Below are 115,343 nucleotides of genomic sequence, written 5' to 3'. Positions count from 1 at the left end.
TGTTCCGTGCGGATCAGCTAAATCTCCAGCTGCATAAATTTGGTGCGGTTTAATTTTTTCAATTAAATCAACTGTCAACTGAATATCTTCTGGTCCGATTGGTTTTTTCTCGATTGTTCCTGTTTCATAGAAAGGCAATTCCATAAAGTGAATTTGAGAATCTGGAAGACCCACAAAATAACTTGTAGCTCTCGCCTCTCCTTTTCTGATCAAACCTTTAATATAACGAACTTCTGGAATATCAATTTCGCTGTTCTTTTTGTTCTGTAAAAATGCTTCTGCTTTTTTGTAGATGTTATCTGCCTCCTCGCTTTTGATTCCGAATTTCTCGTTGTAATCAATTACGAATCTTGCAAAACGCAATGCTTCATCATCAGCAACCGCAATGTTTCCAGATGTTTGGTATGCTACGTGCACCTCATGCCCTTGCTCTTGCAGACGCATAAAAGTTCCCCCCATACTAATAATATCGTCATCAGGGTGCGGGCTGAAAATCAATACACGTTTTCTAGCAGGTTCTGCTCTTTCAGGACGATTGGTATCATCTGAATTTGGTTTTCCACCTGGCCAACCTGTAATTGTATTTTGTAATTTATTAAAAATCTTAATGTTAGTATCATAAGCTGGACCTGAATCTGCCAATAAATCGCTCATACCGTTTTCGATATAATCAGCATCTGTAAGCATTAAAATTGGTTTTTTAAGATCTAATGCCAATCCTAAAACCGCTTTACGAGTCAATTTATCTGTCCAAACAATTTTCTCAACCAACCAAGGCTTGTTAATTCTCGTTAGTTTTGAAGAAGCTTCTTTATCTAAAACAAAAACCGCATTGTTGTGCTCTTGCAAGAAAGATGCAGGAACTCGGTTTGTAACTTCATCTTCAACAGATTTTTTTACAATGTTTGCTTTTCCTTCACCCCAAGCCAATAAGATTACTCTTTTTGCTTCCATGATTTTTTTAACTCCAAGCGTGATAGCCGTTCTTGGCGTATTATTCAAACCAAAGAAATCTTTACTTGCCGCAACTCTTGTAATATGATCCAAAGCCACTAAACGAGTTTTAGAGTTTTGAAGCGAACCAGACTCGTTAAATCCGATATGTCCGTTTCCTCCAATTCCAAGAATCTGAAGATCGATTCCGCCTAAAGCTTCAATTTTAGCTTCATATTCGTGGCAATAATCTGCAATCTGCTCTTTTGTCAAAAGTCCGTCTGGAACGTGAGCGTTTTCAGGTAAAATATCGACATGATCAAACAAAAGTTCCTTCATGAAACGAACATAACTGTTGATTGAATTCGGTTCCATTGGATAATATTCATCCAAGTTAAAACTGATTACGTTTTTGAAACTCAAACCTTCTTCTTTGTGAAGGCGTACTAATTCAGCATATAATCCTTTTGGAGAAGAGCCTGTTGCCAAACCTAAAATACAAGGTTTTCCTTCTTTTTGTTTTTCTTTGATTAAAGCTGCAATTTCCTGCGCTACTTCTTTTGAAGCTTCTGTTGAGTTTTCAAAAACAACCGTATTGATGTTTTCGAATCGTTTTTCGAAACCTGTTGCTTTGTCGATTTTACTTTTTAACATGATATATTAATTTTTATTTTTTTCTTTCTGAACAAACCCATCGGTGAATATTTTTAACACAAGAAGCATAGTTTTATTTGCTTAATTAAAAAAGGCGTTTCACTAATTTAAATGCACATAGCTTATCTATGTGTGGAAACTAGTTTCTTTTACTCTCTTCTTTTTAAAGATAAAGATCTATGTTTCTATGTGTTAATATTTACTTTTTTTTTTAATCACCCAATGTATTCTTCAACTACCATTTCCTGTATTTATGCCCTCTTACAGCATAAAACAAAATCATTGCATAAGAAGGCAGTAGCATTAAATACGCCAATTGATTACCGCTTTTTGAAACATCTTGCATATTTTTTGCAAGATTTGCAGAATTGATGCTTTCAGTGATCATTCCATAGAATAATGGAAAAACCGCTCCACCAATAATTCCCATAATCAAAATAGCGCTTCCTATTTTTGTATAACCTCCTAAATCCTGCAAAGCCATTGGCCAGATTGCAGGCCAGCATAATGCATTTGCCAATCCTAAAAGCGCTACTAAAAATATTACCAATGGTATACTTGGAGTTCCTGGCAATGCAATCATTATTTTTGGCGAAATCAACACAATCGCTAAAACCAGCACTAATCCTAGCATCCCAGACACTTTTAAAGCTGTGACTTGAGAAACATATTTAGGAATCAAGACTATCCCAAGAACGTATCCGATAACCATTGCCGACATCGTAAATGATGTTAATTTTAGATAGAAATTTCCTTCTTCGCCGTAAACTCCCAATTGTTTTCCGAAAGCTCCAATAGAATCTCCCGCTAAAACTTCGGCAGATAAATACAGCATTAAAGTAATTACTCCTAAAACCAGTTGCGGGTGCTGAAAGGCATTTTTAATCTGTTTGAAAATACTCAATTCTGATACATTTCCTTCTTCATCCAAATCAATTTCTGGCAAAGGAGAAAATTTCACCATAAGAGCTAAAACAGTAATAATCAACCCCATATAAAGATACGGTGTTTGTAATTGTAATGCAAGTGAATTTAATGCGCTCGTTTTTGCAGCTTCGTCCATCAAGGCAATTTTGTCTGCGGTAAAGTCTTGCATATTAGACAAAACCAAAACTGTTAGCACAATTGGCGCAACAAATCCTGCCAATTTATTAGCAATTCCTAAAACACTGATTCTTGCAGCGGCACTTTCTCTCGGTCCAATCACCACTACATACGGATTTGAAGCCGTCTGTAAAACTGCCAAACCAGTTCCCATTACAAACAAGGCTAATAAAAACAACAGAAATGTACGACTAGAAGCCGCTGGATAAAACATAAAAGCTCCTGCGGCGATAATCAATAATCCTAAGGAAATTCCATTTTTATATCCCACTTTTTCAATGATATATGAAGAAGGAACTGCCATTACGAAGTAGGCAATATAAAATGCAAAAGTCACAAAATAGGCTTGCGAAGAAGTTAGTTCGCAAGCTAATTCAAAAAACGGAATTAGTGGTCCGTTAAGCCAGGTTACGAACCCTAGAATAAAAAATAACAAGGTTAAAATTACCATCGGAACAATGGTACTTTTTTTCTCTACTTGTAATGTACTTTGAATGTTTGTCATAATTTTTGGTTGATTTAGTTATAGATTTATTTAATTCAAAATCTAAATTAGAATCAACTCTCACATTATTGATTGCGTAATTTATGCAAATATCTGCATTTTTTTTGCAAAACAAAAGTACTATATTAAATTTCCTTATTCTCTAATTTAGATATGAAAGTTTTGTTAATTTTTGTTATTCCAATTTAAATCAGGATAATATTTTGCCAAATATGTTTTTACTTCGGCAATATCTTCCTTGGCAGTTAAGTCTGGAACGTGCTCAGAAAACGGAATTCCGACAGTAGTTTGCGGATTTTCCTTAACAGAGTTCAAAAGAACCGTTGGAAGTTCTTTTTCATCACGCTCTGGATGAACAGGACAATTTTTAAGATGTATATATAAGGTCTTGCCGTTAAACTTAAAAGCATTCATACTGACACGTATTTTACCTTCTGCATCTTTATATTGTTCTAAGTCTTCTTCCGTAGGTTTTTCTAAAATATCCAACAGCTGATTGTTTTGATCTAATTTTGCAATCGCAAAACGCGAAATACGCTCCAATGGAAAATCCATTGCATCACGATCATAACTAATAAAAGCGTTCGGACTTTCGGTTTCTCTCAAAGCACGCAAAGCTTCAGCAGAATATAGATTATCACTATTACAAACCGAATAAAACTGCGAATTTAGTTCTGGATATTGCTCTACAGCCTGAAACAGAGCATCTGCAGTTCCAAAAGGCTTTACCCTTCCTTCTGGAATATATTGAACAGCAAATGAAATATTGAGTCCGTGAAAATCATTATCTTTCATTTTACTGCCGTAAAACTCCTTGAATAGTTCTCCTTGTTCTCCTATAATAATATATATGTTTTTATAGCCTGCTTTTTTAGCATTCCATAAAAGATAATCCAAAAGAGGTCTTCCGCTTGCGCCAACACCTATAAGACCTTTACTTCTTTCGTTGGCTTGCGCAATTTCTTCTGGAGATAGATTATTTGTAACCGCTTCTTTTTTCATACGAGAAGAAGCTCCGCCGGCTAAAATCACTAAACTGTCGTGCATTTTATTTTAATTTTCAATATTATCAATAATTCGTACTCCGGGATCAACATTTACCGCATAAGCTTCTTGCGCTCCAGCGTCTAAAATCGCTTTTATAACCACATCTTCATTTTTTGGATCGGCAATTACCACGATACTTCCGCCACCGCCAGAACCCACAATTTTTGCTCCGTATGCTCCAGCTTTCAATGCCGCATTAATCATAGCATCAATTCTTGGAACCGTAATTTTCAGCAAATCGCGTAAAACTTCATGATGGCCATTCATTAAGGATCCAATTTTTTTAAGATCTAAAACTGGTTTTTCAAATTCTTTTAAAGCCTCTTTAGTATAATGGTAATTCTTGATGGCTGCTTCAAAAAACGGAATCAGACGATCTGGAAGACAATTTCTGTATTTATCGACATCTTCAATTTCTGAAGCATTTAAATCAAACTGCGGATAATTGCGTTTAACCAAATCAATCGCCAATAAAGCATTTCCTTTCAATTCGCCAAGAAGCCCAATTGTTTCCTTAGGAACGCCCGAAACACCTGTAATCAATCCTTTCAATTCCGTACCTATAACATCAAAAGAAAAAGGCTTTTTAGTATTGATGTAAACAATATTTCCAACGCCAATACTAAAATGATCCATCATTCCACCAGGTTCTCCGTGTTCTAAAACCTCAGATTCATAGCCTAATTTTGAAAGAAATTCAGGCGTAACTTCATGATCAATTCCAAAAGCTTCTATCAAGAAACGAATCCAAGCCATCAATAAAGCTGACGAACTCGATGTTCCAGAATTAATCGGAATATCTCCAGTAATTGTAATGGTGTAACCAGATGTCGGTTTACAGCCATATCTGCGTAAGACGCGCAATGAGGATGCAAAATAATCTCTTGGTTCTAATTTTTCGAAAGCCTCGTTGATATCGATAATCCGAATTTCATTAATATCAATCATATTCAGAACAAATGTTTCGGTCTGATTTTGTTTTGCAATTAATTTAATATTTCGATCTATCGCACAGGCTATAACAGGCAATCCTAAGTAGTCTTGATGATCTCCAAAAAGACAGGTTCGGCCGGGAGCTAATGACGTGATTTTTTTCACTTAAACACTTTGTATTAAAACGCTTAAATTCAATAAATTACAGCGTAAATTAGTTATAAATTTATTTTCGGTTTTCGGTTTTGATTTCACGAAACTAGAGATTATATTTTTATAAAACAAGAAAAAACATAAAAATGTGCTCGAACACACATTTTTTGTGTTCTCGAGCACATTTATTAATTCTTACAGAAAAATTACGTTTATTAAATCAAAGTTTTTATATTTGCTCATATGGATAAAAAGTACACAATTAAGGATATAGCACAAATGGCTGGAGTTTCTAAAGGAACTGTAGACCGCGTGCTGCACAACAGAGGAAAAGTCTCTCCTGCTGCACTCGAAAAAATCAATGAAGTTTTGAATGTTATTGATTACGAACCCAACTTAATTGCACGAAATTTAAAAAGCACCAAAGTTTACCGCATTTGTGTCTTGCTTCCAGATCCTGTATTTGACCCTTATTGGCTTCCGTGCGTTAATGGAATCCAAGATGCCATTAAAGAATTCAAAGCTTATAATGTTAATATAGAAATTCATTACTTTAATCCAGAAAGCACCAAATCGTTTCTAAAAACAAACGAAGCCATTGTAGCTCAATCGCCAGATGCTGTTTTATTAACTCCTCTTTTCCATAAAGAAACCTTAGAAATCATAAAACAATATGACGAATTGGGAATTATGGTAAATACTTTCAACAACCAGGTTGAATCTTCTTCTATAAAAAGTTTTGTTGGGCAAGATTTATATAAAAGCGGACGTGTTGCCGCGAGTTTAATGAATTTGATTCTTCCTAAAGGACAGATTGCGATTATCCATATTGATGAAAGCTTAAAAAATGCAGTTCACATGCAAGAAAAAGAGCGAGGTTTTAGAAGTTATTTTGACGAAAAAAATCTTTCTGATTTCTCTTTAACCACATTAAAGCTGAAATATTCCAACATTGAAACTAAACTGACGTCATTCTTGAACGAAAACCCAGATTTGAGTGGCGTTTTCATTACCACTTCGAAAGCTTATCAAATTGCTTCTTCCCTTTCCAATATAACAGACAAAAAAATTGTTTTGATTGGATATGATTTAATCGACAAGAACGTCAGCTATTTAAATCAGGGACTGGTTCACTTTTTAATTCATCAAAATCAGAAGAGACAGGCTTATTTAGGCGTTAGCACTTTAGCAGATCACTTTTTATTCAGAAAAGACATTCCAGAAACTATTTTACTTCCCATTGATATTATTAATGTCGAAAATGCTTCTTTTTATATCAGCTAAAAGTTTTTGCCGCTAAGGCGCTAAGGCACGAAGTTTTTTTCACTTTCAAAGTATAACTTGAATTGCCTCTAGCTTTAGCTGGAGGCAATTCATATTTCTTTTTTACTTTAAAAAAACTTTGCGTCTTAGCGTCTTAGTGGCAAATCACTTCACTAAAACAAACTTTCCAAAAGAAGATGCTATGTGAAAATTTGGTTCGGGAGTATTTGGATCTACCCACGTAATCCAAGTTGGTTCATAATTACCATTTTTATCTTTGGAGAATTTTGCCCTGTAAACACCTGTTTCGATAGTATTATTATGCAATAATCCTAATTCTTCTAAAGATGCAATACTAATTACCCCTGCAACCATAAAAGAAACCTCATCTGCAGAAGATTCTAATTTAATTTGATTTTCAGGCCATTTCCATTCATAATCAAAAACTTTGCCTTGAAGAGCATGAAAGTCCAGTAATCTCGTCGAAGGATCGATTTCAAGACAGTAATATGGATTAAGCTTATCATTTCTTCTAAAAAAAAGCTCCACTCGATCTGAATTACAAATACTATCAACACTATTATCTTTTTGATCGATATAAACGTCTGCATCAAAAACTCTAAAGTTGAAATAGAAATTTTCTTGATCCCATAGCGCGCGAAATTCAATTTTCAAGACCGGTTCGTTATTCCACGGAGAAACAAAATCAGTTAAACAATCTGCTTTTTCCCAAAAAAAAGAATCTAAAATCTGAGTTTCATTCTTTTGATTTTTATCTATTATTTGTACGTGGTATTCTTTCAAAATTCTTCTTCTTAAAATCTGTTAATTTTTCATTTTCAAAAAAGGTCAAAATGACCATTAATTCATTTTACGATTTTGCCTTTTTTCTTCATGACCAATATAGTTCAAAAATTGAATTGAAAAACAAATCAAATTCATAATTAAATCTAAAATTTCACTCTTTTTCAACATAAGAAAAGACTGTTTAATTTTTACGTTTTTACATTAGTCATTGCGAAATTCATAAGTTTTTACAAAAAGAGCATTTATTATTCAAAAAACAGTCAGTTTTAAGAGCTTGAGCATTTCTAAAACATTTTAAAAATATCTCATCTTTTTAAGTCTAAAAAAACGTTTCGCACAATTTTATGTGCTCGAGAACATAAATTTCGTGTGTTCGAGCACATTTTTTGTGTTTTTTCTTGTTTTATAAAAATATAATCTCTAGTTTCGTCAGAGATTAATCTTAAAACTAAGTTAATTATGCAAAATTTCAGGTGATTTTTAAGCTCAAAAAAAGAAGAAAAACAAACTAAACAAGCCGTGTTTAGGAGTAAAAAAAGAAGTCTCTGGTTTGCATAAAAAACAATTCAATCCAAACACAATCAAAAAGACAAAATGAATTTCCAGATCAAAAAAGAAATCTAAAACCTACAAACAAAGAAAAAACAATTAAACATTAACCAAAACCAATTCAAAGTATGAAATTATTAACCCAAAAAAAGCCAAGAGATTTTCGGATTAACAATTTATCCCGCAAAGAAATCGGAATAACAGTTCTCTCGTTATTAGTTTTTACATTTCAAGCTTCTGCAGCTTCTTCTATAAATATTTCAGACAAAACCAATACTGCACTATTTTTCGAAAAAACTGTAAAAGGTACAGTAGTAGACCAAAATGGAATGCCTCTTCCGGGTGCCAATGTTGTTGTAAAAGGCTCTAAAAAAGGCGTTCAGACTGATGTAGACGGAAGTTTTGCCATTACAGTTCCTGACAATGCCACAAAATTGGTGATTACTTATATTGGTATGGAAGATCAAGAAGTAAGCATTAGCAACGCTCCTCTAAAAATTGTCATGAAAGAAGCAGGACAAAAACTAGACGAGGTGGTGATTGGATACGGAAAATCGAAGAAAAAAGACCTTACAGGTTCTGTGAGTTCTCTTAGCAAAGACAATTTAAACTTAGGCGGAACGGTTGCCAATGTTGGACAAGCTCTTCAAGGACGCGCTTCTGGGGTACAAGTACAGCAAAACAGCTATGCACCAGGAACAAATCCGTCAGTAATAATTAGAGGAGGAAACTCAATCAATACTTCTAATGCTCCGTTATATGTTGTGGACGGATTCATTACTAGCACAGGAGCTTCTATTAGTCCAAATGACATTGAAAACATTCAGATTCTTAAAGATGCCGCTTCTACTGCAATTTACGGTGCTCGTGGAGGAAATGGGGTAATTTTGATTACAACTAAAAAAGGAAAAGCGGGAAAAATGAATGTTGAGGCGGAGATTTCTGATGGTTTTCAGAATATCATAAAAGAGCCTTCTTTAATGACTGGACAGCAATATGCCGATTATCAAAATGCTCTTAATGCTGAAAACGGACGACCTCCACTTTTCCCTTCAAGCTTTCCTGTTGCCAACACTAACTGGTTTGACGCCGCAACTCGTCCTGGAGAAGTGCTTAACAGAACACTTACTTTTAGCGGAAGCGACCAAACTTCAAAATTCTTTCTTTCTGGAAACTATTTAAAACAAACTGGAGCTATCGTAAACACTGATTTTGAAAGATATAGTGTGAGAATGGGAGCAGAAAAGAAATTCAACGATAAGCTAAACATGGGAATGAATGCTTATGGCGCTGTGGCTGAAGGAAATAATAGTGATTTTGGCGATAATATTTTATCTCCAATGTTCTCAATCCAGACTGCTCCACCGGCTATTCCAATTTACAATGCAGATGGTTCGTATTACAAATTCCAAGGAAAAGATAATGCATTAGCACTTTTACTTGAACCAACAGACCATACAATCAACAGATTGGTAAACGGAAATATGTTTTTGGATTATCAGATCATTAAAGGTTTAACATACCATTTTGGTGCTGGTGCTGAATGGCAAGAAAATATTCAAGGAAAATATACTCCAAGTACATTAGTAGCAGGAGCTGCGTTAAAAGGTTCTGGTTCTGAAGAAAATAAAACATATTTCAGATGGAGCACGGAACAGTATTTGACGTATAAATTTGACATCAAAGAAGTACATTCGATTACTGCCATGATTGGTACTTCGAACCAAAAAGATACTTATGAAAGAGTAAGAGCGGCTGGTACAGGTTTCTCTAGCGACTTGTTGACTTATTACAATCTGCAAGGTGCTTCAATTTATTTAAAACCTGAAACAGAAAAAACAGAAACGAAATTGACTTCTTATTTTGGAAGGTTAAATTATGCTTTCAACGATAAATACTTAGCCACTTTCACTATTAGAAAAGACGGTTCTTCTCGTTTTGGACCAAACAATAGATTTGGTATTTTCCCTTCTGGGGCTGTTGCTTGGAAAATTTCTAACGAATCTTTTATGCAAAACGTAAAAGCAATTTCTGAACTTAAATTGAGAGCAAGTTACGGTATTACAGGTAGTGATGGTATTGGAGACTACTCTTACATGAGCCGCTTGTCTTCTTGGGGTGTTACTATTGCTCCAGATGAATTTGTTGCAGGAACAGAACCGGCCAACTTAGCTAACCCAAATCTAAAATGGGAACAAACTGCTCAGACTGATATCGGTTTAGATTTAGGTCTATTTAATGACAAACTTTCAATTACATTCGATTACTATAAAAAAAGAACGACAGATGCCCTTTTAAATGTTCCTGTTGGAGGATGGTGGGGATTTGGCACTCAAAGAGTTAATGCGGGTGTTATTGACAACCAAGGTATTGAGCTAGGAATTAGCACTACAAATTTTAGAACTGATAAATTTACTTGGACTACCTCATTAAATGTTGCTTACAATAAACAAGAAGTGGTATCTCTTGCTGATAATGTTAAAATCATTAGTACAAACACTTCTAACCCAAGCGGAACGGTTTCTGGACAAGAATTTACAAGATTGGAGCCTGGAAAAGAAATGGGAGTTTTATTTGGATATAAATATGCAGGAGTTATCAAAACGGGAGAAACTTATGCTCCTCAGCCATTATCTGCTCCTGGAGATCCTAAATATGTAGATGTTGATGGCGATGGTGCTATTACAGCAAAAGACAGAACCTATTTAGGAAATACTATTCCTCATTATGTAGCGGGTTTCAATAACGATTTTAAGTATAGAAATTTCGATATGAATATCTTTTTCCAAGGCGCTTTTGATTATTCAGTTTACAATATGACTAAAATGGTTGGCGAGTCTTCAACAAGTACAGATGCGTTAAACCGATGGGTTGCTGGAACAAATGAAAACACAGATATTCCTAGAGATGGTTATTACAAAAGCACTTACGGAAGTTATGTGAATTCTAAATTTGTTGAAGAAGCTTCTTACTTACGTCTAAAAAATGTTTCTATCGGATATACGATTCCTGAAAGCGCATTAAAAACGGTGAAATTTATTGATAGCATCAGATTATATGCAATCGGACAAAATTTATTGACGATTACCAACTATTCTGGAAATGATCCTGAGGTAAACGGACACTCTACGAACAATTTAGGTGGTGGAATCGATTTCAACTCATTCCCAGCTTCACGAACTTTTATACTTGGAATTAAAGTAGCAATTCACTAGTCTAAAATGCTTTACAGTAACATTAAATTGATTAAAATGAAAAAATATACAATCTTATTACTTTTACTTGCCGCTGGAACACAAGTTTCTTGCAATCAGGATCTTGATCCCACGGTATATAGCAGCTTGACTAATACCAATGGGTATCAGACAAAATCGGATGCTATTGCGGCTATCAATTCCATTTATGGAAGATTAAAAGGACCATCTGTAGGCGATAACTTTTCTTATTGGGCTACAAGACACTTTGCTTTAACTGATATTGCTACAGATTTAGGACACTGCCAATTTGGAGGAGATCCAGGGCAATTATCATTAGGAACTTGGAATTCTGCAAACGGTCTTTTGAAAGAAGACTGGAACGCAATGTACAAATTGATTGCCAATGCCAATAATGCCATTTTCAACATTACCCCAATGGCTGGCATTACAGCCGCAGAAAAAGCACAATTTATCGCAGAAGCTAAATTCCTAAGATGTTCTGCTTACATGGATTTGACCGATTCTTGGGGACCAGTAATTCTAATTACTGAAGCTAACTTAGGAAACCCTGGGTATTTAGATCAAACTCCGCCTTCATCTGTTGAAGAAATCGATGCTTTCATGATTAAAGAATTGACTGAAGCTGCTGATGTTCTTCCTGTTAATTACAAAAACAATGCTATTTATGGTACAAATGATGTAGGACGCGCTACAAAAGGTGCTGCACTTACATTATTAGCAAAATTATACTTGCGAAGCCACGATTGGCAAAAAGTAGTTACTTATACGCAAAAAGTAATGGATTTGCACGAATACAGCCTATATCCTTCTTACTTAGGTTTGTTTAAAGAAAGCAACAAATGGTGCAGCGAAAACATCTTTTCTTCTTTGAGTGACGCCAACACAAATGGAACGGAGTTATTAAACCACTTTGGCCCTGTTGATCACCCAGTTGTTCAAAACAGATGGCAGTATTATACTGTAAATTGGGATTTCTACAACACTTTTGGTGATGAAGATGAGAGAAAACAATGCTTTTTTCCAGAATTTATGGGTACAGATGGATTATTGCACAAACAAGCTCCATACTTAGGCGCTCAACCACCAGCTGGAGAACTGTATATGCAAGACGTTTCTACAAAAAAATATGCTGATGATGAAACGACTACTTATTATGATGGCCATAGTGTAAATATCCTTCGTTATGCTGATGTTTTGTTAAGTAGAGCTGAAGCCTTAAACGAAATCAGTGGGCCAACTCAAGAAGCAATTGATCTTATCAACCAAGTAAAAGGAAGATCTCATGCAAAACTTTTGGTTTTATCAGATCATACTCAGACTAGTTTAAGAGATGCTATTTTACAGGAAAGAGGCTGGGAACTTTTCTACGAAGGAAAACGCCGTGCAGATTTAATCAGAATGAACAAATATGATGTTTTGGTAAATGCGTACCATCTTAGAGTTGGTGAGGCAGCTTTAATCAAAATGCCACAAAACAAATATTATACTTATCCGCAAAGTCAGGTTGACCTTAATCCAAATTTAAGCAACGCCGACAGACAATAAGAATATCCAATCAAGAATAGACAGTTAAATGTCTGTCTATTCTTGATTATTTATAACAATAAAAGTACTTTTCTGTTTCACAAAAGAAGCTTTTCAGATGATCAAAAAATTAATATTAAAAGGAAGTTTTATTTTAGCGCTGCTTACTTTGGCGAGTTGTTCTAAAAACCAAATTATCTCCAATATCAATATTGGCACTCATGGCAACAACGAATTGAAAATTCAGATCGATGTTACTACGAATGACCAAGCTCAGGTATATGCAGAATATTGGTCGGACAAAGAAGGAACTCAAAATAAAATGACCTCTCCTATTTCAAAATCTGGTCTTAAACATTCGTTGGTACTTTGCAACGTTACTCCAGAAACCAATTATAATTTTCAATTAATTACGGTTCAAGGAGGCGATAAACAAACCAGCAAAGTTTATACTTTCAAATCTAGAAAACTTCCAGAATGGCTACAGAAACAATTTAAAGCCAATTGTCCGAAAGCAGAATTATTACCTGAAAATTTCAAAAAAGGATTTTTGCTTTTAGCGAAAAGAGAAACTCCTGGAACTGCTTATATTGTTGATTATAAAGGAAATTTGAGATGGTATCATACGCTTGAAGGAACTGGGTTTAAAGTTACTCATTTTACAAAAGATCAAACAATCCTTTCTATTTTGGGTACAAATGACGAACCAACCAGCTACGGAAGCGAGATTCTTGAAATCAATCTTCAAGGCGATACTTTAACTCACATCAAAAAAGGTGACGGTGATTTAAAACAAGTCATTCACCATGAAATCATAAAAAAATCGGCTGACGAAATTGTCGCTTTAACTGTCGAGCAAAAAATAATCGATTTGACTTCTATTGGAGGTAAAAAACAAGATACCATCAACGGTGACGGAATTATAATTTTAAATAAAAAAGGAAAACAGCTTTGGAAATGGAGTGTTTTCGATGATTTAGATCCTTTTAAAGATAAAGATTTATTAAAAACCAAAAAGGACTGGACACATGCCAATAGTCTAAGCTACGATACAGATGGGAATTTCTTAATCTCATTCTATAATAACGGCCAAATTTGGAAAATAGATTCTAAAACTGGAAAAGTAATCTGGAAATTAGGAAAAAACGGAACAATGAAAATGGCTACAGATACTAATTTTTCTCAGGCGCATGCCGCACATATTGATCAAGAAGGAAGTTTATTGTTTTTTGACAATGGCGTGGATATAAAACAATCTTCTGTTTTTGCCTTAAAAGTAGACGAAAAAAGCAATTCAGTAAAACTGGATTTCCATATAAAATTGCCAAAAGATATTTACAACGACCGAATGGGAAGCGCTTATATGATTAATAAAGATGCCATATTAGTTTGCTGCTCAAAAAGACATATTACAGTTTTAACCAATAAAAAAGGTGTTTTGTTATGGGCTTTAGAATCTGAAATTCCGCCATACAGAACCATCTTTATTCCTGAAGAAAAATTAAAACCTTTTCTTCTTAATTAAAGAAATGATTTCCTGCAAGGTTTTGCAAACCTTTTAGGTATAAGTAAATTAGAATAAATACCTAACAGGTTTTTAAAACCTGTTAGGATAAAAATAATAGACATGAAAAAATTAATTCTTATTGCACTTTTTTCAGCATTTTCAGTAGCTGTTTTCAATTCCTGCAACAAATCAAATTCTCAAACTTTAGCTTCAAAAACAATTGAAGAAAAAGAAGATGAAGAAGGCTATATTACAATTGATACTTCTCAGATTCCAGACGATCAATTTGGAGAATCAGTTCGTTACGGAAGAGAACTAATGATGAAAACTGCTTATTATATTGGTCCAAACGGAAAAAACGGACAATATTTGGGCAATAAAATGAACTGCACCAACTGTCATCAAGATGCAGGAACAAAACCTCATGCGTTCAATTTGATGTCTTCACACGATAATTATCCACAATATCGCGGGCGCGAAAACAAAGTTCTTACATTGGCAGAAAGAGTTAATAACTGCATTATGCGTCCGCATTCTGGTAAACCGCTTCCGCTAGATAGTAAAGAAATGGTGGCGTTTTTATCTTATTTTAAATGGATCAGCAAATTTGTACCAAAAGATGGTAATTTTAAAGGAGCTAAAAATTTAGAAATCGAATTTCCAGATGTTGCTGCAAGTCCAGAAAGAGGGAAAGTTTTATTTGCCGAAAACTGCGCAAGATGCCACGGAAACAATGGCGAAGGTGTTTATAATGCAGACAAATCGGGTTACACCTATCCTCCACTTTGGGGCGAATATGGATATCAGCCAGGTTCAAGCATGCATCGTGTAATCAAACAGGCGCAATGGCTAAAAAGCAATATGCCTTACGATAAAGTACTGCTTGGAAAACCGTATCTTACAGACAAACAAGCGCTTGACATTGCAGCTTATGTAAATGACGATTCACAGCATAAAAGACCAAACCCAAAAACGTTTGATTATCCAAATAAAATGGGCAAACCTATCGATTATGCGAATAGTCCATTTCAAGATAATTTTTCTGAAGAACAGCACAAATACGGACCTTACAAACCCATTATTGCTTACTGGAAAAAACAAGGCTGGAAAGCGGTTTACTAAACTCAAAATATACTATTTAACCTGATTATACAATACAATGAAACTAAACCTAAACAACACAACGCTTTTAAGCAGAATACTAATAATGTGTTTTATCACAATCAGTATTCCCCTAACTGCACAAATTAAATATTCAGATGGAAATGACAGCTGGAATCCGAATCAATTAGGAAATCACCGTGCTGTAATTGCCTTTTCTGGGTCGGGAAATGTTGCTAAAACGACAATAGAATGGCGAAGAAGAGACACCAATCCAGAACTTAAAAAGATTATCGTTCAGGATGCGTCTGGAAAAGATATTCAGAACATCAAAACCGAAAATATCAATAGAGAAAACGGAACTATTTTCTTTGAACCTATTTCGGGAAAAGGAACCTATTACGTTTATTACATGCCTTATGTTGACGAAGGAACTGCAAATTACCCAAAAGGAATTTATCAGAAACCTGAAAACAAAGCTGATGCAAAATGGCTTTCAAATATAAAGGCAAACTTAAAAGACAATGCTGCTGTAACAGAAATTCAGAGTGTAAATGCTTTCAATAGTTTTTACCCGATGGAAGTGATTGCAACGGCATCTGAAACTTCAGCTCTTGTGTCAAAAAACAGCGGAAATTCTTTCTTGGTTTTCCCAGAAGACAGAGAACATTCAATCAAATTAAAATCAGATTTACCGCAAAGATGGATTCAAAAAGGGGTTCAAAACAGCTTTTCTGATACAGCAATGAAAGGCGAATATTTAGCTTTTCAATTAGGAGTTTACGCTCTTGAAGATTTAAAAAATGTAAAAGTATCTTTCACCAATTTAGTAAGCACAACTGGCGCAACAATCGAAGCTAAAGACATTAGTTGCATCAATACTGACGGAACTAAATATGACGGAAATCCTTTCACCAACACGGTTTCTGTTTCAAAAGGAAAAATTCAGGCAATGTGGTGCGGAATCGATATTCCACAAACTGCTGCTGCCGGAACTTACAACGGAAAAGCAACTGTAACTGCTGACGGAAAATCAAAAGAAATCAATCTTCAAATTATTGTTTCTAACGAAGTAACGAAAAATGGAGTCATTGACAGTCCAGAAAAAATGACACGTTTAAAATGGTTAAATTCGACATTAGCTCAAGAAAATACGGTTATTGCTCCTTATACTCCATTAACAGTAAACAACTCTGAAATTGCTTTATTAGGAAGAAAACTGATTGTAGCGCCAAACGGATTCCCAGCGCAAATCCAGACGTTCTTTACTCCAGAAATGACTTCTGTTACAACAAAAGCAAATGACATTTTAAGTGCTCCAATCGATTTTCATTTTGTTGACGCTTCTGGAAAAGAAGTGCAATGGAAAAATAGCGGTGTAAAATTTACTAAAAAAGAAGCTGGAACGGTTTCTTGGGAAAGTACTTCTACTTCAAAATCGGTTCAAATGGATGTAAACGCTTCTGTTGAATTTGATGGTTTTGTACATTATATAGTAAAAGTTACAGCTCTTGAAGATGTTGCTTTTAATGACATTAATTTCCAAATGCCAATGCAGCCAACTTCTGCAAAATATATGATGGGATTAGGTCAAAAAGGTGGAGATCGTCCTGCAACTTTTGACTGGAAATGGGATGTGGCTCATAAAAACCAAGATGGTGCTTGGATTGGTGCAGTAAACTCTGGATTGCAGTTTTCTTTAAGAGACGAAAAATACAGCCGTCCGTTAAACACTAATTTCTATTTGCAAAAACCTTTATTGTTGCCAACTTCTTGGGGTAACGAAAATAAAGGTGGAATTACGATTACGCCAAACCAAAAATCGGTTGTAGTAAATGCGTACAGCGGTGCCAGAACAATGAAAAAAGGCGATGTTTTATACTATAATTTCAACTTATTGATTACGCCTTTCCATACCATAAATACCGATTTTCAATGGGATACAAAGTTTTACCATAAATACAGCCCAATCGACTCTATTGCTAAAACTGGCGCAACGGTAATTAATATTCACCACGCAAATGCTATCAATCCGTATATCAATTATCCTTTTATCGAATTTAAAAAGATGAAAACGTATATCGATGAAGCGCATGAAAAAGGATTAAAAGTAAAAATCTACAATACAGTTAGAGAGGTTTCAAACAAAGCTTATGAAACTTTCGCTTTAAGAAGTTTAGGTCACGAAATTTATTCTCCAGGAAAAGGCGGCGGATTCTCCTGGCTTCAAGAACACGTTGGCGACGATTATATCGCAGCTTGGTTTGTTCCTGAAATTAAAGATGCTGCAATCGTAAACAGCGGTATGAACCGTTGGCATAATTATTATGTAGAGGGAATGAATTGGCTGACTCAAAATGTTGGTATTGATGGAATTTATCTTGACGACGTTGCTTTTGACAGAATCACGATGAAACGTATCAAAAGAGTTTTAACGAAAGACGGACATCCTGGAATTATCGATTTACACAGTGCAAATCAATACAACAAAAGCGACGGATTTAACAATAGTGCCAATTTATACATGGAGCACTTTCCGTACATCAATAAATTATGGTTTGGAGAATATTTTGATTATCAAAAAAATCAGCCTGACTTTTTCTTGACCGAAGTAAGCGGAATTCCGTTTGGTTTAATGGGCGAAATGCTTCAAGATGGTGGAAATCCGTGGAGAGGAATGGTTTACGGAATGACAAACAGATTACCTTGGAGCGACGGTGCTGACCCAAGAAACATCTGGAAACTTTGGGATTCTTTCGGAATTAAAGGTTCTGAAATGATTGGATATTGGAGCGAAAACTGTCCTGTAAAAACAAACAATGACAAAGTTTTGGCAACTGTTTACAAAAAGAACGGAACAGCTTTAATTTCAATCGCAAGCTGGGCAGATGCTGATGTAAATGTGAAACTAAATATCGACTGGAAAAAACTAGGAATCAATCCTGCAAAAGCTACGATTACAGCTCCTGAAGTGACCAATTTCCAATCAGCAAAAACGTTCACAGCAAAAGACGAAATACCCGTTTCTAAAGGAAAAGGCTGGTTGTTGATTGTGAAGTAATCAACAATTGCCTCGTACTGTTTGTCATTTCGACGAAGGAGAAATCTCCACAAGTAGCTCGACAAAGATTGACGATATACTTTGCGGAGTTTCTCACGAAGATTTCTCCTTCGTCGAAATTGTAAAAGTTACTTATTTCGGTAACGGATTTATCATTTCGATTGGCTTTTTTCCATCAATTCCCTGATGTGGTCTTTCATGATTGTAATAATATAAATATTGCAGCAATTCTTCTTTTAGTTCTTCTTGAGAATCAAAATCTGTATCTCTCAATAAATCCTCTTCCAGAGTTCTCCAAAATCTTTCTACTTTGCCATTTGTCTGCGGACGGTAAGGTCTTGTATATCTGTGTATGATTCCAAGTTCCATCAGCATTCTTTCAAAAGGATGCTGGTGCTTTACTTTACTTGTTTTTATTCCAAATTCAGCGCCATTATCAGATAATATCTCTTCAAATTTTATTTCATAATGGCTGCTTAGGATGTTTAAGCATTTTAATGACGCAAACATTACAGTTAAACTGGTAATGTCAGGAACCAATTCTGCCCAGGCAATCCGGCTGTAATCATCAATTACACAGACTAAATAGAGTTTTTTGTTTTCTCCGCGAATTATGCTTTTACTTAAATAATGACAATCAATATGACCCAGCTGTCCCATTCTTTCTTTGATTATTTTCTGATGATTCTTTTTAATCTTCGGAGTTAATCTATTTATTTTATGTCGTTTTAAAATATTGTAAACTCCAGAATATGATGGTGTATGTTTTCCTAATTTGGGATTTAAGATACTAACAATTTCATATCTGTTGTTTCCTTTTTCTCTTAATTCAATTACTTTTTGCTCTATAAAAGGCAAAGGACGTCTGGTTTTATATTTTGGACCCCGCTTTTGAGGCAATAAATCTAAAGCCTTGCCACTTTGCTTATAGCGGTTATAATATTTTAAAAAACTTTTTCTGCACGTGTCATTTGCTGCATAAAAATCCATTGCCTTTTTATACAATGGATGTGTTTTGTTTTTTACCTGTTCATATTCTTTTATTAAAAAACGATACTTCTCTAAATAGTTTCGCTCTAAAGTCGAATCTTGACTATTATTTCTCATCTTAACAAAATTTATTAAAGTTAAATTTTGTTACCGAATTATCTAACCTTTACAGAAATGACAAAAAAGCTTAAAAAAATAATGCCACAGATTTCACAGATTAACACGGATTAATTTTTCAACAGATAAAAAAATCATTTTAATCTGTGCAATCTGTGGCAAAAAAACAACCACAAATAACCAAGCTCTCCATCATGAAATTTAGACCATTATTATCAATTCTACTCCTTGGAAGCCTCTTTGTCACCGCACAAAACAAACCAACCGTAAAAGAATACAAAAAAGTATTTACCACATATCCGTTCTCAGATCCAGATCCGATTCCGAAGCCTGATACCAAGTTTTATCCATATTTCCGTTTTGACGGATTTACTGATAAACCGATTCAGAAAGAATGGAAAGTAATCGAAATTGAAAACGATTATATCAAACTGATGATCCTGCCAGAAATTGGCGGAAAAGTTTGGTCGGCTATAGAAAAATCTACAGGAAAAGACATTGTTTACAATAATCATGTGGTAAAATTTAGAGACATTGCCATGCGCGGACCATGGACAAGCGGCGGTGTTGAAGGTAATTACGGAATTATTGGCCACACACCAAATTGCGCAACTCCGGTAGATTATAAAATCATAAATCGAGAAGACGGAAGCATCAGCTGCGTGATTGGCGTTTTAGATTTATTGACGAGAACTTCTTGGAAATTAGACATCAACCTTCCAAAAGACAAAGCTTATTTTACCACAAATTCGTTTTGGTCAAACACAACCGAATTCGAACAGCCTTATTATACTTGGATGAATACGGGAATAAAAGCAGCTGAAAATCTGCAGTTTATTTATCCGGGACAAACTTACATTGGCCATAACGGAGAATACAATTCTTGGCCAATTGACAAAGAAAACGGCAAAGATTTATCATTCTACAAAAACAATAATTTTGGCGGTTACAAATCGTATCACGTATTCGGGAAATATGATGATTTCTTTGGCGGATATTATCACGACGAAGATTTCGGAATGGGAAGATATGGCAATCACGACGATAAACCGGGCAAAAAAATCTGGATTTGGGGATTGTCTCAGCAAGGAATGATTTGGGAAAAATTATTGACGGATACTGACGGACAATATGTAGAAGTGCAAAGCGGAAGATTATTCAATCAAGCGAGCGAAACCAGCAGCCTTACGCCTTTCAAACAACGCTCGTTTGCACCGTATCAAACCGATACTTGGACCGAATATTGGTTTCCTGTAAAACACACAAAAGGTTTTGTAAAAGCCAACAATTATGGTTCTGTAAATATTAAAAACGAAAACGGCTGGCTAAAAATCTATTTTTCTCCGCTTCAAAAATTAAACGACAAAATTGAAGTTTTTGAAAACGACAAAAAGGTGTATTCTAAAGATATTGCTTTGAATACTATGCAAACTTTTAAAGATTCCATTCAAGTAAAAGTTGACTCTAATAAATTGAAATTTGTTTTAGGCGGAAATAAATTGGTATGGAATTCAGCACCAGAAGACGGAAACATCAATCGCCCTGTGGAAATTCCGAAAGATTTTGATCATAATTCGGTTTACGGATTGTATCAGCAAGGAAAAAATTACATCAGTTTTAAAGATTATGTTCTGGCTGAAGACAAACTAAATGCTTGTTTGAAACTAGATCCAAACTACGCTCCTGCCCTTTCTGCATTGGCTTCTTTGCAAATTAGAAAATTAGATTATAAAGCAGCTGTAATTTCAGCAAAAAAAGCTTTAGCCATTGATACTTATGATCCTGCTGCGAATTATTTTTATGCTTTGGCGAATTTCCATTTAGGAAATACTATTGATGCAAAGGACGGTTTTGATATTGCTGCTGCAAGTGTCGAATTCCGCAGTCCTGCTTACACCGCTTCAAGCAAAATTTATTTAGCAGAAAATGATCTGCCAAAAGCTATTGAATATGCCGAGAAAAGCTTAATCTATAATCAATACAATATAGAAGGTTTACAGGTTTTAGCGGTTTTATATCGTCTTCAAAATAATTCTGATAAAGCAAATTCTGTTTTAAAAACAATCACAAAACTAGATCCGCTGAATCATTTTGCTGATTTTGAAAAATACCTTTGGAACAATTCAGCCGATTCAAAAAATGCTTTTGTTTCTGCCATTCAAAACGAAATGCCAGAACAGACTTTTCTTGAATTGGGAATTTGGTACAATAATATCAGTCGAAAAGATGAAGCTTTAAAAGTCTTTTCTATTGCAGAACCAAGCGCTGAAATTATATATTGGAAAGCCTTTTTAGAAAATAAACCAGTTGATTTAAGCAAAATAAAACCGGGAACAAGTTTCCCTTTCAGAAATGAAACGGCTGAAATTTTGAAATCATTAATTAAAACAAACGATCAATATCAGTTAAAATATCATTTAGGATTAATTGAATGGAATCGTAACAGCATTTCAGAAGCTAAAGAATTGTTTTCGCAATGCGGTGCAAAACCAAATGATCCAGCTTTTTATGGAGCTAAAGCTTCGTTGTTTAAAGATGATGCTTCAATAGTATTGGCAAGTCTTCAGCAGGCAATAAAATTAGATCCGCAAGGCTGGAGATACCATAAAATGCTTGCAGAACATTACATCGCTCAAAAACAATTTGACAAAGCGCTTACAACGGCTGAATCTTTCTATAAAAAACATCAAGACAATTATTTGATTGGAATGCTTTATGCCAAAACTTTATTGCTAAACAAAAAATACCGCGAAGCCGATTCGTTCTTAACCAAATTGCAAATCCTTCCTTTCGAAGGCGCAACAGCAGGAAGACAATTGTATCACGAAGCTAAATTGATGCAGGCTTTGGCAGAAATGAAGAGTAAAAATTATAAAAAAGCACTACAATTTATTGCCGATGCCAAATTGTTTCCAGAGAATTTAGGCGTAGGAAAACCTTACGACGAAAATATCGATGAAAGATTAGAAAACTGGTTAGATTATCAATGTTATAACAGTCTCGGAAATAAAGAAATGGCTTCTAAATCTTTAGAGAAAATTGTGGCTTTTCAACCTGTAGTTGATAATACAGTTATGAACTTCCTTCCGGCAAACAACCTTGTTTCGGCTTGGGCTATCGAAAAAACTTCTTCTGCTCAAGAAGCTGAAAAATGGATTAAAACTCAGGCAAATTTGTATCCGACAAATAAAATAGTGCAATGGACTTTATTGTCTTACGCTAAAAAACCATCTAATATTTTGAGTGAAGATGAAAAAGACGGCGAAGTCAGAATTATCGAAAAATTGTAATGAACTTTAAAAAACATAAAAAATGAAAAACCATTTTTTAAAATATACTTTTTTGGGTCTTGTCGTTTTGATGAGTCCAAAAATTGAAGCACAAAACAAAGCAGAAAAGGTTGATGAATTATCCATTTACCGTGCTACTCCTTTAAAAACTCATGATTTAATTCATACCAAATTGGAAGTTTCTTTCGATTACGGAAAACGTTATTTGTACGGAAAAGAATGGATTACTTTAAAACCGCATTTTTACGAAACCGATTCGCTTAAGCTTGACGCGAAAGGAATGGATTTTAAAGAAATCGCTATTATTGATGGCAAAAAAAGTATTCCGTTGCAATACAAATACGATAACGAAGAGCTTTCGATCGCTTTAAACAGAAAATACAAACGAACTGAAAAGTACACGATTTTCATTAATTACACCGCAAAACCAGCAGAACTGAAAAGCAAAGCTGGCGAATCGATTACCAATTCAAACGGATTGTATTTTATTAATCCTGACGGAAAAGGTGACAAACCAACACAAATATGGACGCAAGGCGAGACGGAAGCTTCTTCTTGCTGGTTCCCAACAATCGATAAACCCAATCAGAAAACAACTTCTGAAATTGCAATGACCGTTGAGACTAAATATACAACACTTTCAAACGGTAAATTAACCTCACAAAAAGTAAACAAAGATGGAACAAGAACAGATGTTTGGAAAATGGATCAGCCAAATGCCCCTTATTTGTTTATGATGGCGGTTGGCGATTTTAAAGTCTATAAAGATTCATACAACGGAAAAGAAGTCAGCTATTATTTAGAGCCGAAATATGCACCGTATGCCAAACAGATTTTCTACAAAACGCCAGATATGATGAACTTTTACGGCAAAATGCTTGGTGTAGAATATCCTTGGGCAAAATATGCGCAAATTGTTGTGAAAGATTATTTTGGAGGCGCGATGGAAAATACCTCAGCGACAGTTCATGGTGAATATGTTCAGAAAACAGAACGCGAATTATTAGATGATAATCAAGAAAGTACCATTGCTCACGAACTTTTTCATCAATGGTTTGGAGATTACGTAACGGCTGAGTCTTGGTCAAACTTAACCATGAACGAATCGTTTGCCACTTTTGGAGAAGTTTTATGGCATGGTCACGATGCCGGACAGGATGCGGAAGACAGATCACGTTATGAAAAATTGCAGAATTATTTGCGCTCTCAAAAAAATGGGAACAGTCCGATTTTGGCACGTTTTCATTATAAAAATGCAGACGATATGTTTGATAACATTAGCTATTCTAAAGGTTCTATCATTTTGTATGCTATGAAAAACCAAATGGGCGACGAAGCCTTTTTTAAAGGACTAAATCATTATTTAACAACAAATGCGTACAAATCTGGCGAACCGCATCAACTGCGTTTATCAATGGAAGAAGTGACAGGAAAAGATTGGCTGCCTTATTTTGATCAATGGTATTATAATGCTGGAAGTCCGATTTTGGATGTGAACTACAAATATGCTAACGGAAAAGTTATTATTACAATAAGTCAATCTCAGGATAGCGCAGTGCAAACTTTTACGCTTCCTTTAAAAGTTGATTTTTATGTAAACGGAACTAAAATCAGAAAGGATATTTTAATTGATAAAAAACAACAAAGCTTCACTTTTGACCTTCCTTCAAAACCTGAATTTATAGATTTAGATCCAGATAAAATTCTAGTTGGCGAAGTGAATGTCGATAAAAAAACGGCTGCTGATTATCTTTATCAATATAAAAATGCGCCATCGTATTACAACCGAATTGAAGCCATAAAATTTGCTTCAAAAGACAGAAGTCAGGAATCGCAACTTATTTTACTGGAAGGTTTAAAAGATCAACAGGAAGATTTAAGAGTTTTGAGCATCAAAGCAATTGATTTAAATGAAAAGCAAACCAAAGATCAGGTTTTAAAAACGCTTCTTGATATTGCTAAAAATGATAAAAAGACAATCGCTAGAGCAAATGCTATTGTAAAACTGGCTTCTACAGGCGATGCTTCCTATAAAAGTTTAATGGAAGAAAGCATTAAAAAACAATCATACAACGTAATTGCAGCAGGATTAGCAGGATTAACAAAATATGCACCAGCCGAAGCAGATAAAGCATTAGCTTCATTAGATGACGATACCCAAAAACATGTAACGCCATTAATGAAAAGATTTAGTAGTCAAAAATAATTATTAAGAATCCTTTAGGTCTGTTTTTGTTTTTGAAAACCTCTCTAATTTGGTTCATTAGAGAGGTTGTTTTAAAAAATTATCTAACAATAATCACTCATGAAAATCACCTTCTTAAAACCTATAACAATCCTTTTTCTTTTGTTCGGATGGACAATTGCATCGGCTCAAATGATTAAGACCAAAACGCCTTCACGCCCAAAAGGACAGCAAGACGTATTGAGAATGGCTGCAGATCCAATTCCAACCGTTCGCATTGCTTTCATCGGACTTGGAATGCGCGGTCCTGGCGCTGTCGAACGCATGACACATATTCCAGGTGTAGAAATTGTGGCTTTGTGCGACATGACTCAAGAAAATACAGCAAAGTCAAATGAGATTTTAACGAAAGCTGGTTTTCCAAAAGCACAGGAATTCTACGGTGACGAAAATGCTTGGAGAAAAGTTACGGCTTTGCCAAATGTAGATTTAGTTTATGTGGCTACAGATTGGAAACACCACGCTGTAATAGGTGTTCAAGCCATGAAAGACGGAAAACACGTTGCTATTGAAGTTCCGGGAGCTTTAACTATGAAAGAAATCTGGGAACTGATTGATACTTCTGAAAAAACTCGTAAACATTGCATGCAATTGGAAAATTGTGTTTACGATTTTTTCGAATTGACCACTTTAAATATGGCACAGCAAGGCGTTTTTGGAGAAATTTTACATGCTGAAGGTTCGTACATTCACGGTTTACAGCCTTTTTGGGGAGAATACTGGAACAATTGGAGAATGGATTATAACATTAAACACCGCGGCGATATTTATGCGACACACGGAATGGGACCTGCGTGTCAGGCACTAAATATTCACCGTGGTGATAAAATGAATTTCTTGGTTTCTATGGATACAAAAGCAGTTGGAAATCCTGCTTACATTAAAGAAAAATCGGGACAGGAAATTAAAGATTTTAGAAACGGAGATCACACTATGACAATGATTCGCACAGAAAACGGAAAAACAATTCACATCCAACACGATGTTACTTCTCCTCGCCCCTACAGCAGAATGTATCAGTTGAGCGGTACAAAGGGTTTTGCTAATAAATATCCGCTTGAAGGTTATGCTTTGGACGGAAAAGAATTAAGTGATGACGTAAAACCAAATCACGAAAAACTAAGCGCACACTCTTTTGTTCCTGAAGAAGTGAAAAAAGCATTAATGGAAAAATACAAACACCCAATTGCAAAAGGAATCGAGGAACAGGCTAAAAAAGTAGGCGGTCACGGCGGAATGGACTTCATTATGGATTATCGTTTAATTCACTGTCTGCAAAAAGGTCTTCCTCTTGATATGGATGTTTACGATTTAGCCGAATGGTCTTGCCTTGGTCCGTTAACCGAAATTTCATTAGACCATAATTCTACTCCTGTAGAAATTCCAGATTTTACTCGTGGGGGCTGGAACAAACTTAAAAAATTAGAGTTTTCAGAATAAATATTATTGGTTAGTTAGTAAGGGACAAGAGGGCAAAGTAGATGTTGCTCTCTTGTCTGTTTTAGACCATTTACAAAACAAAAAAAGGCAGTCCGAAAAGTATTTACAAACCGTTTGATTTTAGAAATTCAGCTTCGGAGAAGTGAAACATTTATAGCAATTTAATCTATTATCAATGACAAAGCTCCAGCGGAGCGACATATCCTAATTGGAAAAAAATGTCGCTCCGCTGGAGCTCTTTTGCATTCATTTTATTGAATTTTTACAAATATTTCGCTTCTCCGAAGCTTACAAAAAAAGCTGTCCTTTTGAGACAGCTCCTTTTAATATTAAGTTGAAAATTAACTCCAGTTGAACGTAATTTTCTTTTCGATTTCACTGCTTAAGCTTAAAAATACTGGGCAAGTCATCGCAGCACGTTCTAAAATAGTTTTACTTTTTTCGTCAGCGTTGCTTTTCATTTGAAATACAATTTCGATGGCTCCAATTCTTCTTGGCTCTGCATTCATGATTTTAGTTACTTCTGCTGTAGATCCAACAAAATCAACTTCTAAATCGCGAGCTTTGATTCCCATAATGGTCATCATGCAGCTTGCCAAAGCGTTTGCAACTGTATCTGTTGGAGAAAATGCTTCTCCTTTTCCGTTATTATCTAATGGTGCGTCAGAAATGATTTCGCTTCCTGATTGCACGTGAATTGAACTTGTTCTTAAATCTCCTAAATAGGTTACTTTTGATGTCATTAATTTGCTACTTTTAAAGTTAAATCACTATCATAATACAAGATGTAAACACCTTTATTAGCGTGTCCGCCGTCTTCTTTTCTATAATATTGAAATTTATTATCTACTTGCTGAGTCGTCATCAAATCAGCTGTTTCTGGAAATGTTTTTCCTTGCATTAAACGCATCATCGTATCAAACGTTACGTCAAATCCTCTAGTTGCATAAGTCGTCGGATTTGCTTTGTTTTTCAGACGATATTGTTTTTCATAAATTAAAACTGGCTGTTCATCACTTTCTCGAGTTACAGAAGGATACATTAATTTTAATTTTACTAAATTATCAAAACTAATTTCGTCTGTGTCCAATGTGCTATTTGGCTCCAAAATTACAAGCTGTACCTGACAAGTTTTCTGAGAATCAAGCAAAGCTTTTATGGTAGCTTTAACCATAGCTGTATTTCCTGTTTCCATCACAACATAATTCATTCGGCTTGGAATCAGCAGGCTTTTTAAATTCGCCACATCCAAACCGCCAGTTTCAGTTAGAGATGCAAATGCAACTCCCTTTTGGTTCTGTTTGATATAATTGATAACCGATTCTTTTTTCTTATCAACTACCGCAATTATATTTCCATTTTTAGAACGCATAAAATCAAAAACAGCATTTCTGATAACATCATTTGCAGGCACAGTTTGATATAAATTGTCAATCGGATTGGCACTATCTTTTGATAAAGGAGAAATAACTGGCACGTTGCTAGAACGAAGCATATTAGCTGCTACTTCTGCATTATTCTGATAAAATGGCCCGATTACAGCATCTGCATCTTGAAGTTTTGGAACTAAACTTACTATGCTCGAAGTCGTTTTTGTTTCCTGCGAATCATAAATCACAACATCAATTGGCAGTTTCAATGTTTTTGCAGAGTCAATCGCCATCAGAGCTCCAGAATAAAAATCTAAAGTCATATTTAAGAACTTATCATTTTTAATTCTATTAGCCGTTCCAGACGTATCACTTTGCACTTTTGCCAAGTTAAAAGGAAGCAATAAAACTACTTTTTTACGCTCGTTAACACCTCTTTTTTTGGTTAATTCTACGATTTCTACATTTTCATTTTCAGTAGATTTTACTTTATCGATAATCTTAATTCCGCCTCCAGTGCTTTCTACAGGTTTGTTTACCGAAGAATCAGCTGGTTTTTCAACAGGAATTTGTGCTGTAATAATTGGTGCAGGTGCTATATATCCAGCAGGAACTTTCAAGACCATTCCTTCTTTTACCCCTTCAGAAAGTGACGGATTTAATGCCACCAGTTCGTCTTGAGATAAATGAAAAACTCTTCCTAAACTATAAAAAGTTTCTTTCGGTTTTACCTGATACTCCATATAAGTCACAGCCTTTTTAGAAGATTCAGCTGGCTTCTTGCTTTCTACAGCTTTTGCAGTTTCTGCAGGTACATTTTCTGTTTTTGGCGCAGTTCCTTTTATAGTCAGTCTGTAACCAACTGGCAAACTATTAACGATATCTGGATTGCGTTTTTCTAATTCATCAACAGTCATATTGTACTGTTTTGCAATGCCAAATTTTGTTTCTTTTGGCTGAACGTCATGATAAACGTATTTTTCAGCACCTTTTTCCTTAGCAGGTTTTGCTGCTGGTTTTGGAGCAGATCCTTTTGCAGGGATAACCAATTTTTGTCCAATTTGAACACCATCTTTTTCTAGAAACGGATTTGCTGCTTTTAACGCTTCATCTGTAATTCCGTATTTATGCTCAATACTCCAAAAAGTTTCTTTTGGCTGCACTTCATGAATAATATCTTTTCCTGAAGCAGCAGCAGTTTTAGTTTCTGAAACTTCTTTTTTTGCTTCCCCTGTTGCCGTCGGAATCAGCAATACTGTATTCGGGCTTAAACCTGTTCTGGCATCTGGATTTAGCTTATAAATGTCATAAGGCGTAACCTTAAATTTTTGAGCAATCTGATTAATAGTTTCACCGCTTGACACTTTATACTTCACCACTTTTTCCTGAGAAAAAGCACTTGAACTGATAAAGAATACAAGAGACAATAATGTTAAATAGTATTTCATAATATGGCTTAAAACAATTTAATTTCTAATTTAAAAATATCTCACAGATTATCCAAAAGCAAAATTCGAGCCGTTTGTTATTTCATGCAAAAATCACCTCAAATCGATTTCTACTTTGGCAATTACGATTTCTTTATATAACTCATCTTCTTCTTTTTTCTTGCATTTATAAAGCACTTCTTCCATGTTTTCAAATTTATCGCTGTAAACATAGTACGAAAGGCTGTTAATATTGAAAAAGAAACTAGCGTTAAAATCGCCAGAATCAATGAGTTTCATAATAAGCTTATCTCGGTCAACTGCGTCTGTAAATATACCCAAAACTAAGTAATACCCGTTCGAAACTTCTCTAAGATTATCATAAACTTCTACTTTTACTATTTTATCAGGTCGTAACGGATTGTCTTTCAATTCTTGTTTCATTTCTTCTAGCGAAATTGTTTTTGAATTTTCAACAGTGTTATCCTTTTTCTGTTTTTTGACTGCTTCATCTTGATATTTTTTCAATTTTACTAAAGCTAGTTTATCATCAAACTTTCGAGCTTCCATGCTATAATACGAAGCTTTGCTGATATGTCTTTTTACTTCAATCTTTTTCTGATTGTCAAGCGAATCAATTTTAGCAATTAAAAGTTGATTCTTTTCATCTCCTTTTTGCTGATCTTCTTTATAGCGATTAATTTCCTCTAAAGACAAACGTTGTTGCAAAGGTTCTGTATTGGCTTTTTTCTCGCTTTCGCGGATTTTCTTCTTATACTCCTGATTTTCCTCAACGGCAATTTTCTCTACTTTATTCATCAAACCGGCATACACTTTTCTGTTTTCTGCCAATTCCTTTTTCAGTTGAGATGATAATTCATTGGTTTTATTGATTCCTTCCGATGATTGTTTTTCTAATCTTTTTGATTCTTCAACATTTAGAATATCCATTCTTTTCAATTCTTTCAAATCATCATTCATTGCTGCAACAAGCGAATCTAATTTTGCCATTAAAACATCTTGAACATTTTTATTGGCTTCTAAAACCAAACGCAGTTTTTCAACTGAGTTTTCTTTAGAACCATTCATATCATTCAGATTCACTTTCAAATCATTAATCTTTATGATTTTCTGATTCATTTCTTTCTGAACAACCAATCGATCTTTCAAATCTTCAATTTCAACCGTTTTGGCTTTTGTTTTTTCAACCACAACTTGTTTTTCGGCCAAAGCCAACATTAATTCTTCACTTTCGTTTGTGGGTTGAATTCCTTTTGTATTAATCGCCAATTTGTTTCCAACAATTAATCCGTTTACAATTTCAGGATTTTGAGATTCTAGCTGATCGATTGAAATTCCGTATTTCTTTGCAATCGAAAATTTGGTCTCCTTTGGTTCAACCACATGAAAAACCGTTTCCTGATTGATAACACGAACTCTTCCATCCAATGTTTTTCTTTTGTTTGGAATAGAAATTGTCTGGCCAATCTGTAATCCATTAATTAAAATATCTTTATTAAGGTTTTCTAAATCCTGAACCGAAACATTGTATTGTCTTGCAATGCTGAACAAAGATTCTTTAGCCACAACCTGATGTGTTGTTTTTGAAGAAACAGCAATTTCTTGTTTTAAAGAATGATCTGAATTTTGAGGAATAATCAGTTCTTGACCTATTTGAAGTCCGCTGGCTAAAATTTCCTGATTGGCATTCTGAATGGCTTCAACCGAAACATGATATTGTTTTGATAAACCAAACAATGTTTCTTTTGGCGCAACAATATGGGTTTGCTGCTTTGAAGTTGTATTTTCTGAGTTGTGAACTGGAATCTTTAAAACCTGATTGTCTTTGATTCCGTTTTGCGATTCGGGGTTGAGTTTGTAAATCTCATCGATAGAAACCTTATACTTTTGGGCAATAAAATAAGCGGTTTCACCTTTTTGAATCTTGTGCTCGATAATTGAATCTTGCGCAATTATTTTGTTAAAAGACAAAATAAAGACAAGAGAAATTGTTAAAAGTTCTCTCATAAATAGTAGGTTATAAAAAATTAAGGCCTTACAAATGTAAGACCTTAATTTTAAATTATGCTACTATTCCCACTCAATTGTTGCAGGTGGTTTTGAACTAATATCGTAAACTACACGATTCACGCCTTTTACTTTATTGATAATGTCATTAGACACTTTCATCAAGAAATCGTAAGGTAAATGAACCCAGTCAGCAGTCATACCATCTGTTGATTCTACCGCTCTAAGCGCTACTACTTTTTCGTAAGTACGCTCATCACCCATAACACCAACACTGTTTACAGGAAGCAAAATTGCTCCAGCCTGCCAAACTTTATCGTATAATCCCCAAGATTTTAATCCTTCGATAAATACAGAATCTACATCTTGTAAAATTCTAACTTTCTCCGGAGTAATATCTCCTAAAATTCTGATTGATAATCCTGGTCCTGGGAAAGGGTGTCTTCCTAATAATTCAGGATCTATTCCTAATGTAGCTCCTACTCTTCTCACTTCATCTTTGAAAAGCATTCTAAGCGGTTCTACAATTTTTAATTTCATATAATCTGGCAATCCACCAACGTTGTGGTGAGATTTAATAGTTGCAGACGGTCCTTTTACCGAAACAGACTCAATAACGTCTGGGTAAATAGTTCCTTGCGCTAACCATTTTACATCTTCTAATAAGTGTGATTCATCATCAAAAACTTCGATAAATACACGACCGATTGTTTTACGTTTTGTTTCTGGATCACTGATTCCAGCCAATTCGCCAAGGAAACGATCTCCAGCGTCAACTCCTTTTACGTTTAACCCCATTCCTTTGTATTGGTTCAATACATTTTCGAATTCGTTTTTACGTAAAAGCCCATTGTTAACGAAGATGCAATATAAATTTTGCCCGATTGCTTTGTTTAATAAAACGGCTGCTACTGTAGAATCTACTCCTCCAGATAAACCAAGAACCACTTTATCGTTTCCTAGTTTTTCTTTCAATTCTGCCACCATTTCGTCAACGAAAGCATTTGGAGTAAAGTTTTGCGGAACTTCAGCAATTTTCACTAAGAAATTCTCCAACATTTTTTTACCGTCTGTAGAATGGTAAACTTCTGGATGGTATTGAATTGCATAAGTAGTTTCGCCTTCAATTTTGTAAGCTGCATATTCTACATCATGCGTGCTTGCTAATTTTACAGCATTTGTTGGAAGCGCTTTGATACTATCGCTATGGCTCATCCAAACTTGGCTGTTTTCTGAAACTCCTTCAAAGAAAGTTTCGCCTTCTTTAATATAAGACAAGTTAGCTCTTCCGTATTCTCTGGTATTTGAAGCTGCCACTTCTCCACCGCTGAAATGAGCTAAATATTGTGCTCCATAACAAACAGCAAGTAAAGGCATTTTACCTCTAATTTGTGATAAATCAGGATGTGGTGCATCTTCTCCTCTTACAGAGAAAGGACTTCCTCCTAAAATTACGGCTTTATAACTTGATAAATCACTTGGAATGTGATTGTAAGGAAAAATTTCGCAGAATATATTTAATTCGCGAACTCTACGCGCAATAAGCTGAGTATATTGCGATCCGAAATCTAAAATAAGTACGTTGTGTTGCATGCGCAAAAGTACTTTTTATATTCGAAATTCAAAAATCGGAACGTTGAAAAAATAAATATTTTTTTTCGACGTTCCGATTTTTAGGTTCAAAGGCTCAAAGCTGCAAAGGCTCAAAGGTTTATAAAAATAACGAAAGATTATTTGCTTTGTTCCTTTGAACCTTTGCATCTTTGAACCTAGAAAAAAGAAATCCAAAAACTCCAAAAAATCGTATTTAACGAAAACCCAATTTAAATTAAACTATGAAATCAAAAATTATTGCGCTGACTGTTTTTATGTCTGCTTTTTTCTCTTCTTGTAATACGGTTGATGATTTATTGACTTTTACTATTTCGAATAATACTTCGATTAAAATTCAAAGCACTTCTCCAATCAATCTGCCTTCGGAAATAATCACTCCAGAGGTTACAACCAATTCTTCGGCTGAGTTTGAAAACAACAAAACAAAAGCTAGTTTGGTAAAAGATGTTAAAATCAAATCCTTGAAACTATCCATTACAGATCCTTCAGATAAAACATTTACGTTTTTAAAATCGGTTCATCTGTATATTTCGACATCAAATTCAGATGAAATCGAATTGGCTTATGCTGATAATATCAACGTATCTAGCAACACAATCGATTTAATTTGTACTGATCAAAAACTAGATCAATACATTAAAGCAGACAGCTACAAAATAAGAACTAAAGTAACCATAAAAGAAACCTTAACAAAAGATGTTACAGTAAAAGCAGATATGAAGTTTAAGGTTACTGCGGATCCGTTTTAAATTTTGAGGTTCAAAGGTTCAAAGTAGCAAAGGTCCAGAGGTTTCTGCTGCAACTCAATAAAAAAAGGTTCAAAGGCAAACGAAGTGTAAAACTCTGTCCCTTTGAACCTTTGTTCCTTTGAACCTAGCGCTAAAAGCGCTATTCCTTTGTCACAACAATAGAAGCCTTAAATCCTGCGGCTAGATTGTCCCAATAATCATTTGTTACTAGATTTCCTTTATCGTCGTAAACTTGTATTTCTGCGGTGTTTCCTCCAAGTGTACCTATATTTAGAGCTTCAAAATCTAATTTATTAAAGCCTTGTCCCAGATTTATTTTGACCTGCTGAAAATTTGAATCTAATAAAATCCGATCTCGAACTACAAAATCATTTACAGAAACCTTAACCAAATCTCCGTCAATTGCTCCAAAATCACGGAACTTAACAATGAAGTATTCCGATTTGGTTTTAAAATCTCCTAACGAAATATTTTTCTTCACCAAAACGCCGCGGCCTTCTCTTAAACCAGCATCTTTTAGTGATTTATCTAAATCTTTTTCCATTTTGGCTACATATCGATCGCCCGGATTAGCAAAATCGGTTTCTGTAGACATGGTAAATTTGCTTTTCTCCTCTCCAATCTGAAATTTAGATTTTGGAGTTATAGTTGTATTTTCAAAAACATTTGGAGTTTTAATCGCTGGCATATCATTAAATTCTGCCAGTGGATCTTTTGTCTCAGGAACTGGAGTCTTTTTAGGCTTTGCAGTAAACTTTCCGCCCGGAATAGTTTTGAATTTAGTACTAGACTCAATTTGGGCTGATACAGACAGTGCAGTAAAAAACAATATGAAAAATAAAATGTGCTTCATTGAAAAAAGTATTATCGAATCGCCTTTTATAATTAATATAAATCAAAAGTCCAGCTTCACAAAAATAGTATAATTTACTTACTTGCTACAACTTTAGGAGTTTTATAACATATAATTAAGCTAATTTTTGGAAGCAAAAAACCTGCCAAGATTTTTTACTTTGTAAAAAATAAATTTCAAATCTAAAATTTACAAATTCCAAAAAATCAATCTACAAAAAGATTTAGCATTTTGATTATTAACAACTTATTCTTAACTTCAAGACTTTATTTTACCATTTAAAATCTCAATAAAATGGATTATATCGACTATTATAAAGTATTGGATGTTACAAAATCTGCAACAGAAGCAGACATCAAAAAAGCATATCGAAAACTGGCTAGAAAATATCATCCCGATTTAAATCCGAATGATAAAGAAGCTGAAAAAAAATTCAAAGAAATAAATGAAGCTAACGAAGTTTTAAGCAATCCCGAAAATCGAAAAAAATACGATAAATACGGAAAAGACTGGAAACATGCTGACGAATTTGAAAAAGCGGGTTATGATCCTAATCAGCAGCAAAGCAGACAGCAAGGCGGTTATCAATATTCTGAAGGCGATTTCTCTGGTTTTGGAGGTGGAGATTTTTCGGAATTCTTCAATTCGATGTATGGAGGAGGTGCAGGCAGAAGCAGAACGCAGGCTAAATATAGAGGACAGGATTTTAATGCCGAATTAGAATTAGACCTAAAAGCGGCTTACACAACACACAAACAAAATTTAACGGTAAACGGAAAAAATATTCGAATTACAATTCCTGCTGGTGTTGAAAATGGACAGATTATTAAAATTCCAAATCATGGCGGACCGGGAGTAAACGGCGGACCAAACGGAGATTTATACATCACTTTTATAATTTCTAATAATTCAGATTTTAAAAGAGAAGGCAATAATTTGTATGCCGATGCGCCGATTGATTTGTACACGGCAATTTTAGGTGGAGAAACCTATATCAATACTTTTGACGGAAAAGTAAAAATCAAAGTTCCAGCAGAAACTCAGCCTGGAACCAAAGTGAAGCTGAAAGGAAAAGGTTTTCCAGTTTATAAAAAAGAGAATCAGTTTGGTGATTTATACATCACGTATACTATAAAACTTCCAACAAAGCTGTCGGATAAAGAAAAAGAATTATTTGAAGAATTAGCAAAACTAAGAAAGTCATGAAAAATAAAAATTTAATCCAGATCAAACAGTTTTGTATTTACCACGAAATCGAAAATACTTTTATAACTGAACTTAGCAACTACGGACTCATTCATATTATAACGGAAGAAAATGATGAATATCTAGAACCCGAACAGCTTGCTACGGTCGAGAAAATGATTCGCATGCATTATGATCTCAAAATAAATCTGGAGGGAATTGATGCTATTGCAAACCTTTTGAATAAAATTGAAACCTTACAACAAAATTTGAATACAGTACAAAATAAGCTTCGTCTTTACGAAGAAAGAGAAACCGAATAAAATATCACAAAAAAGCTTGATTTCTGAATTGATTTCAAGCTTTTTTTAATCGCTGACAGAAGCATAATCCTTAAATTGCGGCAACTTTAATTAACCTGAATTTGCTTTTAAAACCGTACAGACAAATTCGCAAAAATTATAAAAAATGAAAAGAGAAAACATCTTAACTGGATCTCCGTGGGAAGACAAAATGGGATATTGCCGTGCCGTAAGAATTGGCAATATTGTTGAAGTTTCTGGAACTGTAGCCATTGTTGACGGCGATAAAGTAAAAGCTGATGACGCTTATGCTCAAACGTATAATATTTTGGAACGAGTAGAAAAAGTTTTAGAAGATTTAAATGTAGGTATGAAGGATGTTATCAGAACAAGAATTTTCACGACAGACGTTTCTACTTTTGAAGAAGTGGCCAGAGCACATTCTGCTTTCTTTAAAGATGTAAAACCAACTACAGGATTTTACGGAATCAGCAAATTGGTTGCTCCAGAATATTTGGTGGAAATCGAATTTACTGCTGTAGTATAATATTTTTTTTCGCCACGAATTCACGAATTATTTTTTATCAAAAAGAATCTAATTCTTTAAATTTGTGAATTCGTGGCAAAAAAGTCACTCAAATCTTAATGACTTCCTTAAATCCTAAACAATTCCTGCTTTCACTTCCTAAATGGATTCTTATCTGTGCTTTAGTGGGTATATTTTCAGGTTCTGCATCTGCTTTCTTTTTAGTTTCTTTAGAATGGGTTACACAATTTAGAATTCAGCATGATTGGATTATCTGGCTTTTGCCTTTCGGCGGATTTTTGGTCGGATTGAGTTATTACTATTGGGGAGAATCAGTTGCAAAAGGAAATAATCTTTTGCTTGAAGAATACGAAAGTCCTAAAAAAGTCATTCCGTTTAAAATGGCTCCTTTAGTTCTTTTAGGAACATTGCTTACCCATTTGTTTGGAGGATCTGCAGGACGAGAAGGAACTGCGGTACAAATGGGAGGCGCAATTGCCGACCAATTTACCAAGTTTTTTAATCTTGATAATTCAGAACGCAGAATTTTAATCATTCTTGGAATCAGCGCGGGTTTTGCCTCTGTTTTTGGAACACCTCTAGCTGGTGCAATTTTCGCTTTGGAAGTTTTATATTTCAGTAAAATCAATTTTAAAAGTATTCTGCTTTCTTTTTTAGTGGCTTATGCTGCGTATTTTACTGTAGAATTCTGGGAAATAAAACATACACATTATAGTATTCCAATAATTCCAGAACTTAGCTTAAACAATATTATTTTTACTCTAATTGTTGGAGTTTTATCAGGTTTTGCTGCTTTATTATTTTCCAGAAGCACGCATTTTTGGGGTTCGCTTTTTTCTAAAAACATTAAATATCCACCGCTTCGTCCTGTAATTGGCGGCGCAGTTTTAGCCATTGCCCTTGCGGGTTTAGGATTTACAAAATTCTCTGGATTAGGCGTTCCTGTTATTGTCGATTCTTTTTCAAATCCTAGCCAATGGTATGACTTTCTGCTTAAAATTTTATTTACAGGATTTACACTTGGAGCCGGTTTTAAAGGCGGAGAAGTAACGCCATTATTTTTTGTCGGAGCTACTTTAGGAAGCGCTTTATCAACCGTAATTCCAATGCCGATTGCTCTTTTAGCCGGAATTGGGTTTGTTGCTGTTTTCTCTGGAGCAACCCACACTCCTATTGCCTGCACCGTTATGGGAATGGAATTATTCGGAATCGCTCCTGGAATTTTCATTGCAATTGCCTGCACAATTGCTTATTTCTCTTCTGGTTCTGTTGGAATTTATAAATCTCAGATTGTAAAGGGTGCGAAATATAAATTGTACCAAAAATTTCTTTAGAGTATCTTAGTCTCATTCACAGTTTTCAGTCGCAGTCGTTGTTTACGCTAATAATACGTTGCAAACTGTGCCTAAACAAGAAGACTGAAAACTGAGACTGAGACTGACCACTTAACACTGCCACTAAAATTATTTTCAGCATTACATTAAAAAAATGTAAATTCGCACACTATGAAAATACAAGATATTCAAGCGATTCAATTATTGCTTGCTGCGCCAAAGAAAATTGCAATAATTCCGCACAGAGGACCAGATGGTGACGCCATGGGCTCTACTCTAGCTTTGTACCATTTTTTACTCAAAAATAATCATCAGCCAACCGTTATTTCTCCAAATGATTTTCCTGATTTTTTAGCTTGGCTTCCAGGCTCAGAAACAGTAAAAATCTATGAAAAGGATACTCAAAACTGTACTAAAATATTAGAAGAAGCCGAACTTATTTTTACGCTAGATTTTAATGCTTTTCATCGTACTGGCGAAATGGAGCATACTCTCGCAAAACTTACGGCTCCGTTTATCATGATCGACCATCATGAAAAACCTCATGATTATGCAGCTTATACGTATTCAGACACTTCTTACGGATCTACTTGTGAGATGGTTTATAATTTCATTGCCTTTTTAAACAAAAAAGAAGATATCGATAAAACCATTGCCACTTGCATCTATACTGGAATTTTGACCGATTCTGGTTCTTTCCGTTTTCCAGGAACCACTGGAAATACGCATAGAATTATTGCCGAATTGATCGATTTAGGAGTAGAAAATACCCAAATTCCAGTTTTGCTATACGATAATAGCTCTTTTAGCCGTTTGCAGTTATTAGGCCGTGCACTTCAAAACATGAAGATTTTTGAGGAACACAAAACCTCCTATATGACACTTACACAAGAAGAACTTGATTCGTTTAACTATGTAAAAGGTGATACTGAAGGAATCGTAAATTACGGATTAAGCATTCGTGGAATTGTTTTTACAGCCATATTCATTGAAAATAAAGAAGAAAAGATCATTAAAATTTCTTTCCGTTCTCAAGGAGGATTTGATGTTAACCAATTTGCAAGAGACCATTTTAACGGAGGCGGACACGTCAATGCAGCCGGAGGAAGATCTGAAGCTTCTATGGAAGAAACAATAAATAAATTTGAAGATTTAGTCAAAAAACTAAAATTATAACCCAAATCATGAATTACCTAAAACTTAGCATTTATACTTTGCTTTTTACTGTTTTGTTAAGCAGTTGCAAGCATCATGAAGAAGCCAGAAGACCTATTTCTAGAGCTTCGGGAACATTCATGAAAAAATCGGCTGACCGAAATAAAAAATTAGTAGCCAACGAAGAGGAAGTCATTAAAAAAATAATCAAGAGCAATCCGAAAGTAAAATATTATGCCACTCCAAAAGGGTACTGGTTTTGCTACGAAGAAAAAAATGCAGCAGAAACTTTAGCTCCTAGAAAAGGTGATATTGCTTACTTCAATATGGAAATAAAAGACATTAAAGGCAATAGCATCTACTCGGAATCTGATCTTGGCCCACAAACCTATTATGTAGACAAACAAGACATTATGATGGGTTTACGTGACGGAATTAAAAGAATACATAAAAATGAGACGGTTACATTTTTATTTCCATCGCATATGGCATACGGATATCACGGAGACAACAAAAAAATTGGTCCAAATGAATCTTTAATCGTTACGGTTACACTTAGAAATTTTGTTCCAGATCCAACGGCTCAAACAGCAAAACCAGCTGCACAGTCTACTCAAACCGCAACACCAAAACCTGCAGTTGCAAAACCTGCAGCATCAGCTAAAAAAGACACATTAACTCAATAAAAACAATATCTTAAAATGAAAAAGAGTATTTTATTATTACTAATAGCCGTAAGCTCATTTTATTCTTGTAAAGATGATCATAGTAATCTGCCAGATGGTTTATATGCCGATATCGAGACAAACAAAGGTCACATCATTGTAGAGCTTGATTATAAAAAAGCGCCGATAACAGTAGCAAACTTTGTGACTTTAGCTGAAGGCAAAAACGAGTTTGTAACACATGAACAATTAAAAAACAAACCCTTTTTTGATGGTTTAAAATTTCATAGAGTTATTGAAAGTTTTATGATCCAAACTGGTGATCCATTGGGAACTGGTTCTGGAGATACTGGTTATAAATTTAAAGACGAATTCTCAGATCTAAAATTTGACAAAGCTGGAGTTTTAGCAATGGCTAATAACGGTCCAGGCACAAACAGCAGCCAATTTTTTATTACTCACGTAGAAACTCCTTGGCTAGATAATTTGCACACTATTTTTGGTCATGTGGTAAGCGCTAAAGATCAGGAAGTGGTAAATAAAGTGGTTCAAGGCGACAATATTGTTTCTGTTACAATCATCAGAAATGGTGAAGCAGCGAAAAAATTTGATGCTGTAAAAGTATTCCATGATTATTTTGCTGACATCGCAAAAGAACAGCAGAAATATGCTGGAGTTCAAAAAGAAAAAGTAGATTCTTATGCCGCTTTAAAAACAAAAGCAACTAAAACTGCAAGCGGTTTAGAATATGTAATTACAGAAAAAGGAAATGGTAAAAAACCTGCTGCAGGAAGCCAAATCTACATTAGCTACGCAGGTTTCCTTGAAAACGGAACTTTGTTTGACACTAGCATTGAAGAAGTGGCAAAACAATTCGGAAAATTTGATCCAGCTAGAGCAGCACAAGGCGGCTACCAGCCAATTCAATTTCAAGCTGGGAAAAAAGACGGTTTAATTCCTGGTTTTATCGAAGGGGTTGAACAATTATCTTTTGGAGACAAAGCCGTTCTTTTCATTCCATCTCACTTAGCTTATGGAGCAACTGGTGCTGGAGGTGTAATTCCGCCAAACGCTAATATTATTTTCGAAATCCAGATTTCAGATAAAAAATAATCGAATTATAGACTTAAAAATTAAAAAGCAATGAAATTTAAATTTCTGTTTTTATTTTGTTTAGCAATAGTAAATATTCAGGCCCAAACCAAAAAGCCTGCTGCTAAACCAGCAACCAAACCTACAAGCAAAGTCGCAGCTACAACAGCAAACCCAGGCGATGGAATTTTTGCAACAATTTCTACTACAAAAGGAGATATTGTTCTTTCTTTAGAATATGTAAAAGCTCCTGTTACAGTAGCAAACTTTATTACTTTGGCAGAAGGTACAAATCCTAATGTTAAGGCGTCTCTTAAAGGAAAACCATTTTATAACGGATTAAAATTTCACAGAGTTATTAATGATTTCATGATTCAAGGTGGTGATCCTGAAGGAAATGGTACTGGAGGTCCTGGATATTCTTTTAAAGATGAATTTGTAGACGATTTGAAATTTGAAAAAGGCGGTGTGCTGGCAATGGCAAATTCTGGTCCTGCAACAAACGGAAGCCAATTTTTCATTACACATAAAGATACGCCTTGGTTAAACGGAAAACACACTATTTTTGGACACGTAGTTTCTGGAATGGACGTTGTAAATAAAATTGTTCAGGATGATGTAATGACAAAAATCGTTATTACACGTAAAGGTGCAGCTGCAAAGAAATTTGACGCTTTAAAAGTTTTAAGCGATGATGTAAAAAAAGAAGCCGCTAAAAAAGAAGAAGCAAAAAAAGTAGTAACTGCTAAAGCTGCTTATTTTAAAGACTTGAAAGCAAAAGCAACTGCAACTTCTACCGGTTTAAAATATGTAGTAACGCAAAAAGGAACAGGCGTTAAAGGTGCTGAAGGTTCTACAATTTATTTCCATTATGCTGGATACTTTGAAGATGGAAGTTTATTTGACAGCAGCATGGCTCCAGTAGCAAAAACCTACGGAAAATATGATGCAAACAGAGATGCACAAGGCGGTTACAAAGCTTTCCCTTTTACAGTTGGTAAAAAAGATGGTATGATTCCTGGTTTTATTGAAGCCCTTGATATGATGACAGACGGAGAAAAAGCAACTTTCTTCTTGCCTTCAAATTTAGCGTATGGAGAAAAAGGTGCTGGCGGTGTAATTCCTCCAAATGCAACTCTGATTTTTGAAATTGAAACGTATCAAAATCAGCCTAATTAATTAGAAAAGAGAAGATTTGTTCTTCATAAATATAAAAAGCCATCAGAATTATTTTTGATGGCTTTTTATATTTTTCAGCATTTTCACTTTTTAAAGAATTCTTAATTCAAGAGTTTAAAATTAAATTTTATTGCCATTTAATTACCATTTTCAACATAGTACGATAGAATCCTAAACAAAATAGCTTACCTTTGCCGGCTTAATTTTTTAAAACAGATAATTTATGACGTCGCAAAATAATGTATTAAAAGGTGTTTTTCTTGTTGCTTTGGGAGCAACCACTTACGGAATGTTGGCCACATTTGTAAAAATGGCTTATTCTGAAGGATACACAACTGCAGAAGTCACAACCTCACAATTTATTTACGGAATTCTAGGTATTCTTATAATCAATCTTTTTCAGCGTATTAAAAACAAAAATACAGCTGTAAAAGCTTCTCCTAAAAATATTTTCAATTTAATGCTTGCAGGAACTTCACTAGGAATGACAAGTTTATTTTACTATTTGGCCGTAAAATATATTCCTGTTTCTATCGGAATCGTTTTATTAATGCAAACCGTTTGGATGGGAGTTTTACTTGAAATGATTTTAGAAAAAAAATTGCCTTCAAAACAAAAAGTAATTGCTGTATTTATAGTGCTTTTCGGAACTGTTTTAGCAACCAATATTATCAATAATGATATCGAATTAGATTGGAGAGGTTTAGTTTGGGGAATGCTGGCCGCAGCTTCTTTCACTACAACAATGTTTACTGCTAATCGCGTTGCAACCGAAATTTCATCAGCGCAAAGAAGTCTTTATATGCTTCTAGGCGGTGCTATTATTGTTTTTTCATTCGCCTTTGCAACTCAGATAACTGCATTCAATCTAGAAATCTTCTTAAAATGGGGAATTGTATTGTCATTATTCGGTACCATCATTCCACCGCTTTTAATGACAGCTGGCTTTCCTTTGACTGGAATTGGACTAGGAAGCATCGTTTCTGCGCTTGAACTGCCAGTTTCTGTAATGATGGCATATGTTTTATTAAACGAAAAAGTAATCTTTTCTCAATGGGTTGGAATCGTATTGATCATTTTAGCCATTATTATTATGAATGTAAATTTCAAACCAAAAAGATAACTCCAAATAAGCATTATTAAAAAAAACAGTTATGTAATGCAATAATTGTTAATTTTTTTATAATTTCGTGATAAACAATTAAATATCATGATTTTACCTTGGCATTTATATTTAATGGCTTGCTTATATATTCTTGCTGGGATAAATCATTTTAGAAGTCCTGGAATGTACATAAAAATCATTCCGCCCGCATTAAAAAACCCCAAATTAATAAATATTTTAAGTGGTGCCGCCGAAATCATTTTAGGCATCTTTCTGCTCCTGCCTTTTTCATCACATTTTGCCGCCTGGGGAATTATAATGCTATTAATTGCTGTATTTCCTGCTAATTTGTACATGTTTCAAAATAAAAAAGCAGGTTTTGGTTTACCAAGATGGATTTTATTTGTACGTTTGCCCTTACAAATTGTTTTAATTTATTGGGCTTACCAATATACATTCTAAACATTTAACCATTAAATTATTTTATTATGAAAAAATTATTTGCAGAGTTTTTTGGGACTTATTGGCTTGTTTTTGGCGGATGCGGAAGCGCAATTTTTGCTGCTGGAATTCCAGATTTAGGAATCGGATTTGCGGGTGTTGCTTTAGCTTTTGGTTTAACGGTACTTACCATGGCATACGCTGTTGGTCATATTTCTGGCGGTCATTTTAATCCAGCGGTTTCTTTTGGTTTGTGGGCAGGCGGAAGATTTTCTGGTAAAGATCTTATTCCGTACATCATTGCACAATGTGTTGGAGCTGCTGCTGCTGCCGGAACTTTATACACAATAGCTTCTGGAAAAGCTGGTTTTGCAATAGACAACACAAAAGCTGGTGCCTTTGCATCTAATGGTTTTGGAGCTTTTTCTCCTGATGGTTATTCATTACAGTCTGCTTTTATTGCAGAATTTGTACTTACTTTATTCTTCTTATTAGTGATCTTAGGAGCTACTGATAAATTTGCAAATGGCAGATTTGCAGGAATTGCAATTGGTTTAGCTTTGACATTAATACACTTAATCAGTATTCCAATTACAAATACTTCTGTAAACCCTGCGAGATCATTATCTCAAGCTATTTTTGTTGGAGGAGAGCCATTATCTCAGGTTTGGCTGTTTTGGATCGCCCCTATTCTTGGTGCATTAGCGGCTGGTTTCCTTTATAAGACACTGCTTCAAAATCATGCTGAAGCATAAAAAGAAAAAGTCGACATATCATCAAAAAAAATAAAATATGGAATTTTTATATTTCTTACTTATAGGTGCCATTTCTGGATGGCTAGCTGGCCAAATCTGGAAAGGTTCTGGTTTTGGATTACTTGGCAATATCATTGTTGGAATCATAGGCGGATTTATCGGAGGATGGATCGCCGGAAAACTTGGTATTGGAGGCGGAGGCCTTCTATGGCAAATTCTGATTGCCGTAGGTGGTGCTTGGGTTTTATTATTTATAATCAGCCTCATCAAAAAATAATAGCCAATTAGTTGGTACATAATTGAAATCGAAAGAGAAAATCTGATATATTTATATTTGATTTTCTCTTTTTTGTTTGGATAAAATCGACAAGAAAATTCTATTTCAACTCAAATATGTATGTATTATGAACGAAATCATTTCTTACTTCAGCACAATTCCATCATCACACAGAAGCCTTATTCTAGTGGGTGGCATTACCATTTTTTGGCTTATTGAAAACAGTTTTCCCTTGTTTAAAATGCAATACAAGAAATGGCCTCACGCTGGGATAAACTTCTTTTTTACCTTTACAACCATTGTGGTCAATTTTATTCTTGCGTTTATTTTAATAAAAACCGCGGCGTGGACAGTCGAAAATAATTTTGGAATTCTGCAATGGCTTCCGCAAATACCAATTTGGCTTTATACCATAATTGGCTTATTGCTTTTGGATTTAATTGGAGCTTATTTAGTTCATTTGATCGAACATAAAGTAAAAATTCTGTGGCAATTTCATTTGGTGCATCATACCGACACTTGGATTGATACTACTTCAGCAAATAGGCATCATCCAGGAGAAAGTGTTGTTCGTTTTGTTTTTACCACTTTAGGCGTTTTAATTGTTGGATCACCCATGTGGATGGTTTTTCTCTATCAGTCATTATCTGTTGTCGCTTCACAATTTAATCACGCCAATATTTCGCTTCCAGAAAAATTAGACGTTTTCTTAAGCTATTTTATTGTTTCTCCGAATATGCATAAAGTGCATCATCATTATGTATTGCCATACACAGATAGTAATTATGGAAATATTTTTTCTGTTTGGGACAGGCTTTTTGGAACTTTCACTTATTTGCCAAAAGATCAGCTTATATACGGTGTAGATACTCATATGCTCCCAGAAGAAAATAATGAATTGAAGAATCTGCTAAAAATTCCATTTCAAAAATCAAGATCCTTTAAAAACAGCTAAATTCTCTAAAAAAAGTGCACTTTACTGAAACAACTTATTATTTTTTTTTTTAATATTGATACAAGAATTGAAAATCAATCTATTAATAATTAACACCCTATTTTGAATTAATTTTCACGAGATGAAAAAGAGTAGCCGCAAAGAATTAACTCCGGAACAAAGCGAAAGACTTGTTTCGTTAGCTTTAGAAGAAAGAAATCCATTTGAAATTATAAAAAAAGAGTTTGGATTGGCAGAAAAAGAAGTCCTGGACATTATGAAAAAGAAAATGCCTCTTGAAAAATTTGAGATGTGGAAAAAGAAGGCAATTGCGAATAAGCCAAAACCAAAACCAGTTAAAATAGATGATTTTGATGAAGATTTGGACGGAAAATATTATATCAAGAATAAATTAGACTAACATAGAGCTCCTGTTTTTCAGGAGTTTTTTTTTATAGTTAAAATTATTGTGATTTTTTAGTAACTTTTTAATGCTTTTTGTGTCAAATATAATTAACTAAACATATACAAATGAAAAAAATACTTTACACCTTAGCTCTAGCGGTCACTTTTTGGAGCTGTAAAACAGGGAGCACTGGAGCCGCAAAAAGTAATATAGTTGAAGTTAATATCAATCTAACAGATGTTAAAGACGATAAAGTCTTAGTAACAGTCACACCACCAGCCATTAAGACGGATGAAATTGTTTATAGTATTCCGAAAACCGTTCCTGGTACGTATTCAACAGACAACTACGGAAAATATTCTGAAGACTTCAGAGCATTTGATGCTAAAGGAAATCCGCTTACGGTAAAAAGATTAGACGATAATTCTTGGTCTATTTCAAACGCAAAAGCATTAAAAAAAATCACTTATTTGGTAAACGATACTTTCGATACTGAAAAAGGAACTGGATTTGGAAATGATGATGTTTTCTCTCCAGCAGGAACAAACATTGATGCGGGAAAAAATTTCATGGTAAATACTCATGGATTTGTGGGTTATTTTAAAGATAAATTGGATGTTCCGTACAAAGTTACTATCACACATCCTGAAACACTTTGGGGGGCAACTTCTATGACAGATCAAGATGCAAGCAATACTTCTGATGTATTCACGACTTCTCGTTATGCTATTTTGGTAGAAAACCCAATTATGTATTCTAAACCTGATTACACTACTTTTAATGTAAACGGAATGGACATCTTAATTGCCGTATACTCTCCTACTGGAAAATATACTGCTGAAAGCATTACTCCAGAAATGAAAACGATGATGACAGCACAGAAAAACTTTTTAGGGAAAGTAAATTCTACTAAAAAATATACTGTGTTATTATACTTATCAAGTATGGCAAAAGATGATGCTCACGGTTTTGGAGCTTTAGAGCACCCAACTGCTACTACGGTAGTTTTGCCAGAATCTATGCCAAAAGAAAAATTGGTAGAATCTATGAAAGATGTGGTTTCTCATGAGTTCTTTCATATTGTAACTCCATTAACAATTCACTCAAAAGAAATTCAGTATTTTGATTACAATGCGCCAAAAATGTCTGAGCATTTATGGATGTATGAAGGTGTAACAGAATATTTTGCTAATCTTTTCCAAATCAACCAAGGTTTGATTGACGAAGCTGAATTCTACACTCGTATTGCAGATAAAATTGCACAATCTAAACAATTAGATGATACAATGTCTTTTACTGTAATGAGTAAAAATGTATTAGAACAGCCTTATAAAGACCAATACTTAAATGTCTACCAAAAAGGAGCTTTAATTGGAATGTGCATCGATATTATCATTAGAGAAAAAAGCAACGGAGAAAGAGGTATTTTGGATTTAATGCATAAATTATCTGATGAATATGGTGTTGAAAAACCGTTCAATGACGATGAATTATTTGCCAAAATCACTTCATTGACTTATCCTGAAGTTGGAGAATTTTTAAACAAATATGTGGCTGGAACTACTCCAATTCCTTATGATTTTTACTTAGCAAAAGTTGGTGTTACAAAAGCAATGGAGAAAAAAACTGGAAATCCGTTTATCAAAGGACAAACTCCATACATAACTGTTGATAAAGCAACAAAAGAAATCGCAGTTCGCCCAGATTCTGAATCTGTTGATTTCTATAAAAATCTGAATTTAAAAGGTGGCGATAAAATCTTAGCTGTAAACAACAAATCATACAATTTGGACAACATTTATGATTTGATTACTGAAAGTGAAAACTGGAAAGATAATGACCCTATTACTTTGAAAGTAAAACGTGGCGGAAAAGAAGAAACCATTAAAGGAACTGTAAAATTGCCATTTGAAGAAGCTGAAACTTTTAAAGCGACCGATGCTTCAAAAGAGAAACTTAAAAACGCATGGTTAAAAGGTTAATTTCCTTTTAAAAACATAAAAAAACCGACAAGTGATTGTCGGTTTTTTTTATGCTGTAATTTTCTAGGTTTGTCAGGCTGAGTGGAGTCGAAGCCATCGCAAGTTAAATCCGCACTGAGTTGGGCTTCGACTCCGCTCAGCCTGACAAAAAAGAGTTTATTTCTTTACAGGAAATTTCCAATCAAATTCATCTTTGTTGTTGATAATCGCTCCAATTTCAAACTTCACTACCTCATCAAATTCTGTTTGAAGGATAAACCAGTTGTCTTCGTTGAAGTAGTTTTCGAAAGTATCAAAAGTTTCCTGATTGTATTTTGTAATTTGTTTTGCAGCGAAATCTTTCTTTACATCAGCAATTTTTCTTCCGATTATTTTGAATCCGAAAACTTCCAGATCATTGCTTGAAGCTACAATATACCCTAATTTAAGATCTTCTTCTTCGTAGAAAGTTAGTCTCATTTTATGAGAGTTGTAAACAAAAATCACATTATCGTCTTCGTCTTTATAATTTTTATCAGGTTTTCCTAAAGCTGCTGTTACGTCATTCTGCTTCATTCCGAAAAGCAGTTTATCTATTCCTGATTTTAAATTGATCTTCATATTGATTGTCTTTATTTGAAGTGCAAATTTCGTGAAGTTTTTTGTTGTTTTGCCACGAATCGCACAAATTTTCACGAATTAAAATAGTATCATTTGTCAGGCTGAGCGGAGTCGAAGCCCTCTTAAGCTAGAAAGCCCTTCGACTCCGCTCAGGGTGACAGACGTAAAACTAATTTTGATATAGCTTCTTATTTGGCTTGCTGCTCATATAAAACATAATCTTCCCACCATTTATAACATCTGCATGCTTTAAAAATGGTTTGTCCAATTGTTTACCGTTCATTAGAACTTTGTTCACAAAAACATTTTTATCAGATTGATTTACCGTTTCAACTTCAAAGGTTTTTCCGTTTTCTAAATTCAAAGTAGCCTTTTTCAGTAACGGACTTCCTAATGCATATTCATCTGAACCTGGAGCAACTGGGTAAAATCCTAAACTGCTGAAAATATACCAAGCACTCATTTGCCCGAAATCATCATTTCCTCCTAAACCATCAGCGCCATTTCGGTACATTTTTTTCAAAATCATTCTAATTTTATCTTGAGCTTTCCAAGGAGAATCTGTCCAATTGTATAAATATACTACATGATGTGAAGGCTCATTTCCGTGAACATAATTCCCAATAATTCCGTCTCTTGTAATGTCTTCTGTATTTTCAAAATATTTGTCTGGAAGATGCATATTGAATAACGAATCTAAACGAACTTTAAATTTCTCATTTCCTCCCATCAATTGAATCATATCAGAAGGATCTTGCGGAACGTACAGACTGTAATTCCAAGAGTTTCCTTCAATAAAACCTTGTCCGTGGGTATCTAATGGATCAAATTCTTTTTTAAAGGTTCCGTCGTTTAATTTTGGACGCATAAAACCTGTTTTCTCATCGTAAACATTTTTATAATTTTTCGATCTATTGATGAATTCATTATAAATAGCTGTCTTTCCTAATTTCTTTGCTGCCTGAGCAATTGCCCAATCATCATAAGCATATTCTAAAGTTTTAGAAACCGAAGCACCATTTTTATCTTCCGGAACATATCCTTTATTCATATAAAATTCTAAACCATCATAATACGGCACTTTTGCAGTATTAACACAAGCTTGAAGCGCTTTTTCGGCATCAAAACTGATATTGCCTTTTACAATTGCATCTGCCACAACCGAAACCGAATGATAGCCAATCATACACCAATTCTCGTTGGCATAATGCGACCAGATTGGAAGCATTTTATGAACACTTTGATCTGAATGTGCCAACATTGAGCTTACCATATCTCCGTTTCTTTTTGGCTGTATGATATTAAATAACGGATGCAAAGCTCGATACGTATCCCAAAGCGAATAGCTTGTGTAATTAGTGAATTTCTCTGCTTTATGAATATTCATATCTAGACCTTTATAATTTCCGTCTAAATCCATGTATTCGGTTGGACCTAAAAATGCATGATACATTGCGGTATAAAAATTAACCAAATCTTCCTTTTGAATTGTTTCAACCTGAACTTTATTCAGTTCTTTATTCCAAACTTCCTGACTTTGCTTTTTTACTTTTTCGAAATCCCAATCAGGAGTTTCTTTTTTCATGTTTTCTAATGCTCCAGCAGAACTTACAGGTGACAATGCCATTTTGATTTTGATTTTTTCTCCTTCATTCGTATCAAAATCAAAAAACAATTTTAGATTTTGTCCTGCCATTTCTGGAAAGTTTTTCGTTTGATCAAATCTTCCCCAGAAACCTCTATAAACACTTTTTTCTTGAGCCGCTTGTCCGTAACTTTTAATTGGTTTATTAAATGACATCGCAAAATAAACTGTTCTAGTTCTTGCCCAACCGTTTGTCTGACGATATCCTGTTATCAGAGTATCATTTTCTACACGAACAAAAGTCCAAACATTCTTTTTATCATAATTATAAATCCCTGAAGTCAAATCAAGAATGATGTGTGCTTCATCAGATTTTGGAAAAGTATACTGATGCATTCCAACGCGAGTTGTTGCAGTCAATTCTGCTTTAATTTTATGATCTTCCAAAAAAACACTGTAATAAGCCGGTTCAGCTTTTTCTGTTGAATGCAAAAATGCCGATCTATATCCAGATAAAGGTTTTGATGCCACACCTGGATTTAATTGTAGTTTACCGGTTGTTGGCATGATCAAGAAATCTCCTAAATCTGAATGTCCTGTTCCGCTAAAATGTGTATGGCTGAAGCCTACAATTGTTTTATCTTCATACTGGTATCCCGCACAATATTTATAAACTTCTCCATTATATTTTCCGTTTAAGCTATAAGCAATAGTATCAGTTTCTGGGCTCAATTGCACGCTTCCAAAAGGAACTGTTGCTCCTGGATAGGTGTGCCCCATTTTTGCAGTTCCAATCATTGGATCTACATATTGAATAAGGTTTCTTTTTTCAGCCACTTTCTTCTGCCCAATTACCGTATTGGGCAAAGTGAAAAGTAAAATTGATAGTCCGAAAAAATAATTTTTAAAGTTAATTTTAATCATTTTAAGTTTTTTTATTTTTTGAAATCTTTGTGCTTTCATTTCATGCAGAAAAGTACAACAAAAACTGTTTTTAAAAAACATAAATTTAGCAGAGCTCAAAAGGTTTAAATATCTTTGGTTTACTAAAAGCCTATCAAAGCATGAAAAAATATATTTTAATTTTACTTTCTTTTTCTTCTTCATTTATTTTTTCGCAAAAAATTGAAAGTAATAGATTAACGAAACAGGAAATTGCCCAACGAGAACTCGAAAATCTAACTGATTTTCCTATTTACAGAGCGTTTGAGTTTAGCGATAAAGGCGGTGTTTATGAATTGGTTTTGGGCGAAAATCAGAAAACAATTTCCAAGAAAGATACTTTAAATACAAAAATACAAGCAGTTTGTGTGATTAATGATCACGGCGGATTTTTAAATCAATGGAAAATTAATGATTTGCTTGAAGATACTCTCCCAAAAGAAACAAACATTTGGTTCTGGACAAAATATTGCAGTACAAAAGATATTGATGGCGATGCTTATATTGAACCCGTTATTGTTTATGGAACTCGCAACGAAGATGGCTATATAAGACGCGTAAAAATTATTACGGTTTATAAAAACAAAAAATATGTGATTCGTGCAGTTGAATGCGATTTTGATAATTGCAGAAGTTTTGAAAAAGATCAAAGTTGGAATACGCTTCCGCAGAAAATAAAAACGTATATCAATCAATTAACTGAAAAAATGAGAAAAGAACAGAATGTGCTTTTGAAAAACGGATAAGATTTAATTGTTAATTGTAAATGATTGATGGCTGTTCATAATTCACCATTTATAATTAACAATTTACAATTATTTTTTACTCGCTCATTTCATCGTAACGTTCCGGAACTTGTGGATCGTAAAGCGGACATTTGAATTCTTCCATGATATCTACTAATTTATTCATGGTTTTTCCTTCTGTTCCGTAGCAGTCAATTTTTATACTTTGAGGTGTTGTAATAACTTGAAATGCGCCTTTCCCTTTTGGATTTTTCCAGCTGTTTTCGTCTACACGCTCCCAGTCTGAAAAGACAGAATTAATTCTATTTACGATTACTTCAACTTGGAGATCAGCTAAACCTTCGACTTCTTGTTTTTCAACAAGCAATTCATAAACTTCCTGATTGTTCAGGTAAATTTCGTCTAGATATCTCCAAAAAAGTAATTCGTACATAATGTAAAGTATTTAAAAACATAGAGATGCACAATTGCGCATCTCTAAATATAATAATTATTTTAAAAGCTACAAAACCTTTGCAACTCTGAACCTTTGAATCTTTGCAACTATATTATTAATAATTGAATGTTCCGTATTCGCTAGTAATAGTCAGCTTTTTATCATCAGATGCTTCTACTCTACCAACAATTTGCGCATCAACATTGAATGATTTAGAAATTTCAATAATATCTTGAGCGATATTTTCTGAAACGTAAAGCTCCATTCTGTGACCGCAGTTGAAAACTTGATACATTTCTTTCCAATCTGTTTTTGATTGTTCTTGAATTAACTTGAACAATGGCGGCACTGGAAATAAATTATCTTTTATAACGTGCAAATCTTTTACGAAATGTAAAATTTTAGTCTGCGCACCACCGCTGCAATGCACCATTCCGTGAATATCTTCTGGAGTATATTTATCTAAAATCTTTTTGATAATTGGAGCGTAAGTTCTTGTTGGAGAAAGCACTAACTGACCCGCGTTTATTGGGCTATTTTCTACTTCATCAGTCAGATTTACTTGTCCTGAATAAATTAATTCTTCTGGAACCGCTGCATCGTAACTCTCAGGGTATTTTTTAGCTAAATATTTTCCGAAAACGTCATGACGTGCAGAAGTTAATCCGTTACTTCCCATTCCGCCGTTATAGCTTTTTTCGTAAGTCGCCTGACCAAAAGAAGCCAAACCAACAATTACATCTCCTGCTTGAATGTTTGCATTATCTACAACATCAGAACGTTTCATTCTTGCTGTTACAGTAGAATCTACAATAATCGTTCTTACCACATCTCCAACATCGGCAGTTTCTCCACCTGTTGAATGAATCGTAACTCCAAATGATTTTAATTCGTTGATTAATTCTTCTGTTCCGTTAATGATGGCAGAAATAACTTCGGCAGGAATTAAATTTTTATTTCTTCCAATAGTTGAAGAAAGCAGAATATTATCTGTTGCACCAACACACAATAAATCATCAATATTCATGATTAAGGCATCTTGAGCAATTCCTTTCCAAACTGAAAGATCTCCAGTTTCTTTCCAATACATATAAGCCAAAGACGACTTTGTACCTGCTCCGTCAGCATGCATAATAAGGCAATGTTCATCATCCTGTGTTAGATAATCAGGAACAATTTTACAGAATGCCTGCGGAAATAAACCTTTGTCAATATTTTTTATAGCGTTATGTACGTCTTCTTTTGATGCCGAAACACCTCTTTGTGCATATCTTTTGCTAGAATCTGAACTCATGAAAATTAGTTTGTGTTGATGTGCTGCAAAGATAATCCCTTTTTTTAATTCTTTGACTTATTCGATTATTTGATTCTAAAAAAAATCGGCAGAAGTTTATATTCTGCCGATCATCCAAAAATAAGAATTAGTCATGAAACTCTCTATTTTTCTAAATTATTTCCAATCTGGCATAGAAGCATTTTGAAATAAAGTTGTTCTTGATTCATTATCGTTCAATTTTGCCGTCTGAATATTTTTGGCAGACAATCCATCATTTGATGTATTAACAAATATTACCTCTGCTTCATTTGGTGATAATTTCACATCTAGATCATTAAAACCATCCTCTTTTTGAGTGTCTAGTTCTGCCGAAGTATTTGAGGCCACTGTATAAACAAATATTCTAGAATCTAATCGTCTGTATGTCGCATTTTCATAACCAGAAACATCTCTCGTGTAAACTATTTTTTTATTATCTAAAGAAATATCTATACCGCTTGCTGCACCAGTTACGCCTGAAAGCACTGTGTATAATAGTTTCCCAGAAGGGTTTATCACATATATTTCTACATTATAGCCAGAATTATCGTTTACTTTCAAAACAATTTGTTGCCCGTCCTGACTCCATACACATTCAGAAATAAATTTACCATTTGGAGTTTTATATAATTGAACTAGTCCTGAACCATCTGCATTTATTCTATACAATTTGTCAAAATTTGGATAAATAAACTGGCTTCCATTTTTACTCCAACTATAAGTAACATGTTCCATATTAAAACCTGCTATAGGAATAAAATTGGTAATTTTTCTAGTGTTAGAACCATCAGGATTCATAGTATATATTTGATTTGCCGAACCATCAGAACTAATAAATGCAATTTTATTTATACTAAGATTTTTCACTGGTCTATAGCTATTTATTTCTGATGACGACAATTGCAGTTCATTTCCAGCAGCATCAGCTGTATAAATAACATTATTGTTTTTTACTCTCTTAACATATAAATATCTTGGATTTGGAAATGCTAAGGTTGTAAACGAATTGGTTACGCTATTTGTCGGTTTATTTATACCATCATTTGCTGAAACCTGCCAATAATATTTTGTACTGTAATTTAATCCCGTAATCTTTAAAGTTGTGGCTGTTAAACCAGAATATGTCTTAACCTCATCTGTTGTCCCATTTTTTACCGTAACTACATAGGTCAGTGGATCTGACTCTGGATCTGTTGCAGTCCAGGTTAAGTCTAAAGACAAAGCTTGTCCTGTCACGTTGTTTGCTGGTGCGGTAAGAGAAGGAACGGTAGGTGGTTTATTAGTGGCGGTAGATACTTCTAATTCAAAAATGACTTCTATTTCAATATCTTTTTCGATTGTCGCGGGTACAAATCTGGCAATAAAACCATCTTTTTGAGCCTGAAAAGCATATTTTCCTTGGGGCACTTTTTCAATTCTAAAGTAGCCATCTTTATCGGTATAAACTGTGCTTGTAGTCGGACTCGAAGAGACGCGGGCATTTTCAATTCCTGTATATGCACGCACATCTACAACTCTTCCCTTTATTGTTCCTGTCCCTGTTTCATCCAGTTGTTCTTCACCACAAGACATCAGAAGAATAAAGCACGCCAAAATTTTTAAACCTATTTTCATTTGAGACATATTTTTATTAAACTTATTTTGCTTTTACCTCTGTAATCACTTTAAAAAGAGCATTGAATTACATTAGGATTTTTTACTTTTTCTTGTTGTATTTGTAACTCTTTGGAAAATAATAGGTTAACCCTAAACCAAACCGCCAGTAATAATCATCTCTTACTCCACTAATGGTGTAATCTAAATTATCCGTGAAATTCACGTTATATTCTCCATATAACTTAACTCCAAGATAATTCGTAACGAGGTACTCCACACCTGCTCCAAATTGAACCTTACTATGAACATTTTTAAAATCCGCATTAAAGCCAACACCGGTACCTGCAAAAACATAAGGCGTAAAAGTATCCTGTGGCAAAATAAGAAATTCCAAATTCATGTCTAAAGTTGCATATCCCACATCGTCTTTTCCTTTATTTCCGAGCTTGAAAACATTTCCAGATGCACTAATATTAAATCCAGGAGTAAAAAAGAATTTTGCTGCGCCCCTTCCCATTGGTTCTAATTTCGGGCTTTTAAAATCACCTTGCATATAGGTCGCACCTCCAGCAATTTCCAAACCAAAACGCGCTCTTCTTTCGGTTAAATTTCTATCGTATAATTGTGCTAAATCGGCTTCACTTTTTTCTCTGTCATATGCAGCAACAAAATCGTCAATTTGTTTCTTAGGTGCATTTACTTCCCAAAGTTTGTCTTTGATTCCGTCAACTATAAGTCCTTCAACTGCTTTTTCAATAGCTTCTGTTACTGCCATTTGAATTGGCTCATTTCGAGTAAACCCCGTTTCAACCTCCAAAAGCCTGTTTAAATTGACATATCTAAATAAACTTGCATCAACACTTTGTGACAAAATAGTTTTAGAAACATACACCGTATTTAGTATTTTTCCGTTTGAAGTCGAAACTAACCTTAAATATACCGTAACTCTGTCTTGTCTATATTGTGTAGAACCGCCCGCACCAAAATATCTGGCACCAAAACCGCCTGTAATAATATTGGTATCATAAGAAATAATTCCACCTTCGAGCAAAACTCCTGCAAACAAAAGAGGTGTTAAGACTGCTTCGTTTGGTTCTGTTTTAGAAGCGTATTCCTGACGAGTAGAACGAATAATGTTTCTTTCGTTTAAAAGATTTCCTAGATTTTCACGCTCTATGGGCACAAACCATTTTGAGTCTTGCAAAGCTTTTATTAAAATAGATGTGGCTCCTTGTGTAACCGCCGTACTAAAGGTACTTCCTAATTCAGTAGGCTTGTATTGCCCTGTCTGATCTTTGAATTTATATACACCTACAACTATCTGCTCTTTGGGTTTGGGCATTTCGACCAATTTGGCTGTAGCTGGAGTATTTTCTCCATATACCGCTTTCTGCAATCCCACAGGCTGATTAAAATATGCTCCACAACCTGAAAGTAGACAAATTAATAAAAATAGAAAAAGGGGACTTTTGTTCATAATCTCAATTATTTAAAATAATACTTGATTTTTTTTCCATGCAAAAAGCAAATTTTATTGTCCAGGAAGAATCACTTGTGTTTGCTCTCCTGTGTCTGTATCTAAAACATCGACCACCAATCCTAAATTAGAATGGTAAATATCAATGGACAGAGTTCCAAAAACATAAGTTCCTGGCGAGAGTGAACCATTGCCTGTTCCTGTTCCTGTTCCTGTTCCTGTTCCTGTACCCGTGCCACTTCCTGTACCAGTACCGTTTCCAAATTGATTATCAAACAATGAATTCGAAAGTCTGTTTAACAACTGATTATTCAAATTGCTTTTGAAACGTTCCAAATCTGTCTGCTGTTTATAGCCTGTATTGGTATTATCCTTATAATCATTTTGGGCTTGAGCCGAACTAAGTAACCACGGATAATTGAACGTATCTCCTCCAAAATTGGGGTTTGCAGGCTTATAAGCAAGGTTTTGAGCAATAGAAATTGTACTAAAACCTAATAAGCATAGTAATAAAGCTATAGTTTTCATATAGACACTTTTTAGTTTAAACATCAAATAACAGTAGACTCTGTATCGAAAAAATATACTCACTACTCAATTTTAATATTGAGTAATCATTTTGCTTTGTTTTTCTAGATCTTTAAAATACTTGAATAACTTTGAAGCCGCAGAATCGGCCATGTATTTTAAAAAATCTTCTTCAGGACGCGAATAAAACTCCTCTATAACATCACTATCTACCAGTATTGAAATTTTTGTTGTTCGTGCAAAAGACAATTCTTCTTGAACTGTTACAATTTTAGTAGTGTGAATCTTCAGTTTAGAATATTGGGCATAAAACGTGTCATAAAAATCATTTCCAAGCTTCGTTTTGGTATCATTGGTAACAATTCCAACCATTTCGATGCCATCTACAGGAAGAGATTTTCCTGTGTCAGATTCTGTTTCTTCTCCAAAAACAACTCGATCTTTACCAATTATGGCGTCTTTTTCATCATAAATCAACAACATTATAATCACTTCATCTTCTTTTGTATAATTGACTTGTGTTTTGGACAATTCAATTTTTTGAATGGGTTCTAATGTCGCTCTTCCGTTTTGTGCATTGGTTGATTTATTTGAACTTGATTTGTTTTTTTTGAATACACTTAATTTATATGAAATATTCTTGAACTCTGATTTTAAATTTTCTGCAGTTCCGGTAATAAATAATAAATTCTCAATTTCTTTAACTTCAATTTTCGCTTTTACATCTTTGTTGTACTCGGCTTGTGAAAATCCGTTTTCCGAAAAAAAAATAAAAAAAAATGCAACAATTATGTTTAAATACTTTTTCATGGCCTTAGCGATTGAATACGTAAATTGTACCAGAATTTCCAGATTGATTAATAATCATATCTTTGGATATTGAATTTGATCCTGTACTGAAAACAGTTAAATTATTGCCTTCCTGATTGACTTTCATTGCTTCGACTCCGCGAGAGTATGATGAAACATCGCTTATATAATTGTTATTACCTGACTGTATATAGGATTGATTTATTTCGTCTGATTTTTTGTAGACATTCATGTAGTTGTTGTTACCAGTTTGCTGTGCAGTTACATAGGCATTATTACTGATAATATTGAAATTGGCCTGATTGAAGTTGCCAATTTGGGTGATTTTGACTATATTATGGCTAATAATATATTGATTTGTGCCTTTGTTTTGATTGCGATTGTTGGATTCATTTAAAGCTATTACATAATCATTCATATTCCCATCAATAGATTGCGAGAACATATTTTCTATACTTAGAAATAAAATGACTATTACAATACTTTTCATAATTTTTTAAATAATAAAAAAAGGAAGAACTGATAAATCTAGTTCTTCCTTTTCTTGTTTGTTTAGTTTGCCTGTAGCACTACGCTGCCATTTAAGAATCCTGCTTGAGTAACAGTACTAACATTTCCCCATCCTAATTGTCCTGTCAAAGCATAGTTAGCAACTCCATATTGATCGATACTAGAATAGTTTCCAATTCCAAGTTGAATTGTTGTAGCTGAATTGAATAATCCTTCTTGATAAGTTTCAGATTCGTTGCCAAAGCCAAATTGATAAGCATTAGCATCGTTGCCCCAACCTATTTGAGTTGCACTAGAACTATTAAAGAATCCGATTTGTGTTAGATCAGCATTATTATCAACTCCAAATTGGAAAACTGTAGCACTATTTCCTAACAGTGGACCCTGGTCAATATCAGAAGTATTTCCCCATCCAATTTGTGTAACTGAAGCAGCGTTTCCAATACCTACTTGATCAATAGTTGATGAGTTATCAACACCTATTTGAAGAACAGATGCAGAATTTAAAATACCATCTTGGTGAACATCTGAATCATTTGATCCAACTTGAACAACTAATGCTCCATTTAATAAACCATCTTGGTCAACATTACTAGTGTTTTGTGCCACGGCAACACCTACAAACAGCATCGCGGAGATGCTCAAAATTACTTTTTTCATAATAAATATATTTAATTGGTTATTAATACAACTTATTATGTAGGTTCTTCTGTAGGTTTGTATTTTTGGGCAGGAAAAGAGGGGAATTTAGACGAGGCTTTGAGAGCAATTTTTATGCTATTTTCTCAACTTCATGACCAAAATTAGAAAACTTTAGTCAAAAGAGGTTCACGTATAAATACCTATTTTACAAGATATTAACCTCTTTTCGATGAACTGTAAAACTATCTCGATGAACTGCCAAAAAGCCTTAAAATTTTCATAGGAAAAAAGATACTTATTGCAATTTCTTTACATTTGAGGCTCTATAAGTAGCAAAAAAAACTTTCCTAAGGGTAAATTTTAATATAATCTCAAAAAAAAGCCTGTCTTTTTGAGACAGGCTTGAACAACTATTATTATGATTATTATTTCGTAAATAATAATTCTCTGTATTTGGTCAATGTCCAACTTTCGTCATCTACTAGCAATTCTAATTTATCACAGTGATTACGAATATCTTCAAAATATGGTTTCACGTTATTGCAATATGCTTCTGCCATTTTTTGAGCATCTGTCAATTGATTTGCTTTCTTTCTTTCATTAGTCATTGCCAATACTTTAGAATTGATTCCTTCAATATGACCTGAAATTTCTTTAATTAAAACAATTTGCTCTTTAGCTAATGCTTCAAAATCCTTTCCGAAAATTTCTTTCAATCCTTTTACGTTGTCAATTAAAGTATTTTGGTAACGAATTGCAGTCGGGATAACATGGTTTCTAGCAATATCACCTAAAACACGCCCTTCGATCTGGATTTTTTTAGTGTATTCTTCCAATTCGATTTCGTAACGTGCTTCAGCTTCAACATGATTAAAAATTCCTAATTGTTCAAATAACTCTAAAGCTTGTTTAGAAACCTTAGCTTTAATAGCTTCTGGAGTTGTTTTAAAATTGCTTAAACCTCTTTTTGCTGCTTCTTTTTCCCAAGCTTCACTATAACCGTCACCTTCAAAAAGGATTTTTTTAGATTGTTTGATGTATTCTCTTAAGACATTGAAGATCGCATCATCTTTTTTCATGTCTTTATTTTCAATCAAATTCTCTACTTCATTTTTAAAGTCGATTAACTGTTTTGCCACGATCGCATTCAAAGTTGTCATAGCATTCGAACAGTTTGAATTTGAACCCACTGCTCTAAACTCAAATTTATTTCCTGTAAAAGCAAAAGGTGAAGTTCTATTACGATCTGTATTGTCTAATAATACGTCGGGAATTTTACCAACAACGTTCAATTTAAGATCTGTTTTTTCTTCTGGCGAAAGTTTCCCTGTTGTAACGCTTTCTAACTCAGATAAAACTTTAGTTAATTGAGCTCCAATAAATACCGACATAATCGCTGGCGGCGCTTCGTTTGCTCCTAACCTGTGATCGTTGCTTGCTGTTGCAATAGACGCTCTCAATAAAGTTTCATTGTCGTTTACTGCTTTTATCGTATTAATAAAGAAAGTCAAAAACTGTAAATTGCTCATTGGCGTTTTGCTCGGACTCAACAAATTAACTCCAGTATCTGTTGCCAATGACCAGTTGTTGTGTTTTCCAGAACCGTTTACTCCTTTAAATGGTTTTTCGTGAAATAATACTTTAAAGTCATGACGCTCTGCAACTCTCTGCATTACATCCATCAATAAAGAGTTGTGGTCTACCGCCAAATTCGTTTCCTCAAAAATCGGAGCCAACTCAAACTGATTTGGCGCTACCTCATTGTGGCGTGTTTTTACAGGAATACCTAACAACATACATTCTTGCTCCAAATCTCTCATATAAGTAAGAGCACGAGTCGGGATAGAACCAAAATAGTGATCGTCTAACTGCTGTCCTTTTGCAGAAGTGTGTCCTAATAACGTTCTTCCTGTCATCATTAAGTCAGGACGAGAATTTGCTAGAGCTTTGTCAATCAAGAAATATTCTTGCTCCCATCCTAAAGTTGCCGTTACCTTTTTTACGTTTTTATCAAAGTATTTACAAACTTCTGTCGCAGCTTCGTCAATTGCAGACAATGCTCTTAACAAAGGAATTTTATTATCTAAAGCTTCACCTGTATAAGCAATAAATACAGTCGGAATACATAAAGTTGTACCATATATAAAAGCTGGAGAAGTCGGATCCCAAGCGGTATAACCTCTTGCTTCAAAAGTATTTCTGATTCCGCCGTTCGGGAAACTAGAAGCATCTGGTTCTTGCTGAACTAATTGTGCCCCGCCAAATTTTTCAACTGAGTCACTTCCATCATAAGAAGTTTCAAAAAAAGCATCATGTTTTTCTGCAGTAGTTCCTGTTAAAGGCTGGAACCAATGTGTATAATGTGTAACCCCTTTCGCTAGAGCCCATTCTTTCATTCCCATGGCGATATAATCTGCCATCTTTCTGTCGATTTTAGTCCCGTGTTGAATGGCATCTCTTACTCCTCTAAAAGCATCGGGAGTTAAATATTGCTTCATTGCTTTTTCATTAAACACATTTGATCCAAAAAGATTTGATTTTCGGCCAATTTCTTCAAAATGTACCGGCTTTCTGTTTGAAGCTTGCTGTAAAGCTTGAAAACGTAATGTTGACATGGTATGTAAAGTTTAAATTCGTAATAATTTTCATTAAAAAAAGAAGCAACAAATATAAACAATAAATAAGCCTGTTTGGAATATAAATCATAGATTTTTAGTCAATGATTTTTCAACATAAAACACTTTTTTCGAAGAATAATGAATTCAAATCACAGAAATATAACAAAACTGTACGGTATTATTGATTAAATAAACATTTTTTCATAATTTCTTAACTCATAAATTCAAAAATGAGCAGTAATTATTACGAATTTATTTTTTTACGGTAAATAAAATTGCTTTTTTCAAAATATACCCCTACCAAAATTGCGCTTATCCAAAAAATTATACTTCACAAAACAAAATAGCCCCCTAATTTTTAGGACTAAAAAAATAAATCTATATTTGACCCAGCGAAAAAACAAAAAAAATAAATTTATATTATTATGGCTAAAATTAAGTTAGAGTACATTTGGTTAGACGGATATGAACCAACTCAAAATCTTAGAAGTAAAACTAAAGTTGAAGAGCACGAAAATTTCAAAGGAACATTAGAAGAACTTGGAAATTGGTCATTTGACGGTTCATCAACTAAACAAGCTGAAGGTGGTTCTTCTGACTGTCTTTTAGTTCCTGTTGCAATTTATCCAGATCCAACTCGTATCAATGGATGGTTAGTAATGTCTGAAGTTATGTATGCTGACGGAACACCACACCCATCTAACGGTAGAGCCACAATTGATGATGAAGATGATGATTTCTGGTTTGGTTTCGAACAAGAGTATTTCATCATGGATACAAAAACACAACTTCCGCTTGGTTTCCCGGTTGGAGGATACCCTGCTCCACAAGGGATGTACTACTGTTCAGTAGGTGGAAAAAATACGCACGGTAGAAAATTAGTTGAAGAACACGCTGATTTATGTATCGCTGCTGGAATCAACTTTGAAGGAATCAACCAAGAGGTTGCTTGCGGACAATGGGAATTCCAATTATTCGCTAAAGGTGCTAAAAAAGCGGGAGACGAAATCTGGGTTGCTCGTTATTTATTAGACCGTTTAACTGAGAAATATGGTTACTATATTGAATATCATCCAAAACCTCTAGGAGATACAGACTGGAATGGTTCTGGAATGCACGCTAACTTCTCTAACAACGTTCTTAGAACATGTGGTTCTCAAGAAACTTACGAGAAAATCTGTGAAGCTTTCCGTCCTGTTACAAAAGAGCACATCGCTGTTTACGGAGCTTACAACGAGCAACGTTTAACTGGTAAACACGAAACTGCTTCTATCAACGATTTCTCTTATGGAGTTTCAGACAGAGGATGTTCTATCAGAATTCCTTTAATGACTGTTCAAAAAGGTTGGAAAGGTTGGTTGGAAGACAGAAGACCAGCTTCAAACGGAGACCCTTACAAAATTGCTGCTAGAATTATCAAAACTGTTAAATCAGCGCTATAATTCAAAGCTTAAATTATATTTCAAAAGTGCCATCGTAATTGTTGGCACTTTTTTTATGCCTTGTTAAACCAAGCCCTACAGATTTTTAAAAACCTGTCGGATTTAAATCAAAAGCTCAGCCATGACAACTTTGTCAAAGTTTAAAACTTTGACAAAGTTCTACAATAACGTAGAACACATCTCTTTTTAAACTCAAAAACATCATAACTTTATAACACTTAACATCTTACAAATAACAAATATTACTTAATTTTAGGATTAAATTTAATTTTTAAGTTACAGTTCAAAACTTATCTTTGTAAATCATTTAAAAAAATCATTATGATAGTCTGGTCACTCTTTTTACTTGCTGTAATTTTCATTCTTGCTTTAGACCTAGGTGTCTTCAACAAAACACCACATATTATTAGTACAAAAGAAGCCAGCAAATGGACCTTAGTTTGGGTTACTTTATCTTTCCTTTTTTCAGGAGTAATCTATTGGCTATACACGACAGATTATATTGCAAACCCAGATAACTTAAAGCCGGCAGTTGCTTCAATGAAATTTATAACGGGATATTTAATTGAGCTTTCGCTGAGCGTTGATAACATCTTTGTTATTGCCATTATTTTTGCTTCATTCAAAATTCCGCAAAAATACCAGCACCGCGTTTTGTTCTGGGGAATCTTAGGCGCAATTGTTTTCCGCGGATTAATGATTTTCTTCGGAGTAATGTTGATCAATAAATTTGCTTGGACAACGTATGTATTTGGCGTTTTCTTAATATTTACTGCGATAAAAATGCTTTTTTCCGGGGAAGAAGAAGATTTTCACCCAAAAGATTCCTTTATCTATAAAGCTTTAGGTAAAGTGATGCCAATTACATCAGAAACTGACGGAGAGAGATTTTTCATCACAACCAAAACAGCAAAAAAAGCAGCGACTCCATTATTTGTAGCTTTAATTGTCATCGAAGTTATGGATGTTCTTTTTGCTGTTGACAGTGTTCCTGCAATTCTTGCTATTACCAAAGATCCGTTTTTAGTATTTAGCTCTAATATTTTTGCTATTCTTGGATTACGTTCTATGTATTTCTTCTTAGCAAACATGCTGGCAAAATTCAGTTATTTAGAATACAGCTTAGTTGCTATTTTAGCTTTCGTGGGATTAAAAATGCTTTTACACGATTTCTTCCACGTACCAGAATGGGCTTCTTTAGGATTTATTGCTTTGTCTCTTCTAGTAGGAATCTTAGTTTCTCTTAAATTCGGACCAGAAAAAGTTTTAAATGATTCGTCAAGCGAAGAATAATCGCTTTCAAACATACATTCATAAAAAAAGGAAATCTTAAAGATTTCCTTTTTTTACTACAAACATTTGTAGTTTTTATTATTTTTCCTATAATTTAACACTTAAAAATAAGAAAATTATATATAAATATTTATTTTAGGCTTTTTAATTTAAATTTTTATCATGAAAAAAATTACTTATTTTTAATTGCAACATTAATGCTGAATGCTTTAATGTTTGCACAAACCGTTACCTTAACTCCTACAGCGGTAAATAATACCAATGTAAATTCTGGTCCAATCAATTTAGCTTCTGTGCCAACTTCAACTATCTCATTAAACATTAAAGTTGACATTCCAAGTAATGTTGCTGTTAACGACCAAGGGACAATAACAGTTTACTATTCCAATTTAAGCACAACAAACGCTAATGTAGCAGCAGGCGGAAATGGTGGTAATTTATATTTTGGTAGCGGAAGAACTGCTACTCGAAGTATGGTAATAAATTTATATTGGAGTGATTTTCTAACTTCTGGTGGATTTATTTTTGCTGAATATAAAACATCTGCAGGCACATCTTACAGAAGTTCGAATTTAGCTGTAATTAAAAATTCAACTATGGATTCTGGAACTACAATAAACCCTCCTGCAGATGCCCCAAATCCAAAAAATATAGTAAATACATTATGCTGCAATCAAACTGTTCGATTAGGAGAAAGGCCACAACCTATAACTGGATCTCAATACCCAAATCCGTACGCAAGAGAACCGTACGGCATAAACTCGAGATGGACCTATTTCGGAGATCTAATAGGATTAGATAATATCAACAAAACTCTAACTCTTGATTACACAACACAGCTTGGTACTTTTTCAATTCAAAGAAGCTTAGGTTATGTTTATGGAGGAGAATTCCCAAACAAAAGTAATGCTGTCACTATTACAGTTATTCCTTCATCTTTAGATTCAAATGCAATATCATTATCAGACACTCCAACTGACGTTAACAACTATGCCGAATTGACCATGTCAAATCTAAAAGAAATAAATGGGAGCTATTCAGTTATAAATTTAAATACTTTGCAAAACCCTTCAAACGTGCCAAAAAGAAGCGATACATATGTTAATATACAGACATATGAATGGGAATACGCAACAGCTGAAGCACCCTATTCATGGACCACAATACCTAATGAGAACTCTAGAACTCTGAACTCATCAAAAATACCTAATCTCAGAATCGATAAAGATAATTTCTTATCAATAAGAAGAATAGCTATTTATCAAAATTTAAGAATTTCTAGTAATTCCCTAAAAATTGTCATTAGAACAATAAGAAATAACAACACTATTTGTTGTGATCAAGAACTTAAAATAATTTCTCCACAAGAAATAGAAAAACCAACGCTACTTATTGGCTCTACTGCAATTTCCAGCAAAAACACAGAATTATTTTATCAATGGCAAAAAAGGCCTATTAATAATCGAGAGACCGTAAGTAATTGGTCAAATATTCCAGGAGCAACTTCTAAAGACTACCTACCTGCCCCTTTAGAATATGTAACTAATCCAAGAGGCACTTCAATTCAAGAATATAGCTACAGACGAATAGCAGAAACAAATTATTACGTTGGAGGTGAGATATCTTATAGCAATGAAGTAATCATAAGCCCATCATATGAAAGATCTCCATCATCATCTATTACTGTTTACCCAAATCCTGCAACATCAATTATAAATATTGAAGATAAAGATTCTGTTTTTTCTTTATCATATAGCACAGTTACCATAACAAATATAACTGGAGCAACTTTTAACAATAGCTTTTCAACAATTAGCCCAAACTTATTAAGCGCAGATATTTCATCTTTAGTACCTGGCACTTATTTTATCAATATACAAACCACAAACAATGGAAGAAGAGTTAATTTACAATTTACATTTATAAAAAATTAATAATAAATAAAAAAAGGAAATCTTACGATTTCCTTTTTTTATTTTATCTATATCAAAAAATACTAAAGCTTAATTTTTTGTATTTGACTTTCACTTAAGTTAGCTGCTTTCATTACTTCTAAATAATTAGCCTTATTTACAGATTTCGCAAAATCAGCAGGAACTACAACAATTCTAAAAATTTGATTAAGTCTATACTGATCAAGTTCTGGATCAGTAAGATTATTACCATTTAAATAAATATCTACAAAAGAATCACTAAATGTAAAATCAAAAGAAAAATCTCTTGTACCATCATCAAAGTAATGGGTTTCAGGTAAAAATTCCCAAACATCTCTACCGCTATCAACTCCTCCAAATCTATAAACTAGAACAACATCTGAATCAAGAATTCGTTGAGGAAAAACATATCTAACTCTAAAATTGTTACCTGTTGTAAAATTATAATAGTTTGGCGGAACATTCTCATAAACTGTTCCTATTCCATCATATCCCGGAGGTCCTGGAGGCCCTTCTGGTCCTTCACAGCTAGAAAATGCAATTAAACCGATAACTGCAAATAAGGTAAGTATCTTTTTCATAATTATTTTTTTTAAGGATTATACTATATAAAGGTATTCCAAAAATTAAACCAAAAAAAGTGATTTGGCTTATTTTAGAATAAAAAAACCTTTATTTTTTTGCAGTCACCTGATTTTTAGCTAGTATTTTACTAAAAAATAATACGTGATACGGAAGCGAATTTTCCCAATAGTCCCAAGTATGAGCTCCTGGACGTTCTGTATAGTCATGATCGACTTTATTGTAAACCAATCTTCTGTGTAATTCTCTATTGGGTTCAATTAAAAAATCATCTACACCGCAATCTATTATCAAAGGAAGCTTATTCGATTTTAATTTATCAGCCATTCTTAAAACAGAATTTTGCTCGTATAACTCTGTATTTCCGCTCTTGTCTCCAAAAACGGGTTGCATTAATTTTACAATTTGAGCAGACGAATCTCTATTAAGCATTGTGCTCATATCTACCGCACCGCTCATGCTCCCTGCTGCACAAAACAAATCGGGATGTCTGGCTGACAAATACAACGCACCGTGACCGCCCATAGAAAGTCCTGTAATTACTCTTCCGTTTTTATTGGCAATTGTTCGGTACGTTTTGTCTATTTTCTGAATTACTTCTTGCGTAATAAAAGTCTCAAACTGACTTTCTTTATTTACAGGACTATCAATGTAAAAACTGAACGTCTCACCTTCTGGCATTACAATAATCATATTATATTGATCTGCAAGATTATGAACCAGTTTTTTGTTTGGAGTATTTTTTAGCCAATCGCTAAAATGTCCGTACGCACCGTGCAGGAGATACATAACCGGAAAAGTGGTTTTGCTTTTAGCATAAGAATTGGGCAAAACTACCGCTGCTTTATAGGTTTTTCCCATTGCAGTGCTGGCAACTTGAAGCGTGTCTACTTTTGCAGCGTATGTCATGGTGGTAAGACAAAGCAAAAATGCAGACAATAGCATTTTGATTTTTTTCATTTTGATATTTTTTTTCTGATTAGGGTTTGTAAATATAACTTTTTTCAGAATAAAATATATGAAAAATCCGACCTCTACTTAAACTTAAAAAAGATAGCCACGAATTCACGAATTTTATTAATATGAATTTGTGGCTAAAAAAATTCAAGCTATAACTAGCTAATTATTATCTTATGCTCGTGACGGTATTGCGAAGCGCTTTTACCTGTATATTGTTTAAACGATTTACTAAAGTGGCTAAAATTATTAAAACCGCTTTCATAACAAACCTCATTAATACTCATTGGCTGTTCTGCCAAAAGTTTAGACGCATGTACTAAACGATATTCGTTTACAAACTCTGTAAATGTTTTGTTTGAAATCTTTTTAAAATAGCGGCAGAAAGAAGGCGTTGTCATGCTAACCAAACTCGAAACCTCATCTATAGAAATAGATTCCTGAAAATGATCTTTAACAAAATTAAAAACAACATTCATACGATCATTGTCCTGAGTCTGAAGTTCCATCGTAAATCCGTCTGCGTTTAAAATGGTATATTCTTCAGCTGATTCTAGTTCGTCTAAAACAGTCAAAAGAGTCATTAATCTTTGAAATGGCGGTTCATTTTCCATCATTTCAATTTTTTCTCCAATACGTTTTTTCGTTTCACCTCCAAAAGCGATACCGCCTTTAGCCTGTTTCAAAATATTCTGCACCTTTTTCATTTCAGGAGCCACGAAAAAATCGCTTCCTAAAAATTCAGGTTTTATATGAATAACAGTTTCATTTGTATTTCCTGTCTGCTCATTTGTAAAACCGCAATGCGGCAAATTAGCTCCTATTAAAAGTAAACTACCATTGGTATAATAAGAAACATGGCTTCCTATTTGTCTTTTTCCAGCCCCGCCATTTATATAAACCAACTCAATTTCTGGATGATAGTGCCATAAATGAGCTTTGCTATTGGTCTTTTCGGCGTGTTTAGTGTAGGTAAAAGAACTTCCGTATGAGTTAGTTATCACTTCTAGAGCTGGGGCAATAGTCTTCATGATAATTTCTTTAAAAAATAATAGCAAATTTAACAAAATCACCTAAAATAATTTAAATTTTAACCTACAACGGTTTCGTAAATGCGAATTTTACATTAAAATAACGTTCTTAACACTGAAAAATTTATATCAAAATCGGCATTTTTTTAAGGTCTTATTTTTTTTCTCTACTTTTTTTCTATTTATCCCATTTAAAACCTGATTTTATACCAATATGTTAAAAATTGTAAGAAAGATGGAAACTTTAAGAAGTATTAAGTTTTCGAAAAACTTTGAAGAATAACAATCAAATTAACAAAAACATAAGATTTAAATCAAATTTTAACCTATAACGGTTTCGTAAATGAGAATATAGCATATAAATTGGAAAATATAGATGTTAAAATAACACACATGCTGCTATAACTTTGCCTCAGAGAAATGAACGAAAAAAATTTAATACTATAGAATATGAAAAAGATTATGAAATTAAGTTTAGTATGTGCAGTACTTCTAACAGGAATGAGTACTTATGCAATTGATGGAAATGAAACGTTAAATCTTCATGTATTAAAAGGAAATGGCAAGGTAATTGCTTTTGGAATTAATCAATTACAAAAAGCAGTTATTAGTATATATGATGATAATGGTGAATTAATCTATACTGAAACCGCTTCTGGTAAAGACGGAATCTTAAGAACTTTCAGTTTAGAACAGTTTCCAGAAGGAAAATATATTTTAGAAGTTGCTGACAGCTTCAAAAAAGTAAAATACGATATTACTGTTAACGCTAATAGTTCTGTTTTGTCTTCAAAAGGAACAGTTTCTGTTAACTAAGAAAATATAAACGTTAAGTGCAATTCTTCACGGCACTTAAAACTTTATACTCTAATACAGTATAAAAAGTGAGGTTAGATAGTTAGTAAGTTAAAAACTTTCAAAAGTTTTAAAAACGGCTCTTTGTGGTTACTGAGCCGTTTTTTTTTGCTCTAAAGTTTTTTACTGCAAAAATTTTTTACCGCAAAGGCGCAATCCCGATAGTTATCGGGAACGCAAAGTTCGCAAAGTTTTTTTCATAAAGCTTTGCGAACTTTTTTTATTCTATAAAATTTACTCAAATAAACTTTGTAAACTTTGCGTGACCTCTGAGTTCTTTGTGTTACAATACACAATCCAATTAAAAACTTAGATTCTTAGTATCTCAGAACCTTAGCATCTTTCAAAAATTCCTACATTTTTTAAAGAAACCGTTATAATATTGCAAATTAAAAACCATCAAAAACGTTGAAAAATAATAACCAAATCAACCAAAACAGTAAAAAATAAATCAAATTTTAACATATAACGGTTTCGTAAATGAGAATATAGCATCGAAATTGGCAAATATAGTATTGTTTTTTTACTTACAACTGAAGTAATTTAGCATCAGAGAATTAGAACTATTAATTTAAAAACTAAATACCATGAAAAAGATTATTAGATTGAGTTTAGTAGCAGCGTTGCTTTTCACAGGAATAAGCACTTATGCAATTGATGGAACAGCAGATTTTAACCTGCACGTTATTAAAGCTAATGGCAAAATGATCACTTTTGGCCTTAACCAAACACAAAAAGCCTATTTAGCTATTTATGACAAAGACGGATCTCTAATTTATTCTGAAACCGCTTCAGGTAAAGATGGAATTTTAAGAACTTTCAGCTTAGAAGAATTTCCAGAAGGAACTTACTTCTTAGAAGTAGAAAACGATGCAAAAAAAGCAAAATACGAAATCACAATAACTGATGATTCTTCTGTTTTATCTCAAAAAGCAGTTTCTTCGGTTTATAAAGCAGGTTTCGCTAAAAATACAAGCGTGGCAGCACGCTAAAAAAGTTTATGCTTTTCATAAGTATAAAGTGAGGTTAGATAGTTAGTAAGTTTAAAAACTTTCAAAAGTTTTAAAAACAGCTCTTTGTGGTTACTGAGCTGTTTTTTTTTGCTTTAATTTTACCACATTTTAATTAACCGCAAAGGCGCTAAAGTTTCGCAAAGTTCGCAAAGTTTTTTATTTGAAAGCTTTGCGAACTTTGCGCTTTCTTTGTGTCTTTGCGGTTAAAAAACAAATTACTTTTTGTAAATAAATCCTTAACCCATTGTAAAGTTAAAACAAAGCAAAACATTAAAAAATAATAACTGAATTAACAAAAACAATAAATATAATTCACATTTTAACCTATAACGGTTTCGTAAATGAGAATATAGCATAGAAATCAGAAAATACAGTTGTGCTTTTTCATGTAATACATAAGTAATTTAGCATCAGAGAATTAGAACTATTAATTTAAAACCTAAGTACCATGAAAAAGATTGCAAAATTGAGTTTAGTAGCAGCGTTGCTTTTCACAGGAATAAGCACTTACGCAATTGATGGAAATGGAGAATTTAATCTTCATGTATTAAAAGCTAATGGAAAACTGATCACTTTCGCACTTAACAAAGTACAGAAAGCCAATTTAGCTATTTATGACAATGATGGAACTTTAATTTATTCTGAAAGCGCATCTGGAAAAGATGGAATTTTAAGAACTTTCAGTCTAGAAGAATTTCCTGAAGGGACTTATTTCTTAGAAGTAGAAGACAATGTAAAAAAAGCAAAATATGAAATTACAATAACTGATAGTGCATCTTTATCAAGAACTGCAATTTCATCAGTTTACAAAGCAGGTTTTGCTAAAAATTCAAGTGTCGCTGCACGTTAAGAATCTATAAGCCAAAAAGGTATAAAATCGAGGTTAGAAAATTTAAAAAATTACGTTTAAGAAACAGCTCTTTGTGGTTATCGAGCTGTTTTTTTGTTTTATGATAAAACCAAAATTGTAAAACAAAACCATTTTCTGAAAATTATTCTTATTAATTCCAATCCATTGATTTTTAAGCACTAAAAAAAATAAAGAAAAAACAATCCGTAAGCCCAGTAATTACGTACATAGTTCAAACAAAATACAGAAATAATTACAATTCAATAACTTATGGATTTAAAAATACCATTTTATTGCTAAAAATTAAATTTGTATTTGTAGTTTTACGCGTTCCACATTTAGTAATTAACAATTTAAAAAAAACATGACAAAATTTACCAAAGCTGGTTTAGTTGCTGCCTTTTTTTTAGCGACTGTGTTTACCTATGCCATTGATGGAAAAGGTGATTATATTTTAAACATTAAAACAGGAAACGGAAAAGTAGTTAGTTTTACTTTAGACACTGTAGAAAATGCATCTTTCTCTATCTATGATGAGAATCACAACTTACTTTATGCTGGAGAATCTGCAGCAGACAAATTGGAAGTTTCTAAAACAATTAGTTTAGAAAGTTTTCCTGCTGGAACGTATGTTCTTGAAGTGAAAGCAAACGACAAAATTGCGAAACACGAAATTAAAGTTGCTGCAAAAAAAGTAAAGGCCGTGAAGTTAGATGAGTCTGTTAACCACAGTCCATCTTTCCGTCGCTAAGCCTTTTTTGTCCCCAAAGAAAAAAGTCAGAAAAGCAGCTCGTACCAGGAGCTGCTTTTTTTGTTTTCCATCAATATAACAGGTTTTATTTACAAAACGTCGTGTAAAATCACTTTATATTATTGATTTCCATATATTTGTACACTAAAATTGCAATAAGCATACAATAAAAATAAATAAGTGAAGTTTATAATTGTTTTTATAACTGTTTCTTGCAGTGAAAAGATTTTCAAAAACAATTAATGAATACGATTAAATACCACAACCAAAACTAAAAACCTATGCAGAAAAAACTAGTTATTTTAGTATTGTTAATCGTATTTTCATTTCGTGCAAGGGCGCAAAATGAAACCTATTATAAAACCGATAAGGTCGGCGAAAAATACGCTTATGTCGACGTTATAAAAACCTACGAAAAGGTTGCTGCAAAAGGCTACAAATCTGTAGACTTATTTCAAAAACTAGGAAATTCATCGTATTCGAATTGCGAACTCGAAAAAGCAGCCGAATGGTACACCAAACTTTTTTCTCTTACCACAGATTTAGATCCTGTTTATTATTACCGCTACGCAGAATCTTTACGCTCTATTTCTGAGAACGAAAAAGCTGATGCTCTTATCGAAAAATTAAAACGTAAACCGAAAACAACAATAAAAAAGAAAGTTTAAAAAAACTTGAATTGATATAAAAAAAACCTCTCGTTTCTGAGAGGTTTTTTATGTTTTAAGGTAAACTATTTCGACAATATTGTCATTTCGACGAAGGAGAAATCTTCGCACGCTGAGCACACACTGTTGCGGAGTTACTTGCGAAGATTTCTCCCTTCGATCGAAATGACAAACGAGAGAGACAAACTTTAGTCTCATAATATAAAACATTAATTGAACTTAATAGGTATAAAAAAACCTCTCATTTCTGAGAGGTTTTCTTTTATTTAAAATTTACTATTTCTGATTTAGCAATTTCTCTAAATATTCAATTTTATCTTTTTCTGCTTGAAGCAAACGTTCGTAAAGCTTTTTATTTTCTTCTACCGTTTCCATTAATTTATCTAATGGATTGAAAGTGCAATGATTTCCATTTCCGTATCCAAAATTCATTTGACTATCTTTTGTATCGGTAAAAGTGTTAAAATAATTAATTGCAGATTCATCTGAAAAATTCTTAATCGCTTCAACCGTTACACCAAGAGCTTTTGCTATTTCAGAAAGCCTTTCTTCTTCTATAGTTTCACTATTTTCAATTGTAGATATTGTTTGCTGGCTTATTCCCAAAGCCTGCGCCAAAGCTTCCTGCTTCATATCTCGAAGTTCACGAATACGGCTTATTTTTCGCCCTATGTGATTTGGTTTTGTTAGTGTGCTCATAATTCAAAGATAATAATTAAGTGTGAAAACTTCCACGGGTAACAAACTTATTTAGCGAGTACGATACCAGCAGAATCGGTTTGGTAAAACGCAATGTATTTCTTCCTTCGCCGAACCAAACAAAAGTACAATTTTTCTTATACAAAATTTATAAAAGTCAAATTGTAAATCATTTAAAAATATACGCCTTTATGGAAACGAACGAAACAGAAAAACTACAAAAACTGCAAAAATTAACCGCTCAGTATTTTACAACGCTAAAACCAACCAATGAAGCCAATTCTTATACCGCACAATTTAAGGTTGTAAATTATTTAGAACTCGGCTGTCTCATTACCGATTTACTGAAATTATGCATTCTAGCGCTCGACAATGATATGCATAACTTTTCTAAGAAAGATAAAAGTGCAACTATTAATGTTTCGTTGATTTTGGAAACGATTCTGCATTTGTTCCCTATGGATGAAATGGAGTTTTTGGGGTTTGTTGGGGAGGTTGTTGAGTGATTTTATCTATTCCAAAAGAACATACATATATCCTATGGTTTCAACCACGGGAACATAAGATTGTCTTGCTCGTATTGTGTACCCGTAGTTGAAACCACGGGCTATATTTGATAATAGAATTTTGTTCTGTTGCTGGTGCGAGCGTCTCGCTCGTACATTACTTTTCACTCACGAGCGGGACATTCGTGCTAACAATGACTTGACAGATAATTAAAGCTACTGAACAAATATTTTTTACATAAAAAAAATACTTCTATATTCGAAACCTACTATAATTTATCTAATAAATTACTTAAAAGATTCATTAGCTAAATTGCAAATAATAAATTAAGAACATACTTCTTTAAATTAAAAAACAAGTGTTTATACTTGTTGAAGATCATAAAACATAACTTATATTTGACTAACCAATGATAATTTATGTTTTAAATAACTAATTTGCAAACATTTAATTAACACTTTTGATGTTGCACATGTTATAAATATTTATACATTTGGATAATAAAACCTTTTTTTATGGAAAAAACTAAAAACAATTCTCAAAGAATGATAGTTTCCGCTGTTTTTGAAGAGAATGGAAATGGAGGCTATCTTGGGTATATACCAGAAATAAATGGTGTAGTTACTGAAGGGGAAAGCCTTGAAGAGGCAAAAGCCAACCTTATTGACGCTGCTAATGAAATCATTCTTGTCAAGAGGGAGCTGGGCGAACATATACTAGACAAATCTAGTTTAATAATACAATCAATAGAATTAGATGTAGAATGCTAAAAAAACACTTATGAACGACAGAATTGATATTGTACAACACCTACTAGATAATGATTGTCGAATTATTTCTGACAGAAGTCCAAAACATTCTGTTTTTGTAAATAATATAGATCAGACATTAAAATCTGCGTTGGTTAAAAACAATCAACTAACAGATAAATATGTTATAAATGTATGTAAATGTCTAGGTGTACCAATACCAATTATGGTTGACATAAGAAATCCGAATATGTAAAAATCCCCTTAAGGGGATTTTTTTTTAACTTATTCAGCAAAAAACAGATATTATGTGAAAGTATTTTATAATGGTGTTATTCACCCAAAACTTCACGAAATTTATTTTTTATTTCAAACTGAATTGGTTCTATTAATTCTCTAACTTTTTCATATGCAGTTCCATCCGAAATAAAGACTTTAGTATTATACAACATCCCCTCTTGACCTAGATACTCTTTTTTAAAATGTTGGTTAGAAATTTCTAATGAAGAAGCCAGATATCTTTCTAACAATTCCTCAATTTCATCATTGAAATAAATTTTGTTATAACTATAATACTCGTGAAATTTATTATGGGCGTCATGATAATCGCAAGATTGTTTATGATTAATTTCCTCAGCTGTTTCATCATTAAGGCCACTTTTTAATGGAGCTACATAAAGTCTTAACTTAATCAAAACATCGGTCAAATACTTATAAGTTTCTGCCATCACTTCAAATCGCTTTTCGTGAAGTTTAGCAAACTTAAAGCTCTCCTTTGACTTCAAATAATTAAGTTCTGTTTGGAATTGTGAAAGCTCTTTTGAATGTTCTTTTTTTATTTCTTCAAGTTGTTTATTGAATGTATTTTGAACACTTCCTTTTACTTTTTCATTCAACCAAAGTGTAATTAAAGTTGGAACTAAGCCAGAAACAAATACTATTAGAATATCCATCCTTTTTTAATTTAAATATAGTACTTTTCTTTAAATCATAATAACTTAAATTTTCTTCTTATAAAGCAAAATACCTCTCATTCACATGAGAGGTATTTCAATAAATATAAAAAGCAAAATTACATATTTCTCCTATACTGCCCACCAACTTCAAACAACGCCGAAGTAATCTGACCTAAAGAACAAACCTTTGTCGCTTCCATTAAATGGTCGAATAAGTTTTCGTTTTTAATAGCCGCTTGCTGTAATGTATTTAAATGCTCGTTTACTTTTGCTTCGTGGAAATTATGCAAATTATCCAGCATCGTAATTTGATATTGTTTTTCTTCTTCTGTAGCACGAATAACTTCTGCTGGAATTACCGTTGGCGAACCTTTTGAACTTAAGAATGTATTTACACCCACAATTGGAAAATCTCCGTTATGTTTTAAAGTTTCGTAATACAAACTTTCTTCCTGAATTTTAGATCTTTGGTACATTGTTTCCATTGCGCCCAAAACTCCTCCTCTTTCTGTAATTCTGTCGAATTCTTGAAGAACGGCTTCTTCTACTAAATCGGTTAATTCTTCGATGATGAACGAACCTTGAATTGGGTTTTCGTTTTTCGCTAAACCTAATTCTTTATTAATAATCAGCTGAATTGCCATTGCACGACGTACAGATTCTTCTGTTGGTGTTGTAATCGCCTCATCGTACGCGTTTGTGTGCAATGAATTACAGTTGTCGTAAATCGCATACAAAGCTTGCAAAGTCGTTCTAATATCATTGAAATCAATTTCTTGTGCGTGTAACGAACGCCCGGAAGTCTGAATATGATATTTCAGCATTTGTGCTCTTTCGTTGGCTCCGTATTTGTTTTTCATGGCTTTTGCCCAAATTTTACGCGCCACTCGACCAATAACCGAATATTCTGGATCTACTCCGTTTGAGAAGAAGAACGATAAATTTGGCCCAAAATCGTTGATGTTCATTCCGCGGCTCAAATAATATTCCACGTAAGTGAAACCATTTGAAAGGGTAAATGCCAATTGCGTAATTGGGTTCGCTCCTGCCTCTGCAATATGATATCCTGAAATCGAAACCGAATAGAAATTACGAACGTTTTTATTGATAAAATATTCCTGAACGTCTCCCATTAAACGCAACGCAAATTCAGTTGAAAAAATACAAGTATTTTGCGCTTGATCTTCTTTTAAAATATCGGCCTGAACCGTTCCGCGAACTTGAGCTAACGTTTTTACTTTTATTTCGTTATAAACATCTAAAGGTAAAACCTGATCTCCTGTTACGCCCAAAAGCATTAATCCTAAACCGTTGTTTCCTGCTGGAAGTTCGCCTTGATATTTCGGCCTTTCGATTCCTTTATCTTTATAAAGTTTGTTGATTTTTGCTTCAACTTCTTTTTCTAAATCATTGGCTTTGATGTAAATCTCACATTGTTGATCGATCGCCGCATTCATAAAGAAACCTAACAACATTGGCGCAGGCCCATTAATGGTCATACTTACCGAAGTCAAAGCATGAACCAAATCGAAACCTGAATATAGTTTTTTAGCATCATCCAAACAGCAGATTGAAACCCCTGCATTTCCAATTTTCCCATAAATATCTGGACGCAAATCTGGATCGTTTCCGTATAAAGTTACACTATCAAAAGCCGTAGAAAGCCTTTTTGCAGGCATTCCCGCACTTACATAATGAAAACGTTTGTTGGTTCTTTCTGGTCCGCCTTCTCCCGCAAACATTCTTGACGGATCTTCGCCTTCACGCTTAAAAGGATATAATCCCGAAGCAAACGGAAATTCTCCAGGAACATTTTCCTGTAAATTCCAACGCAAGATATCGCCCCAACCTTCATATTTTGGCAAAGCAATTTTCGGAATCTGTAAATGCGATAAACTTTCAGAATGCGTTGCAATCTTGATTTCTTTATCACGTACTTTAAATGAGTAAATCGGATTTTTATATTTCGCTACTTTATCATCCCAATTTAGGATAATCTCCCAATTGTACGGATCTAAGTCCATTTTTACTTTATCGAATTGATTCAGTAAAAGGTTTAAAAAGATTCTGTTTTCGTCGTGTTCTTGAAATCCTCCTGTTAAAACAGAAGAATCGTCGATTCCTGCTTTTGTAATTTGAGGAACTTTACCCGAAACCGATTCAATGGTTTTGAAGATTCCATATAATTTCTGAGCTACTTTTTGCTGTGCAATTGCAGTCTCGTCATAATTTCTGTTATTCTCGGCAATTTCAGATAAATAACGTGTTCTCCCTGGCGGAATTACGAATATTTTCTCGCTCATTTCTTTTGTGATTGTAAAAGTCGATTTCAAATTTGAAGCCGTTTTTTCAACCACTTTATCCATAATCGCTTTGTAAAGCGTGTTCATTCCCGGATCGTTAAACTGCGAAGCAATCGTTCCGAAAACTGGCATTTCGTCTGGGCTTTTATCCCAAAGACCATGATTACGCTGATATTGTTTTTTTACATCTCGCAAAGCGTCTAAAGCTCCACGTTTATCAAATTTATTTAAAGCCACTAAATCGGCAAAATCAAGCATATCGATTTTCTCCAATTGTGTTGCCGCTCCAAATTCTGGTGTCATTACATATAAAGAAACATCAGAATGATCCATAATTTCGGTATCAGATTGACCAATTCCTGAAGTTTCCAAAATAATCAAATCGTATTTTGCGGCTTTTAAAACCTGAATTGCTTCGGCTACATATTTAGACAAAGCCAAATTTGACTGACGTGTCGCCAGCGAACGCATATACACACGAGGATTATTAATCGCATTCATTCGGATTCTGTCTCCTAAAAGTGCTCCTCCTGTTTTTCTCTTAGAAGGATCGACAGAAATTAATCCGATTGTTTTTTCTGGGAAATCAATTAAAAAACGGCGAACCAATTCGTCCACCAAAGAAGATTTTCCTGCACCTCCTGTTCCTGTAATTCCTAGAACTGGAATTTTAGAACTTACATTGCTTTCGTGTATTTTATCAAAAACTGGTTTTGCAATTTCTGGAAAGTTTTCTGCCGCAGAAATTAAACGTGCAATTGCCGTTGGAACCTTATTTTCGATATGATCGATTTCTCCGTTTAATTTATCTCCAATAGGAAAATCAGCTCGCTGAACCAAATCATTAATCATTCCTTGAAGTCCTAAAGAACGTCCGTCATCTGGAGAATAAATTCTTGTAATACCATATTCATGCAATTCTTCGATTTCGCTCGGCAATATTACACCTCCTCCTCCACCGAAGATTTTAATGTGTCCTGCTCCTTTTTCGCGAAGCAAATCATACATATATTTAAAGTATTCATTGTGTCCGCCTTGGTAAGAAGTCATGGCAATAGCATTGGCATCTTCCTGAATGGCGGTATTTACCACTTCTTCAACGCTTCTATCGTGACCTAAATGAATTACCTCAACACCTGTAGACTGGATAATGCGTCGCATAATATTTATGGCAGCATCATGTCCGTCAAAAAGCGAAGCTGCAGTAACAATTCTTACTTTATTTTTAGGAATATATGGTATTTGTTGTTCCATTTTATGAATATGATAATTTTATGCGACCAATGTACAAAATATTTTAATATTTGATTAAGACAATAGCTTTATGTTAACAAAAATAAATCGATTTCGTGAACTAAAAGGGTAACAAATTACGTAACTAATTGATATAGTTAAAGAAAGCTTAAAGACATGGCAATTTCGCAACATTTAAATAAAATCTGGAAACATGTTTTGAGTACTCCAATAGTAATTTAGCAGTGTAGAAAAGCCCCAAATTTTTACCGACGACTTACATAGAAAAGTAATAACGTAAAAATTAAAAAAATGAGAACATTTTATTCATTCACCGTAATTTTAGGTTTGAGTTTTTTTGTATTTTCTTTTAACAGAATTGAAAAAAGTAATCTTACATATACAAATACAAAAGCTTCAAATCATTCAACCGTTTACAATAATTCAGATGATGTAAACGAAATTTCAAACGACTTCTTTAAAAGATATTCTGATTTGAAAAAATATAAATCTGAAGTTATGTCGTTGTACAAAAACCGAACGCTTGGAACTATTTGGTTTGACGAAGATGAAATTAACGAGTTTGGTTCTGTTTTGTATGAAAAAGCAAAAAAAACAAATGACTTAATTATTCCTTATCAAAAAGAAATTGACCAATTGTTTAGCGCTTCGTCAGATAAAAGTACTATTTCTAAAACTGATGCAGATATGCTTTTAAGTTCATTATATGTTTTATACACTAAAAAAAATAATGCCGACAAGAAAAAACTTTCTTATGATGCTATGCTAAAAGATTTCTTAAACTATAGTACATTGGAAGAAGAAACAACAGCAGTCGCTACAAATGAAAAAGTTGAGTTTGACCAGTATTATAAATTGCAAGATGCTTTAAAAAAATACAAAAGATTAGAAAAATCAAGCAAATACAAACCAATTGTTCCAGAAGAATCTCCATACAAAGAATTGCGTCCAGATGCGGTTTCAAGCACCATAGCACAAGTGAGAACTCGTTTGTATTTACTAGGAGATTTAAAAACCGATTCTAAAAGCAATGTTTATGATCGTGAATTGATGGATGCTGTAATGAAATACAAAGTCCGTAACGGATTTAAACCGAATTACATCTTGGCTCAAGAACATATCGATGAAATGAATATTCCGCTAGAAGATAAAGTTGCCACTTTAAAACTTAACATGGAAAGATGCCGTGAAATTGCATCTAAAATTGCAGCAAGCGATGAATATGTTTTGGTTAACGTTCCTTCTTTTGAATTGTTTTATGTTAAAAATGGAAAAATAGTTCTGACTTCTCCTGTATTTGTTGGGGCGCCTTTGACAAAAACTACCATTTTTAATGGAGAAATTGACAGAATCGTTTTTAGCCCATATTGGACTGTACCGCAAAGTATTGTACAAAACGAATTAAAATCTAAAATTGCTGCAGATCCAAATTACCTTGCAGAAAAAAATATGGAAATGGTTAACGGTCAAGTAAGACAAAAACCAGGACCAGACAATTCGTTAGGATTAGTAAAATTTATGTTTCCAAATCCTGATGATATTTACATGCACGATACGCCATCTAAAACATTGTTCGATTTCGAAAAAAGAACTTTCAGCCACGGTTGCATTAATGTAAAAATGGCAAAAGAACTTGCCGTTGCCATGCTGAAAGATTATCCAGAATGGAATCAAGCAAAAATTGACAAAGCTATGGAGGGTAAAACAGAAAATAGTTTTAAACTGTCTAAAAAAGTGCCAATTTTCATTACTTATTTTACTTCATTGGTAAACGAAAATGGTGAAATTGGATTCTTTCAGGATGTTTATGAAAAAGATGCTGATTTAACCCGTGAAACGCTTTCCGGCACAACACCTGTAAATCAATAATTTATACCAATAATTTTGAGGAAATTTATCAAAAGTATATTTGATAGATTTCCTCTTTTTTATTTTATCCCTTAATCTAAAAATACCGTAAAGTATTACTCTTAAGTCCTTTAAAGGCAATATTTTTTTAAGAATCTTCTTTTTTTTGCACTATAATTCAGCTTCATTTTTTTTATAAATGTTTAAAAAATAAACTATTATGAAAACAAATAATATTGAAGGCCTTACAATGTTTGAGATAAATGTTTTAATTCAGCAAGGAGGCAAATTTATCATGTTTCCATTTATTGTTTCTGAAATGGTAAAAAAGACCAAGGAACCTAATGTCTATTTTATACGCCCCAATGAAGGCACTTTTAAATATGCTTTAAGACACTTCTTTCTGAATTTGTCTATAAGCTGGCGCATTTTCCCATACGCGCCTATTTATGTGGTAAAATCTTTATTTTATTTTTTGAAAGGCGGTAAAGATTATACTCAAAACATATTAAACGAGTTAAAAAAGAACCATCCGATATATCACCCTGATTTACAATATCTGCAGTAATGTTTTTTTTGTCCTAAAATGATATTTTAAAAACCTTTTGAGGTTGAAATCATGACATGTTGGAAAGAGATTTGCAAATCTTTTTTTAATAAAAAACTACAATGAAAAAATGCATTTTAATTCTTGGTGTTTCTGTTTCAACTCTCTTTACTTCATGTAATAATTTTACGTCCAAGAATTCAACTGTTTCTGATGGAAACAATAAACCAAAAGCACCAAAAGCAGTAGGACCGTCTCGTATACTATTTATTGGAAATAGTCAATTAGAGTATTTTATCAGCGCCCCTACTTTATTCCAAGAACTTTGCAATGCCAGTAATAAAAACATAAATATTGATCAGCTAACCACGTTGGGCGTGGGATTGGATAAAGTTTATTTTACAAATAAAACAGAAGCTAATCAGAATTTTTCAAACATTGATAAAGATGGAAATTATTATGATTATGTGGTGCTTCAAGAGTCGACATCAATTGCATTGAAGAATATTGAGAAATACAGATCAAATCTAAAAATGTTAGCTGAAAAGATACACAAAAATAGTCCTGATGTTGCAATTTATGTGTATCAAAATATGACTCCACTACCTTATACAGATTCACAATACAATAATTATTATAAAGAATTACGAAAAAATACAGTCTTGGCTACCGCCTTTATAAAAAATGCAGGATTATTGAGAATTGGTGATGCTGTTAAAGATGCCTATAGTGGTAAAAGTGGCTATAATTATCTAAAAAACAATACCGATAATCTTTGCTACGGCCAAAACACTCCTCACTTTTTAAATGATGGAGGATTTCTTCAGGCTGTTTTATTATATACCACAATCTTTGAAAAAAAACCGATTATTCCTAAAAAGTTAATTTTAAGCACTGGAACTGGTGATAATGATAGCATGAGAAAACAGGAAGTGTCAAAAGCCATAAGTGATCCTATAGCACTTGAAGAAATCGCCTATAGCAATAAATAATTTGTCAAGTTACAACTCTGAAAATCTTCTTATAAACACGTAAGAAGATTTTTTTATATAAAACTCTAAAAACCAAGAGATTTTATACTTATTTTAGCTTAGTCATTTCACTTAAACCTCTAATATATGGAAGATTCTAATGAGCTAATACAAAAACAAAGCTGGCTAAACAGAAATTGGAAATGGCTGATTCCTAGTGGATGTTTAACTCTTATCATATTAGTAGCATTATTTATAGGGGGAATTTTCTACGAAGTTACTTCTGTATTAAAAGACTCTGAAGCTTATAAAGAATCTATGACTGCGCTTCAAAATAATAAATTGGTAGTCGAAAAACTTGGTTCTCCTATAGAAACAGACGGAATCGTTTCTGGAACCGTCACCTCAAGCAACAGTGTGCGAACTTGCGATGTACAAGTTCCACTAAAAGGTCCGAAAGGCAAGGGAACTTTATTTATTGTAGGCGAAAAAAGAGGTACGTGGAAATACAGTGAAATGTCTGTTTATATTGAGAATACAAATGAAAAAATTGATCTTTTGAAAAAATAATTTTTATGTTTTTTAGAAAGACTTTACTTTATTGATGTTTATGATGTGTCTTAAACTAGCAACTATATAACTTTTCGAGGCTTTTTATCAGATAAATTTAAATGAGATTTGCATATTATAATAAAAAATCATCTTATAGTTTATAATATGATTTCTTTTAATGAAAATATGGCATACGAAAAATTTACTCGTAAAGACAAGAAAAAAATCACAGAAGATTGGGCTTCCGAATTTCCTGATTTTACAATATATAAACCAATGCATTTAATTAGGCGAAATGGACCATTTTTGTGCGGATTACATTTTGCAACCTATTCCAACAATGATTCGTACGAGGTTATATTTCATATTCATAGTTTAATGACAGAATTTCCAATAATATCTCTTGGAGTAAACAATTCTTTAACAAATAAACATAATGTTTCAGAAAGCATTACTTTGCAATGGCATCACAATCATTTCAAAAGTATTTCAGAAAGAATGCGACAAAAAATTACATTATTGCAAAAAAGCAATCTAAAATTAGAAGATTTATCTGAATATATTGAAAACAATATGTCTGATTGGGAACTATACGCTTTTGAAAGTTTAATACTTTTGTATTTCAAATTGGGTAAATCTAAAAAAGCATTTGATGAATTAACATTTTATAAAAATAAAATTTCAGATTGGCCAGAAAATATCAAAACTAAATTCAATGAAAGTACATGGAAAGAAGATTTAATTTTATTAATGAATCATGAAAAACTGGATCAAACAATTAATTCTGAATTAGAAAAATTTAAACTTTCTGAAATTAAAGATTTTGGAATAATCTAATACAAATATATAAATTGATCGCAATCGCGAGAAATACTATAAAAAATTAATTTTCAAAAAAATCATGAAATCTTTTTTCTTTTTATTCGCTGGAATTTTTCTGAGCGCTTCTTCTTTTGCACAATCTGCCAAAAATCACCAAGTTTACGCCAATCAAATCAAACAATTCTCAAAACCTGCTAGAATATTAAACAAGAATATTGACACTCAAGGAAACGGTTCTGTTGAATTTACAAATGCTAAAAATCAAATACTTCGATTCCGATTACATAACAATAAACTTCAACAAGGGTCGTGTAGTATCGCTTTTGAGATATACTATTATGAAAAGAATTATCTAAAAAGAATTGAATCTTTTGACAGTAATTATAATTTGATTGGCTGCAATTTAAAACTAAACGGAGAAGCAGTTACAGAATACATAATTGAAAAACCTGCCTTGTATCTCAAAAAAAAGAAACTAATCGATGATGCCGAAGGAAATATTGACATGAAAGATGATTCTAATGAAAAAATCATCCGTGTTCAATATTTTGATGTTCATAATAAACCTATTATGCTGCCAAAACCTGTTTACATTTCGAGTAAAACCTACTGGCAGGATAATATTAGAATGGGATGGCCATAAATCAAAGTGCTAAGAAAATGAGATTCTAAGTTACTAAGTTCTTTTATGTTAAGTTTACAACAAAATGTTAGTTTGCTTAAAATAAAATTGTGGCGTTGTTTTTGAATAAGTAGTATTTTTGAAACTTAAATAAAACCCCCATAATGAAAAAGATTTTACTATTAGCCGTTACATTTTCGCTTACTTCTTGCGCACAGGTACAACAGACTTTAAATCAATTGCCTCAGATCGCATCTCAGATTCCTACTACAGGAACTGTCGACATTGCTTCTGGATTAAAAGAAGCTTTAAATAAAGGAATTACACAACAAGTAAGTAAATTAACCGCTGTAGATGGTTTTTATAAAAACGAAGCTGTAAAAATTTTAATGCCCGAAGAATTGCAGAAAGTAGATGCAACACTTCGTAAAGTAGGATTAAGTTCTCTTGCAGATGAAGGAATCAAGATGCTGAACCGTGCTGCAGAAGATGCCGTAAAAGAAGCTACTCCGATTTTTGTTACAGCAGTAAAAAACATGTCTTTTACAGATGCTAAAAACATACTTTTAGGAAGCGACAATGCCGCAACAAATTATTTGCAAAACAGTACAACGACTTCTTTATATGCCAAATTTAACCCAGTAATTAAAAGCTCTTTCGAAAAAGTGGGCGCAGATGCTGTTTGGACAAAAATTATAACCAAATACAACACTATTCCATTAGTAAAAAAAGTAAATCCAGATTTGACTGATTATACAACCAATCAGGCTTTGTCTGGTGTTTTTAAAATGATTGCTGTTGAAGAAAAAGATATCAGAAATAACATCTCTGCAAGAACAACGCCTTTATTGCAAAAGGTTTTTGCTATGCAGGATGGAAAATAATTCTAAAGTTGCTAAGCTTCTAAGATACTAAGTGTCTTAGCATCTCAGCATCTTTGTGACTAACCAAAAACAAACTGAAATGCAAAAAATTACCATACTCATTCACTGTAAAGACCAAAAGGGAATTATCGCTGCAGTAACTACTTTTATTGCTAAGGTAGAAGGAAACATCACCTACATTGACCAGCATGTTGATATAGAACAAAATGTGTTTTTTATGCGTTTAGAATGTGAATTTACCAATCAGGGCAATAGCATTGAAGCCATAAAAGAAGAATTCAGCCAGACGATTGCTGCCGATTTCAACATGTCTTGGGATTTATACAATCAGGAGCAGAAACCTAAAATGGCTTTGTTTGTTTCTAAATATGATCACTGTTTGTTTGATATTTTAGGACGTTACAGTGCTGATGAATTAGGTGTTGAGATTCCGATGATCATAAGCAACCATAATGATTTGCGATCTATTGCTGAACGTTTTGATATTCCGTTTCACTATGTTCCCTTCACAAAAGATAACAAAGAAGAAGGCGAAGCAAGACAAATTGAACTTTTAAAAAGATATCAGATCAATTTTATCGTTTTGGCGCGTTATATGCAAATTGTAACTCCAAAAGTGATTTCGCTGTACGAAAATAAAATCATCAATATCCATCATTCGTTTTTACCTGCATTTCCTGGTGCAAAACCATATCATTCAGCTTTTAAACGTGGAGTGAAAATTATTGGAGCAACTAGCCATTACGTAACAGAAGAATTAGACGAAGGTCCAATCATCGAGCAAGATATTGCAAGAGTTTCCCATATTCATTCTGTAGAAGATTTTATCATGAAAGGCCGTGATTTGGAACGCATCGTTTTGGCAAGAGCCATTAAACTGCACGCTGAAAGAAAAACAATGGTTTATAGTAATAAAACCGTTGTGTTTTCTTAAGGTTCAAAGTGGCAAAGGTTCAAAGGTACAGAGGCTTTTCTTTAACTAAAAAACTTAGAGTTCGCTCAGTCTTACAATAAACATCTTAAAATAACAAACCCGACAGGTTTAAAACCTGTCGGGTTTTATTATTAATTGCTGTTTTTGATCGCTTGAAACGGGAGTTTATGTTTGCAGTTGTTAATTTTTTGCCTGCTCCAATAATTCTGATTTTTAGCATTTTACCAAACATACAAGCTTCTATTTAATACATTCATAAACAAAACTGATTGTTATTGTATTTTAATAACCAAACACTATTTAACGTTACAGAAAGCTCAAAACAGTCCTTTTACAAATCTTAACGTATGGTCAACAAAGTAATAACAAAACCTTAACAGCAAAAAATTGATATATGTCGGACATTTGTAATGTAATAAACTGGTTATTTATTATTTTGGTTTTGGTTAGTTAAATGATGCCGGCTTCTTCGAGATGCCGGCATTCTTTTTTGGGTTAAATCCTAACAGGATTTTTTAAATTCCAATAAAAAATTCCAAATTCCGATTCTCGTAAAACTTCCCTTTTAGATTAAAATCCAAGTAAAACAAAAAAACAAATTCCGCTTTTTCGAAACTGGAAATTTGGAATTTCAAAATATTGGAATTTTTTAAAATATTTTAATATTAACTTATACCCAACAAAGTAATAACAAGACCTTAACAGCATAAGTTTGATATATGTCTGATCTTTGTACTGTAATAAACTGGTTATTTATTATTTTGGTTTTGGTTAGTTAAATAATGCCGGCGTCTTCGAGATGTCGGCATTCTTTTTTGGGCTAAATTTCAATAAAAAAAAATTCCAAATTATCGAAACTGAAATTTGATTCTTAAGCTGCCTTACTTTGAATATAATTTTACCGCAAAGAGCGCAAAGTTTTTTATTTAAGAGTTTAACACAAAACGCAAAGTCCGCAAAGCTTTATGTAAAAACTTTGCGCTCTTTGCGCTTAAACTTTCAAGCTTCAAGTTGCTTTACTTTGAACATAATTTTAACGCAAAGAGCGCAAAGTTTTTTCTCAAGAGGTTTTGCATAAAAACACAAAGTTCGCAAAGCTTTGTCTAAAAAACTTTGCGAACTTTGCGTGAATCTTTGCGCTCTTTGCGGTAAAAATTACTCGTCAAGATAGTAACTTGGAACCTGAAACTTTAAACAAAAGAAAACTAATTCTTCAATCTTTCATGAAGTAATTTAAAATACGGAAACGCCTTTAGCAATCTGCTGCCGTGCCAAGAGAACATTTCACCGTCAACAAAAATAGTTTTAGCATGATGCGTGAATCTTCCTATTTCGAAGGCATCTTCTTCTTTGAAAGGATACGGTTCTGATGAAAGGAAAACAATATCAGGGTCGCCTTCTAAACGCATTTTCTTTAATTCAATTTCAGGATAACGTCCTTTTTCTTCGTAGATATTATTAAAATGATTTAGTTTTAAGAGCTCATTGATATAAGTATCTTTTCCAGCTACCATATAGGGATTTTTCCAAATAAAATAAGCCGCTTTCTTTTCCTGTATGTCTTTTATATAATTTTTAAAATCGCTCAAGGCGAAAGCCAATTTGTCGTTCCATTTCTGGGCTTCGGTTCGGCAGTTGAATAATTGTCCGAAATCTGAAATCATCTGAAAATTATCTTCAATAGAAACAATATTCGTAACCCAAACTGGACAGATTGTGCTTAACTGTTCTACAATTTCAAGCGTATTTTCTTCTTTATTGCAGATAATAATATCTGGTTCTAAAAGCTTTATTTTTTCAAAGTGAATTTTCTTCGTTCCGCCAACAATCTTTTTGGTAGATTTAAAATGAAACGGATGAATACAAAACTTTGTTATTCCGATAATTTTTTCTTCCAAACCTAAATCATAAAGCAATTCGGTTTGTGAAGGAACAAGAGAAATAATTCGTTTTGGAGCTTTTTCGAAAGTATGAACCTTTCCTATTTGATCTGTTAGTTGTTTCATAGTTTTTAGTCGCAGTCGCCGTTTTCAGTCTCATTATGAACTGCGACTGAAAACTTTTATTTATTAGCAATAATCTCAGCCATTTCCTGCTGCACTTTCAAAGCTTCTTCTCTAGCCTTTTCAGCAAAATCGGTTCCTTTTGAAGCGTAAATAATCGCTCTTGCAGAATTTACCAAAAGACCTACTTTATCATTCATTCCGTATTTGCACACTTCAGACAGACTTCCGCCTTGGGCGCCAATTCCTGGAACCAATAAGAAACTATCAGGAACAATTTTTCTGATTTCGGTAAAATATTCTGCTTTGGTTGCACCAACAACGTACATTAAGTTTTCGCTGTTTTTCCAAGTTTTAGAAGTTTCTAGAACTTGTTTGTATAATTCTTTTCCGTTTGTGTTTAAAGTCTGGAAATCGAAAGCGCCTTCATTTGACGTTAAAGCCAACATAATTGTATGTTTGTTTTCGAAAGCTAGAAAAGGCTCAACAGAATCTTTTCCCATATAAGGAGCAACCGTTACACTATCAAAATTCAAGTCTTCAAAAAAAGCTTTAGCATACATGCTAGAAGTGTTTCCAATATCACCTCGTTTTGCATCTGCAATTGTAAAAATATCAGGATAATTTTCGTTGATATAATTAATCGTTTTTTGCAGAGACATCCATCCTTTTATTCCGTATGCTTCAAAAAAAGCTGTGTTTGGTTTGTATCCAACAGTCAAATCGTGAGTGGCATCAATGATTGCTTTATTAAATTCAAAAATAGGATCTTCTGTTTCTAATAAATGTTGCGGAATCTTTGTCAGATCTGGATCTAAGCCAACGCATAAAAATGATTTTTTTTGAAGAATTTGTTCGTGTAATTGTTGTGTTGTCATATTCTTTTTTGCTTGTGCGGCAAAATTACAAATTATAATGGTTAATGAGTTAATGGTTGGTTGTTAATTGTTAATGGTGATGGTTGATGGTTGATGGTTGATGGTTGATGGTTGATGGTTACTGTTAAATGTTTGCTGTTGTCAGGCTGAGAGGAGTCGAAGCCTCTTTGTTCCCTTTGACTCCGCTCAGGGTGACATTAATCATACTATATTTTAAATTATATCACTAACATTGAATTCCTATAACATCTATCAAAAATTGTGTAATAGAAAAATTAGAATCAAAGGTAACTTTGAAATAAACCATTAAAAAGACAATTATGAGCCCAAATATCGGAATATCAGCAAAAAACTTAAAAAAAAGCGCCTCTATACTTGCTACGATTTTATCAAATGAAATGACTTTGTACGTAAAAACTAGAAAATTTCATTGGAATATTTCTGGAAATAGTTTTATGGAACTGCATAAATTATTTGAAGAACAATATCGTGTTCTTGAAGCTCAAATTGATGAAGTAGCAGAACGCATTAATCAATTGGGTGAAAAAACAATCGGAACAATGAAGGAGTTTATAGACAATTCTACTCTGAAAGAATCTCCAAAAGAACATGCTTCTCAAAAAAACATGTTATCTGAACTTTTAGAAAACCACGAACAGCTTATAACAGAGTTTAGAAGCTATATTCCTGTTTTTGAAAACGAAACCAATGATGCCGGTTCTGCCGATTTTGTAACAGGTTTGCTGCAAGAACACGAAAAAATGGCTTGGATTCTGAGAAGATATCAGGAATAATTCACAGCCAAAGTGAAAATTATGCAACAGTCAGAAAAATAAATGTAACATGGTTCTGACGGATAATTTGCAATTTTACAATACAATAAAAAACTTAAAAGCGATATCATGAATACTACCGAGATAAAAGGAAACTGGAACGAGTTGAAAGGAAAACTTAAGCAAAAATATGCAGAGTTAACAGATGACGATTTGATGTTTGCTGAAGGAAAAGAAGACGAAATGTACGGAAGACTTCAGCAAAAATTGGGGAAAACAAAAGAAGAATTTCATCAAATCCTGTCAGAATTGTAAATCCTTGCAACTCAATCAGGGAAATACCGTCTAGTAAAAAATATTAGACGGTATTTTTTTGAAAATTTTATTTTAAAATCACAATTACTTGTAATTCTATATTATTTAAAAGCAAAAACACCAAATAAAATAAGTATCTTTAACCAAATTTCTATAAAATGAAACTATTTATAAAGTTCGACATTAATACCATTTGCTCTCTTTATTTAAAACAAAATTTGGAACAAAACAATGTAAATTTTACAACTTTAGGATTTGGCGAAATTGAGATTGAAGACAATCTTGATGCCGAAGCGTTGGAGAATTTAAAAAGCAAATTGGCTCCATGCGGTTTTGAAGTAGTTGAAAATCAAAAAAGTGTGCTTGTCCAAAAAATAAAAGATGCGATTATCGAACTTGTATTTATGGATGATAATAATAATTACAAAAGTTCTGTGTTTTTGGCTGAAAAACTAAACCACAGCTACGGATATTTATCAAATGTTTTCTCAGAAGTAACGTATTCTTCTATTGAAAACTTTATTATTTTACAGAAAATCGAAAGAGCAAAACAGTTGATTATTATCAACGAAATGAGTCTTACCGAAATTGCTTTTTTACTAAATTACTCTAGTGTTGCGCATTTGAGTACGCAGTTTAAAAACACAACCGGGATTACGCCGTCTGCTTTTCAGAGAATTATTAAGAAACGAAGAGAAAATTTAAAATAAAAACCCAAATACCACATTAAAATGCAAAAAAACGCATTACACATTTTATTGGCCGATGACGATGAAGATGACCGTCTTTTCTTTAAAGATGCATTTGAAGAAATAAAGATACAAACAAATGTAAGTTTTGTTCATGATGGGATGCAACTCATGGATCATTTAATGGACACCAACAATAAACTTCCAGATATTTTGTTTCTAGATTTAAATATGCCTAAAAAAACAGGTAAAGAATGTTTAATTGAAATCAAAAAAACGGACCACTTAAAAGATATAATTATTGCGATCTACTCCACCTCTTCTTCTGAAGAAGATATTGAAGATACATTTATTCAAGGCGCCAATATTTACATCAAAAAGCCAAGCGATTTCAATACACTCAAAAAAATCATTAATGAAGTCGTAACTGTAAACTGGCACTACCATACCTCTGGGTTAAACCGTGATAATTTCTTGCTGCGACTAAAATAAAGCATACCAATAATGAAGTGGATACCAAATTTTAATTCTTCAAACTCTTTGAGAGTTATTTTTGTAATCGCAGTTTTCATTCTGTTATTTCTTTCTTCAATTGCTTACAAACATAATCAGGACTTGAACGAATCAAGCAAACTGGTTATGCATGCCTACGAAATCAACATACAGCTCGAACGATTAATGTCGGCTATTAAAGATGCAGAAACAGGTCAGCGCGGGTACATCATTACCCGCAATGCTCGTTTTTTAACTCCTTACATCTATTCTCGCGACAAAGTAAACACATCGTTTATCAACTTAAAAAAACTGACTGCCGATAATCCGAAACAGCAGGATAATCTTCATAAACTTTTCAAACTCATTACACAACGTTTCGTTTCTTTTGAAAACTGTTTAAAATATAGCGATCCAAAAACATACGATAAAAGAAAATTGGATAATCATATGTTTGGCGGACGCATTTTGATGGAAAACATTCGTTTTAAGGTGGACGAAATGAACGACATCGAAAAAGAGTTTCTAAAGAAAAGGCTTAAAATTTATGATTCTGAAATTTCTTTAAGTCCGCTATTTTCAATTTCATTATTCTTGGTGGCTTTGAGTTTTATCTTATTGGCTTACCGTCAAATCAGCCGTGACTTTGAAAGATTGAAAGTATTCAATAAAAAACTTTTAATTTCAACCGGTTTAATTTCTGAATCTGAAAACATTGGTAAATTCAGCACTTGGCAATGGGATTTGGACTCTGATAAAATTGATTTTTCAGACAATCAGTTCCGATTATTGGGTCTTGAGCCAAAATCTTTTGCGCCCAATAAAGCGACACTTTTAAAATATGTTCATCCAGACGATAAAGAATCTGTTGCTAAAGCAATTGACGGAATTGTAGAAAAGAAACACCTTCCGTTTGTGTATTATAAAATTGTGCGTCCAGATTTTGAAGTTCGTTATTTTAAAACAACAGGCAAATTAGTAACTGACCAGCAGGGAAGTAAAATTTTGCTTGGAATTAATTTTGACATCACAGACGAACATCTTTTAAATATTGAGCTTCAGGAACGAAATAAAGAGCTGGAGAAAAGCAACAAAGAACTAGCTTCTTTCAACCACGTGGCAAGTCACGATTTACAAGAACCGCTTAGAAAAATACAAACTTTTATTTCTAGGGTTTCAAGTGCCGATAAAGAAGTTATGTCTGAAAGCGGTAAAAATTACATTACCAAAATAGAAAGCTCCGCAAAAAGAATGCGTGTTTTAATAGATGATCTTCTTTTGTTTTCTAGAACCAACACCACCAAAAAGGAATTCATTAAAATGAATCTGAATGAACTTTTGGATAATGCCGAATCTGAATTAGGTGAAGTGATTGAAGAAAAGAAAGCCGTAATTCAGCGTAATGGCAAACTTCCGAAGCTTTCTGTAATTCCGTATCAGATCGAACAGCTGTTTATTAATTTAATTGGAAATTCATTAAAATACAGCAAACCAGATGTTGATCCAGAAATTTCAATTTCTAGCGAAAAAGTAAATTCTTCTGACTATCCTGAAATCTTAGAACAGTCTGTAAAGAAATTTCACAAAATCACTTTTACCGATAACGGAATGGGATTTGACCCTCAGTTTAAAGAAACTATTTTTATTCTTTTTCAGCGTCTGCATTCCAAAACAGATTATCCAGGAACCGGAATCGGATTGGCAATCTGCAAGAAGATTGTAGAGAACCATAAAGGTCATATTACAGCTGACAGCACTCTTGGCGAAGGCTCTGTATTTACGGTATTTCTGCCTGATTAAACTTCATTAAAAAAACACATAAAAAGCGTTATATAAATCCATTATGGGAATTATATAACGTTTCTTTTTTATGCTGTAAAGCAAAATCTTTCATTCGTTAGCATCTTTGTAATGTAATACTTTAGGAAGTAAAAATGAAAGCAATTCCCCTATTAAAGGCTGTATATTTTAAAGTCTTTTTCTTATTGGTATTAGTAGTCTGTGCGACGTCTTGCAGAAAAATTAATCCGATAGAAAATACTTTTAAAAACCAAGCTTTTGCAAAAAATGACAGAGAAGAAACAGAAGTCTTCTTTTTTATTTCGACGGCGAATATTAGCAAGTCAATTATTTCTAAAAGTCAAATTGCACAACAAAAAAGTTCAGATGTTATTGTTCAGGAATTAAGCAAAAGAATAGAAGTTCAAGAAAGCCAATTATTGGATGAAGTAACTAAAATGGCAACATCAAAGCTCATTGTTATTACCGAAATAAATGCCACGCACAAACGAGACCTGTACAACCTTATTGATGCCAGCAGTAATGATTTCGATACTATTTATTTAAACGCCATGAAAGAAGCCATGTCTGATCAGATCGAACTTCTTGAGAAGATTTCTAGAGAAACAAATGATAAAGAAATACTTGAACTCGTTCTTAGATTTTTGCCAGAACAATATAAACTCTTACGAGAGACTGAAAGAATAAAAAAACAAAATGTATAAAAGCCTATTATCTATCTATTAACTAAATTTTTTACTATGAAATTACAAGCCAATTTTTTATGCGCCTTAACACTTTTTTTAACAGCATCATTCGGAATGCTGCACGCTCAGGACAATAATGTAAATACCGAATTCGGTGTAAAAGGAGGATTCAACATGTCTAACCTATATGGTAGCGGAGATGATGTAGATGACAACAATATTCTGTACGGATTTAATGCTGGGGTTTACGCCACACTTCCTATCTCAGATTTTGTTGCCATCCAGCCAGAACTTTTGTTTACCACAAAAGGTTCAAAATTAGAATACAATAGCGCTTTTGCAAGTGGAGATGCAAAATTTAGACTGAATTATATTGAACTTCCACTTTTAGTGCGAGTTAATGTTACTAAAAACTTTAACATTCACGCCGGTGGTTATGCTTCTTATCTAGTAAGTTCTAAAGTAAGCGGAAACGGTACTTTTGATTTTGACCAAGATATTGACACAGACGATCTAAACAAATTTGACGCAGGTATTTCTGCAGGTGTTGGGGTCGATTTTAACCCAATCAGCATAGGATTGCGCTACAATTATGGTTTGACCACTGTGGGTAAAGAAAGAACTGTTGCGGGAACTACATACACATTTCCTGATGCAAAAAACAGCAACTTGACATTATATCTTTCTTATAAGCTAAACTAAACAAGAAATTGATTATTAACCGCTAAAATAAAAACCATGTCAAACTTATTATATACCATAGCAGTGATTCTGGTAATACTTTGGGCTCTTGGGTTCTTTGTTTACAGTTTCGGAAGCATTATCCACATTCTGCTCGTAATTGCCATTATTGCCGTATTGCTTCGCTTAATTAAAGGTCGAGAAGTATAAAAATCACAATTCATTAAATCAACAAATTATTAATATTAATCCATTTAAAATTATTTATTATGAAAACTAGTAGCACAATTTTAGGAATTTTAGGAGCCGCAGCGGCGGGAGCATTCATAGGTGTTTTATTTGCACCAGACAAAGGGTCAAACACAAGAAAAAAAATCAAAGATAAATCAAAAGATTACGGGGATAACTTGAAATCAAAATTTGATGGCATCGTAAACACAATCACTTCAAACGGTAAAGAAATTATCGAAGAAGGAAAATCTAAACTTAACCAAGTTAAAGAAGATTACAACACGCTGAAAGACGATGTAAAAACAGTAAAATCAAACTATTAATAGCACGAAAGTATTAATTAGTGAAATTTTCAAACCATAAAACCCTATATCATGGAACCAAATGCAACAACAAACGAGAATTTAAATCTTTATGAGAAAGCAGAAAACTATGCTAAAACAAGTTTAGAATTACTAAAACTAAAAACAGTGTGTTCTGTTGCTGATGGTGCATCATCATTGGCATCTAAGATAGCGATTGGTATTGTTGTTGCATTTTTTACCTTGTTCCTGAACATCGGAATAAGTTTATGGATTGGTAAAGAACTTGGAGAGTATTACTATGGCTTTTTTATCATGGCGCTATTCTATCTTATTTTAGTGATTGTGGTGGTAAAATCTCATCATAAATTGATAAAAACCCCAATTGGAAATACAATCATCTCCAGTATTCTTAAAGAAACAAAAAACTGATTTAATTTATTAATAAACATAAAAGACTATGGAAGCCATTTACAATATTGATCAATTAAATCGAAAAATTGAGGAATTAGAAATTCGCCAAGATAAAGAATGGTGCGATATAAAAGACGAAATTGACGAGATTAAGAACAATTTAAAACCGATTAATCTGATTAGAAATACGGTTGAAGAAATCAATGAAACTGTCGGTTTTAAAAGCCATATCGCGCAATCGGCAATCAGTATCGGAATCGGTTATCTGGCTAAAAGATTTATTGTCGGAAAAGGCGATTCGATGTTCAAAGGTATTCTTGGTTCTATCGTTCAGCTTATTGTAACCAATCTAGTTTCGAAACCTCATCATGAATCTGAAGAAGAAGATTCTCAATACGAACCGTCTAGAGAGTAATTGTCTAACTTAATTTAATTATTATGGAAAAGCTTAGCGAAATAGTAATAAAAAATGGTGTATACGTTTACTCGAATCTATATAAATGTTTTGAATATACGAGAGTATTTTTAGGGGTATAGCTTTTTTTAAAGTTGCTAAGGTTCTGAGATACTAAGGTTCTAAGTTTTTTTTTAAAGATTCTGCGAATCTTATTTTCTTACTATCTTTTGAAACTCACAATCATATAAAAAAACAGCATCACTTTGTGATGCTGTTTTTTATGCGTTAAAGTAAAACTTAGAAACTTAGTACCTCAGAATGTTAGAAACTTCATCTATAATCCTGATAAATCGGCAATTTCAAACCAGCATAAATATTACAGGCTTTTGAATTGTTTGAGAACAGACTAGAAAAAAGAGTTCCTGAACCAATAAATATTGGACCTGCTCTAAAACCAGCTCCGATTGCTGTTCCGCTGTATTGCATGTACGTTACAGGAACATAGAAACTGAATTGTCTTGTCTCGTATCTTGGCGTAAAAGTAACCGAATTGGCAATTGCAGTTCCGTTTACTTTTTTGGCGTCTACAAGACTGAAATCTCCGCTTAGGTTTAAGTAAAATCTTTGGTCTATATTCCAATCAAAATTGGTGTGCAAAGCAGTTGGAAGATTGGCTTTTACTCCTTTTTTAGACGAAATTTTAGTGTAATTCGAATCGAAAAACTCAAAAATATCATCAGCATCTTCAATATCTTGCTGAGTTACTCTTCCTGTAATATTATAAGTATTCTCTACAATGTTTTTATAGTTTAGTTTTCCAATATCGGTTACAGAAGCCGCAGCTTTAAACTTATAGCGGTTTCCAGCACAAGTATGGCAATTGGTACGATATTCGTATGTAAACCCCAAGTCTACCCCCACTCCAGCCGAAGCCGCGTCAAACTTTGCATTATCTCCGTTTGCGTAATCGTAGCTTGCAGCAGTTCTTATAGTCCCTGTCGAAAGATATTCGCTCATAGCAGGATCTGCATTATTTTTATTGAAAGCTACGCTCACATCACTTCCGTTAATGTAGCCGTTTACTCCCGCCATTAAGTATTTTAAAGTAATTCCACCTTTAACAAAATGATCATCGCGATCCAATAGAATCGTTGCATAACTCGCCCCAATTTCAGCCCAAGAATTCGTAACCCCATTCGTATTCCCGCCTGTGATTAAAAAATTATTTGAAGCATCGACATCTTTGTTCACCTCATCAATAAGCTGACCGTTTATGCCAATAAGATTTGTAACGCTTCGCACGCGCGTAAAAAGCGCCACACTATGAACAGGCGTGATATTCATCATAAAAGAAGGGCCGAGAATATCTACGTTAAAATTTCCTCTGTTATTCGATTTGAAAGTTTTGCTCGCATCAGTCGCCAAATCATAATCGCCGTCTAGTGCATCTAGAATATTAATTCCGTACAAATCATTCTGTCCCGTTCCGCTTGCCGAGAAAATCGTAACATCGGCACGATATTTAGAATCGACAACATTAGACGGATTAAATAAAGCACTCTGAATTCCGGCAAAATTATCATCCCTAAATCCAAAATACGATTGCGACCGCGCATAAAAAAAGCTTCCAAAGAAGCAAAATAAGAGTAAAGTTTTCTTCATAAATTAATGTTAGTTGGATGATTGGTATGCAAATATGAAACAAAAAATAGTAATAAAAAATTTAACAAATGATATGTATGTTAAGTTTTTTCGATGAAAGTATAAGATTATAAGAACGATAAAAAAAGAAAGAAGGTTCTTTCTTTTTAGGCTCAAAGTAACAGAGATGCAAAGGTTTAAAGGTTTAAAGGTTTAAAGGTTTAAAGGTTTTGAAAAAATTTGCAATTTTTTCTATTATACTAATTCACAGAGAGAGAAAACCTTTGAACCTTTGCACAACAACAATACATTGCGTTCCAGCGGTTGAAACCGCTGGCTATGTTTTTTTTAAAGATGCTAAGGTACTAAGTTGCTAAGATTCTAAGTTTCTTCCAATCTTCCATATTTCTTTACACAAAAAAAGCCGAACAAAGTTCGGCTTTAAATATTTTGAGTTCATAGAGAAAAAACTCAGAACCTTAGTATCTCAGAATCTTAGCAACTCCGAAAAATATGTTCAAAGAAAAAAAACTTAGAATCTTAGCAACTTAGAAATTTAGTAAACTTCTGAAGCTTCCTTCAATTTCTCCATGTTATTAACCAACTGAAGCTCAGAAACAATTTTCTGAATATCACCATTCATGATATTTCCTAAATCGTAAAGCGTTAAACCAATACGGTGATCCGTTACACGACCTTGCGCATAGTTATACGTACGAATTTTTGCCGAACGGTCTCCAGAACTTACCTGAGAACTACGTTTTTTAGCATCTTCCTCCTGCTTTTTGGCCAATTCCATTTCGTACAAACGAGAACGTAATACCATCAAAGCTTTATCTTTATTCTTGTGCTGCGATTTCTCATCCTGACATTGCGCCACCAAACCTGTTGGAATGTGCGTTAAACGTACAGCCGATTTCGTTGTATTTACCGACTGACCTCCAGGTCCAGACGAACAGAAGAAATCTACACGAACATCGTTCATATCTACCTGAACATCAAACTCCTCAGCTTCTGGCAAAACCATAACCGTCGCAGCCGATGTATGCACACGACCTTGTGTTTCTGTCTGCGGAACACGCTGAACACGGTGAACACCCGCTTCAAACTTCAAAGTTCCGTATACATCTTCTCCAGTAACTTCAAAAATTACCTCTTTGAAACCTCCAGAAGTACCCTCATTCATATCTACAACAGATGATCTCCATCCCATAGATTCGCAATATTTGGTGTACATTCTAAACAAGTCACCAGCAAAAATACTCGCTTCGTCCCCACCCGTTCCGGCGCGGATCTCCACCATAACGTTTTTCGCGTCTTCAGGATCTTTTGGAATAAGCATAAATTTGATTTCCTCCTCCAATTCTGGCAGACGTTCTTTTGCTTCATCCAATTGCATTTTGGCCATTTCCACCATTTCAGCATCACTTCCATCAGCAATAATTTCGTTTGCTTCGTCGATGTTTGCTAAAATTATGATGTACTCTTCTCTCTTTTCAACAAGCGCTTTTATTCCTTTATATTCTTGGTTAAGCTGCTTATAACGTTTTTGATCAGAAATAACATCCGGCTGAATAATCAAATCCGAAATCTCATCGAAACGCTGCTTTACATATTGAAGTCTATCTAACATTTTCTAATTCCTTTTATTGGACGGCAAAATTACAAAATTTTTATCGAAAATTCTAGTGTTCATTTTTTCGGGAATTTAAGTTGAATATTTAGTGGAATTGTAATGATTTTTAGGAGCTGTTTCCTGTCCCGATAGCTATCGGGACTATATCTTTTTAGGCAGAATATTTACGGTTTAATAAGATCTTTTTCGTTTGCCTAAAAAGGATGCCGCTTCTATCAGGGCTAGGGCTTTGGTTTTCATAATTATGTTTACGGTTTTCCGTAATGTATTTAGATTTTATGTTCTTAGTTTTGGAAACCATACTAAACTAACAACCATAAATTTAAAATGAAAAGACTATTCACCACATTCTTGTTTCTTTTTATAATTATCCAAAATTACTCTCAAGGAAATAATTCTGAAACACGTAAGTTTATTGAAAATGCAGAAATCACTCAAGTAAATAGGGATTGGAATACAAAAGCAGAATTTAAATCTGGACTTGGTGACATTGTTTCTTTCTTTCCAATTGAAGTAATTGATTTGAAATCCAATAGAAAAATAAAATCATTACAAGTGGATATGACTCTAAAATACCACGCAAATAAAAATAATTTCAAATCTTCATGGATCGATTTAAATGAATTAGAGGAATTTATAGTCTTTATAGAACAATATGTTATTCCAAATCTTAAAGATAAAACCGAACAAAACCAATCAACTACATACATTTTTAATTCAAAAGAAATAATGTTTAGTTTCAAAATTCAAAATGCTTTAAGAAGAATATCAATATATCTTAAAGATAATGGCATTACGGATTATGAAAATTATTTCTGGACAGAAACGCAAGTAGGAAAAATTCCTGAATTGTTTACAATGTTGAAGGAGATTAAATAATACCATTGGCTCTATTTCAATTTTTAAATGATAAAAAACAGGGGTTTTTACTTGGTCTAACATTTAAATTTTATACGATGTTTGTTCTTTAATATATAAATATCTTTCTTTTCATCGGCAAGTTTTTTATTCTTTGTCACAACTTACAGAAAACCGTAAAGCTCCTAAAAGTTAATATTTTTGGAAAAATGCAAAAGCATCAAACGTTGACTAAAAAATAAATATTGATAACTTCGACATATATAATTGAGATAGCACTTGTTTTTCAATATGCAATGATGTAAACAAATTAAAAGCAATGAAAATAGAAGAAATTGGGTTATTAATAAAATTACTAAGACCAAAATATTATAATAGAATTACTAAATTATTAGTAGTCGGTGGACTAGCATTATTATCAAAACCTATTTGGGTAGATTTTTTAAATCTAGTTTTAGGTGAATTCAAATTATCATTAATTGGTGAATTTGATTGGGCATTAGGATTAATTGTAATTATTCTTGCTCTTTTGTACAACTTATATCATCGCTATTTAGATTTAAAACATGAAACAAAAAATGAGCCCGCATTTAATAAAGTTATATACAAAAAATTTACAGAATTTGGAAAACTAGCCCAAGCAATTTTCCCTCTATTAAAAGACAATGAATATATGTTTAAAAATACAGCCCCAAATTCAGGAAGCTCTATTGTAGAACCATTAAGAACAGATTTTACATTATGGGAAAAATTAAAAAGAGAAGCTATACTTCCTAATAATGAATCTATAAAAAAACTATTACAAGAAAATAAGTCTCTGTTTCCTAATAAATATGAAGCCATAATTAATAAAATGTTACTTCATATTGATGCTTTTAATGAACATGTAATAAACCCAAATTTTGATTATTCACAGTATCAATTTCCAATTGAGTTTAGTGATATAATTTTTGCCGAAAGCTTTAAAGCAACCTTACTTGATAAAAAATTAATCAAAATGAGGGAATGGCTAGAAAAAAAACTTATATCATCTTTAGTCATAGACTGGTTTATATTTGGTTCTGCCGTCTTTATATCTGACAAAGCAAATGATATTGATATTGCAGTCATTTCAAATGCAAATAATTTATATATCAATAATTATATAAATCAGTTAAAATTCGATTTTAAGATCAAATTTAAAAAAGATTTACATATTACCTTATTTGAAGAAGTAAACAAAAATGATTACCAAATATTCTTAAATAAAAATCCTTTTCATATAAAATAATTAAAATGGGGAAAAATTTACACTATTCGATAAGACCATTTATAGAAAAAGCTCTTAATAATCATTTTGCAGTAGAAAGAATTGAAGAAATTCAACTAGATGATTTCTATGCCTATAAGATTCATCGAAAAAGAGGAATGTCAGATGTAATAATTGTTTTAAGTGATGACTATTACTTTAGTTCAGCCTCAATTCACAACAAAGATAATATTTTAAAAGATGGTGGCTTTATTTTAATTGCAAGACCGGAAGCTAACGGAATTGAAGAAAGTCAACCAGAGGAAAAACTAGGAATTGGAAAGATTGGGAAGCTTTTAGGGGCACTAAATCATGAGAAATATTGGAATTACGAGCCTCCTATAAAAGAATAAGCTAGCATAGATTCCATTTTTATCAAAGCCCCTACTGGCGCGAGCGTCTCGCTAGTGCTTACTTTGCGTTCACGAGCGAGACGCTCGCGTTAGCAACGGAGAACAAAGTTAAAAGATTTAATGTCATTTTTGAAAATAAATTAAACAACAAATGGGAAAAAACAAAAAGCAAAAATTGACTCCTAATGAAAAACTAACTTTAGTTTTTTCTTCAATAGCTATTTTTTTGGCTTTAATACAATTAATTTTTTCAGTACCAATTTTCTCAGATTATGTTTATAGTCCCAATATTATTGGTAAATTAGATAAAAGAGAATATGATAATGGAAAGATTAGATTTATTTATAAAGTAGAAAATAATGGAAACAAAACAGCTGAAAATCTAATTTTAAACTTTTCATGCTTTAAAAATGACAGTGTTACAGTGATGCCAAATTTAAATCTTAAAATAACAAAAAGAGCTAATGGTATTCCTTTAAAAGATATTATTATTGAAACAGATTCATTTGTCTCCGGTGATTGTTTATTTATAATTGTTGAAACAGATTCAATTAAATATAACAAATCAGATTTTAAAGATATTTTTCCTTTCATTGGACAAATTAAATATAAAGATGGTTTTGGAAAAACGATAAAATAAATTCGAAAATTGACATAAAGCCAGAACCATTTGCCTAGCAGACTTAATTTGCCAGTTATCGGGATTTGCAATCCGTACCCGCAACAGTAAGGCACTTTGTAAATCAAAAAGAAAACGAGTCAATCTTTGCAGGCACGGATTTGCAACCCCGATAGCGCGGATTTGCAATCCGTGCCCGCAACAGTAAGACACAATACAAATAATTTTAAAAGCCAATCTTTGTGGGCACGGATTGCAAATCCGCGCTATCTGGTTCAATTATTTAAAAATAAACAATGACAAAAAAAAGACTTCCAGAAGAGGCTCATTTTATAGCAAATTTTCTTGCTAAATTTAAAGATGCCTATGAAAATTTAGGATATGCTACACAAGTTTCTTTGCATAGAAAAGTTAGTGAAATATTAGATATTGAAAAGGAATCTTCTTTTAAAAGATTACGAGATGAATATGACGGTCTTTATGATAACGACAGAAAGGGTTATCAAAATGTTGACAAAAGAAAGCTTAGAGTAGATTTTAAAAATAAGTTCGAAAACTTGAATCAATTTGATTATACGAAAAAAGTTAAATCATTACTAATAAAATCAGACATTCCACTTTTTTTCAATGACGAAATGAGTGAAGCTGATAAACAATTTGAAGAAGGCAAACTCAGCAAGGTTTATATAAACAAATATGAACGGAATATTAAAGCAAGAAATAAATCTCTTGAAATCCATAATCATACCTGCCAAGTTTGTGGCTATAAAGCATTTGAAAAATATGGAAACATCTCTATTTTAGAAGTTCATCATTCTAAGCCCATTTCTAAAATTAAGAAAACTTATATTGTAAATCCAAAAACTGATTTAAAACCTCTGTGTCCTAATTGTCATAGAGCGATTCATTCAAAAATACCTCCCTTCACAATTGATGAATTAAAAGAAATAATAAAAAAGAATACGCATTAAGCATATTTTCAAAGCGCAAAAGTCTTAAAACTTCTTGCGCTTTTTATATCAAAAAATCACAACTGAGCCTTACACAAATCATCCAACAACTCCATTTCATCTTCTGGCAATAACTGCAAGGCAATTTCAAGCAAAGTCATTACATTGACATTATTGTCTTTTGTAAAACTCGACAAACCGTTTGCATCAGGATTAAGCAAAATAATACTTGCTTTTAGCAAATCTGAAACCATTAGATTTAATTCGTTATAAGAAGATACTTTTAGCGGTATTGTATACGAGTTAATTTCTTTTGGCTCTGGTTTTAGTTTGCTGAAGTAGCTTCCTTTACTTATTAATTCCAACAATTCTTCAGCTCTTTCTTTATTTTGTGCTTGCATTTTTATATAAGATTTAATTTACAATTTTAAACAAATATATAAAAAATCAGTAACATACAACCCCTTTCTTACATTCACTTAAAAACAATCCATTACTTGTAATTTCATTTCTATGAAAAGAGAAAGAAAAAGTGAAATTCCAGAAGTTGTAAAAGATCTAGGAATCAAGATTAAAGATATAATTGAAGAAAATAAATTCAAGCGACGAGAGGTTGCTCATGATGCAGAAATGGATGTTGAAAGTCTAAGAAAATATATTAAAGGTTCGCAAGAAATGAAAGTAAGCACTTTATTTAAGATTGCACAAGCTTTAAAAATTCATCCGAGTGAATTAATTAAGGATTTGTAAGCTGTTTTTATTTAAAAATCATAATACATACGTATATAATAATATTTTAATAAACACAAATATTTTTATGAGAGATAACAAACCTCTTGAATTAGAAGCTTTGAATTTTAGCCAATTCCACGTTTCAGCATATGGTTTCAACTATACCAATCCTAATTATGATCTAGATGGAGGAGATTTTTTTATTTCAGAAGTAATTCAAGCAGATTTACATAAAATAGTACTTTGTCAATCCAAAGGTAGAAATATAACTAAAAATAGTTCTTCTATTGTAATTGAGAAAAAATATGTGAAATCGAATTTTCTTCTTTTCGTTTATCTAAAAAATGATAATTGGGGAAATAATGATGAAAAAATATTTATTTTCAATAAAGATGATATTGAAAAATGGAACTTGAATCCAGACAATAATTATTACTTAGGTATTCCACAAAATTCTCTAGAAATTTCAAAGTTTAAAGATTATTCCCTAAACAAAGCTAATTCTTCAAAAATCAAGAATCTTTTAGATAACATGGAGGGAATTATAGAAATCAAATATAGAACGTTAACAAATCTTCGCGCTCTAGACAGTCTTTTACAATTATGGCAAGATTTAGAAAGCATTCCAGACTATAAACTTACAAGTCAAATTCTTGACGACTTTGATAATTTCCCTTATATCCATCTTGAACAATTTATTTTTTTATTATGCATTGCTATAATTAATGAAGAAAATCTTGAATCTGGAAATTCAATAGATTGGTCTTTCCAATATCTTAAAAATTATCCCGAAATTCCCCTATTAGAAGATACTTCAAATTTTAAGGTTTTAAAAATAATTTCTCCAAACTTTATGGCTACTTATAATAGAACAGCTTTAAAATTTATAGATAATAATGGCGATTATGGTTTTCATTTACAAATTGGTGATTCAGAGGAAAATTTTGACTGCTATATCTTTCGAAGTGGAAAATATTATCTTAAATATAGTACAATTGAGAAAGCTTCAAATTAAATGAAAAATTTCTTCCCCTTGCTAGCGCGAGCGTCCCACTCGTGAACACATTCTACGTAGAAAGTCTATTCTCTCATTCTATCTACTTCTAGTTTTGTCATTTCGAGGAACGAGAAATCTTCGCGAGTAACTCTACAAAGATTGGCGAGTATCCTTTGCGGAATTTCTAGTGTGATTTGCTTCTCCAGTTCGCTATCGCTCGAGTCTCGTTCCTCGAAATGACAATACTTTGTGGTTACAATATGGAAAATTGTTGCGGAGCTACTTGCGGAGATTTCTCGTTCCTCGAAATGACAATATTGGGCAGAGAAACTGGCGAGAAGCAAACTAAAAAAAACCAACCTTCATTAAATCAGTATTTTAGTAAGAATTTTATATATTTGGTCAACCACCAAAAACAAATTTAATATCTAAAACCACTATTAATGAAAGGACTTATCAAAATCGGCCGTTTATTTTACGGTATTGGCATCATTGCTTTGGGAGTGCATCAGCTTGTTATTAAAGATTTTCGATCTGAAATTCTGTCTCCTTTTCCCGCTTGGGCGCATCAATATTCTGTTTTTTCTATCCTTACCGGAATTGTTTTAATATTAGCAGGAATTATTATTTCGGGAATTGTTACCATTAAATTTATCGACACGAGAAAAGTCTGTCTTTATTCAGGATTTGCTTTTCTTGCTGCTTTTGTTGTTTCGCATCTTCCGTTTATTTTCATTTTTAATACCGATAAAACCAACGCTACACAAATTTGGATCAATGCTATTGAAGAACTCACTTATAGCGGCGGAGCGTTTGTATTGGCGGGTTCCTATAGTGCGAACAAAAGCGAAAGCAAATTCGACAAATTTCTAGAAAAACTTATTCCGGTTGGGCGAATTTTATATTCGCTTTTAATGCTTTTGTTTGGTTTAAGCCATTTTCTTTTTGCTGAGTTTGTTTCTACAATGGTTCCGAAATGGTTGCCAGGAACGATGTTTTGGACTTATTTTGTAGGCGTTGCGCTTATTTGTTCGGGCATTTCGATTATTTTCAAACTTTGGATAAAACCTATTTCGCTTCTTTTGGCTTTCATGCTTTTACTTTTTGTACTTTTCTTCCATATTCAAGATGCTGTTACAAATCCAACTGTTGGTGGCGGAAATGAAATTGTACGCGCTATTATCGCTTTACTTTTCTGCGGAATCGCATTGGTAATTGCATTAACAAATGAGTCTAAAAAACAGGTTTTAGCGAGCTGAAATAATTTAAGAAACTAAACTAAAAACCAAACCATGGAAAACTTCGACTGGACTTCTTTCACTAAAAAAATAGCCGTTAAAGCTCCGCTCAGCGACATTTACAATGCTTGGACAATTGCAAACGAACTGGAAAAATGGTTTCTAGAAAAAGTATCTTTTTTTGATGCGAATCTAGAACCAATCAGCAAAGACCAAAATGTTTCGGGAGGAAATACTTATGAATGGCTTTGGTATTTGTATGATGATGCTATGAAAGGAAAAATCACTTCTACCAATGGAAAAGACCAATTGCAGTTTACGTTTGAAGGAACATGTCTCGTAGATATCAAATTGAGTGAAGAAAATGGTTACACGATTGTAGAACTTCGTCATCATAACATTCCGACAGATGATAATTCAAAACAATACATCAGATTGGGCTGTTCCAACGGATGGCATTTTTATTTGACCAATCTGAAATCGGTTTACGAAGGCGGACTGGATTTAAGAAATAAAGATGAGAATCTGAATCCTATGATTAATAATTAATAATGGATTTAATAGAAATTATATCAGGTCGAATAATTCTGGAGTTTTTAGGAGCTTCAGTACGATTTCTTGGTTACAATTTATGGACTCTTTCCAATCACAATGATTTTAGAACATTTTCAAGTTTCTGGTCGCCAAGTGGAAGTAATCAGAAAAAAGATGATAATAGTAATCGTAATCATATGATTGGAGTTCTTTGCTTGGGAGGTTTCGTAATGTTGCTTATTGTTTTTAATACCTAATTCTTCACGCCACAACACATTCCATATTTTTTTCTTCCATAATCTGCATATCGATTATTTTTTGAGCAACGGTTCCTCTTTCAAATAAACGAATGAATTTGAAAACGGCGCTCACAAAATATCCAGGGTTCGAAACCAATCGGGCGATTTCGGTTATTCTCTGATCTCTTAATTGCGTACAGGCTTCTCTTTCGTTTTCTGGAACTGCTACAAATTCGTTGGCAAATTTCCATGCGCCGTTTCTTGCCGTTTCCATGCTGAAATCTATAAAGAAGTTGTCTACTTTGCCCGTAAATTTTAATATCCAAGTAAGTGTTGGCCAAATTTTGATTAAGCATTTTTCGACACCGCCAACCAGATTGCTCAAAATGAAGTTTATTTTATCAAAATCGGCTTTTAAATCTTCGATGTCTTCAACTGTAGAGACTTCTGCCGAGGCAATTCCTAAATCAAGGTTAATATGTGCGTTGATTCCGAGAAGCAAATGCTGCAATACTATTGGCCAGAAGTTTTCGGCTTGTTCAAAAGCAAATGCCCAACATTCAGATGGTTTTTCTTTGGCTTGATATTGATAATACGCTTTCAAGTACCGGTTGGCAAAAATAACATCGAGTTTTTCCATTCGCTCTCCGTTCTGAAAAGATCCAGCCAAAATACCTTCTTTTACTCTTACCGTAACTTCGCGATACAGAATGGCGAACAAACCTAAATTGCTCTGGTCTATTTTTGACTTTTCTATTATCTGATCCAATAACAGAATTACTTCGTCTATAGTTTCTGCTTGTTTCATACTCATTTATAATTGGTTATGATTAAATTGAGAAGAACGAATTTAGTTATTTTAAGCTTTCAATGAACGTTATTTGAAGTAATTCTCTTATTATTTACTTTCTATTATTTCAAAAAAAATCCCAAAAGAAAAACTCTTTTGGGATTGTTACTAAACTTAAATCGAAACGGAATTTTATTTATTCTTCTACTTTCAAAATTTCTAATTTTAGATTTCCTTTTTTAGCAGGCCATTCAATAATATCGCCTTCCTTGTAGCCAATCATTGCAATGCCTTCATCTGAAAGAACCGAAATTTTATTTTTACTGACTTTTGCTTTTTCTGGACCAACAAGAAGAATTGTTTTCTCTTCATTATTGATGTGATCTTTATAAGTCACTTTTCGATCTATTGAAACTACATCCTCAGGCAGATTTTTTCGCAATACCTGCGTAGCGTGTTTTAGTTCGTCTAATAAAAGTTCTTCTTCTTGAGCGGTTACTTTTTTTCTTCTTACGTGATCTTTAATTAAATCGTATGTTCCTGTTGTTAAAATTATATGTTGTGACATGACTTTCTTGTATGCTTCATTCTTTTCATAAACATAACACAACTCTACAGATGACAGCGCGCAAAAACGTACTATTCACCGATATCATATCCTGAATAAAAATGAGATTAAATAAATAAAAACTAAATAGAAAAGAATCCCCTGCCTAGAGTTGTGACAGGGCTAAAGGAATAAACTCTTTTGAACTTTTTAAGAAAGTATCGTCATGCAAATACAACAATGCGCTTATTAAGCACATCAGACAGCTGTTTATTAAATAAAAATTTGCAGTGATCATTATTGTATTTATTCTAATGTTTTGGCAATATACGCCTTTTTCCTACTATAAAAAAATTATAAAATTTGCTAATACGGTTTTACGTAAGTATTTTGGTTTTAAACGATTTATTTTTGATGAAACTCCTAAACACAATGAGACTTCTAATAACTGTACTGCTTTTTCTTTTAAAATTAAACCTTTCTGCACAATCCAATAGTTTGTGGGCGATTATACGCGTTCTCTTTCTAGTGAAAATCATAAAATTGAATATAAACTGACTTTAAATCCAGACGGAACATTTGAGTTTCATTCTTATTCTAATATACAAGGCGGAACTCCGCAAGAAAGCAATAAATACGGAAAAGGAAAATGGAGCGAAAAAAATAATCTGATTACTTTTTCTTCTGATAAAAAAACGGACTTAGACCAAAAATATACTTTAGATTTTACAAATTCTACAGCGAGATTTATAGCTAAAAATCCGAGAGACAAAAGCGATAAAATAGTGAAGACCAAACTTCAGTTTTTAGAATCGGAAATCTTCTGGATGCGAAGAATTGATATTTTTAAATCCTAACATTTAGACTGTCTAGAAAGTATTACTATCTATGAAAAAAATCGTTTTTGCAGTTTTAACCTCTATTACACTAACTTCCTGCTTTGGTTTTCACGATTACGAAATCGAAACTATTGTAGATGATTACGAAGTCCTTTGGGTTGATGCTTACGAATCAAGATCTTTAAAAAAAGGAGAAAACATTATTCCTGCCTTTGTTTTTGCGACTGGATACAATTCGAAATATATCTACTCGAAACAGCATCTGCTTTTAGAAAACTCCAAAGAAAAAATAAACTTAAACGTAACGCATTATTATATCATCGAAAGAACAAAAAGCATTTTTCAGGACAAACCTGTATTTGGGCCATTCAATAAAACTCAATTCGAAAAAAAATGCCACGAACTTTCCATCAAAAAACCTGAATTTAACTTAACTTTCCCAACTGAGTTTTGATTTCAATTTGAAATGGCCATAATAGCATTACAATAAACTTAGAATCTTAGTATCTTAGAACCTTAGCAACTTTTCAGCAAAAAATCCCTATTTTCGCTCTTCAATAAGAAAAGGAAAAAATGAAGGTCTGTATTGCTGAGAAACCAAGTGTAGCACGTGAAATTGCAGCCGTTTTGGGCGCTAATACCAAACATGATGGCTATTATGAAGGCAATGGCTACGCTGTGACCTACACTTTTGGACATTTATGCACCTTAAAAGACCCCAACGATTACAAACCGCATTGGAAAAGTTGGGATCTGAACAATCTGCCTATGCTTCCTGAAAAATTTGAAACCAAAGTCGTTCAGAATTCTGGAATTCAGAAACAGTTTAAAATTATTAAAAGCCTTTTTGAGAAAGCCGAAGTGGTTATAAACTGCGGGGATGCTGGACAAGAAGGAGAACTGATTCAGCGCTGGGTGATGAACGAAGCGCATTATAAAGGCGAAATTCAGCGTTTATGGATTTCATCTCTTACCACAGAAGCAATCAAAGAAGGTTTTGAAAACTTAAAACCATCAGCCAATTACGATAATTTATACTATGCCGGATTTTCTAGAGCTATTGGCGACTGGTTATTGGGCATGAATGCCACACGTTTGTACACTGTAAAACATGGCGGTTACAAACAAGTTTTGTCTATTGGTCGTGTGCAGACGCCAACACTGGCAATGGTTGTAGAGCGTTTTAGAGAAATCGAAAACTTTAAACCTCAGCCGTATTGGGAATTGCAGACTTTGTATAGAGAAACGCTTTTTAGCTATGAAGAAGGCCGTTTTCTAAACAAAGAAGATGGAGAAGTCATAGCCGCAAAAGTTAAAGAAAGTGATTTCGAAATTGTTTCTGTAGATAAAAAGAACGGAAACGAATACGCTCCAAAGCTTTTTGATTTAACAGGTTTACAGGTATATTGCAATCAGAAATTTGGATTTTCGGCAGAAGAAACGTTGAAAATCGCACAGACTTTATACGAGCAGAAAGTCATTACCTATCCAAGAGTTGATACAACTTTTTTACCTGGGGATATTTATCCGAAAGTGCCTGGAATTCTGCAGAAATTAACGAATTATGCAGAACTGACTCAGCCCGTTTTGGAGAAAAAAATCAAAAAATCGCCAAAGGTTTTCAACGATAAAAAAGTAACCGATCACCATGCGATTATTCCAACGGGAATTCAAAACAATCTTCCGTTCAATCAGCAGCAGGTTTATGATATTATTACGAGACGTTTTATTGCCGTTTTTTATGATGATTGTTTGGTTGCCAATACAACCGTAATCGGAAAAGCTGCCGATGTGACTTTTAAAGCAACAGGAAAAGAAATCCTGAAAAAAGGTTTCCGCGTTGTTTTTGAAGATCCAAATGCGAAGGAAAAAGAACCTGATTTATTGCCAAGTTTTACTGTGGGCGAAAAAGGCCCGCATGAACCTTCTTTTCTTCAAAAAGAAACCAAACCGCCCAATCAGTTTACCGAAGCGACTTTACTACGCGCCATGGAAACCGCAGGAAAACAGGTCGACGATGAAGATTTGCGAGAACTGATGAAAGAAAACGGAATCGGACGTCCGTCAACTCGTGCGAATATTATTGAAACACTTTTCAAACGTCAATATATTGTTCGAAATAAAAAACAGGTTTTACCGACTTTAACGGGAATTCAGCTGATTGATACAATTCAAAACGAATTGGTAAAATCGGCTGAACTTACAGGAACTTGGGAAAAACAATTGAAAGATATCGAAAAAGGAACTTTCACCGCTGCAGCGTTTATCAGAAACATGAAACATATGGTGGAAGCTTTGGTATATGAAGTGCGAAGCGAAACCAAACGCGCGAACATTTCTCATGCTGCGACTATTCAGAAACCTGTTGTAAAAACGGAAAAAGAGAAAAAGAAAGCTTCTGGAATTTCGGCAGAAACTTGTCCGAAATGCCAAAAGGGAAATATACTAAAAGGAAAATCGGCTTTTGGATGCAGCGAATATAAATCGGGCTGCGACTTTGTATTGCCTTTTGTTTTTCATGATAAAAAAATTACTGAAAGCCAATATTTAAGATTGGTTCAAAAAGGTTCTACGGTAAATATAAAAGGCTTTAAAACCGATTCTGGAACTGTTGAGGGTTTAATTCGTTTTGAGGAAAACTACAAACTGAAATTAGAGCCAAAGAAAACGGATAAAAAAGCAGAACCAAAAGAAAACTCAGATGCTTTAATGTGTCCGAAATGTAAAAAAGGAACTATCCTAAAAGGCAAAACGGCTTATGGCTGTGCGGAATATAAATCGGGCTGTGATTTTAAAGTCACTTTTGATGAAGTTCGGGCAAAATTAAAAGATCAAAAACCAACTAAGGAATTGGTTTATTCTATTTTGAGTGCAAGTGTTTGATTTTTTTGCCACGAATTGCACGAATTTCCACTAATTATTTTTTGAAAATTATTGTGTCTATATTATTTGTCACAGATTAAAAGGATTTTTTACTCTATGTGTTTTATCAATAATTGCACAAATTTTTTCCCGCAGATTTAGCAGATTTGACAGATTTTTATAATGTAGAGTATAAAATAAATCTACTGAATCTGCTAAATCTGCGTGAGATAAAATCATTTTAATCCTTTTAATCTGTGGCAGATATAACAAAAGAAATTCGCGAAAATTAGTGCAATTCGTGGCAAACATTTTTTTTCATACATTAGTACTATCAAAAACCTAATAAATATGTTTCAGAAAATTACTCTTTTAGCTCTTGTATTAGCCGCAGTTTCTTGCCAGAAAAAAGAAACGGTAGAAAAAGATAAAATCAAAAAAGCCGACTGGTTAATCGGGAATTGGGAAAATAAATCTCCTGAAGGCGTTTTATCTGAAAACTGGCAAAAGTTAAATGACAGTACTTTCAGCGCTTCTTCTTATTACATTAAAGGAAAAGACACTTTGCATTTTGAGACTATTATTTTGGCTCAGCTAGGCGAAACGCTTACTTACAAAGCAACTGTAAAAGGTCAAAATGACGATAAACCAGTTTTCTTCCCCTCTACTTCTGAAACAGAACAAAAATTGGTTTTCGAAAATCCGAAACATGATTATCCTCAAAAAATCACTTATACAAAAGGTGCTAATAATACTTTAACTGCAGAAATTTCTGGAAATTTGAACGGGAAACCGAGTTCGGAGAAGTTTGTGATGACGAAGAAGTAAATTATATAGTTAGGAAGACAAACTATATTTTATAAAATTATAGAAAAAGAAAAATGAAAGGAATATTTTCTTAAATCCAAAGAAAATATAAACATCATTAAATGTAAAGAAATGACCGAAATTGAAATAAAAGAAAAGATTATTGAAATTTTTAAAGAAGAAAGACAAAAGCCAAATGAAAACTTTGAAGAATCTCATTTTCTAGATTTCCTAACATTTCCTCCACATAAAAAAGATAATATAAAAAACTCTTTTAAAGGTGTTAAAAAGTATTACGCTTTTATGAACAGACTAGAACTCGAATTTAGTATTTGCTTTACTCTACCTGATCTTGATAAAATGTACAGCATTGACAAAATTACCAAAAAAGTAATTGAAAGAATTGGGAAAAGACGTGGAAATATTATGATTATAAAGCAACGCACACAACAAAAAGAAACTTATTATATAGAAATCTTTTTTTTCATTTTGGTAATTGCTTCCCTAGCTTTTTGGGGTATCAATTTATTTTCAGTGATCATATCAATTGCTTTCGGATATGCAATTTATTGGATACTTAACTCTAAAATAAAGAGTATAAAACATGACAAGAAATTAAAAGAAAAAATACTTAGTCAGAAACAAAAAGGTTAAATAGCCCATATTAAAAAAACCTCAGAATCTTAGTATCTAAGAACCTCAGCAACTCGAAAAATCACTCATTCTCTCCAATCTTATTCACCATTAAAATCATAAGCACACCTAAAATTGCCATTACCAAAAACGCCCATTTCATACTTAGATATTCAGAAATAAAACCAACCATTGGCGGAACTAGTAAGAATCCTAAATAACCAATTGTAGATATTGAAGTTAGAGCAGAACCTGTACTTAATTTAGATGATCTTCCCGCAATGCTAAACACCAACGGAACTACGCAAGAAACCCCAAATCCGATTAAAACGTAACCGAAAATAGTTGGGTAAGCATACGGCATGATAAAACAAATTCCGAAACCTGCTGTTATTAAGATTCCGCTGTAAAGAAGGATTTTTTTAGTTCCAAATTTCATTACACCATAATCGCCAAAAATACGTCCTAAAGTTACTGCCGAAGCAAAAAACACAAACGCGGCACTGGTTAATTTTGGAGAAGCTTTCAGGATATTTTCGAAATAAATTCCGCTCCAATCGTACATTGTATTTTCGCAAGCCATTGACACAAAACAGATCATGGCAAATTTTATCAGATTTTTTTCTGGCATAGAGAAAAACTTCTTTTTAACCGGAACAGGTTCGTTGTGAATGCTCATCGGATAAAAACAAGCCGTTAGCGCCAACATAAAAATACTCACTCCCAGTAAATGGTGTGATGGTGCAATTTTCTGAGTTACCATTACATAACCCAATCCCGCTCCCGAAAAAACGGCGATACTCCAAACTGCGTGAAAACGTGTAATAATCGATTTTGGATACAATTTCTGCACTTCAAGAGATTGCGCATTAATCGATAAATTGAAAATATTACGAGAAGCGCCAAAGAATAAAAGTATGATTACTAACTGCCAAACAAATGCTGCTAAACCTGGCAAAGACAAAGCAACATTAAACATAACCGCTCCAAGCAACATGATGTAACGACTGCTATATTTATTTAACAGCTTTCCTGTAAATGGCATTGTAAGCATTAAACCGATTGGAAAGGCAAATAAAACAGCTCCGAATTCGGCTTCAGACAACTTTAATTGGGCTTGTATATGTGGGATTCTCGAAACCCAAGAAGAATAGCCAAAGCCTGATAGAAAGAAAAAAACAGTGTTGGCAATACGATATCCTTTGGGCGTATTTTGAATCTTTTTAAAGAATGGTAAAATCATGAAGTCATTTTTCAGACTGCAAAATTAAGGCTTTTTAAACTTTATCCTGCTAAAACATCTGCTAAGAATTTCATTTAATTGCTTCTAAAATCACCATTTAACAATTTCATCAGCAAATGATAAAAATAAAAATTGTTAAAGCTGTTTTTATTTTTACATTTGTACTGTTTTTATTTATTCTAAATAAAATTAATTATAAACCAAAT

At 33.4% G+C, this 115,343-nt stretch carries 106 protein-coding genes (1 of these 106 running past the window's edge); 70 read left to right on the top strand and 36 right to left on the bottom strand.

Annotation, left to right across the window (positions count from 1 at the left end; translation table 11 throughout):
• From nagB to ACNRYB_RS11765, 4 genes are all read right to left on the bottom strand, one after another.
• Positions 1–1,587 carry the 5' portion of a glucosamine-6-phosphate deaminase gene (nagB, locus tag ACNRYB_RS11780; RefSeq protein ID WP_129748427.1) on the bottom strand. The gene continues 342 nt to the left of window position 1, outside the view, so the window shows 1,587 of its 1,929 coding nt (coding positions 1–1,587); it begins with the start codon at positions 1,585–1,587; its stop codon lies off the left edge, out of view.
• Positions 1,588–1,822: 235 nt separating this feature from the next.
• A complete protein-coding gene (locus ACNRYB_RS11775; protein WP_473730175.1) occupies positions 1,823–3,196 on the bottom strand; it encodes a sugar MFS transporter in 1,374 nt (457 codons plus the stop codon).
• Between the two features lie 165 nt (positions 3,197–3,361).
• Positions 3,362–4,243, bottom strand: coding sequence for a sugar phosphate nucleotidyltransferase (locus tag ACNRYB_RS11770; RefSeq protein ID WP_473730174.1), 882 nt, complete (start codon positions 4,241–4,243; stop codon positions 3,362–3,364).
• A 6-nt stretch (positions 4,244–4,249) separates the two neighbouring features.
• Entirely contained in the window at positions 4,250–5,341 is a 1,092-nt protein-coding gene (locus tag ACNRYB_RS11765) for a mevalonate kinase family protein (RefSeq protein WP_473730173.1), read from the bottom strand.
• 231 nt (positions 5,342–5,572) lie between these two features.
• On the opposite strand from ACNRYB_RS11765, the gene ACNRYB_RS11760 reads away from it, so the two are divergent.
• Positions 5,573–6,613 carry a LacI family DNA-binding transcriptional regulator gene (locus ACNRYB_RS11760; RefSeq protein ID WP_129748431.1) on the top strand — a complete coding sequence of 347 codons (1,041 nt, stop codon included), beginning with the start codon at positions 5,573–5,575 and terminating at the stop codon, positions 6,611–6,613.
• 144 nt (positions 6,614–6,757) lie between these two features.
• Here the strand turns inward: ACNRYB_RS11760 and ACNRYB_RS11755 are convergent, their stop codons facing one another.
• On the bottom strand, positions 6,758–7,396 hold the full coding sequence (locus ACNRYB_RS11755; protein WP_473730172.1) for a sugar-binding protein: 639 nt from the start codon (positions 7,394–7,396) through the stop codon (positions 6,758–6,760).
• 680 nt (positions 7,397–8,076) lie between these two features.
• Here ACNRYB_RS11755 and ACNRYB_RS11750 point away from each other — a divergent pair.
• The 5 genes from ACNRYB_RS11750 to ACNRYB_RS11730 all read left to right on the top strand — a co-directional run bounded on the left by ACNRYB_RS11750 (position 8,077) and on the right by ACNRYB_RS11730 (position 18,359).
• On the top strand, positions 8,077–11,163 hold the full coding sequence (locus ACNRYB_RS11750) for a SusC/RagA family TonB-linked outer membrane protein (protein WP_473730171.1): 3,087 nt from the start codon (positions 8,077–8,079) through the stop codon (positions 11,161–11,163).
• Between the two features lie 36 nt (positions 11,164–11,199).
• Positions 11,200–12,711 (top strand): RagB/SusD family nutrient uptake outer membrane protein, encoded by a 1,512-nt coding sequence (locus ACNRYB_RS11745; protein ID WP_473730170.1) that lies wholly within the window; start codon positions 11,200–11,202, stop codon positions 12,709–12,711.
• Between the two features lie 97 nt (positions 12,712–12,808).
• Positions 12,809–14,215, top strand: coding sequence for an aryl-sulfate sulfotransferase (locus ACNRYB_RS11740; protein WP_473730169.1), 1,407 nt, complete (start codon positions 12,809–12,811; stop codon positions 14,213–14,215).
• A gap of 102 nt (positions 14,216–14,317) precedes the next feature.
• Positions 14,318–15,319 carry a c-type cytochrome gene (locus tag ACNRYB_RS11735; RefSeq protein WP_473730168.1) on the top strand — a complete coding sequence of 334 codons (1,002 nt, stop codon included), beginning with the start codon at positions 14,318–14,320 and terminating at the stop codon, positions 15,317–15,319.
• Between the two features lie 37 nt (positions 15,320–15,356).
• On the top strand, positions 15,357–18,359 hold the full coding sequence (locus ACNRYB_RS11730) for a glycoside hydrolase domain-containing protein (protein WP_473730167.1): 3,003 nt from the start codon (positions 15,357–15,359) through the stop codon (positions 18,357–18,359).
• 132 nt (positions 18,360–18,491) lie between these two features.
• Here ACNRYB_RS11730 and ACNRYB_RS11725 read toward each other — a convergent pair whose 3' ends face one another.
• Positions 18,492–19,466 carry an integrase core domain-containing protein gene (locus ACNRYB_RS11725; protein WP_473728256.1) on the bottom strand — a complete coding sequence of 325 codons (975 nt, stop codon included), beginning with the start codon at positions 19,464–19,466 and terminating at the stop codon, positions 18,492–18,494.
• Between the two features lie 194 nt (positions 19,467–19,660).
• Here ACNRYB_RS11725 and ACNRYB_RS11720 point away from each other — a divergent pair, with 194 nt between their 5' ends.
• The 3 genes from ACNRYB_RS11720 to ACNRYB_RS11710 all read left to right on the top strand — a co-directional run bounded on the left by ACNRYB_RS11720 (position 19,661) and on the right by ACNRYB_RS11710 (position 26,441).
• Positions 19,661–22,756, top strand: a complete 3,096-nt coding sequence (locus tag ACNRYB_RS11720) for a DUF5107 domain-containing protein (RefSeq protein ID WP_473730166.1) — start codon at positions 19,661–19,663, stop codon at positions 22,754–22,756.
• Positions 22,757–22,778: 22 nt separating this feature from the next.
• Positions 22,779–24,962: a M1 family metallopeptidase gene (locus tag ACNRYB_RS11715; RefSeq protein ID WP_473730165.1), complete on the top strand. Its 2,184-nt coding sequence runs from the start codon at positions 22,779–22,781 to the stop codon at positions 24,960–24,962.
• A gap of 99 nt (positions 24,963–25,061) precedes the next feature.
• Positions 25,062–26,441: a Gfo/Idh/MocA family protein gene (locus ACNRYB_RS11710; RefSeq protein WP_473730164.1), complete on the top strand. Its 1,380-nt coding sequence runs from the start codon at positions 25,062–25,064 to the stop codon at positions 26,439–26,441.
• A gap of 341 nt (positions 26,442–26,782) precedes the next feature.
• Here ACNRYB_RS11710 and ACNRYB_RS11705 read toward each other — a convergent pair whose 3' ends face one another.
• The 4 genes from ACNRYB_RS11705 to guaA form a co-directional block, all read right to left on the bottom strand.
• The gene (locus ACNRYB_RS11705) at positions 26,783–27,184 is read right to left on the bottom strand and encodes an OsmC family protein (protein ID WP_142449598.1); all 402 of its coding nucleotides are present in this window, start codon (positions 27,182–27,184) and stop codon (positions 26,783–26,785) included.
• Positions 27,184–29,259, bottom strand: coding sequence for a LysM peptidoglycan-binding domain-containing protein (locus ACNRYB_RS11700; protein WP_473730163.1), 2,076 nt, complete (start codon positions 29,257–29,259; stop codon positions 27,184–27,186). The genes ACNRYB_RS11705 and ACNRYB_RS11700 overlap by 1 nt, the downstream gene beginning before the upstream one ends.
• Before the next feature lie 93 nt (positions 29,260–29,352).
• Complete coding sequence (locus tag ACNRYB_RS11695; RefSeq protein WP_473730162.1) at positions 29,353–31,266, bottom strand: LysM peptidoglycan-binding domain-containing protein; 1,914 nt, start codon at positions 31,264–31,266, stop codon at positions 29,353–29,355.
• Positions 31,267–31,329: 63 nt separating this feature from the next.
• Positions 31,330–32,859: a glutamine-hydrolyzing GMP synthase gene (guaA, locus tag ACNRYB_RS11690; protein ID WP_008462460.1), complete on the bottom strand. Its 1,530-nt coding sequence runs from the start codon at positions 32,857–32,859 to the stop codon at positions 31,330–31,332.
• A gap of 242 nt (positions 32,860–33,101) precedes the next feature.
• On the opposite strand from guaA, the gene ACNRYB_RS11685 reads away from it, so the two are divergent.
• Positions 33,102–33,629, top strand: coding sequence for a hypothetical protein (locus ACNRYB_RS11685; protein ID WP_343705737.1), 528 nt, complete (start codon positions 33,102–33,104; stop codon positions 33,627–33,629).
• Positions 33,630–33,768: 139 nt separating this feature from the next.
• Here ACNRYB_RS11685 and ACNRYB_RS11680 read toward each other — a convergent pair whose 3' ends face one another.
• Entirely contained in the window at positions 33,769–34,482 is a 714-nt protein-coding gene (locus tag ACNRYB_RS11680) for a hypothetical protein (RefSeq protein ID WP_473730161.1), read from the bottom strand.
• Positions 34,483–34,776: 294 nt separating this feature from the next.
• On the opposite strand from ACNRYB_RS11680, the gene ACNRYB_RS11675 reads away from it, so the two are divergent.
• From ACNRYB_RS11675 to ACNRYB_RS11605, 15 genes are all read left to right on the top strand, one after another.
• On the top strand, positions 34,777–35,688 hold the full coding sequence (locus ACNRYB_RS11675; protein WP_473730160.1) for a DnaJ C-terminal domain-containing protein: 912 nt from the start codon (positions 34,777–34,779) through the stop codon (positions 35,686–35,688).
• A complete protein-coding gene (locus ACNRYB_RS11670; RefSeq protein ID WP_473730159.1) occupies positions 35,685–35,990 on the top strand; it encodes a chaperone modulator CbpM in 306 nt (101 codons plus the stop codon). Before ACNRYB_RS11675 ends, ACNRYB_RS11670 begins: the two co-directional genes overlap by 4 nt.
• Before the next feature lie 145 nt (positions 35,991–36,135).
• Entirely contained in the window at positions 36,136–36,516 is a 381-nt protein-coding gene (locus ACNRYB_RS11665) for a RidA family protein (RefSeq protein ID WP_111366914.1), read from the top strand.
• A 98-nt stretch (positions 36,517–36,614) separates the two neighbouring features.
• The gene (locus ACNRYB_RS11660; RefSeq protein WP_473730158.1) at positions 36,615–37,850 is read left to right on the top strand and encodes a voltage-gated chloride channel family protein; all 1,236 of its coding nucleotides are present in this window, start codon (positions 36,615–36,617) and stop codon (positions 37,848–37,850) included.
• Positions 37,851–38,021: 171 nt separating this feature from the next.
• A complete protein-coding gene (locus tag ACNRYB_RS11655; RefSeq protein ID WP_473730157.1) occupies positions 38,022–39,026 on the top strand; it encodes a DHH family phosphoesterase in 1,005 nt (334 codons plus the stop codon).
• 8 nt (positions 39,027–39,034) lie between these two features.
• On the top strand, positions 39,035–39,691 hold the full coding sequence (gene gldI, locus ACNRYB_RS11650; protein ID WP_473730156.1) for a gliding motility-associated peptidyl-prolyl isomerase GldI: 657 nt from the start codon (positions 39,035–39,037) through the stop codon (positions 39,689–39,691).
• A 15-nt stretch (positions 39,692–39,706) separates the two neighbouring features.
• On the top strand, positions 39,707–40,783 hold the full coding sequence (locus ACNRYB_RS11645) for a peptidylprolyl isomerase (protein ID WP_473730155.1): 1,077 nt from the start codon (positions 39,707–39,709) through the stop codon (positions 40,781–40,783).
• A 30-nt stretch (positions 40,784–40,813) separates the two neighbouring features.
• Positions 40,814–41,941, top strand: a complete 1,128-nt coding sequence (locus tag ACNRYB_RS11640; protein WP_129748451.1) for a peptidylprolyl isomerase — start codon at positions 40,814–40,816, stop codon at positions 41,939–41,941.
• A 223-nt stretch (positions 41,942–42,164) separates the two neighbouring features.
• Positions 42,165–43,064, top strand: a complete 900-nt coding sequence (locus ACNRYB_RS11635) for an EamA family transporter (protein ID WP_473730154.1) — start codon at positions 42,165–42,167, stop codon at positions 43,062–43,064.
• Positions 43,065–43,151: 87 nt separating this feature from the next.
• Positions 43,152–43,508: a DoxX family protein gene (locus ACNRYB_RS11630; RefSeq protein WP_129748453.1), complete on the top strand. Its 357-nt coding sequence runs from the start codon at positions 43,152–43,154 to the stop codon at positions 43,506–43,508.
• 26 nt (positions 43,509–43,534) lie between these two features.
• Positions 43,535–44,242 (top strand): aquaporin Z, encoded by a 708-nt coding sequence (gene aqpZ / locus ACNRYB_RS11625; RefSeq protein ID WP_129748454.1) that lies wholly within the window; start codon positions 43,535–43,537, stop codon positions 44,240–44,242.
• Positions 44,243–44,279: 37 nt separating this feature from the next.
• The gene (locus ACNRYB_RS11620) at positions 44,280–44,519 is read left to right on the top strand and encodes a GlsB/YeaQ/YmgE family stress response membrane protein (RefSeq protein ID WP_129748455.1); all 240 of its coding nucleotides are present in this window, start codon (positions 44,280–44,282) and stop codon (positions 44,517–44,519) included.
• A 127-nt stretch (positions 44,520–44,646) separates the two neighbouring features.
• The gene (locus tag ACNRYB_RS11615) at positions 44,647–45,474 is read left to right on the top strand and encodes a sterol desaturase family protein (protein ID WP_473730153.1); all 828 of its coding nucleotides are present in this window, start codon (positions 44,647–44,649) and stop codon (positions 45,472–45,474) included.
• A 121-nt stretch (positions 45,475–45,595) separates the two neighbouring features.
• Positions 45,596–45,874: a DUF2805 domain-containing protein gene (locus tag ACNRYB_RS11610; protein ID WP_129748457.1), complete on the top strand. Its 279-nt coding sequence runs from the start codon at positions 45,596–45,598 to the stop codon at positions 45,872–45,874.
• A gap of 110 nt (positions 45,875–45,984) precedes the next feature.
• On the top strand, positions 45,985–47,841 hold the full coding sequence (locus ACNRYB_RS11605; protein WP_129748458.1) for a M61 family metallopeptidase: 1,857 nt from the start codon (positions 45,985–45,987) through the stop codon (positions 47,839–47,841).
• A gap of 156 nt (positions 47,842–47,997) precedes the next feature.
• Here ACNRYB_RS11605 and ACNRYB_RS11600 read toward each other — a convergent pair whose 3' ends face one another.
• Positions 47,998–48,441, bottom strand: a complete 444-nt coding sequence (locus ACNRYB_RS11600; RefSeq protein ID WP_129748459.1) for a hypothetical protein — start codon at positions 48,439–48,441, stop codon at positions 47,998–48,000.
• Between the two features lie 169 nt (positions 48,442–48,610).
• Positions 48,611–50,950, bottom strand: a complete 2,340-nt coding sequence (locus tag ACNRYB_RS11595) for a GH92 family glycosyl hydrolase (protein WP_473730152.1) — start codon at positions 50,948–50,950, stop codon at positions 48,611–48,613.
• A gap of 140 nt (positions 50,951–51,090) precedes the next feature.
• Here ACNRYB_RS11595 and ACNRYB_RS11590 point away from each other — a divergent pair, with 140 nt between their 5' ends.
• A complete protein-coding gene (locus tag ACNRYB_RS11590; protein ID WP_473730151.1) occupies positions 51,091–51,714 on the top strand; it encodes a M949_RS01915 family surface polysaccharide biosynthesis protein in 624 nt (207 codons plus the stop codon).
• Positions 51,715–51,790: 76 nt separating this feature from the next.
• On the opposite strand, the gene ACNRYB_RS11585 is transcribed toward ACNRYB_RS11590, so the two are convergent.
• The 9 genes from ACNRYB_RS11585 to ACNRYB_RS11545 form a co-directional block, all read right to left on the bottom strand.
• Positions 51,791–52,147, bottom strand: coding sequence for a hypothetical protein (locus ACNRYB_RS11585; protein ID WP_473730150.1), 357 nt, complete (start codon positions 52,145–52,147; stop codon positions 51,791–51,793).
• Between the two features lie 118 nt (positions 52,148–52,265).
• Entirely contained in the window at positions 52,266–53,444 is a 1,179-nt protein-coding gene (locus tag ACNRYB_RS11580) for an AIR synthase related protein (protein ID WP_473730149.1), read from the bottom strand.
• A 156-nt stretch (positions 53,445–53,600) separates the two neighbouring features.
• Positions 53,601–55,079, bottom strand: a complete 1,479-nt coding sequence (locus tag ACNRYB_RS11575) for a carboxypeptidase regulatory-like domain-containing protein (RefSeq protein WP_473730148.1) — start codon at positions 55,077–55,079, stop codon at positions 53,601–53,603.
• Positions 55,080–55,161: 82 nt separating this feature from the next.
• Positions 55,162–56,538, bottom strand: coding sequence for a CsgG/HfaB family protein (locus ACNRYB_RS11570; protein WP_473730147.1), 1,377 nt, complete (start codon positions 56,536–56,538; stop codon positions 55,162–55,164).
• A gap of 54 nt (positions 56,539–56,592) precedes the next feature.
• Positions 56,593–57,066 (bottom strand): curli assembly protein CsgF, encoded by a 474-nt coding sequence (locus ACNRYB_RS11565; protein WP_354590472.1) that lies wholly within the window; start codon positions 57,064–57,066, stop codon positions 56,593–56,595.
• A gap of 72 nt (positions 57,067–57,138) precedes the next feature.
• The gene (locus ACNRYB_RS11560; RefSeq protein ID WP_473730146.1) at positions 57,139–57,876 is read right to left on the bottom strand and encodes a CsgE family curli-type amyloid fiber assembly protein; all 738 of its coding nucleotides are present in this window, start codon (positions 57,874–57,876) and stop codon (positions 57,139–57,141) included.
• A 4-nt stretch (positions 57,877–57,880) separates the two neighbouring features.
• The gene (locus tag ACNRYB_RS11555; RefSeq protein WP_473730145.1) at positions 57,881–58,366 is read right to left on the bottom strand and encodes a hypothetical protein; all 486 of its coding nucleotides are present in this window, start codon (positions 58,364–58,366) and stop codon (positions 57,881–57,883) included.
• A gap of 62 nt (positions 58,367–58,428) precedes the next feature.
• Positions 58,429–59,046 (bottom strand): hypothetical protein, encoded by a 618-nt coding sequence (locus ACNRYB_RS11550; protein ID WP_473730144.1) that lies wholly within the window; start codon positions 59,044–59,046, stop codon positions 58,429–58,431.
• Between the two features lie 407 nt (positions 59,047–59,453).
• The gene (locus ACNRYB_RS11545) at positions 59,454–61,643 is read right to left on the bottom strand and encodes a glutamine synthetase III family protein (RefSeq protein ID WP_473730143.1); all 2,190 of its coding nucleotides are present in this window, start codon (positions 61,641–61,643) and stop codon (positions 59,454–59,456) included.
• 428 nt (positions 61,644–62,071) lie between these two features.
• On the opposite strand from ACNRYB_RS11545, the gene ACNRYB_RS11540 reads away from it, so the two are divergent.
• From ACNRYB_RS11540 to ACNRYB_RS11530, 3 genes are all read left to right on the top strand, one after another.
• Complete coding sequence (locus tag ACNRYB_RS11540) at positions 62,072–63,088, top strand: glutamine synthetase beta-grasp domain-containing protein (RefSeq protein WP_026729095.1); 1,017 nt, start codon at positions 62,072–62,074, stop codon at positions 63,086–63,088.
• 321 nt (positions 63,089–63,409) lie between these two features.
• Positions 63,410–64,381 (top strand): TerC family protein, encoded by a 972-nt coding sequence (locus ACNRYB_RS11535; protein ID WP_473730142.1) that lies wholly within the window; start codon positions 63,410–63,412, stop codon positions 64,379–64,381.
• Positions 64,382–64,578: 197 nt separating this feature from the next.
• Positions 64,579–66,315 (top strand): T9SS type A sorting domain-containing protein, encoded by a 1,737-nt coding sequence (locus ACNRYB_RS11530; RefSeq protein ID WP_473730141.1) that lies wholly within the window; start codon positions 64,579–64,581, stop codon positions 66,313–66,315.
• Between the two features lie 62 nt (positions 66,316–66,377).
• On the opposite strand, the gene ACNRYB_RS11525 is transcribed toward ACNRYB_RS11530, so the two are convergent.
• The 3 genes from ACNRYB_RS11525 to ACNRYB_RS11515 all read right to left on the bottom strand — a co-directional run bounded on the left by ACNRYB_RS11525 (position 66,378) and on the right by ACNRYB_RS11515 (position 68,885).
• Entirely contained in the window at positions 66,378–66,896 is a 519-nt protein-coding gene (locus tag ACNRYB_RS11525) for a hypothetical protein (protein WP_473730140.1), read from the bottom strand.
• 91 nt (positions 66,897–66,987) lie between these two features.
• The gene (locus tag ACNRYB_RS11520; RefSeq protein WP_473730139.1) at positions 66,988–67,857 is read right to left on the bottom strand and encodes an alpha/beta hydrolase; all 870 of its coding nucleotides are present in this window, start codon (positions 67,855–67,857) and stop codon (positions 66,988–66,990) included.
• Between the two features lie 155 nt (positions 67,858–68,012).
• Positions 68,013–68,885: an AraC family transcriptional regulator gene (locus tag ACNRYB_RS11515; protein ID WP_008462391.1), complete on the bottom strand. Its 873-nt coding sequence runs from the start codon at positions 68,883–68,885 to the stop codon at positions 68,013–68,015.
• 450 nt (positions 68,886–69,335) lie between these two features.
• Here ACNRYB_RS11515 and ACNRYB_RS11510 point away from each other — a divergent pair, with 450 nt between their 5' ends.
• The 5 genes from ACNRYB_RS11510 (at position 69,336) to ACNRYB_RS11490 (ending at position 73,022) form a co-directional block, all read left to right on the top strand.
• Positions 69,336–69,701 carry a DUF3244 domain-containing protein gene (locus ACNRYB_RS11510; protein WP_008462389.1) on the top strand — a complete coding sequence of 122 codons (366 nt, stop codon included), beginning with the start codon at positions 69,336–69,338 and terminating at the stop codon, positions 69,699–69,701.
• Positions 69,702–70,327: 626 nt separating this feature from the next.
• Positions 70,328–70,732 carry a secretion protein gene (locus tag ACNRYB_RS11505; RefSeq protein WP_008462388.1) on the top strand — a complete coding sequence of 135 codons (405 nt, stop codon included), beginning with the start codon at positions 70,328–70,330 and terminating at the stop codon, positions 70,730–70,732.
• Between the two features lie 469 nt (positions 70,733–71,201).
• On the top strand, positions 71,202–71,603 hold the full coding sequence (locus tag ACNRYB_RS11500; RefSeq protein WP_129747382.1) for a T9SS type A sorting domain-containing protein: 402 nt from the start codon (positions 71,202–71,204) through the stop codon (positions 71,601–71,603).
• A gap of 364 nt (positions 71,604–71,967) precedes the next feature.
• Positions 71,968–72,354, top strand: coding sequence for a secretion protein (locus ACNRYB_RS11495; RefSeq protein ID WP_473730138.1), 387 nt, complete (start codon positions 71,968–71,970; stop codon positions 72,352–72,354).
• Between the two features lie 281 nt (positions 72,355–72,635).
• The gene (locus ACNRYB_RS11490; protein ID WP_473730137.1) at positions 72,636–73,022 is read left to right on the top strand and encodes a tetratricopeptide repeat protein; all 387 of its coding nucleotides are present in this window, start codon (positions 72,636–72,638) and stop codon (positions 73,020–73,022) included.
• A gap of 276 nt (positions 73,023–73,298) precedes the next feature.
• On the opposite strand, the gene ACNRYB_RS11485 is transcribed toward ACNRYB_RS11490, so the two are convergent.
• Complete coding sequence (locus ACNRYB_RS11485; RefSeq protein ID WP_473730136.1) at positions 73,299–73,721, bottom strand: helix-turn-helix domain-containing protein; 423 nt, start codon at positions 73,719–73,721, stop codon at positions 73,299–73,301.
• Positions 73,722–73,912: 191 nt separating this feature from the next.
• Between ACNRYB_RS11485 and ACNRYB_RS11480 the strand changes: the two genes are divergently transcribed.
• Together ACNRYB_RS11480 and ACNRYB_RS11475 are read left to right on the top strand one after the other, a co-directional pair.
• Complete coding sequence (locus ACNRYB_RS11480) at positions 73,913–74,227, top strand: hypothetical protein (RefSeq protein WP_473730135.1); 315 nt, start codon at positions 73,913–73,915, stop codon at positions 74,225–74,227.
• Positions 74,228–74,743: 516 nt separating this feature from the next.
• On the top strand, positions 74,744–74,998 hold the full coding sequence (locus ACNRYB_RS11475) for a type II toxin-antitoxin system HicB family antitoxin (RefSeq protein WP_473730134.1): 255 nt from the start codon (positions 74,744–74,746) through the stop codon (positions 74,996–74,998).
• A gap of 311 nt (positions 74,999–75,309) precedes the next feature.
• On the opposite strand, the gene ACNRYB_RS11470 is transcribed toward ACNRYB_RS11475, so the two are convergent.
• The gene (locus ACNRYB_RS11470; protein ID WP_473730133.1) at positions 75,310–75,930 is read right to left on the bottom strand and encodes a hypothetical protein; all 621 of its coding nucleotides are present in this window, start codon (positions 75,928–75,930) and stop codon (positions 75,310–75,312) included.
• 119 nt (positions 75,931–76,049) lie between these two features.
• A complete protein-coding gene (locus ACNRYB_RS11465) occupies positions 76,050–79,490 on the bottom strand; it encodes a methylmalonyl-CoA mutase family protein (protein WP_473730132.1) in 3,441 nt (1,146 codons plus the stop codon).
• 291 nt (positions 79,491–79,781) lie between these two features.
• Here ACNRYB_RS11465 and ACNRYB_RS11460 point away from each other — a divergent pair, with 291 nt between their 5' ends.
• From ACNRYB_RS11460 to purU, 8 genes are all read left to right on the top strand, one after another.
• Positions 79,782–81,359, top strand: coding sequence for a L,D-transpeptidase family protein (locus ACNRYB_RS11460; protein WP_473730131.1), 1,578 nt, complete (start codon positions 79,782–79,784; stop codon positions 81,357–81,359).
• Positions 81,360–81,558: 199 nt separating this feature from the next.
• Entirely contained in the window at positions 81,559–81,906 is a 348-nt protein-coding gene (locus tag ACNRYB_RS11455; RefSeq protein ID WP_343707923.1) for a hypothetical protein, read from the top strand.
• Positions 81,907–82,007: 101 nt separating this feature from the next.
• Positions 82,008–82,877 (top strand): hypothetical protein, encoded by an 870-nt coding sequence (locus ACNRYB_RS11450; protein WP_473730130.1) that lies wholly within the window; start codon positions 82,008–82,010, stop codon positions 82,875–82,877.
• 126 nt (positions 82,878–83,003) lie between these two features.
• A complete protein-coding gene (locus tag ACNRYB_RS11445) occupies positions 83,004–83,426 on the top strand; it encodes a cytochrome c oxidase assembly factor Coa1 family protein (protein ID WP_129747372.1) in 423 nt (140 codons plus the stop codon).
• Between the two features lie 147 nt (positions 83,427–83,573).
• Positions 83,574–84,245 carry a hypothetical protein gene (locus ACNRYB_RS11440; protein ID WP_129747371.1) on the top strand — a complete coding sequence of 224 codons (672 nt, stop codon included), beginning with the start codon at positions 83,574–83,576 and terminating at the stop codon, positions 84,243–84,245.
• Positions 84,246–84,309: 64 nt separating this feature from the next.
• Positions 84,310–84,873, top strand: a complete 564-nt coding sequence (locus ACNRYB_RS11435; RefSeq protein ID WP_473730129.1) for a hypothetical protein — start codon at positions 84,310–84,312, stop codon at positions 84,871–84,873.
• A 143-nt stretch (positions 84,874–85,016) separates the two neighbouring features.
• On the top strand, positions 85,017–85,736 hold the full coding sequence (locus tag ACNRYB_RS11430; protein WP_129747369.1) for a DUF4197 domain-containing protein: 720 nt from the start codon (positions 85,017–85,019) through the stop codon (positions 85,734–85,736).
• A 79-nt stretch (positions 85,737–85,815) separates the two neighbouring features.
• A complete protein-coding gene (gene purU / locus ACNRYB_RS11425) occupies positions 85,816–86,670 on the top strand; it encodes a formyltetrahydrofolate deformylase (RefSeq protein ID WP_473730128.1) in 855 nt (284 codons plus the stop codon).
• Positions 86,671–87,875: 1,205 nt separating this feature from the next.
• Here purU and ACNRYB_RS11420 read toward each other — a convergent pair.
• Positions 87,876–88,676 (bottom strand): ABC transporter substrate-binding protein, encoded by an 801-nt coding sequence (locus tag ACNRYB_RS11420; protein ID WP_473730127.1) that lies wholly within the window; start codon positions 88,674–88,676, stop codon positions 87,876–87,878.
• A gap of 56 nt (positions 88,677–88,732) precedes the next feature.
• Positions 88,733–89,551, bottom strand: coding sequence for an orotidine-5'-phosphate decarboxylase (gene pyrF, locus ACNRYB_RS11415; protein WP_119789749.1), 819 nt, complete (start codon positions 89,549–89,551; stop codon positions 88,733–88,735).
• A gap of 320 nt (positions 89,552–89,871) precedes the next feature.
• On the opposite strand from pyrF, the gene ACNRYB_RS11410 reads away from it, so the two are divergent.
• The 11 genes from ACNRYB_RS11410 (at position 89,872) to ACNRYB_RS11360 (ending at position 96,349) form a co-directional block, all read left to right on the top strand.
• Positions 89,872–90,345: a Dps family protein gene (locus ACNRYB_RS11410; RefSeq protein ID WP_473730126.1), complete on the top strand. Its 474-nt coding sequence runs from the start codon at positions 89,872–89,874 to the stop codon at positions 90,343–90,345.
• A gap of 108 nt (positions 90,346–90,453) precedes the next feature.
• Positions 90,454–90,639: a CsbD family protein gene (locus ACNRYB_RS11405; RefSeq protein WP_008462351.1), complete on the top strand. Its 186-nt coding sequence runs from the start codon at positions 90,454–90,456 to the stop codon at positions 90,637–90,639.
• A 158-nt stretch (positions 90,640–90,797) separates the two neighbouring features.
• A complete protein-coding gene (locus ACNRYB_RS11400; protein WP_111365181.1) occupies positions 90,798–91,349 on the top strand; it encodes a helix-turn-helix domain-containing protein in 552 nt (183 codons plus the stop codon).
• A gap of 21 nt (positions 91,350–91,370) precedes the next feature.
• Entirely contained in the window at positions 91,371–91,820 is a 450-nt protein-coding gene (locus tag ACNRYB_RS11395) for a response regulator (protein ID WP_129747364.1), read from the top strand.
• Positions 91,821–91,832: 12 nt separating this feature from the next.
• Positions 91,833–93,620 (top strand): CHASE3 domain-containing protein, encoded by a 1,788-nt coding sequence (locus tag ACNRYB_RS11390; protein WP_129747363.1) that lies wholly within the window; start codon positions 91,833–91,835, stop codon positions 93,618–93,620.
• A gap of 134 nt (positions 93,621–93,754) precedes the next feature.
• Positions 93,755–94,324: a DUF4142 domain-containing protein gene (locus ACNRYB_RS11385; protein ID WP_473730125.1), complete on the top strand. Its 570-nt coding sequence runs from the start codon at positions 93,755–93,757 to the stop codon at positions 94,322–94,324.
• Positions 94,325–94,360: 36 nt separating this feature from the next.
• Positions 94,361–95,008 (top strand): porin family protein, encoded by a 648-nt coding sequence (locus ACNRYB_RS11380; RefSeq protein ID WP_129747361.1) that lies wholly within the window; start codon positions 94,361–94,363, stop codon positions 95,006–95,008.
• Between the two features lie 36 nt (positions 95,009–95,044).
• Positions 95,045–95,197 carry a lmo0937 family membrane protein gene (locus ACNRYB_RS11375; protein WP_111365189.1) on the top strand — a complete coding sequence of 51 codons (153 nt, stop codon included), beginning with the start codon at positions 95,045–95,047 and terminating at the stop codon, positions 95,195–95,197.
• Between the two features lie 59 nt (positions 95,198–95,256).
• Positions 95,257–95,541: a YtxH domain-containing protein gene (locus tag ACNRYB_RS11370; protein ID WP_129747360.1), complete on the top strand. Its 285-nt coding sequence runs from the start codon at positions 95,257–95,259 to the stop codon at positions 95,539–95,541.
• 51 nt (positions 95,542–95,592) lie between these two features.
• Positions 95,593–95,952, top strand: coding sequence for a hypothetical protein (locus ACNRYB_RS11365; protein WP_008462338.1), 360 nt, complete (start codon positions 95,593–95,595; stop codon positions 95,950–95,952).
• A 28-nt stretch (positions 95,953–95,980) separates the two neighbouring features.
• The gene (locus ACNRYB_RS11360) at positions 95,981–96,349 is read left to right on the top strand and encodes a hypothetical protein (RefSeq protein WP_129747359.1); all 369 of its coding nucleotides are present in this window, start codon (positions 95,981–95,983) and stop codon (positions 96,347–96,349) included.
• A gap of 312 nt (positions 96,350–96,661) precedes the next feature.
• On the opposite strand, the gene ACNRYB_RS11355 is transcribed toward ACNRYB_RS11360, so the two are convergent.
• Positions 96,662–97,993 (bottom strand): DUF5723 family protein, encoded by a 1,332-nt coding sequence (locus ACNRYB_RS11355; RefSeq protein WP_473730124.1) that lies wholly within the window; start codon positions 97,991–97,993, stop codon positions 96,662–96,664.
• Between the two features lie 535 nt (positions 97,994–98,528).
• Positions 98,529–99,605, bottom strand: coding sequence for a peptide chain release factor 1 (gene prfA, locus ACNRYB_RS11350; RefSeq protein WP_111365195.1), 1,077 nt, complete (start codon positions 99,603–99,605; stop codon positions 98,529–98,531).
• Between the two features lie 330 nt (positions 99,606–99,935).
• Here prfA and ACNRYB_RS11345 point away from each other — a divergent pair, with 330 nt between their 5' ends.
• The 5 genes from ACNRYB_RS11345 to ACNRYB_RS11325 all read left to right on the top strand — a co-directional run bounded on the left by ACNRYB_RS11345 (position 99,936) and on the right by ACNRYB_RS11325 (position 103,697).
• A complete protein-coding gene (locus ACNRYB_RS11345) occupies positions 99,936–100,487 on the top strand; it encodes a hypothetical protein (RefSeq protein ID WP_473730123.1) in 552 nt (183 codons plus the stop codon).
• A 298-nt stretch (positions 100,488–100,785) separates the two neighbouring features.
• Entirely contained in the window at positions 100,786–101,736 is a 951-nt protein-coding gene (locus ACNRYB_RS11340; RefSeq protein WP_473730122.1) for a hypothetical protein, read from the top strand.
• Between the two features lie 5 nt (positions 101,737–101,741).
• Positions 101,742–102,107, top strand: a complete 366-nt coding sequence (locus ACNRYB_RS11335) for a hypothetical protein (protein WP_274255896.1) — start codon at positions 101,742–101,744, stop codon at positions 102,105–102,107.
• A 151-nt stretch (positions 102,108–102,258) separates the two neighbouring features.
• Positions 102,259–102,747, top strand: a complete 489-nt coding sequence (locus ACNRYB_RS11330) for a hypothetical protein (RefSeq protein WP_428238547.1) — start codon at positions 102,259–102,261, stop codon at positions 102,745–102,747.
• A gap of 275 nt (positions 102,748–103,022) precedes the next feature.
• Positions 103,023–103,697 (top strand): HNH endonuclease, encoded by a 675-nt coding sequence (locus ACNRYB_RS11325; RefSeq protein ID WP_473730121.1) that lies wholly within the window; start codon positions 103,023–103,025, stop codon positions 103,695–103,697.
• 56 nt (positions 103,698–103,753) lie between these two features.
• On the opposite strand, the gene ACNRYB_RS11320 is transcribed toward ACNRYB_RS11325, so the two are convergent.
• Positions 103,754–104,077 carry a hypothetical protein gene (locus ACNRYB_RS11320; protein WP_473730120.1) on the bottom strand — a complete coding sequence of 108 codons (324 nt, stop codon included), beginning with the start codon at positions 104,075–104,077 and terminating at the stop codon, positions 103,754–103,756.
• A gap of 112 nt (positions 104,078–104,189) precedes the next feature.
• Here ACNRYB_RS11320 and ACNRYB_RS11315 point away from each other — a divergent pair, with 112 nt between their 5' ends.
• From ACNRYB_RS11315 to ACNRYB_RS11295, 5 genes are all read left to right on the top strand, one after another.
• Entirely contained in the window at positions 104,190–104,426 is a 237-nt protein-coding gene (locus ACNRYB_RS11315; protein WP_250349255.1) for a helix-turn-helix domain-containing protein, read from the top strand.
• 67 nt (positions 104,427–104,493) lie between these two features.
• Complete coding sequence (locus ACNRYB_RS11310) at positions 104,494–105,423, top strand: hypothetical protein (protein WP_473730119.1); 930 nt, start codon at positions 104,494–104,496, stop codon at positions 105,421–105,423.
• A gap of 425 nt (positions 105,424–105,848) precedes the next feature.
• On the top strand, positions 105,849–106,664 hold the full coding sequence (locus ACNRYB_RS11305; RefSeq protein WP_473730118.1) for a DoxX family membrane protein: 816 nt from the start codon (positions 105,849–105,851) through the stop codon (positions 106,662–106,664).
• A 33-nt stretch (positions 106,665–106,697) separates the two neighbouring features.
• A complete protein-coding gene (locus ACNRYB_RS11300; protein WP_473730117.1) occupies positions 106,698–107,192 on the top strand; it encodes an SRPBCC family protein in 495 nt (164 codons plus the stop codon).
• Positions 107,193–107,194: 2 nt separating this feature from the next.
• Entirely contained in the window at positions 107,195–107,434 is a 240-nt protein-coding gene (locus tag ACNRYB_RS11295; RefSeq protein ID WP_129747350.1) for a hypothetical protein, read from the top strand.
• 4 nt (positions 107,435–107,438) lie between these two features.
• Here ACNRYB_RS11295 and ACNRYB_RS11290 read toward each other — a convergent pair whose 3' ends face one another.
• Both ACNRYB_RS11290 and ACNRYB_RS11285 read right to left on the bottom strand, forming a co-directional pair.
• Entirely contained in the window at positions 107,439–108,224 is a 786-nt protein-coding gene (locus ACNRYB_RS11290; protein WP_242502544.1) for a DUF5995 family protein, read from the bottom strand.
• Between the two features lie 178 nt (positions 108,225–108,402).
• The gene (locus ACNRYB_RS11285; RefSeq protein ID WP_473730116.1) at positions 108,403–108,774 is read right to left on the bottom strand and encodes a GreA/GreB family elongation factor; all 372 of its coding nucleotides are present in this window, start codon (positions 108,772–108,774) and stop codon (positions 108,403–108,405) included.
• Between the two features lie 479 nt (positions 108,775–109,253).
• Here ACNRYB_RS11285 and ACNRYB_RS11280 point away from each other — a divergent pair, with 479 nt between their 5' ends.
• The 5 genes from ACNRYB_RS11280 (at position 109,254) to ACNRYB_RS11260 (ending at position 113,915) form a co-directional block, all read left to right on the top strand.
• Positions 109,254–109,610 carry a copper resistance protein NlpE N-terminal domain-containing protein gene (locus ACNRYB_RS11280; RefSeq protein WP_473730115.1) on the top strand — a complete coding sequence of 119 codons (357 nt, stop codon included), beginning with the start codon at positions 109,254–109,256 and terminating at the stop codon, positions 109,608–109,610.
• A gap of 31 nt (positions 109,611–109,641) precedes the next feature.
• A complete protein-coding gene (locus tag ACNRYB_RS11275; protein ID WP_473730114.1) occupies positions 109,642–110,046 on the top strand; it encodes a DUF3997 domain-containing protein in 405 nt (134 codons plus the stop codon).
• A 119-nt stretch (positions 110,047–110,165) separates the two neighbouring features.
• Positions 110,166–112,475 (top strand): type IA DNA topoisomerase, encoded by a 2,310-nt coding sequence (locus tag ACNRYB_RS11270; RefSeq protein WP_473730113.1) that lies wholly within the window; start codon positions 110,166–110,168, stop codon positions 112,473–112,475.
• A gap of 330 nt (positions 112,476–112,805) precedes the next feature.
• Positions 112,806–113,282, top strand: a complete 477-nt coding sequence (locus ACNRYB_RS11265; protein WP_129747344.1) for a DUF6265 family protein — start codon at positions 112,806–112,808, stop codon at positions 113,280–113,282.
• A 111-nt stretch (positions 113,283–113,393) separates the two neighbouring features.
• Positions 113,394–113,915, top strand: a complete 522-nt coding sequence (locus tag ACNRYB_RS11260; RefSeq protein ID WP_129747343.1) for a hypothetical protein — start codon at positions 113,394–113,396, stop codon at positions 113,913–113,915.
• Positions 113,916–113,976: 61 nt separating this feature from the next.
• Here ACNRYB_RS11260 and ACNRYB_RS11255 read toward each other — a convergent pair whose 3' ends face one another.
• Positions 113,977–115,137, bottom strand: a complete 1,161-nt coding sequence (locus tag ACNRYB_RS11255) for an MFS transporter (RefSeq protein WP_129747342.1) — start codon at positions 115,135–115,137, stop codon at positions 113,977–113,979.
• Positions 115,138–115,343: the final 206 nt, after the last annotated feature.

It is taken from the genome of Flavobacterium sp. CR10 (assembly GCF_055814415.1).
The sequence above is the reverse complement of the archived record's forward strand: the minus strand, read 5'-3'. Positions and strand labels throughout refer to the sequence as shown.

What these genes read in the sequence shown, in the direction of transcription:
- ACNRYB_RS11775 (WP_473730175.1), bottom strand. Translation starts at nt 3,196, where the DNA reads ATGACAAACATTCAAAGTACATTACAAGTAGAGAAAAAAAGTACCATT.
- ACNRYB_RS11770 (WP_473730174.1), bottom strand. Translation starts at nt 4,243, where the DNA reads ATGCACGACAGTTTAGTGATTTTAGCCGGCGGAGCTTCTTCTCGTATG.
- ACNRYB_RS11760 (WP_129748431.1), top strand. Translation starts at nt 5,573, where the DNA reads ATGGATAAAAAGTACACAATTAAGGATATAGCACAAATGGCTGGAGTT.
- ACNRYB_RS11750 (WP_473730171.1), top strand. Translation starts at nt 8,077, where the DNA reads ATGAAATTATTAACCCAAAAAAAGCCAAGAGATTTTCGGATTAACAAT.
- ACNRYB_RS11745 (WP_473730170.1), top strand. Translation starts at nt 11,200, where the DNA reads ATGAAAAAATATACAATCTTATTACTTTTACTTGCCGCTGGAACACAA.
- ACNRYB_RS11740 (WP_473730169.1), top strand. Translation starts at nt 12,809, where the DNA reads ATGATCAAAAAATTAATATTAAAAGGAAGTTTTATTTTAGCGCTGCTT.
- ACNRYB_RS11735 (WP_473730168.1), top strand. Translation starts at nt 14,318, where the DNA reads ATGAAAAAATTAATTCTTATTGCACTTTTTTCAGCATTTTCAGTAGCT.
- ACNRYB_RS11730 (WP_473730167.1), top strand. Translation starts at nt 15,357, where the DNA reads ATGAAACTAAACCTAAACAACACAACGCTTTTAAGCAGAATACTAATA.
- ACNRYB_RS11725 (WP_473728256.1), bottom strand. Translation starts at nt 19,466, where the DNA reads ATGAGAAATAATAGTCAAGATTCGACTTTAGAGCGAAACTATTTAGAG.
- ACNRYB_RS11720 (WP_473730166.1), top strand. Translation starts at nt 19,661, where the DNA reads ATGAAATTTAGACCATTATTATCAATTCTACTCCTTGGAAGCCTCTTT.
- ACNRYB_RS11715 (WP_473730165.1), top strand. Translation starts at nt 22,779, where the DNA reads ATGAAAAACCATTTTTTAAAATATACTTTTTTGGGTCTTGTCGTTTTG.
- ACNRYB_RS11710 (WP_473730164.1), top strand. Translation starts at nt 25,062, where the DNA reads ATGAAAATCACCTTCTTAAAACCTATAACAATCCTTTTTCTTTTGTTC.
- ACNRYB_RS11705 (WP_142449598.1), bottom strand. Translation starts at nt 27,184, where the DNA reads ATGACATCAAAAGTAACCTATTTAGGAGATTTAAGAACAAGTTCAATT.
- ACNRYB_RS11700 (WP_473730163.1), bottom strand. Translation starts at nt 29,259, where the DNA reads ATGAAATACTATTTAACATTATTGTCTCTTGTATTCTTTATCAGTTCA.
- ACNRYB_RS11695 (WP_473730162.1), bottom strand. Translation starts at nt 31,266, where the DNA reads ATGAGAGAACTTTTAACAATTTCTCTTGTCTTTATTTTGTCTTTTAAC.
- guaA (WP_008462460.1), bottom strand. Translation starts at nt 32,859, where the DNA reads ATGCAACACAACGTACTTATTTTAGATTTCGGATCGCAATATACTCAG.
- ACNRYB_RS11685 (WP_343705737.1), top strand. Translation starts at nt 33,102, where the DNA reads ATGAAATCAAAAATTATTGCGCTGACTGTTTTTATGTCTGCTTTTTTC.
- ACNRYB_RS11680 (WP_473730161.1), bottom strand. Translation starts at nt 34,482, where the DNA reads ATGAAGCACATTTTATTTTTCATATTGTTTTTTACTGCACTGTCTGTA.
- ACNRYB_RS11675 (WP_473730160.1), top strand. Translation starts at nt 34,777, where the DNA reads ATGGATTATATCGACTATTATAAAGTATTGGATGTTACAAAATCTGCA.
- ACNRYB_RS11670 (WP_473730159.1), top strand. Translation starts at nt 35,685, where the DNA reads ATGAAAAATAAAAATTTAATCCAGATCAAACAGTTTTGTATTTACCAC.
- ACNRYB_RS11665 (WP_111366914.1), top strand. Translation starts at nt 36,136, where the DNA reads ATGAAAAGAGAAAACATCTTAACTGGATCTCCGTGGGAAGACAAAATG.
- ACNRYB_RS11660 (WP_473730158.1), top strand. Translation starts at nt 36,615, where the DNA reads ATGACTTCCTTAAATCCTAAACAATTCCTGCTTTCACTTCCTAAATGG.
- ACNRYB_RS11655 (WP_473730157.1), top strand. Translation starts at nt 38,022, where the DNA reads ATGAAAATACAAGATATTCAAGCGATTCAATTATTGCTTGCTGCGCCA.
- gldI (WP_473730156.1), top strand. Translation starts at nt 39,035, where the DNA reads ATGAATTACCTAAAACTTAGCATTTATACTTTGCTTTTTACTGTTTTG.
- ACNRYB_RS11645 (WP_473730155.1), top strand. Translation starts at nt 39,707, where the DNA reads ATGAAAAAGAGTATTTTATTATTACTAATAGCCGTAAGCTCATTTTAT.
- ACNRYB_RS11640 (WP_129748451.1), top strand. Translation starts at nt 40,814, where the DNA reads ATGAAATTTAAATTTCTGTTTTTATTTTGTTTAGCAATAGTAAATATT.
- ACNRYB_RS11635 (WP_473730154.1), top strand. Translation starts at nt 42,165, where the DNA reads ATGACGTCGCAAAATAATGTATTAAAAGGTGTTTTTCTTGTTGCTTTG.
- ACNRYB_RS11630 (WP_129748453.1), top strand. Translation starts at nt 43,152, where the DNA reads ATGATTTTACCTTGGCATTTATATTTAATGGCTTGCTTATATATTCTT.
- aqpZ (WP_129748454.1), top strand. Translation starts at nt 43,535, where the DNA reads ATGAAAAAATTATTTGCAGAGTTTTTTGGGACTTATTGGCTTGTTTTT.
- ACNRYB_RS11620 (WP_129748455.1), top strand. Translation starts at nt 44,280, where the DNA reads ATGGAATTTTTATATTTCTTACTTATAGGTGCCATTTCTGGATGGCTA.
- ACNRYB_RS11615 (WP_473730153.1), top strand. Translation starts at nt 44,647, where the DNA reads ATGAACGAAATCATTTCTTACTTCAGCACAATTCCATCATCACACAGA.
- ACNRYB_RS11610 (WP_129748457.1), top strand. Translation starts at nt 45,596, where the DNA reads ATGAAAAAGAGTAGCCGCAAAGAATTAACTCCGGAACAAAGCGAAAGA.
- ACNRYB_RS11605 (WP_129748458.1), top strand. Translation starts at nt 45,985, where the DNA reads ATGAAAAAAATACTTTACACCTTAGCTCTAGCGGTCACTTTTTGGAGC.
- ACNRYB_RS11600 (WP_129748459.1), bottom strand. Translation starts at nt 48,441, where the DNA reads ATGAAGATCAATTTAAAATCAGGAATAGATAAACTGCTTTTCGGAATG.
- ACNRYB_RS11595 (WP_473730152.1), bottom strand. Translation starts at nt 50,950, where the DNA reads ATGATTAAAATTAACTTTAAAAATTATTTTTTCGGACTATCAATTTTA.
- ACNRYB_RS11590 (WP_473730151.1), top strand. Translation starts at nt 51,091, where the DNA reads ATGAAAAAATATATTTTAATTTTACTTTCTTTTTCTTCTTCATTTATT.
- ACNRYB_RS11585 (WP_473730150.1), bottom strand. Translation starts at nt 52,147, where the DNA reads ATGTACGAATTACTTTTTTGGAGATATCTAGACGAAATTTACCTGAAC.
- ACNRYB_RS11580 (WP_473730149.1), bottom strand. Translation starts at nt 53,444, where the DNA reads ATGAGTTCAGATTCTAGCAAAAGATATGCACAAAGAGGTGTTTCGGCA.
- ACNRYB_RS11575 (WP_473730148.1), bottom strand. Translation starts at nt 55,079, where the DNA reads ATGAAAATAGGTTTAAAAATTTTGGCGTGCTTTATTCTTCTGATGTCT.
- ACNRYB_RS11570 (WP_473730147.1), bottom strand. Translation starts at nt 56,538, where the DNA reads ATGAACAAAAGTCCCCTTTTTCTATTTTTATTAATTTGTCTACTTTCA.
- ACNRYB_RS11565 (WP_354590472.1), bottom strand. Translation starts at nt 57,066, where the DNA reads ATGAAAACTATAGCTTTATTACTATGCTTATTAGGTTTTAGTACAATT.
- ACNRYB_RS11560 (WP_473730146.1), bottom strand. Translation starts at nt 57,876, where the DNA reads ATGAAAAAGTATTTAAACATAATTGTTGCATTTTTTTTTATTTTTTTT.
- ACNRYB_RS11555 (WP_473730145.1), bottom strand. Translation starts at nt 58,366, where the DNA reads ATGAAAAGTATTGTAATAGTCATTTTATTTCTAAGTATAGAAAATATG.
- ACNRYB_RS11550 (WP_473730144.1), bottom strand. Translation starts at nt 59,046, where the DNA reads ATGAAAAAAGTAATTTTGAGCATCTCCGCGATGCTGTTTGTAGGTGTT.
- ACNRYB_RS11545 (WP_473730143.1), bottom strand. Translation starts at nt 61,643, where the DNA reads ATGTCAACATTACGTTTTCAAGCTTTACAGCAAGCTTCAAACAGAAAG.
- ACNRYB_RS11540 (WP_026729095.1), top strand. Translation starts at nt 62,072, where the DNA reads ATGGCTAAAATTAAGTTAGAGTACATTTGGTTAGACGGATATGAACCA.
- ACNRYB_RS11535 (WP_473730142.1), top strand. Translation starts at nt 63,410, where the DNA reads ATGATAGTCTGGTCACTCTTTTTACTTGCTGTAATTTTCATTCTTGCT.
- ACNRYB_RS11530 (WP_473730141.1), top strand. Translation starts at nt 64,579, where the DNA reads ATGCTGAATGCTTTAATGTTTGCACAAACCGTTACCTTAACTCCTACA.
- ACNRYB_RS11525 (WP_473730140.1), bottom strand. Translation starts at nt 66,896, where the DNA reads ATGAAAAAGATACTTACCTTATTTGCAGTTATCGGTTTAATTGCATTT.
- ACNRYB_RS11520 (WP_473730139.1), bottom strand. Translation starts at nt 67,857, where the DNA reads ATGAAAAAAATCAAAATGCTATTGTCTGCATTTTTGCTTTGTCTTACC.
- ACNRYB_RS11515 (WP_008462391.1), bottom strand. Translation starts at nt 68,885, where the DNA reads ATGAAGACTATTGCCCCAGCTCTAGAAGTGATAACTAACTCATACGGA.
- ACNRYB_RS11510 (WP_008462389.1), top strand. Translation starts at nt 69,336, where the DNA reads ATGAAAAAGATTATGAAATTAAGTTTAGTATGTGCAGTACTTCTAACA.
- ACNRYB_RS11505 (WP_008462388.1), top strand. Translation starts at nt 70,328, where the DNA reads ATGAAAAAGATTATTAGATTGAGTTTAGTAGCAGCGTTGCTTTTCACA.
- ACNRYB_RS11500 (WP_129747382.1), top strand. Translation starts at nt 71,202, where the DNA reads ATGAAAAAGATTGCAAAATTGAGTTTAGTAGCAGCGTTGCTTTTCACA.
- ACNRYB_RS11495 (WP_473730138.1), top strand. Translation starts at nt 71,968, where the DNA reads ATGACAAAATTTACCAAAGCTGGTTTAGTTGCTGCCTTTTTTTTAGCG.
- ACNRYB_RS11490 (WP_473730137.1), top strand. Translation starts at nt 72,636, where the DNA reads ATGCAGAAAAAACTAGTTATTTTAGTATTGTTAATCGTATTTTCATTT.
- ACNRYB_RS11485 (WP_473730136.1), bottom strand. Translation starts at nt 73,721, where the DNA reads ATGAGCACACTAACAAAACCAAATCACATAGGGCGAAAAATAAGCCGT.
- ACNRYB_RS11480 (WP_473730135.1), top strand. Translation starts at nt 73,913, where the DNA reads ATGGAAACGAACGAAACAGAAAAACTACAAAAACTGCAAAAATTAACC.
- ACNRYB_RS11475 (WP_473730134.1), top strand. Translation starts at nt 74,744, where the DNA reads ATGGAAAAAACTAAAAACAATTCTCAAAGAATGATAGTTTCCGCTGTT.
- ACNRYB_RS11470 (WP_473730133.1), bottom strand. Translation starts at nt 75,930, where the DNA reads ATGGATATTCTAATAGTATTTGTTTCTGGCTTAGTTCCAACTTTAATT.
- ACNRYB_RS11465 (WP_473730132.1), bottom strand. Translation starts at nt 79,490, where the DNA reads ATGGAACAACAAATACCATATATTCCTAAAAATAAAGTAAGAATTGTT.
- ACNRYB_RS11460 (WP_473730131.1), top strand. Translation starts at nt 79,782, where the DNA reads ATGAGAACATTTTATTCATTCACCGTAATTTTAGGTTTGAGTTTTTTT.
- ACNRYB_RS11455 (WP_343707923.1), top strand. Translation starts at nt 81,559, where the DNA reads ATGAAAACAAATAATATTGAAGGCCTTACAATGTTTGAGATAAATGTT.
- ACNRYB_RS11450 (WP_473730130.1), top strand. Translation starts at nt 82,008, where the DNA reads ATGAAAAAATGCATTTTAATTCTTGGTGTTTCTGTTTCAACTCTCTTT.
- ACNRYB_RS11445 (WP_129747372.1), top strand. Translation starts at nt 83,004, where the DNA reads ATGGAAGATTCTAATGAGCTAATACAAAAACAAAGCTGGCTAAACAGA.
- ACNRYB_RS11440 (WP_129747371.1), top strand. Translation starts at nt 83,574, where the DNA reads ATGATTTCTTTTAATGAAAATATGGCATACGAAAAATTTACTCGTAAA.
- ACNRYB_RS11435 (WP_473730129.1), top strand. Translation starts at nt 84,310, where the DNA reads ATGAAATCTTTTTTCTTTTTATTCGCTGGAATTTTTCTGAGCGCTTCT.
- ACNRYB_RS11430 (WP_129747369.1), top strand. Translation starts at nt 85,017, where the DNA reads ATGAAAAAGATTTTACTATTAGCCGTTACATTTTCGCTTACTTCTTGC.
- purU (WP_473730128.1), top strand. Translation starts at nt 85,816, where the DNA reads ATGCAAAAAATTACCATACTCATTCACTGTAAAGACCAAAAGGGAATT.
- ACNRYB_RS11420 (WP_473730127.1), bottom strand. Translation starts at nt 88,676, where the DNA reads ATGAAACAACTAACAGATCAAATAGGAAAGGTTCATACTTTCGAAAAA.
- pyrF (WP_119789749.1), bottom strand. Translation starts at nt 89,551, where the DNA reads ATGACAACACAACAATTACACGAACAAATTCTTCAAAAAAAATCATTT.
- ACNRYB_RS11410 (WP_473730126.1), top strand. Translation starts at nt 89,872, where the DNA reads ATGAGCCCAAATATCGGAATATCAGCAAAAAACTTAAAAAAAAGCGCC.
- ACNRYB_RS11405 (WP_008462351.1), top strand. Translation starts at nt 90,454, where the DNA reads ATGAATACTACCGAGATAAAAGGAAACTGGAACGAGTTGAAAGGAAAA.
- ACNRYB_RS11400 (WP_111365181.1), top strand. Translation starts at nt 90,798, where the DNA reads ATGAAACTATTTATAAAGTTCGACATTAATACCATTTGCTCTCTTTAT.
- ACNRYB_RS11395 (WP_129747364.1), top strand. Translation starts at nt 91,371, where the DNA reads ATGCAAAAAAACGCATTACACATTTTATTGGCCGATGACGATGAAGAT.
- ACNRYB_RS11390 (WP_129747363.1), top strand. Translation starts at nt 91,833, where the DNA reads ATGAAGTGGATACCAAATTTTAATTCTTCAAACTCTTTGAGAGTTATT.
- ACNRYB_RS11385 (WP_473730125.1), top strand. Translation starts at nt 93,755, where the DNA reads ATGAAAGCAATTCCCCTATTAAAGGCTGTATATTTTAAAGTCTTTTTC.
- ACNRYB_RS11380 (WP_129747361.1), top strand. Translation starts at nt 94,361, where the DNA reads ATGAAATTACAAGCCAATTTTTTATGCGCCTTAACACTTTTTTTAACA.
- ACNRYB_RS11375 (WP_111365189.1), top strand. Translation starts at nt 95,045, where the DNA reads ATGTCAAACTTATTATATACCATAGCAGTGATTCTGGTAATACTTTGG.
- ACNRYB_RS11370 (WP_129747360.1), top strand. Translation starts at nt 95,257, where the DNA reads ATGAAAACTAGTAGCACAATTTTAGGAATTTTAGGAGCCGCAGCGGCG.
- ACNRYB_RS11365 (WP_008462338.1), top strand. Translation starts at nt 95,593, where the DNA reads ATGGAACCAAATGCAACAACAAACGAGAATTTAAATCTTTATGAGAAA.
- ACNRYB_RS11360 (WP_129747359.1), top strand. Translation starts at nt 95,981, where the DNA reads ATGGAAGCCATTTACAATATTGATCAATTAAATCGAAAAATTGAGGAA.
- ACNRYB_RS11355 (WP_473730124.1), bottom strand. Translation starts at nt 97,993, where the DNA reads ATGAAGAAAACTTTACTCTTATTTTGCTTCTTTGGAAGCTTTTTTTAT.
- prfA (WP_111365195.1), bottom strand. Translation starts at nt 99,605, where the DNA reads ATGTTAGATAGACTTCAATATGTAAAGCAGCGTTTCGATGAGATTTCG.
- ACNRYB_RS11345 (WP_473730123.1), top strand. Translation starts at nt 99,936, where the DNA reads ATGAAAAGACTATTCACCACATTCTTGTTTCTTTTTATAATTATCCAA.
- ACNRYB_RS11340 (WP_473730122.1), top strand. Translation starts at nt 100,786, where the DNA reads ATGAAAATAGAAGAAATTGGGTTATTAATAAAATTACTAAGACCAAAA.
- ACNRYB_RS11335 (WP_274255896.1), top strand. Translation starts at nt 101,742, where the DNA reads ATGGGGAAAAATTTACACTATTCGATAAGACCATTTATAGAAAAAGCT.
- ACNRYB_RS11330 (WP_428238547.1), top strand. Translation starts at nt 102,259, where the DNA reads ATGGGAAAAAACAAAAAGCAAAAATTGACTCCTAATGAAAAACTAACT.
- ACNRYB_RS11325 (WP_473730121.1), top strand. Translation starts at nt 103,023, where the DNA reads ATGACAAAAAAAAGACTTCCAGAAGAGGCTCATTTTATAGCAAATTTT.
- ACNRYB_RS11320 (WP_473730120.1), bottom strand. Translation starts at nt 104,077, where the DNA reads ATGCAAGCACAAAATAAAGAAAGAGCTGAAGAATTGTTGGAATTAATA.
- ACNRYB_RS11315 (WP_250349255.1), top strand. Translation starts at nt 104,190, where the DNA reads ATGAAAAGAGAAAGAAAAAGTGAAATTCCAGAAGTTGTAAAAGATCTA.
- ACNRYB_RS11310 (WP_473730119.1), top strand. Translation starts at nt 104,494, where the DNA reads ATGAGAGATAACAAACCTCTTGAATTAGAAGCTTTGAATTTTAGCCAA.
- ACNRYB_RS11305 (WP_473730118.1), top strand. Translation starts at nt 105,849, where the DNA reads ATGAAAGGACTTATCAAAATCGGCCGTTTATTTTACGGTATTGGCATC.
- ACNRYB_RS11300 (WP_473730117.1), top strand. Translation starts at nt 106,698, where the DNA reads ATGGAAAACTTCGACTGGACTTCTTTCACTAAAAAAATAGCCGTTAAA.
- ACNRYB_RS11295 (WP_129747350.1), top strand. Translation starts at nt 107,195, where the DNA reads ATGGATTTAATAGAAATTATATCAGGTCGAATAATTCTGGAGTTTTTA.
- ACNRYB_RS11290 (WP_242502544.1), bottom strand. Translation starts at nt 108,224, where the DNA reads ATGAAACAAGCAGAAACTATAGACGAAGTAATTCTGTTATTGGATCAG.
- ACNRYB_RS11285 (WP_473730116.1), bottom strand. Translation starts at nt 108,774, where the DNA reads ATGTCACAACATATAATTTTAACAACAGGAACATACGATTTAATTAAA.
- ACNRYB_RS11275 (WP_473730114.1), top strand. Translation starts at nt 109,642, where the DNA reads ATGAAAAAAATCGTTTTTGCAGTTTTAACCTCTATTACACTAACTTCC.
- ACNRYB_RS11270 (WP_473730113.1), top strand. Translation starts at nt 110,166, where the DNA reads ATGAAGGTCTGTATTGCTGAGAAACCAAGTGTAGCACGTGAAATTGCA.
- ACNRYB_RS11265 (WP_129747344.1), top strand. Translation starts at nt 112,806, where the DNA reads ATGTTTCAGAAAATTACTCTTTTAGCTCTTGTATTAGCCGCAGTTTCT.
- ACNRYB_RS11260 (WP_129747343.1), top strand. Translation starts at nt 113,394, where the DNA reads ATGACCGAAATTGAAATAAAAGAAAAGATTATTGAAATTTTTAAAGAA.
- ACNRYB_RS11255 (WP_129747342.1), bottom strand. Translation starts at nt 115,137, where the DNA reads ATGATTTTACCATTCTTTAAAAAGATTCAAAATACGCCCAAAGGATAT.